101 protein-coding genes and 9 pseudogenes are annotated in these 113,823 nt (G+C 70.9%); 34 read left to right on the plus strand and 76 right to left on the minus strand.

The window, feature by feature from the left end; translation table 11 throughout:
• Positions 1-244: 244 nt before the first annotated feature.
• Positions 245-1,174 carry a poly-gamma-glutamate hydrolase family protein gene (locus tag ACFXKZ_RS30790; RefSeq protein ID WP_380004503.1) on the plus strand — a complete coding sequence of 310 codons (930 nt, stop codon included), beginning with the start codon at positions 245-247 and terminating at the stop codon, positions 1,172-1,174.
• A gap of 28 nt (positions 1,175-1,202) precedes the next feature.
• Here the strand turns inward: ACFXKZ_RS30790 and ACFXKZ_RS30795 are convergent.
• Positions 1,203-1,301 (minus strand): annotated as a pseudogene (locus ACFXKZ_RS30795) (IS5/IS1182 family transposase); the annotation flags it as partial.
• 92 nt (positions 1,302-1,393) lie between these two features.
• Here ACFXKZ_RS30795 and ACFXKZ_RS30800 point away from each other — a divergent pair.
• Together ACFXKZ_RS30800 and ACFXKZ_RS30805 are read left to right on the plus strand one after the other, a co-directional pair.
• Entirely contained in the window at positions 1,394-1,789 is a 396-nt protein-coding gene (locus ACFXKZ_RS30800) for a hypothetical protein (protein ID WP_380004505.1), read from the plus strand.
• Positions 1,790-2,051: 262 nt separating this feature from the next.
• The gene (locus ACFXKZ_RS30805; protein ID WP_380004507.1) at positions 2,052-3,125 is read left to right on the plus strand and encodes a tyrosine-type recombinase/integrase; all 1,074 of its coding nucleotides are present in this window, start codon (positions 2,052-2,054) and stop codon (positions 3,123-3,125) included.
• Between the two features lie 61 nt (positions 3,126-3,186).
• Here ACFXKZ_RS30805 and ACFXKZ_RS30810 read toward each other — a convergent pair whose 3' ends face one another.
• Positions 3,187-3,636, minus strand: coding sequence for a hypothetical protein (locus tag ACFXKZ_RS30810; protein ID WP_380004509.1), 450 nt, complete (start codon positions 3,634-3,636; stop codon positions 3,187-3,189).
• Positions 3,637-3,776: 140 nt separating this feature from the next.
• A pseudogene (locus ACFXKZ_RS30815) lies at positions 3,777-3,872 on the minus strand (AAA family ATPase); the annotation flags it as partial.
• 704 nt (positions 3,873-4,576) lie between these two features.
• Between ACFXKZ_RS30815 and ACFXKZ_RS30820 the strand changes: the two are divergent.
• Positions 4,577-8,701, plus strand: coding sequence for a hypothetical protein (locus tag ACFXKZ_RS30820; RefSeq protein ID WP_380004511.1), 4,125 nt, complete (start codon positions 4,577-4,579; stop codon positions 8,699-8,701).
• A 352-nt stretch (positions 8,702-9,053) separates the two neighbouring features.
• Here the strand turns inward: ACFXKZ_RS30820 and ACFXKZ_RS30825 are convergent.
• The 6 genes and pseudogenes from ACFXKZ_RS30825 to ACFXKZ_RS30850 all read right to left on the minus strand — a co-directional run.
• Positions 9,054-9,515, minus strand: a pseudogene (locus tag ACFXKZ_RS30825) (DNA starvation/stationary phase protection protein); the annotation flags it as partial.
• Positions 9,493-10,338 (minus strand): alpha/beta fold hydrolase, encoded by an 846-nt coding sequence (locus tag ACFXKZ_RS30830; RefSeq protein WP_380004513.1) that lies wholly within the window; start codon positions 10,336-10,338, stop codon positions 9,493-9,495. The pseudogene ACFXKZ_RS30825 and the gene ACFXKZ_RS30830, both read right to left, overlap by 23 nt.
• A gap of 236 nt (positions 10,339-10,574) precedes the next feature.
• Complete coding sequence (locus ACFXKZ_RS30835; protein WP_380004515.1) at positions 10,575-11,267, minus strand: alpha/beta fold hydrolase; 693 nt, start codon at positions 11,265-11,267, stop codon at positions 10,575-10,577.
• A gap of 137 nt (positions 11,268-11,404) precedes the next feature.
• Positions 11,405-11,605: a helix-turn-helix transcriptional regulator gene (locus ACFXKZ_RS30840; RefSeq protein ID WP_380004517.1), complete on the minus strand. Its 201-nt coding sequence runs from the start codon at positions 11,603-11,605 to the stop codon at positions 11,405-11,407.
• Positions 11,587-12,000, minus strand: coding sequence for a hypothetical protein (locus ACFXKZ_RS30845; protein ID WP_380004519.1), 414 nt, complete (start codon positions 11,998-12,000; stop codon positions 11,587-11,589). Before ACFXKZ_RS30845 ends, ACFXKZ_RS30840 begins: the two co-directional genes overlap by 19 nt.
• Before the next feature lie 975 nt (positions 12,001-12,975).
• Positions 12,976-13,653 carry an alpha/beta fold hydrolase gene (locus ACFXKZ_RS30850; protein WP_380004521.1) on the minus strand — a complete coding sequence of 226 codons (678 nt, stop codon included), beginning with the start codon at positions 13,651-13,653 and terminating at the stop codon, positions 12,976-12,978.
• 140 nt (positions 13,654-13,793) lie between these two features.
• On the opposite strand from ACFXKZ_RS30850, the gene ACFXKZ_RS30855 reads away from it, so the two are divergent.
• The 3 genes from ACFXKZ_RS30855 to ACFXKZ_RS30865 all read left to right on the plus strand — a co-directional run bounded on the left by ACFXKZ_RS30855 (position 13,794) and on the right by ACFXKZ_RS30865 (position 18,753).
• On the plus strand, positions 13,794-16,520 hold the full coding sequence (locus tag ACFXKZ_RS30855) for a helix-turn-helix transcriptional regulator (RefSeq protein WP_380004523.1): 2,727 nt from the start codon (positions 13,794-13,796) through the stop codon (positions 16,518-16,520).
• Between the two features lie 12 nt (positions 16,521-16,532).
• Positions 16,533-16,883 carry an SDR family NAD(P)-dependent oxidoreductase gene (locus ACFXKZ_RS30860; RefSeq protein ID WP_380004525.1) on the plus strand — a complete coding sequence of 117 codons (351 nt, stop codon included), beginning with the start codon at positions 16,533-16,535 and terminating at the stop codon, positions 16,881-16,883.
• Positions 16,884-17,445: 562 nt separating this feature from the next.
• Entirely contained in the window at positions 17,446-18,753 is a 1,308-nt protein-coding gene (locus tag ACFXKZ_RS30865; RefSeq protein WP_380004527.1) for an RICIN domain-containing protein, read from the plus strand.
• Positions 18,754-18,797: 44 nt separating this feature from the next.
• Here the strand turns inward: ACFXKZ_RS30865 and ACFXKZ_RS30870 are convergent, their stop codons facing one another.
• Positions 18,798-19,214, minus strand: coding sequence for a hypothetical protein (locus tag ACFXKZ_RS30870; protein WP_380004529.1), 417 nt, complete (start codon positions 19,212-19,214; stop codon positions 18,798-18,800).
• Between the two features lie 181 nt (positions 19,215-19,395).
• Between ACFXKZ_RS30870 and ACFXKZ_RS30875 the strand changes: the two genes are divergently transcribed.
• Positions 19,396-22,155 (plus strand): helix-turn-helix transcriptional regulator, encoded by a 2,760-nt coding sequence (locus ACFXKZ_RS30875; protein WP_380004531.1) that lies wholly within the window; start codon positions 19,396-19,398, stop codon positions 22,153-22,155.
• 145 nt (positions 22,156-22,300) lie between these two features.
• Here the strand turns inward: ACFXKZ_RS30875 and ACFXKZ_RS30880 are convergent, their stop codons facing one another.
• From ACFXKZ_RS30880 to ACFXKZ_RS30920, 9 genes are all read right to left on the minus strand, one after another.
• Positions 22,301-22,570 carry a hypothetical protein gene (locus tag ACFXKZ_RS30880; protein ID WP_380004533.1) on the minus strand — a complete coding sequence of 90 codons (270 nt, stop codon included), beginning with the start codon at positions 22,568-22,570 and terminating at the stop codon, positions 22,301-22,303.
• A gap of 108 nt (positions 22,571-22,678) precedes the next feature.
• A complete protein-coding gene (locus tag ACFXKZ_RS30885; protein ID WP_380004535.1) occupies positions 22,679-23,329 on the minus strand; it encodes a hypothetical protein in 651 nt (216 codons plus the stop codon).
• Positions 23,326-23,775 (minus strand): ester cyclase, encoded by a 450-nt coding sequence (locus tag ACFXKZ_RS30890; protein WP_380004537.1) that lies wholly within the window; start codon positions 23,773-23,775, stop codon positions 23,326-23,328. Before ACFXKZ_RS30890 ends, ACFXKZ_RS30885 begins: the two co-directional genes overlap by 4 nt.
• 60 nt (positions 23,776-23,835) lie before the next feature.
• The gene (locus ACFXKZ_RS30895; protein ID WP_380004539.1) at positions 23,836-24,606 is read right to left on the minus strand and encodes an SDR family oxidoreductase; all 771 of its coding nucleotides are present in this window, start codon (positions 24,604-24,606) and stop codon (positions 23,836-23,838) included.
• A gap of 31 nt (positions 24,607-24,637) precedes the next feature.
• Positions 24,638-25,186, minus strand: coding sequence for a dinucleotide-binding protein (locus tag ACFXKZ_RS30900; protein WP_380004541.1), 549 nt, complete (start codon positions 25,184-25,186; stop codon positions 24,638-24,640).
• Positions 25,187-25,376: 190 nt separating this feature from the next.
• Entirely contained in the window at positions 25,377-25,841 is a 465-nt protein-coding gene (locus tag ACFXKZ_RS30905) for a MarR family winged helix-turn-helix transcriptional regulator (protein ID WP_380004543.1), read from the minus strand.
• A gap of 112 nt (positions 25,842-25,953) precedes the next feature.
• A complete protein-coding gene (locus tag ACFXKZ_RS30910) occupies positions 25,954-26,952 on the minus strand; it encodes an alpha/beta hydrolase (RefSeq protein WP_380004546.1) in 999 nt (332 codons plus the stop codon).
• Between the two features lie 63 nt (positions 26,953-27,015).
• Positions 27,016-27,780 carry a glucose 1-dehydrogenase gene (locus ACFXKZ_RS30915; RefSeq protein WP_380004548.1) on the minus strand — a complete coding sequence of 255 codons (765 nt, stop codon included), beginning with the start codon at positions 27,778-27,780 and terminating at the stop codon, positions 27,016-27,018.
• A 57-nt stretch (positions 27,781-27,837) separates the two neighbouring features.
• Positions 27,838-28,770, minus strand: a complete 933-nt coding sequence (locus tag ACFXKZ_RS30920; RefSeq protein ID WP_380004550.1) for an NADP-dependent oxidoreductase — start codon at positions 28,768-28,770, stop codon at positions 27,838-27,840.
• Between the two features lie 298 nt (positions 28,771-29,068).
• On the opposite strand from ACFXKZ_RS30920, the gene ACFXKZ_RS30925 reads away from it, so the two are divergent.
• On the plus strand, positions 29,069-31,813 hold the full coding sequence (locus ACFXKZ_RS30925) for an ATP-binding protein (protein ID WP_380004552.1): 2,745 nt from the start codon (positions 29,069-29,071) through the stop codon (positions 31,811-31,813).
• Between the two features lie 51 nt (positions 31,814-31,864).
• Here the strand turns inward: ACFXKZ_RS30925 and ACFXKZ_RS30930 are convergent, their stop codons facing one another.
• The gene (locus ACFXKZ_RS30930) at positions 31,865-32,512 is read right to left on the minus strand and encodes a hydrolase (protein WP_380004554.1); all 648 of its coding nucleotides are present in this window, start codon (positions 32,510-32,512) and stop codon (positions 31,865-31,867) included.
• A 359-nt stretch (positions 32,513-32,871) separates the two neighbouring features.
• Between ACFXKZ_RS30930 and ACFXKZ_RS30935 the strand changes: the two genes are divergently transcribed.
• Entirely contained in the window at positions 32,872-33,849 is a 978-nt protein-coding gene (locus tag ACFXKZ_RS30935) for a DUF2255 family protein (RefSeq protein WP_380004556.1), read from the plus strand.
• 476 nt (positions 33,850-34,325) lie between these two features.
• On the opposite strand, the gene ACFXKZ_RS30940 is transcribed toward ACFXKZ_RS30935, so the two are convergent.
• The 3 genes from ACFXKZ_RS30940 to ACFXKZ_RS30950 form a co-directional block, all read right to left on the minus strand.
• Positions 34,326-35,405, minus strand: coding sequence for a lipocalin-like domain-containing protein (locus tag ACFXKZ_RS30940; protein WP_380004558.1), 1,080 nt, complete (start codon positions 35,403-35,405; stop codon positions 34,326-34,328).
• A gap of 178 nt (positions 35,406-35,583) precedes the next feature.
• Positions 35,584-36,621: a hypothetical protein gene (locus ACFXKZ_RS30945; RefSeq protein WP_380004561.1), complete on the minus strand. Its 1,038-nt coding sequence runs from the start codon at positions 36,619-36,621 to the stop codon at positions 35,584-35,586.
• Positions 36,622-36,671: 50 nt separating this feature from the next.
• A complete protein-coding gene (locus ACFXKZ_RS30950; protein ID WP_380004563.1) occupies positions 36,672-37,508 on the minus strand; it encodes an oxidoreductase in 837 nt (278 codons plus the stop codon).
• Between the two features lie 180 nt (positions 37,509-37,688).
• Here ACFXKZ_RS30950 and ACFXKZ_RS30955 point away from each other — a divergent pair, with 180 nt between their 5' ends.
• Complete coding sequence (locus ACFXKZ_RS30955; RefSeq protein WP_380004565.1) at positions 37,689-38,366, plus strand: TetR family transcriptional regulator; 678 nt, start codon at positions 37,689-37,691, stop codon at positions 38,364-38,366.
• A gap of 434 nt (positions 38,367-38,800) precedes the next feature.
• On the opposite strand, the gene ACFXKZ_RS30960 is transcribed toward ACFXKZ_RS30955, so the two are convergent.
• Complete coding sequence (locus tag ACFXKZ_RS30960) at positions 38,801-39,292, minus strand: hypothetical protein (RefSeq protein ID WP_380004567.1); 492 nt, start codon at positions 39,290-39,292, stop codon at positions 38,801-38,803.
• 997 nt (positions 39,293-40,289) lie between these two features.
• Here ACFXKZ_RS30960 and ACFXKZ_RS30965 point away from each other — a divergent pair.
• Complete coding sequence (locus ACFXKZ_RS30965) at positions 40,290-40,673, plus strand: YidB family protein (RefSeq protein WP_380004570.1); 384 nt, start codon at positions 40,290-40,292, stop codon at positions 40,671-40,673.
• 106 nt (positions 40,674-40,779) lie between these two features.
• Here ACFXKZ_RS30965 and ACFXKZ_RS30970 read toward each other — a convergent pair whose 3' ends face one another.
• On the minus strand, positions 40,780-41,256 hold the full coding sequence (locus tag ACFXKZ_RS30970) for an integrase (RefSeq protein ID WP_380004572.1): 477 nt from the start codon (positions 41,254-41,256) through the stop codon (positions 40,780-40,782).
• Between the two features lies 1 nt (position 41,257).
• Between ACFXKZ_RS30970 and ACFXKZ_RS30975 the strand changes: the two are divergent.
• Positions 41,258-41,524, plus strand: a pseudogene (locus ACFXKZ_RS30975) (MMPL family transporter); the annotation flags it as partial.
• A 227-nt stretch (positions 41,525-41,751) separates the two neighbouring features.
• Here the strand turns inward: ACFXKZ_RS30975 and ACFXKZ_RS30980 are convergent.
• The 4 genes from ACFXKZ_RS30980 to ACFXKZ_RS30995 form a co-directional block, all read right to left on the minus strand.
• Entirely contained in the window at positions 41,752-42,387 is a 636-nt protein-coding gene (locus ACFXKZ_RS30980; protein ID WP_380004574.1) for a DUF1345 domain-containing protein, read from the minus strand.
• Positions 42,388-42,399: 12 nt separating this feature from the next.
• On the minus strand, positions 42,400-43,401 hold the full coding sequence (locus tag ACFXKZ_RS30985) for a DUF2716 domain-containing protein (protein WP_380004576.1): 1,002 nt from the start codon (positions 43,399-43,401) through the stop codon (positions 42,400-42,402).
• Positions 43,402-43,739: 338 nt separating this feature from the next.
• Positions 43,740-44,288 (minus strand): hypothetical protein, encoded by a 549-nt coding sequence (locus tag ACFXKZ_RS30990; protein ID WP_380004578.1) that lies wholly within the window; start codon positions 44,286-44,288, stop codon positions 43,740-43,742.
• Positions 44,289-44,803: 515 nt separating this feature from the next.
• Positions 44,804-45,145 carry a hypothetical protein gene (locus ACFXKZ_RS30995; protein WP_380004580.1) on the minus strand — a complete coding sequence of 114 codons (342 nt, stop codon included), beginning with the start codon at positions 45,143-45,145 and terminating at the stop codon, positions 44,804-44,806.
• On the opposite strand from ACFXKZ_RS30995, the gene ACFXKZ_RS31000 reads away from it, so the two are divergent.
• From ACFXKZ_RS31000 to ACFXKZ_RS31015, 4 genes are all read left to right on the plus strand, one after another.
• Positions 45,117-45,449, plus strand: a complete 333-nt coding sequence (locus tag ACFXKZ_RS31000; protein WP_380004582.1) for a hypothetical protein — start codon at positions 45,117-45,119, stop codon at positions 45,447-45,449. The two genes, ACFXKZ_RS30995 and ACFXKZ_RS31000, sit on opposite strands and share 29 nt — an antisense overlap.
• A gap of 354 nt (positions 45,450-45,803) precedes the next feature.
• Positions 45,804-45,956 carry a hypothetical protein gene (locus ACFXKZ_RS31005; RefSeq protein WP_380004584.1) on the plus strand — a complete coding sequence of 51 codons (153 nt, stop codon included), beginning with the start codon at positions 45,804-45,806 and terminating at the stop codon, positions 45,954-45,956.
• The gene (locus tag ACFXKZ_RS31010) at positions 45,923-46,159 is read left to right on the plus strand and encodes a hypothetical protein (RefSeq protein ID WP_380004587.1); all 237 of its coding nucleotides are present in this window, start codon (positions 45,923-45,925) and stop codon (positions 46,157-46,159) included. Before ACFXKZ_RS31005 ends, ACFXKZ_RS31010 begins: the two co-directional genes overlap by 34 nt.
• Positions 46,160-46,221: 62 nt before the next feature.
• Entirely contained in the window at positions 46,222-46,947 is a 726-nt protein-coding gene (locus ACFXKZ_RS31015) for an arginase family protein (RefSeq protein ID WP_380005003.1), read from the plus strand.
• Here the strand turns inward: ACFXKZ_RS31015 and ACFXKZ_RS31020 are convergent.
• Genes ACFXKZ_RS31020 through ACFXKZ_RS31030 form a run of 3 tightly spaced genes read right to left on the minus strand, consistent with a single transcriptional unit; the run spans position 46,919 to position 51,283 of the window.
• Complete coding sequence (locus ACFXKZ_RS31020; RefSeq protein WP_380004589.1) at positions 46,919-48,265, minus strand: aldehyde dehydrogenase family protein; 1,347 nt, start codon at positions 48,263-48,265, stop codon at positions 46,919-46,921. The two genes, ACFXKZ_RS31015 and ACFXKZ_RS31020, sit on opposite strands and share 29 nt — an antisense overlap.
• On the minus strand, positions 48,262-49,728 hold the full coding sequence (locus ACFXKZ_RS31025) for a GMC family oxidoreductase (RefSeq protein ID WP_380004591.1): 1,467 nt from the start codon (positions 49,726-49,728) through the stop codon (positions 48,262-48,264). Before ACFXKZ_RS31025 ends, ACFXKZ_RS31020 begins: the two co-directional genes overlap by 4 nt.
• Positions 49,729-49,738: 10 nt before the next feature.
• Complete coding sequence (locus tag ACFXKZ_RS31030; RefSeq protein WP_380004593.1) at positions 49,739-51,283, minus strand: APC family permease; 1,545 nt, start codon at positions 51,281-51,283, stop codon at positions 49,739-49,741.
• A 95-nt stretch (positions 51,284-51,378) separates the two neighbouring features.
• Between ACFXKZ_RS31030 and ACFXKZ_RS31035 the strand changes: the two genes are divergently transcribed.
• Complete coding sequence (locus ACFXKZ_RS31035; protein WP_380004595.1) at positions 51,379-52,167, plus strand: IclR family transcriptional regulator; 789 nt, start codon at positions 51,379-51,381, stop codon at positions 52,165-52,167.
• Here the strand turns inward: ACFXKZ_RS31035 and ACFXKZ_RS31040 are convergent.
• The 8 genes and pseudogenes from ACFXKZ_RS31040 to ACFXKZ_RS31075 all read right to left on the minus strand — a co-directional run bounded on the left by ACFXKZ_RS31040 (position 52,115) and on the right by ACFXKZ_RS31075 (position 58,469).
• Positions 52,115-52,864 (minus strand): IclR family transcriptional regulator, encoded by a 750-nt coding sequence (locus tag ACFXKZ_RS31040; RefSeq protein WP_380004597.1) that lies wholly within the window; start codon positions 52,862-52,864, stop codon positions 52,115-52,117. The genes ACFXKZ_RS31035 and ACFXKZ_RS31040 overlap by 53 nt on opposite strands.
• 362 nt (positions 52,865-53,226) lie before the next feature.
• Positions 53,227-53,955 (minus strand): dienelactone hydrolase family protein, encoded by a 729-nt coding sequence (locus ACFXKZ_RS31045; RefSeq protein WP_380004599.1) that lies wholly within the window; start codon positions 53,953-53,955, stop codon positions 53,227-53,229.
• 51 nt (positions 53,956-54,006) lie between these two features.
• Entirely contained in the window at positions 54,007-54,708 is a 702-nt protein-coding gene (locus tag ACFXKZ_RS31050) for a maleylpyruvate isomerase family mycothiol-dependent enzyme (RefSeq protein WP_380005005.1), read from the minus strand.
• Complete coding sequence (locus ACFXKZ_RS31055; protein ID WP_380004601.1) at positions 54,600-55,571, minus strand: fumarylacetoacetate hydrolase family protein; 972 nt, start codon at positions 55,569-55,571, stop codon at positions 54,600-54,602. Before ACFXKZ_RS31055 ends, ACFXKZ_RS31050 begins: the two co-directional genes overlap by 109 nt.
• Positions 55,568-56,646, minus strand: a pseudogene (locus ACFXKZ_RS31060) (cupin domain-containing protein). The gene ACFXKZ_RS31055 and the pseudogene ACFXKZ_RS31060 overlap by 4 nt, the downstream one beginning before the upstream one ends.
• Positions 56,643-57,329 (minus strand): class II aldolase/adducin family protein, encoded by a 687-nt coding sequence (locus ACFXKZ_RS31065; RefSeq protein WP_380005007.1) that lies wholly within the window; start codon positions 57,327-57,329, stop codon positions 56,643-56,645. Before ACFXKZ_RS31065 ends, ACFXKZ_RS31060 begins: the two are co-directional and overlap by 4 nt.
• A gap of 20 nt (positions 57,330-57,349) precedes the next feature.
• Positions 57,350-58,063: an FAD-dependent monooxygenase gene (locus ACFXKZ_RS31070; protein ID WP_380005009.1), complete on the minus strand. Its 714-nt coding sequence runs from the start codon at positions 58,061-58,063 to the stop codon at positions 57,350-57,352.
• 148 nt (positions 58,064-58,211) lie between these two features.
• Positions 58,212-58,469, minus strand: a complete 258-nt coding sequence (locus tag ACFXKZ_RS31075; RefSeq protein WP_380004603.1) for a hypothetical protein — start codon at positions 58,467-58,469, stop codon at positions 58,212-58,214.
• A gap of 48 nt (positions 58,470-58,517) precedes the next feature.
• On the opposite strand from ACFXKZ_RS31075, the gene ACFXKZ_RS31080 reads away from it, so the two are divergent.
• From ACFXKZ_RS31080 to ACFXKZ_RS31095, 4 genes are all read left to right on the plus strand, one after another.
• Positions 58,518-58,703 carry a hypothetical protein gene (locus ACFXKZ_RS31080; protein WP_380004605.1) on the plus strand — a complete coding sequence of 62 codons (186 nt, stop codon included), beginning with the start codon at positions 58,518-58,520 and terminating at the stop codon, positions 58,701-58,703.
• 175 nt (positions 58,704-58,878) lie between these two features.
• Positions 58,879-59,169, plus strand: coding sequence for a hypothetical protein (locus ACFXKZ_RS31085; RefSeq protein ID WP_380004607.1), 291 nt, complete (start codon positions 58,879-58,881; stop codon positions 59,167-59,169).
• Entirely contained in the window at positions 59,145-59,459 is a 315-nt protein-coding gene (locus tag ACFXKZ_RS31090) for a hypothetical protein (protein ID WP_380004609.1), read from the plus strand. Before ACFXKZ_RS31085 ends, ACFXKZ_RS31090 begins: the two co-directional genes overlap by 25 nt.
• Positions 59,460-59,586: 127 nt before the next feature.
• On the plus strand, positions 59,587-59,811 hold the full coding sequence (locus ACFXKZ_RS31095; protein ID WP_380004611.1) for a hypothetical protein: 225 nt from the start codon (positions 59,587-59,589) through the stop codon (positions 59,809-59,811).
• A gap of 133 nt (positions 59,812-59,944) precedes the next feature.
• Here the strand turns inward: ACFXKZ_RS31095 and ACFXKZ_RS31100 are convergent, their stop codons facing one another.
• Positions 59,945-60,589: a S1 family peptidase gene (locus tag ACFXKZ_RS31100; protein WP_380004613.1), complete on the minus strand. Its 645-nt coding sequence runs from the start codon at positions 60,587-60,589 to the stop codon at positions 59,945-59,947.
• A 1,384-nt stretch (positions 60,590-61,973) separates the two neighbouring features.
• Here ACFXKZ_RS31100 and ACFXKZ_RS31105 point away from each other — a divergent pair.
• Both ACFXKZ_RS31105 and ACFXKZ_RS31110 read left to right on the plus strand, forming a co-directional pair.
• Positions 61,974-69,218, plus strand: a complete 7,245-nt coding sequence (locus tag ACFXKZ_RS31105; RefSeq protein WP_380004615.1) for a LamG domain-containing protein — start codon at positions 61,974-61,976, stop codon at positions 69,216-69,218.
• 281 nt (positions 69,219-69,499) lie between these two features.
• A pseudogene (locus ACFXKZ_RS31110) lies at positions 69,500-70,095 on the plus strand (NAD-dependent DNA ligase LigA); the annotation flags it as partial.
• A gap of 57 nt (positions 70,096-70,152) precedes the next feature.
• Here the strand turns inward: ACFXKZ_RS31110 and ACFXKZ_RS31115 are convergent.
• Positions 70,153-71,259, minus strand: a complete 1,107-nt coding sequence (locus ACFXKZ_RS31115) for a hypothetical protein (protein ID WP_380004617.1) — start codon at positions 71,257-71,259, stop codon at positions 70,153-70,155.
• Between the two features lie 216 nt (positions 71,260-71,475).
• On the opposite strand from ACFXKZ_RS31115, the gene ACFXKZ_RS31120 reads away from it, so the two are divergent.
• Positions 71,476-71,793, plus strand: coding sequence for a hypothetical protein (locus ACFXKZ_RS31120; protein ID WP_380004619.1), 318 nt, complete (start codon positions 71,476-71,478; stop codon positions 71,791-71,793).
• Between the two features lie 264 nt (positions 71,794-72,057).
• Here ACFXKZ_RS31120 and ACFXKZ_RS31125 read toward each other — a convergent pair whose 3' ends face one another.
• From ACFXKZ_RS31125 to ACFXKZ_RS31240, 24 genes and pseudogenes are all read right to left on the minus strand, one after another.
• Positions 72,058-73,380, minus strand: coding sequence for an AMP-binding protein (locus tag ACFXKZ_RS31125; RefSeq protein WP_380005010.1), 1,323 nt, complete (start codon positions 73,378-73,380; stop codon positions 72,058-72,060).
• A 107-nt stretch (positions 73,381-73,487) separates the two neighbouring features.
• Positions 73,488-74,594 carry a 1,2-phenylacetyl-CoA epoxidase subunit PaaE gene (gene paaE / locus ACFXKZ_RS31130; protein WP_380004622.1) on the minus strand — a complete coding sequence of 369 codons (1,107 nt, stop codon included), beginning with the start codon at positions 74,592-74,594 and terminating at the stop codon, positions 73,488-73,490.
• Positions 74,594-75,109, minus strand: coding sequence for a 1,2-phenylacetyl-CoA epoxidase subunit PaaD (gene paaD, locus ACFXKZ_RS31135; protein WP_380004624.1), 516 nt, complete (start codon positions 75,107-75,109; stop codon positions 74,594-74,596). The genes paaE and paaD overlap by 1 nt, the downstream gene beginning before the upstream one ends.
• Positions 75,106-75,960 carry a 1,2-phenylacetyl-CoA epoxidase subunit PaaC gene (gene paaC / locus ACFXKZ_RS31140; protein ID WP_380004626.1) on the minus strand — a complete coding sequence of 285 codons (855 nt, stop codon included), beginning with the start codon at positions 75,958-75,960 and terminating at the stop codon, positions 75,106-75,108. Before paaC ends, paaD begins: the two co-directional genes overlap by 4 nt.
• A gap of 16 nt (positions 75,961-75,976) precedes the next feature.
• Positions 75,977-76,282 (minus strand): 1,2-phenylacetyl-CoA epoxidase subunit PaaB, encoded by a 306-nt coding sequence (paaB, locus tag ACFXKZ_RS31145; protein WP_380004628.1) that lies wholly within the window; start codon positions 76,280-76,282, stop codon positions 75,977-75,979.
• Positions 76,279-77,265, minus strand: a complete 987-nt coding sequence (gene paaA, locus ACFXKZ_RS31150; RefSeq protein ID WP_380004630.1) for a 1,2-phenylacetyl-CoA epoxidase subunit PaaA — start codon at positions 77,263-77,265, stop codon at positions 76,279-76,281. Before paaA ends, paaB begins: the two co-directional genes overlap by 4 nt.
• Positions 77,266-77,336: 71 nt before the next feature.
• Positions 77,337-78,164 carry an enoyl-CoA hydratase/isomerase family protein gene (locus tag ACFXKZ_RS31155; RefSeq protein WP_380004632.1) on the minus strand — a complete coding sequence of 276 codons (828 nt, stop codon included), beginning with the start codon at positions 78,162-78,164 and terminating at the stop codon, positions 77,337-77,339.
• A complete protein-coding gene (locus ACFXKZ_RS31160; protein WP_380004635.1) occupies positions 78,155-79,009 on the minus strand; it encodes a 3-hydroxyacyl-CoA dehydrogenase family protein in 855 nt (284 codons plus the stop codon). Before ACFXKZ_RS31160 ends, ACFXKZ_RS31155 begins: the two co-directional genes overlap by 10 nt.
• Entirely contained in the window at positions 79,006-79,755 is a 750-nt protein-coding gene (locus ACFXKZ_RS31165) for an enoyl-CoA hydratase/isomerase family protein (RefSeq protein WP_380004637.1), read from the minus strand. The genes ACFXKZ_RS31160 and ACFXKZ_RS31165 overlap by 4 nt, the downstream gene beginning before the upstream one ends.
• The gene (locus ACFXKZ_RS31170) at positions 79,752-80,972 is read right to left on the minus strand and encodes a thiolase family protein (RefSeq protein ID WP_380004639.1); all 1,221 of its coding nucleotides are present in this window, start codon (positions 80,970-80,972) and stop codon (positions 79,752-79,754) included. Before ACFXKZ_RS31170 ends, ACFXKZ_RS31165 begins: the two co-directional genes overlap by 4 nt.
• Positions 80,965-82,674, minus strand: coding sequence for a phenylacetic acid degradation protein PaaN (gene paaN, locus ACFXKZ_RS31175; protein ID WP_380004641.1), 1,710 nt, complete (start codon positions 82,672-82,674; stop codon positions 80,965-80,967). Before paaN ends, ACFXKZ_RS31170 begins: the two co-directional genes overlap by 8 nt.
• Before the next feature lie 102 nt (positions 82,675-82,776).
• Complete coding sequence (locus ACFXKZ_RS31180; protein ID WP_380004643.1) at positions 82,777-84,111, minus strand: dihydrolipoamide acetyltransferase family protein; 1,335 nt, start codon at positions 84,109-84,111, stop codon at positions 82,777-82,779.
• Positions 84,108-85,052 (minus strand): alpha-ketoacid dehydrogenase subunit beta, encoded by a 945-nt coding sequence (locus ACFXKZ_RS31185; protein WP_380004646.1) that lies wholly within the window; start codon positions 85,050-85,052, stop codon positions 84,108-84,110. The genes ACFXKZ_RS31180 and ACFXKZ_RS31185 overlap by 4 nt, the downstream gene beginning before the upstream one ends.
• 1 nt (position 85,053) lies before the next feature.
• Positions 85,054-86,169, minus strand: coding sequence for a pyruvate dehydrogenase (acetyl-transferring) E1 component subunit alpha (gene pdhA / locus ACFXKZ_RS31190; RefSeq protein ID WP_380004648.1), 1,116 nt, complete (start codon positions 86,167-86,169; stop codon positions 85,054-85,056).
• Between the two features lie 48 nt (positions 86,170-86,217).
• Entirely contained in the window at positions 86,218-87,492 is a 1,275-nt protein-coding gene (locus tag ACFXKZ_RS31195) for an NAD(P)/FAD-dependent oxidoreductase (RefSeq protein ID WP_380004651.1), read from the minus strand.
• Complete coding sequence (locus tag ACFXKZ_RS31200; protein WP_380004654.1) at positions 87,489-87,803, minus strand: 2Fe-2S iron-sulfur cluster-binding protein; 315 nt, start codon at positions 87,801-87,803, stop codon at positions 87,489-87,491. The genes ACFXKZ_RS31195 and ACFXKZ_RS31200 overlap by 4 nt, the downstream gene beginning before the upstream one ends.
• On the minus strand, positions 87,800-88,762 hold the full coding sequence (locus tag ACFXKZ_RS31205; RefSeq protein WP_380004656.1) for a fumarylacetoacetate hydrolase family protein: 963 nt from the start codon (positions 88,760-88,762) through the stop codon (positions 87,800-87,802). The genes ACFXKZ_RS31200 and ACFXKZ_RS31205 overlap by 4 nt, the downstream gene beginning before the upstream one ends.
• 43 nt (positions 88,763-88,805) lie before the next feature.
• The gene (locus ACFXKZ_RS31210) at positions 88,806-89,648 is read right to left on the minus strand and encodes a polysaccharide deacetylase family protein (protein ID WP_380004658.1); all 843 of its coding nucleotides are present in this window, start codon (positions 89,646-89,648) and stop codon (positions 88,806-88,808) included.
• Positions 89,645-90,865 carry a cytochrome P450 gene (locus ACFXKZ_RS31215; RefSeq protein WP_380004661.1) on the minus strand — a complete coding sequence of 407 codons (1,221 nt, stop codon included), beginning with the start codon at positions 90,863-90,865 and terminating at the stop codon, positions 89,645-89,647. The genes ACFXKZ_RS31210 and ACFXKZ_RS31215 overlap by 4 nt, the downstream gene beginning before the upstream one ends.
• A gap of 169 nt (positions 90,866-91,034) precedes the next feature.
• Positions 91,035-92,174, minus strand: a complete 1,140-nt coding sequence (locus ACFXKZ_RS31220) for a PucR family transcriptional regulator (protein ID WP_380004665.1) — start codon at positions 92,172-92,174, stop codon at positions 91,035-91,037.
• A gap of 260 nt (positions 92,175-92,434) precedes the next feature.
• On the minus strand, positions 92,435-92,965 hold the full coding sequence (locus tag ACFXKZ_RS31225) for a VOC family protein (protein WP_380004667.1): 531 nt from the start codon (positions 92,963-92,965) through the stop codon (positions 92,435-92,437).
• 185 nt (positions 92,966-93,150) lie between these two features.
• The gene (locus tag ACFXKZ_RS31230) at positions 93,151-93,582 is read right to left on the minus strand and encodes a hypothetical protein (RefSeq protein ID WP_380004669.1); all 432 of its coding nucleotides are present in this window, start codon (positions 93,580-93,582) and stop codon (positions 93,151-93,153) included.
• Positions 93,577-93,678 (minus strand): annotated as a pseudogene (locus tag ACFXKZ_RS31235) (IS5/IS1182 family transposase); the annotation flags it as partial. The pseudogene ACFXKZ_RS31235 and the gene ACFXKZ_RS31230, both read right to left, overlap by 6 nt.
• Positions 93,679-93,963: 285 nt before the next feature.
• Complete coding sequence (locus ACFXKZ_RS31240; protein ID WP_380004671.1) at positions 93,964-94,506, minus strand: SHOCT domain-containing protein; 543 nt, start codon at positions 94,504-94,506, stop codon at positions 93,964-93,966.
• Between the two features lie 416 nt (positions 94,507-94,922).
• On the opposite strand from ACFXKZ_RS31240, the gene ACFXKZ_RS31245 reads away from it, so the two are divergent.
• A complete protein-coding gene (locus tag ACFXKZ_RS31245; RefSeq protein WP_380004673.1) occupies positions 94,923-95,942 on the plus strand; it encodes an alpha/beta hydrolase family protein in 1,020 nt (339 codons plus the stop codon).
• 715 nt (positions 95,943-96,657) lie between these two features.
• Here ACFXKZ_RS31245 and ACFXKZ_RS31250 read toward each other — a convergent pair.
• Positions 96,658-98,274, minus strand: a complete 1,617-nt coding sequence (locus tag ACFXKZ_RS31250; protein WP_380004675.1) for a flavin monoamine oxidase family protein — start codon at positions 98,272-98,274, stop codon at positions 96,658-96,660.
• Positions 98,275-98,396: 122 nt separating this feature from the next.
• On the opposite strand from ACFXKZ_RS31250, the gene ACFXKZ_RS31255 reads away from it, so the two are divergent.
• Positions 98,397-98,999 carry a TetR/AcrR family transcriptional regulator gene (locus ACFXKZ_RS31255; RefSeq protein WP_380004678.1) on the plus strand — a complete coding sequence of 201 codons (603 nt, stop codon included), beginning with the start codon at positions 98,397-98,399 and terminating at the stop codon, positions 98,997-98,999.
• 499 nt (positions 99,000-99,498) lie between these two features.
• On the opposite strand, the gene ACFXKZ_RS31260 is transcribed toward ACFXKZ_RS31255, so the two are convergent.
• On the minus strand, positions 99,499-99,642 hold the full coding sequence (locus ACFXKZ_RS31260; protein WP_380004680.1) for a hypothetical protein: 144 nt from the start codon (positions 99,640-99,642) through the stop codon (positions 99,499-99,501).
• Entirely contained in the window at positions 99,639-100,028 is a 390-nt protein-coding gene (locus ACFXKZ_RS31265) for a DUF302 domain-containing protein (RefSeq protein ID WP_380004683.1), read from the minus strand. Before ACFXKZ_RS31265 ends, ACFXKZ_RS31260 begins: the two co-directional genes overlap by 4 nt.
• Before the next feature lie 127 nt (positions 100,029-100,155).
• Here ACFXKZ_RS31265 and ACFXKZ_RS31270 point away from each other — a divergent pair, with 127 nt between their 5' ends.
• Positions 100,156-102,348, plus strand: coding sequence for an MMPL family transporter (locus ACFXKZ_RS31270; protein ID WP_380004685.1), 2,193 nt, complete (start codon positions 100,156-100,158; stop codon positions 102,346-102,348).
• Positions 102,349-102,471: 123 nt separating this feature from the next.
• Positions 102,472-102,741, plus strand: a complete 270-nt coding sequence (locus ACFXKZ_RS31275) for a metal-sensitive transcriptional regulator (protein ID WP_380004688.1) — start codon at positions 102,472-102,474, stop codon at positions 102,739-102,741.
• Positions 102,742-102,780: 39 nt separating this feature from the next.
• Here the strand turns inward: ACFXKZ_RS31275 and ACFXKZ_RS31280 are convergent, their stop codons facing one another.
• Entirely contained in the window at positions 102,781-103,038 is a 258-nt protein-coding gene (locus tag ACFXKZ_RS31280) for an integrase core domain-containing protein (protein ID WP_380004690.1), read from the minus strand.
• 447 nt (positions 103,039-103,485) lie between these two features.
• Here ACFXKZ_RS31280 and ACFXKZ_RS31285 point away from each other — a divergent pair.
• The 3 genes and pseudogenes from ACFXKZ_RS31285 (at position 103,486) to ACFXKZ_RS31295 (ending at position 105,248) form a co-directional block, all read left to right on the plus strand.
• Positions 103,486-103,755 (plus strand): annotated as a pseudogene (locus ACFXKZ_RS31285) (antibiotic biosynthesis monooxygenase).
• Between the two features lie 68 nt (positions 103,756-103,823).
• A pseudogene (locus ACFXKZ_RS31290) lies at positions 103,824-104,006 on the plus strand (alpha/beta hydrolase); the annotation flags it as partial.
• Between the two features lie 138 nt (positions 104,007-104,144).
• Positions 104,145-105,248, plus strand: coding sequence for an MBL fold metallo-hydrolase (locus tag ACFXKZ_RS31295; protein WP_380004692.1), 1,104 nt, complete (start codon positions 104,145-104,147; stop codon positions 105,246-105,248).
• Positions 105,249-105,363: 115 nt separating this feature from the next.
• On the opposite strand, the gene ACFXKZ_RS31300 is transcribed toward ACFXKZ_RS31295, so the two are convergent.
• From ACFXKZ_RS31300 to ACFXKZ_RS31315, 4 genes are read right to left on the minus strand one after another with little or no spacing between them, the layout of a single operon-like run.
• On the minus strand, positions 105,364-106,353 hold the full coding sequence (locus ACFXKZ_RS31300; protein ID WP_380004694.1) for an XdhC family protein: 990 nt from the start codon (positions 106,351-106,353) through the stop codon (positions 105,364-105,366).
• Positions 106,354-106,360: 7 nt separating this feature from the next.
• Positions 106,361-108,439, minus strand: coding sequence for a xanthine dehydrogenase family protein molybdopterin-binding subunit (locus ACFXKZ_RS31305; RefSeq protein WP_380004696.1), 2,079 nt, complete (start codon positions 108,437-108,439; stop codon positions 106,361-106,363).
• Entirely contained in the window at positions 108,436-109,425 is a 990-nt protein-coding gene (locus tag ACFXKZ_RS31310) for an FAD binding domain-containing protein (protein WP_380004698.1), read from the minus strand. Before ACFXKZ_RS31310 ends, ACFXKZ_RS31305 begins: the two co-directional genes overlap by 4 nt.
• A complete protein-coding gene (locus ACFXKZ_RS31315) occupies positions 109,422-109,940 on the minus strand; it encodes a (2Fe-2S)-binding protein (RefSeq protein ID WP_380004700.1) in 519 nt (172 codons plus the stop codon). The genes ACFXKZ_RS31310 and ACFXKZ_RS31315 overlap by 4 nt, the downstream gene beginning before the upstream one ends.
• 228 nt (positions 109,941-110,168) lie before the next feature.
• On the opposite strand from ACFXKZ_RS31315, the gene ACFXKZ_RS31320 reads away from it, so the two are divergent.
• Both ACFXKZ_RS31320 and ACFXKZ_RS31325 read left to right on the plus strand, forming a co-directional pair.
• Positions 110,169-111,065: an AraC family transcriptional regulator N-terminal domain-containing protein gene (locus ACFXKZ_RS31320; protein ID WP_380005012.1), complete on the plus strand. Its 897-nt coding sequence runs from the start codon at positions 110,169-110,171 to the stop codon at positions 111,063-111,065.
• Between the two features lie 180 nt (positions 111,066-111,245).
• Positions 111,246-111,845, plus strand: a complete 600-nt coding sequence (locus tag ACFXKZ_RS31325; RefSeq protein ID WP_380004702.1) for a hypothetical protein — start codon at positions 111,246-111,248, stop codon at positions 111,843-111,845.
• Positions 111,846-112,509: 664 nt separating this feature from the next.
• On the opposite strand, the gene ACFXKZ_RS31330 is transcribed toward ACFXKZ_RS31325, so the two are convergent.
• Positions 112,510-112,881 carry a toxin Doc gene (locus ACFXKZ_RS31330; RefSeq protein ID WP_126639099.1) on the minus strand — a complete coding sequence of 124 codons (372 nt, stop codon included), beginning with the start codon at positions 112,879-112,881 and terminating at the stop codon, positions 112,510-112,512.
• 4 nt (positions 112,882-112,885) lie between these two features.
• Entirely contained in the window at positions 112,886-113,131 is a 246-nt protein-coding gene (locus ACFXKZ_RS31335; protein WP_380004704.1) for a hypothetical protein, read from the minus strand.
• Positions 113,132-113,823 lie beyond the last annotated feature (692 nt).

Genomic DNA, 113,823 nt, shown 5'->3' on the forward strand with positions numbered 1-113,823 from the left:
CGAGCCCCGGCAGGTCGGCACCCGGCGCCGCACCCGCCCGGGACCACGCGTGCCCCCCGGCGCGAATGCGTCACGCCGAGCCGCCGCACGAGGCGCCGGGGATCCGCCGGACATCGCGTTCCGTCCCTCGGCAGCGCGCAAAGCGGCTATGCGGGGAACCCTGCCGACGCCTAGCTTCGGCCGCTGCACGCGTGTTCGGGCCATCGCCCGGGCGCGCCCGAGCTGCCCGACCCTGGAGACCTTGATGACCGACCGGCAACCGCAGACCGCCGACGACGCGCCGCGCCGCCGCTTCCGCCCCGGTCGGCGCACCTTCCTGGCGGCAGGCCTTGCGGCGACGTTCGGGGTCACCACCTATGCCGCCAACGTGCAGAACCGGGCCTCGGCGGACGAGGGCAACCTCGACGACGACATCGACACCGCGACTACGAACCACGACGCGTTCACGTCCAACACCGCGCTCTACGCAAGCACGAAGTACGCCCAGGTCCGGGACTGGGACGTGCGCTTCCGCAGGCACGGGGTGTCCGACGACAACCTGTCCGGCACCGTCCCGTTCCCGCAGTTCGTGATCCTCGCGCCGCACGGTGGCGGTATCGAGCGCGGCACATCGGAGATCTGCCTGGCGCTCGCCGGATACCGCCCGGACACGCTGAAGCCGCGCGGCGGACCGGTGTTCGACTACTGGATGTTCGAGGGCCTCCGCGAGGACGGGAACGACCGTCTGCACGTGACCTCGTCGCACTGCGACGATCCGGTGGCGTGCTCGCTCGTCGGGGGTATGCGCCACGCCGTTTCGCTGCACGGCTGTACGGCCGAACAGGCCAAGGCCAAGGGCAGAACCGGGCAGGCGGTCGTGGTTGGCGGTGGTGACAAGGAGCTGCGGGACGCAGCCGTGAAGAAACTCGACAAGGCCGGGTTCGAGGTCATCGCGGGTACCACGGTCCCGGCGCTCGCGGGCCTCGACCCGCGCAACATCGTGAACCGCACACTGACCGACGGCGGCCTGCAACTGGAACTCACCACCGAGCTGCGAGAGGCGATGTTCAAGCCGAAGAAGATGTCGCGCAGCGAACGGCCGAGCAACACCACCGAGGTGTTCGAGCGGTTCGTGGCGGCCGTGCGCGACGCCATGCAGGTCTACGGTCCCATCCCCACCCCGGCGGCGTACTGATCGGGGGCTGCGGTCCTCGCTACCTCGACAGGGCGGCGTGCAGACGCGGCCAGACATCTGCCTCAGTCCAGTCGCGTAGCCGGCGCTCGACGTTTACGGACAGCGAAATGCCATTCGCGTCGTACGGCCTGCCGAAGCGGGACCCTCTCTGTCAGTGTGTGGTGAGACGCCCGATAGATCCGGGTTAGCCTGAGAGGGCACGACAGGAGCACCACCCTCATGACCAGCCCGAATCCCGGCGGCGACCCGGCCCCCAAGCCCAAACGCCGCACCTTCTCCCCGGATTACAAGCTCCGCATCGTCACCGAGTACGACGGCGCCGAAAACGCCGCCGGCCGCGGTGCGATCCTGCGGCGCGAACGCCTCTACCACTCCCACATCCAGGAATGGCGAGCCGCGCGCGACGCCGGCGCCGTCGCGAAACTCACCGACCGACGCACGAGCCCCGCCCGGCCGAAGAAAACCCCGGCCGAAGCCGAGAACGAGAAACTGCGGCGCAAGGTCGAGCGTCTGGAGAAGGAGGTGGCCAAGCGCGACGCCGCGCTGGAGATCCTGGGAAAAGGGGTCAAGCTTTTGGAGATGCTCTCCGAGAGCGAGGATCGACGCACGCCCTGAACCACCAACCATCCCTGATCGTCGAGGAGTTGACCCCGCATATCGGGATCGTGGCGGCCTGCAGGCTGACCGGCCGCTCCCGTGCCACCCACCACCGGCGCCTCCACCCGGCCACCCCGAGAACCCGAAAGCCCCGCTCCGCGCCCGCCTCGGCTCTGAACGCCACCGCTCCGAACCGCCGCCCGATCTCCCCGGCGTATCGCTGTTCCGGGAGTTCGCCATCGAGGTCGCCGCCCGGTTCAGTGCGGGACGCGCCTGCGTCATGCTCACCGATCTGGGCCGACTGCTCGCCGACGACCACCCGAACCATCCACACGCCGTACTCGACCGCGCCCGCCGAACGGGACGATCCATGGGATCGCTCGCCCGCGCGCTCGAAACGTTCTTCACCACCCGCCGCCTGGCCCTGCCCACCGACCAGGAAGAAAAACTCGCCACAGGGCGACGCCGGCGACGCCTCGACGCCGTCCCCGAACCCTTGCGTCCGCTGGTCGAGGACTTCGCCACGTTCATACTCCGCTCGCGTGACCGAGCCCGACGAGCGGGCACCAAACCCCGCACCGACAACACGATCGAAGCAGCCCTGGCCATCGTCCGAGACCTCGCCCAAGCCCTCGCGAAGCGCGGCAAAAACGACTGGGCACTGGTCGACGTCCACGACATCGAGGCGTTCCTCGCAGCCCAGCCCAAGGCACGACCTCGCAGACTGGTCGTACTGCGGCAGTTCTTCCGCTTCGCCCGCTCCCGCAAGGCGGTCCTCGTCGACCCCGCCCGCGCGCTCACCGCCAAGGGACCGAGCGGATTCACCGGGACCACGTTGACGATCGGCCAACAACGCGCCCTCTTCCGCCGCTGGACCACGACCCCAGACCCCCATCCCCACGAGGCCCTGCTCGGCCTCTTCGCGCTCCTCCACGGGGCATCGTCCCGGGAAGTCCGCCTGCTCGCGATCGACGACATCGACCACCGACTCCGCACCGTCCGACTCGGGAACAGACCCCACCCGGTGCCACTGGACCCCGCCTCGTGGGCGGTGCTGGAACGCGGACTCGCCCACCGGAGTTCACAACGAACCGGAAATCTCCACGTAATGGTCACCCGTCAGACCAAGTCCGGTACCGGGCCCGCGTCCACCACCTACGTCAGCCACGTCCTCGACGCCTGCGGCGTCCCACCCCGCACCATCCGCTGCACCCGCCTGGCCGATCTGGTCAACACCATGGACCCCAAGCTCGTCGCCGCGGCCTTCGGCATGGACCCCGAAGCCACCATGATCTACCTCGCCGACCACGTCGACCCCGGGCGCTTGACCGACATCGAAGCTGCGATCCCGTAGTCAGCCCGGCCTCATGACAAGGGCCGTGATCGTGTTGTCTCGACCAGGTGGAGTGTGGGCGTCAGTCGCCGGATACGCCCCAGAAAGCGATCTCGTGCGGGATGCCGTCCCGGTAGAGGACCATGCAGTGGCCGCTCCATCGGAGGGCATCATCCAGAGCGTCCAGAGTCCCGAAATCCATGCCGTCGAAGTCGGCGCGGCTGGGTCGATCCGAGCCGAACCCCTCCCGGATCACCGACGCGGCCAACGGGCGAACAGTCCCGAAGTCGTGGTCCTCGCCGACGTCGATCACCCGGTTGACATCCAGCACCGAATGGGTCCCGTGGGTGCCCATGAATTCCCAGTAGAGCTCGTTCTGCCACAGATCATCCGGCGAGGCAGGCGCGGGCAGGTCCCAGTCCGTGGGGCTCCAGTTGTGGCCGGCCGCGAACTCCTCGGCTCGCAGAGCCTCCAGCGCGGCGCCAACGTCTTCCCGGTACGGCACGACGTAGCTCCAGCCCGATCCACCCACGTGTCGTCCCCTCCCTGCGGCACTGGTCGTCCTACGACGTGAGGATGCTAACGGCGCCCTCCGACACGGCGATCGGCTCGTGAACCTGATGTCCTTCGGCGCTGCCTAACACAGGTTCGCCGGAACATGTGCGCTTTGCCGAACGATTCGTTGGAAGCGATGGCCAGACTGTTCTTCTCTTCGCGTTCGGTCAAAACCTGGAAGAGCAACTCGGCGCCGTGCCGGTCGAGTTCCAAGACCTCAAAGGCCCCAACGCCGTCCGCTGCACCCTCCTCACCGGCACCTGCCTTCTCCTCGCCGGCGACCTCGGCACCGGCCTGCACATCGACCACCACCCCAGCACCCCCAACACCTGGATACCTCCTCGTGCTGGTCACCATCGACATCTACCGGAACTCCGCCTGGCAGAAGATCCGTTCGCCGCAGTTCGGCTCGGGGCAGTACCCGGCGCCGTGGATCCAGGTCCACGGCACAGTCAGGGGCCGGCCGTCACCGGCGCCAGTACGCCGTCCCCGACCTTGTCCTGCGCCGCGCGGGCGACCTCACCGCCCGCGACGTCCGACTGTGGCGTCCGGTCGCGGGAGGCCCGATCACACTGGAGATCGCCCTGCCCTCGCACTACTCTTGCCGACGACCCGGCCGTACGCCGTCGCGGTCGGCATCGGAATGCACGCCGCCTTCACTTGCCTCAAGCCCCGCCAACTCGTCACCTTCTCCGGTCTCGCCGTCGCTGATGACGAGGGCCGCAGTGAGGGGGTGATAGTGCCCAACGCGGTACCCGGCCCGAATCGTCCCCCCGACCCCCGATCCGCAGGTGCGTGCCGCGTGCGGCCGATCGAGTGGGCATATGGGGCTATTAGTATGAAATAGTCGGTATTATGGGCGAATTGGGATAATTTTAGCGCTGCTGATGCGTTAAGTGGCCTTTCTAATCAGGACCATGGCTCTCTCTCGATCATCGCGGCCGCCGCGGCCGCCGCGGCCGTCCCGTCCGCGCGGCTCGCGGATCTTCCGGTCCCGACTGCTCCCGCTCGCCGTAGCCGGAGCCACCGCCCTCCTGCCCCTCACTTCCGCCTTCGTTCCCATCACGGCGACGGCCGCTCCGGCGCCGCGCCAAGCCGGCCCGACGCTGGTCTCCGAGACCTTCACCGGTGCCACGGCCGTCCCCGAATTCGTCGCCGTCGGCACCGCCTGCCTCACCGGCGCCCCGCAGAGCGCCGCACCCGGTCCGGGCAACCACCCGCTCACCGGCTGCCCGCCCAACTCGGTCGGCGCTGTCCCACCGGCCAACGCGGCACCGCACGGCTACCTGCGGCTGACCGGCGCGTCGAACGACGAGTCCGGCGCCGTGCTCTACAACCAGGCCATCCCCTCCCAGGCCGGCGTGGACATCACCTTCGAGCAGTGGCAGTACGGATCCACCACCCCCAACACTCCGGCCGACGGCATCTCCTTCTTCCTCGTCGACGGCGCCGCCTCGCTCGACCACCCCGGCGCATTCGGCGGCAGCCTCGGGTACGCGCAGAAGCTCCCCAACGACGACGCCGGCCAGGCTTTCGTGCCCGGCGTCGACCGCGGCTACCTCGGCGTCGGGCTCGACGTTCTCGGCAACTACTTCGGGGACTGGGAACACCGCAGCAACGGCTGCCCGCCCGGCCAGCGGTCGCCCGCGGGCACCGGATTCCGCGTCCCGGCCCCCGGGCCGAACATGGTGACGGTGCGCGGCTCCGGCGACGGCATCACCGGCTACTGCTTCCTGACCGCCACGACCGGCAACTTCACCACCACCGGCCCGTGGCCGTCGACGCTGCCCGGCACCTTGCAAGGCCCGACGACGTCCCTGCCGCCGGGCGTGACCCCGGCGCAGGCCGAGGCGCTGCTGGACCCGTCCCGCCGCACCGTGCACATCGTGCTGACGCCGTCGCCGAACCCGCAGCTGACGGTGAACATCGACTTCCACGACGGCAACGGCTCACGGCAGGTGATCTCCACCGCCGCGCCGCAGCCCGTGCCGGACAGCTACAAGTTCGGCTTCGCGGCGTCCACGGGCCTGTTCACGGACGTGCATCTGATCCGCAACCTCGCCGTCAACCCGGAAAAGCCGCTGCCGGCGCTGTCGCTGGTCAAGCAGGTCCGGCAGGCCCCGCCACTGCCGTCGCCGCTGTTCCCGGGCACGCAGGTGCCGTACGAGTACGTCGTCACCAACAGCGGCAACACGCGCCTGACCAACGTGAACGTGACCGACGACAAGGTCGGTCCGATCACGTGCCCGGAGACCCTGCTCGACCCGGGGAAGTCCACGACCTGCACCGGCACCTACACGGTGACGGCGGCGGACGCCGCGGCCGGGCACATCACCAACGTCGCCACCGCGCACGGCAACTCCGGTGACACCCGGGTCGACTCGAACCCCGACACGCAGACTCTGCCGGTCGCGGTCCGGGCGATCGGGCTGCTCAAGAGCGTGGACACCTCGCGCACGTACGTGCCGGGCGACGTGGTCGCCTACACGTACACGGTGACCAACAACGGCGGCACGATCCTCGACGGCGTCCACGTCGTGGACGACCGGGTCGGCGGCATCACCTGCGAGCAGGTCAGCCTCGCCCCGGGCGCGTCGACCACGTGCACGGGGACGTACACGGTGACGGCGGCGGACGCCGCGGCCGGGCACGTCACCAACGTTGCCACCGCGCTGGCCGACGAGGACGCCGTGAGCAGCGAGCCCGACACGGCCACGATCAACGCGGCGACACCGGCGCTCCACCTGACGAAGAGCGTCGACACCTCGCACGCCTACGCGGTGGGCGACGTGGTCACGTACACGTACACGGTGACCAACACCGGCGGTACGACGATCACGGGCCTGCACATCAACGACGACAAGGTCACGAACATCACGTGCCAGGCCACCACGCTGCCACCCGGGGCGTCCACGACCTGCTCGGGCACCTACACGGTCACCGCGGCCGACGCGACCGCCGGGCACGTCACCAACGTCGCGACGGCGTCGGCCGACGGCGGTGTCGTCAGTGAGCAGACGACGGCCACGATCATCGTGGGCACGCCGTCGCTGCACTTGGTGAAGAGCGTCGACACCTCGCACCCGTACGAGGCGGGTGACGTGGTCACGTACACGTACACGGTGAACAACACCGGCGGTACGACGATCACGGGCCTGCACATCGGCGACGACAAGATCACGAACATCACGTGCCAGGCCACCACGCTGGCACCGGGCGCGTCGACCACCTGCACCGGCACCTACACCGTGACCGCCGCGGACGCGACGGCCGGCCATGCCACCAACGTCGCGATGGCGTTGGCCGACGGCGGTGTCGTCAGTGATCAGGACACCGCCACGATCACCGTGGCGACCCCGAGGCTGCGCCTGGTCAAGAGTGTCGACAACTCGCACCCGTATGTGGCGGGTGACGTGGTCACCTACACGTACACGGTGACCAACACCGGCGGTACGACGCTCAACTCGCTGCACATCGTGGACGACCGGGCCACGAACATCACGTGCCAGGCCACCACGCTGGCACCGGGCGCGTCGACCACCTGCACCGGCACCTACACGGTCACCGCAGCCGACGCCTCGGCCGGCCACGTCACGAACATCGCGACCGCGCTGGCGAACGGCGACAGCGTCGTCAGTGAGCCCGGCACCGCCACGATCACCGTGGTGAACCCGGGGATGCACCTGGTCAAGAGCGTCGACAACTCGCACCCGTACGTGGCCGGTGACGTGGTCACCTACACGTACACGGTGAACAACACCGGCGGTACGACGATCACCGGTCTGCACATCGGCGACGACAAGGTCACGAACATCGCGTGCCGGACGACGACGTTGGCGCCGGGGGCATCCACGACCTGCACCGGCACCTACACCGTGACCGCCGCGGACGCTGCCGCCGGCCACGTCACCAACACCGCAACGGCACTGGCCGACGGCGGTGTGGTGAGCGAGCAGGAAACCGCCACGATCACCGTCGTCGCCGCTTCGCTGCACATGGCCAAGAGCGTCGACAGCACCCACACCTACGCGGCGGGTGACACGGTCACCTACACGTACACGCTGACCAACACCGGTGGGACGACCCTCACCGGGCTCCGGGTCGACGACGACCGGGTTGCGAACATCACCTGCGAGACCAGAACGCTGGCCCCCGGCGGGTCGACCACCTGCACCGGCACCTACACGGTGACGGAAGCGGACGCGGTGGCAGGCCACGTGACCAACGTCGCCACGGCCGCAGCCGACGGCGGCGCGGTGAGCGAGCGGGAGACCGCCACCATCACCACGGGCACTCCGGCGCTCTTCCTGGTCAAGAGCGTCGACAGTTCCCACGCGTACCTCGTGGGTGAGACCGTCACCTACACGTACACGGTGACCAACACCGGCGGCACGGCCCTCAACGGCCTGCATATCGTGGACGACCGGGTCACGAACATCACGTGCCGGGCCACCACGCTCGCACCGGGCGAATCGACAACGTGCACCGGCACATACACCGTCACAGCCGCCGACGCAGCCGCGGGCCAGATCACGAACAACGCGACCGCGCAGGCGAACGACGGCACCATCGTCAGTCCGCCGGCCACCGCCACGATCGACGTGGGCACCTCGGCCCTGCACCTGGTCAAGCACGTGGACGCCTCGCGCACCTACACGGCCGGCGACGTCGTCACCTACACGTACACGGTGACCAACACCGGCACCACCACGGTCTCCGGCATCCGGATCAACGACGACCGGGCCACCGACGTCACGTGTCAGGCGACCAGCCTCGCGCCGGGCTCGTCGACCACCTGCACGGGCACGTACACCGTGACCGAGGCCGACGTCCGGGCCGGGAAGGTCACCAACACGGCGACCGCGCTGGGCAACGGCGACACCCTGGTCAGCGAGCCGGCCGGCGCCACGATCACCCTGTGCCCGCCGCCGAAGCCCGACCACCCGAAGCCCGACCACCCGGCCAAGCCGGATCATCCATCGAAACCCGACCACCCGTCCAAGCCGAACCGCCCTGCGGACGACAACCACCAAGGTCTGTGATTCCGATCATCCGCTGACATCCAGGTATGACCCGGCCGGCGGTCTCCGCATCCGTACGGAGGCCGCCGGCCACTCACGTACGGCCGGTTCCCGACGGCTCAGATACCGCACGGCATCAACGGCCGGCGCCCCGCACAATCCAGGCGGGCCTCGACACCACGCGGCAGGGCACCGACGCCCCCGCAGCAGCAGCGTCATTCGCTGCACTAAAGGAGGTCGTCGGGCCGACGCGACCAGGCTGTCATCGCCACGAAGTTCGGCATCCTGTCCCACCGCGGGGACAGGACCACGATATTCGACAGCAGTCCGGCGAACATCGACGCGACGTCGGCGTCTGGCCAGGGCTCGTCGGTCATTGATGGCGTTCGGCGCGGAGCATCCGGTGCTGCTTCTCCAGCGCTGCGGTGATGCCGACGAGGAGGTCCTGGGTGACGGGGTCCGCATCGGCCGTGGACTTGATGCGGTCGCGCATGTGCGGGGTCAGCGCGGACAGGACGCCGGTGAGCGCGGGCAGGATCGCGGTGTCGTCGACCCATCCGGACGGGAACGCGGTGACGCAGGAGTCGGCAGCGACGGTGGCGGCGCGGGCGTCGAGGCTGACGCCGATGGTTGCGGCGCGCTCGGCGACGTCGTCGGCCTGGAGCCGGGCACGGGCGACGATCTCGTCGAGTTGCAGGTGGAGTGAGCGGAAGCGGAAGCCACGCACGTTCCAGTGCGCCTACTTGGCGACGAGTGACAGGTCCACCATCGGCGCCGCGGCCGGTTGGCCGCGGCGCCGATGGGCTGTTGGGTCAGCGGTTCTCGTTGGCGGCCTGCTTGATGAGGCGCTCGACGACGTCGGGGTGGCTGATCATGACGACGTGCGAGGCGCCCTTGACCTCGACGACCTTCTTCGCGCCGGCACGCTGGTACTCCCAGCGCTCCACCGCTGCGGGGATGGCCTTGTCGGCGCCGGCCACCACGCCGTACGAGGGGATGGTGCGCCAGGCTGCGGGGCCGTTCACGTCGCCGAAGGAGGAGGCGCTGAACGGCCGCTGCCCGGCCGCGATCAGCGCGACCTCCTTCTTCGACAGGTCTCCGGCGAAGACGTCGTCGACCTTGTCCTGCTGGATGTACAGGTCGATGCCCGTGGTGCCGTCGGCGTTGGTGAACGGCACCTGGTTCAGCGCGGCCTCGATCTCGCTGCCGGGGAACTTGTTGATGATCTCCCCGAGCCTCTCGCCCTGGTCGGGGACGAACGCGGCGACGTAGACCAGCGCCTTGACGTTGGGGTTGCCGGTGGCAGCGTTGGTGATGACGGCGCCGCCGTAGGAGTGGCCGACCAGGATGATCGGGCCCTTGATCGAGGCAAGGACGCTGCGGATGTAGGCGGAGTCGGTGGGTATGCCGCGCAGCGGGTTGGCCGGGGCGATGACCGGATAGCCGTCCTTCTGCAGTCCGGTGATGACGTCGTTCCAGTTGGAGGCGTCGGCGAAGCCGCCGTGGACCAGGACGACGGTGGGCTTGGGCGGGCGCGGGTGGCGGTCCTCGCCGGAGGCCGATGCCGAGGGGGTCAACGTGGCGAAGGCGGCGGCACCGGAGAGGGCGAACGCGGCTGCGCCGAGGACGAGTCTGCGGCTCCTGCGTACTGGCTTCATGGCGGGGTTCCTCCTGTGGCGAGCTGTGTGAACTGCGGCGAAACGGTTGGCCGCAGGTCCGGACGCGGGCATGCGGCGGCGGCCGCACGGCGCTGGGGCCGAGGCCGACGGCGTGGGGGTTGCCGGTGGTGACTGCCGGGCGGGAGCGGCTGGTCCGTGGGACATTCAGCGCCCGCCGTCCGGCCCCGGTCCGGGGCGGTCGGCGGGCGCTGCGGTGGTGCGACTCTTGGCCGGGGTCAGCCTGCGGCGGCCTGTTTGATGAGCAAGGCGACGGCGACGGGCTGGGAGACGTACACGGCGTGGCTTCCTGCGACCTCGACGGTCTGCGCGCCGATGCGTTCGGCCATCGCGCGCTGCGCGGGCGGCGGGATCATGTGGTCCTCGGTGGCCACCAGGTACCAGGACGGCTTGGTGCGCCAGGCCGGGGTGGCGACCGCACCGCCGGCCGCGTCCAGGCCCCAGGGCACCTGCGAGTCGGCGAGGAACTCGGCTTGGGCGACGGGCAGGTCGCCGGCGAAGGCGTCGGCGAACTTGTCGCGGTCCAAGAGCAGGTAGCCGTCGGCGGGCGGCAGGATCGGCGGGACCGCGGCGCCGGGTGGCGGGTCGGCGATCAGGGTGTTGACGGATTCGCCCTTGTCGGGGGCGAACGCGGCGATGTAGACGAGCTTGGCGACCTTCTCGTGGTTGCCGGACTCGGTGACGACCACCCCGCCGTAGGAGTGGCCGACCAGGGTCACGGGCCCGGGCACCGCGTCGATCACCATGCGTGTCGCCGCGACGTCCCCGTCCAGCGACAGGGTCGGGTTCTGCACGACGGCGACGTTGTAGCCGTCGTCCTTGAGGGCCTCGTACACCCCCTGCCAGCCGGAGCCGTCCACGAACCCGCCGTGGACCAGTACGACCGTCCCGCTCGGCGCGTTGTCGCTCATCGTTCCCTCCAGGTTTCGCCGGGCCGGCGGCTGCGGCCCGTGCCCGAACTGTAGGAATCCGACCGGCGACCGTGGACCCGTCAAATGACGTAGTTCCGGCAGGTGTTGCGTCACCGCCGGCCAAGGCGAAACCGGTGTCACGGGCGTTGCAGGTGTTCGAGCGCGTCGCGCAGCCCGGCCCGGGAGGTCACGCCGAGTTTGGGGAAGGCCTGGTACAGGTGGGTGGAGACGGTGCGCGGGGACAGGGAGAGCTTTTCGGCGATCTGCTTGTTGGTCGGGCCCGCAGCGGCAAGGCCTGCGATCTCCCGCTGCTGCGGCGTCAGGGCGGCATCCGACAAGGGGGCGGCGGGTACCCGGCTGCCGCAGGCGCGCAGTTCCTGGTTCGCGCGGTGGGCCCACAGGTGCGCGCCCAGGCGCCGGAAGGTCTCCGCGGCGGCGAGTCGCCCGCGTGCCTAGGCCAGAGCCTTGGCGCGCCGCAGCCGTTCGCCGTGGTACAGCTGGATGCGGCCTGGTCGAACGGCCGGCGCCCGGCGCCCTCGACGGCGAGGGCCTCCTCGAATCCGTCGTGCCGGTCCTCTTCGGCCAGGAGCGCGCCGCAGGCGAGCGGCAGCATCCGCCGGCGCGAGGACACGTCCTCCAGGCGGGCCGCGCGGGCGGTGGCGACGTGGCGGGCCGCCGCGTCCCGGCGTCCGGTGCGCACCGCCGCGTCCACCAGGTCCAGGGCCGACCACACCGCGTGTGGTACACCCGGCGAAGGCCGGCATCGGGTGGTGGTAGTGCTCGCACAGCTCCAGCCCTTCGCCGACGAGTGTGCGCAGGTCGGCCCATTGGCCGCTCAGCCAGGCGTGGTTGGCGAGCAGGAACAGGGCGTCGATGGCGGTCGCCACGTTCTCGCTGCGGCGTCCCGGGGTCCGCGACGCGGTTCAGTGCCTCCGCGCACCCGTCGAGCCGGTCCACGTACGCCCCGGCGATGGCCACGTGGACGATGCGCAGCGGGTCCGACGCGTGGGGCAGGGCGGCGACAGCGGCGTCCAGCCGTCCCAGTTCGGCCGGGCCGGTATGGGTGGGATCGGCGAAGGTGCTGCGCGTGACCGCCAACAGTTGCGGGGCGGTGGGGTATTTGGCGAGGGCGGCGTCGAAGGGCGCCCAGAGGGCGGGCCGTCCGCCGAAGAAGCACACCGTGAGCAGTGTGTGCCGGCGAGGTGGTTGTCGATGTACCGCAGATCCTCGTCACGGTCGACGAGCGGACCGGCGGTGCCGAACACCTGCAGGCCCGAAGCTTCGTCGCCCACGCGACCCTCACGCGTTCCCGGGTCGTCCTCACGACGTGTCACCGTATCCACCCCCAGATGCTCGTCCAGTCCTGAATTGTCGGCGTTGCCAAGCAAAATGAGTACGCCGGCTGTCGGTCACTCCAAGTGGACGAGCCCGGTCTCGACAAGGTGCGGGCAACGTATCGGAGTTCGAGCCCTTGGCTGTGATCCGTGTCATGGAATTGCTCGGGACGGACGGTGTGGGCGTCGACCGGTGCCGGACCATGCCGGGCAACGGCCACGAGGGACCAGCGCTTGCGGCCCGGCGGTGTGTGGCAAGCCGGCCGGAGGCATCAGCGGACATCGCTTCCGGCGGCGGGCCGGTCGGCTACCCGCTGGTGGTCCACGGTCGGGTGGGGTGCGTATTTCGGCGCCGGCGCGTGTCCGGGCCGCAGTCACCCGTTCGCGGCCCGCTTGACCAGTTCCGCGACGACGTCCGGCCGGGACACGTGGATCGCGTGGCTCCCGGGCGTCTCGACGACGGTTGCGCCGATACGCCGGGCCATCGCGGCTTGAGCGGCGGGCGGGATCATCCGGTCGTCGGTGACCTTCAGGTACCAACTGGGCTTCGCGCGCCAGGCGGCCTTGGTCACCATGCCGCCCAGCGCGCCCAGCCCCCACGGCACCTGGGAGTCGGCCAGGAACGCCGCCTCCTGTACGGGGATGTCGGCCGCGAACGCGTCGGCGAACCGGCCGCGGTCCAGAAAGAGGTAGCCGCCCAAGGGCGGCAGGATCGGCGGAAGCGGCCCGTCGGGCGCGAACATCCCCAGCAGCGTGTCGACCGACTCGCCCTGATCGGGGGCGAACGCCGCGACGTAGACCAGGGCGGCGACCTTGTCGTGGTTGCCGGCCTCGGTGATCACCGCGCCGCCGTAGGAGTGGCCGACCAGCACCACGGGGCCGGGGGCATCATTGAGGACATTGCGGGTGACGGCGACGTCGTCGGCGAGCGACCTGGTCGGGTTCTGCACGATCCGTACGGTGAACCCGTCGGCGGTCAGCGCGTCGTATACACCGCGCCATCCGGCTCCGTCGACGAAGCCGCCGTGCACGAGAACGATGGTCGCGCTCATGGCACCCCAATGCTCGGTGGACGCGGGCGACGCTACGCACCCTGTGTCCGCGGCGAATCCGTCAGATGACTGACCCAGGCGGGCAGCGGCCTGGGGCCCGCGCCGGTTGCCGCGGGCCGATGTTGCCGTAGGGTCGGCCCGTGCCGGAATGGATAGCGGGCAGACCGCTGGTGGGGCGTGCACGCGAACTGGGGTTGCTGCACGGATTCGTCGATGCCGTGGCGGTGGACGGCGGGGCCCTGCTGGTCGTCGGCGAGGCGGGGGTGGGCAAGACGTCGCTCCTGGATGCCGCCGCTGCCCGCGCCGCGGAGGCCGGTATGCGCGTCCTGCGGGCGTCCGGCGTCGAGTTCGAGGCGGAGGTGAGCTTCGCCGGGCTGCACCAACTGGTCGCGCCGCTGATCGCCGAGATAGCGGCGCTGCCTGCGGAGTGCCGACGCGCGGTCGGCGTCGCCGTCGGCCTCGCCGAGGGGAACGCGCCGGACCGTCTGGCGCTGACGAACGCGCTGCTCGCCCTGTTGTCGCAGGCCGCGGGCCGGGACGCGGTCCTGGTGGTCGTCGACGACCTGCAGTGGCTCGATCCTGCGAGTGCCACCCTGTTCGGCAGCCTGGCCCGCCGCATCAGCGGCTCGCGGATCGGCCTGCTCGGCGTCGTGCGGACCGGTGAGGGCGGCGTGTTCGAGGATGCCGGGCTCGCTGAGATCACCGTCGGGCCGCTCGACCAGGAGGCCGCCACGGCACTCCTCGCCCGAGCGTTCCCCGAGCTGCCGCCGCGAGCTGCCCGACAGGTGATCGCCGAGGCGCAGGGCAACCCCCTGGCCTTGATCGAGCTTCCCGCGCACACCGGTACGGGGGATCCCGAACCGCCGCGCGGCCGAACGCCCGTCGGCCGCCGCCTCCAACTGACGTTCGCCCGCCGGATCGACGCACTTCCCGCCGCCACGCGCGCGCAACTGCTCCTCGCGGCACTCGACGGGACCGGCGAACTGTTCCCCGCAGTCTCGGCCGCCGACCTCGAACCGGCCGAACACGCCCGGCTGATCCGCATCCACCCGGTCACCCGCAGCATCCGGTTCCGCCATCCGCTCACCCGGTCCGCGGTCGTCGACCTGTCGACCGAGGAAGAACGGCGCGACGCGCACCGGCAGCTGGCCCGACGCCACCCGGTCGGCTCCGAGCGGCACGTGTGGCACCTCGCGCAGGCGGCGTCGGCGCCGGACGAGCAGATCGCGCAGCTACTGGAGGAAGCCGCGTTGCAGACCAAGGGGCGCGGCGACCCGGTCGGCGCCATCCGCCTGCTCCTGCGCGCGGCCGAACTCAGCCCGGACCCCGAAGACGACGATCGCCGCGCCATGTTCGCGGCCTACCTGGGTGTCGACGTCACCGGCGACCTCACCGACTTGCGGGCGCTTGCCGCCGACCACGGCGGGCGTCGGTATACCGCGGCCGCTGCCGTCGCCGCCGCGTCGTACCTGGTCAACAGCGGCGGCGACGTCGACACCGTCCACCGGCTGCTGCTCGGCGCGCTGGGCACCACCGCCCGGCCGGCCGCGGCCTGGGACGCGGCGCTCACCGAGACGGTCTACGTCCTGCAGGCCAACGCCTCCTTCGGCTCTCGCGCCGACCTGCAGGACGACTACTGGGCGGCCCTGGACCGGATCGGCAGCGAACCCCCCGAGTCCCTGGCCCTGGGTGGCGCCGCCTACCTGGACCCCGTGCGACGGGCCGCGGCGGCGCTCCCGATGCTCGACCGGGCGATCGCCGGCATCGGCGGGCAGGCCGACCACGGCGAGGCCGTGCGGCTGGGCATCGCGGCGCTGTTCGTGGACCGGATCCCAGGATGCCGCGACGCGCTGTGGCGGGTGGTCGAGCACGGCCGCGGCGGCGGCGCGGTCGCCGCCGCACTCAAGGCCTTCGCGCTCCTCGGATTCGACGCCGTCCTCGGCGGCGACTGGGACGGCGTGCTCCGGCTTGCCGACGAAGGCCTCGCGGCCACCACCCGGCGCCACTACCGGCTGCTCGGCAGCTTCCTGGAGTACGACCGGGCCATGGTCGCCGCCGCCCGCGGCGAACGCGAGACCGTCCGACGCCTCGCCGACGAGATGACGGCCTGGGCCGCGCCGAACCACCACGGCTTCGTGCTCCAGCTCGCCGCACACGCCAAGGCTCTCGACGCGCTGACCCACGGGGAGTTCGACACTGCCTACCGGCACGCCGCCGGGATCTGCTCACCCGGCACCGTGCCCACCCACAAGCCCGCCGCGCTGTGGGTCCTCCTGGACCTGGTCGAGGCAGCCGTCCGCGCCGGCCACAGCGAGGAAGCCGCCGCCCACGCCGCCGACATCCACCGGTCCCGCATCGCCGAACTCTCCCCGCGCCTGGCGATGGTGGCAGCAGCCGTGGCCGGGATGACCGCCCCGGCCACGTCGTTCCACGAGGCGTTCGACACCGCGCTGGCGACCCCTCGAGCAGAACGCCGGCCGTTCACCCAAGCCCGGATCCGCCTCGCCTACGCCGAACGCCTCCGCCGCGCCAAGTCCACCTCCGAGGCGCGCCGCCAACTCACGGACGCCCTCGACACCTTCGAGCGACTCGGCGCCGCCCCCTGGGCGGCACGGGCACGCACCGAACTGCGCGCGACCGGCACACCCGCCGCCCACCCGGGTTCCGGGCCGGCTCCTGCGCTGACCCCGCAGGAACGCGAGATCGCCGAACTCGCCGCCGCAGGGCTGACGAACAAGCAGATCGCAGAACGGCTCTACCTCTCACCCCGCACCGTGAGCACCCACCTGTACCACGTCTTCCCCAAGCTCGGCATCATCTCCCGCGCCGCCCTGCGCGACGCCCTCGAACGCCCACCCGACGGGTGACGTTCCGGATCGTTGACCCAGGCCGTGGTCCCGCACATGCGGGCCCGCGGCGGCGGCGCTATCGTGCACGTCTCTGCGCGCCCCGCCACCGAACCCACCGCGGGCATGACCGCGTACAGCCTGACCAAAGCCGCACTCAACAACCTGGTCGGGGTCCTGGATGTCGAGCTGCGCCCGTTGGGCATTCGGGTGAACGCCGTCGCACCACAACTGATCGCCACGCCGAAGAACGCAGCCATGCTGCCGCCCGAAGCGCTCGCCCACGCGGTCGCATCCGACGCGATCGCCGAAGTGATCGCGTTCCTGGCCGGCGACGCCGCGGCACCGGTGAGCGGCGCCGTACTACCCGCCTACGGCGCCTGACGGCACTGTGATCCCCGCCCGTCCCCTCCGGGGCGCTTGCGGCGGCCCGCGGACCGGGCAAATCACTGGAGCCTCGGCACGGTTCCACGGTTACGTGTCAGCTCCGCGGCCGACTGAGGCACGCGGGAACCGGGCCGCGGATCGGTGCCGTGGCGGTGGCGCTGACGTCGGCGAGCGGTCTCCGGTTCGATGTTGAGCCGCCGGTCGATGGCGGGCCGGTTGTCGCCGCGTTCGCCGCCGCGGCCCGCCCGGACCCCAGCAGCATCGCACCGGCCGCCGCAGCGCCCGGCGGGCCGGGACGCCACCACCGCCGCGGCCTGTGAACCATGCGCCCGACGACCAAGCCGGGGTATCCGGCGCTCACAACGGTGGCGGCCGGGTCGGTGACCCGCGCTCGCGCGACCGTGGGAACCGGCTCGTCGTCGTGCCGATCATCCCCGGAAACAGGGTCGCTCCGATACCCCGCACCCGGAGCACGACCTCCAACAGCGCTCCCCCGCACGCGCCCACGTTGCCTCGAACTGCTCTGTTGCCGTCGGGGCCCCGCTGCAAGATTGGCTCCATGACTCAACTCGCATATGGGAAACACGAATTGGGCCGCGTGGGACGAGCCGCGCTCGTACGCCGTGGGGCAGCCATCACCGCGGCGCTGGCCGTGGTCTGCGCGCTCCTGGTCGTCGGCCAAGGCCGCGCGCACGCGGCGGACCCGGACACGAACCGCGTGGCGACCTGGAACATGCAGGTCGGCAGCGACCGATGGCAGGGCGCCGCCGTGATCGCCCGCGACAACACCGTCCTCGCCCTCCAGGAAGTTCCCGGCACCCGGCCCGCGTCCGCGACCTACCTGGGCACCAACGGCAACATCGACACCTACTTCTGGGACATCGGCGGTGGCAACTACCGCAACCTGTACATCCTGCGCCAGCCGTCCCGAAACCTGGCCATCGCCACCACATTCAACCCCGGCGCGGTAGTCGAGGTGCCCGGCTACTACCGCTCGGCGCTGATGGTCACCCACCCGGAGGACGACGTGGCGTTCGCGTCGATCCACGCCGCCTCGGGCACCGGCTTCGACGTGCGCGCCCTCGTCCAGGACGTCGCCGACGAGACCGTCGGCCGCGGCATCAACCACTGGGCGGTCCTCGGCGACTTCAACCTCAACCCGCTCCAGGCGGCCGGGCTGAACCTGCCCCAGGACTCCCGCATCTACAACACCGGCGAGGCCACCCACCAAGGCGGCGGTGAACTCGACTACATGATCACCAACGTCGCCACCGACAACTGGCAAGCCACGCGTGGCATCAACCGCGGCAGCGACCACTGGCCGGTGTACTTCCTGGGCATGCGCGCCGGGGCGGAGCCTGCCGAGCTGACCATCCACGCCGAAAGCAGCGGCCGTTTCCTCGACGTCTTCGAAGGCCGCGACAGTAACGGCACCCACGTGATCCAGTACCACGAGAACGGCGCCGTCAACCAGCGCTGGCGCCTCCAGCCGATCGGCACCTCCACCACCAACGGGCACACCATGTACCGGGTCATGAGCAGCGACAGCGGCAAATGCCTCGACATCGCCAACGGCCAAAGCTCCCACGCCGGCGACTACCTCAACATCTGGGACTGCCACGACATCGACGGCCTCCCCACCCCCGGCGGCAACCAGCACGACACCCAGAACTTCACCCTCGAACACCCCCTGCCCTGGATGCCCAACCTCACCCTGCTCCGCAACAACGCCACCGGCCTGTACGCCAACATCAACCACAACGAAACCGGCGACGGCGCCTGGGTCATCCAATGGCCCGACCAATTCGGCGCCATCCCGGTCCCCAACGAGACGTTCTACCTCCACCCCAACGTCGCCAACCAATAACGACAAGCGCAGCACAGCGCCGACGCTGCACGGTCGGTCGCGACCTACGCCGTCGGAGCCGGGCGACGCCGTCCGCACTGCAGCGTCGCGACCAGGACCACCCCGACCCGTTCCGGATCTCCCGCCTGCAGGTCGCCCTGGGCCTGGCCTTGGAGGATCAGGCCGCTCATCAGCTTGAACGGTGCCTTCGCCACCTCGGCGGCAGGGGTCGCCTCGGTCCGGTGCCGGCAGGTGAACATCAACTCAAGCAACGCGGCATTGTCGGTGGCGAACCGCGTGTACGTGGTCATCGTCGCGTGTACCCGCGAGGGGAAGTAGTCGCCCGCGCCCGCCAGGGCGGTGCGCAGCGCGGTGTCCAGTCGGGCGAATCCGGTCTCGGCGGGCGCGGCGAGCAGTGCCGGGAGGCCATCGGGGAAGTGCCTTTGCGGCGCGGTATGGCTAACCCCGAACGCGCGGGGCACCGAGGTCGCCCGACGCCTGTGGGACGTCTCCGAGGGACTCATCGGCGTCGCGCGTGCCGGCGCCAACTCCTCGGGCGCCGCGTCCCTGCCTCGCGAGCAGACCGGCCGTACCGCCTCCGATATCCGATGTACTCACCTCGAAGGCCTGGTCAGGGCGCCGTGCCGCAGGTTGACTTGCGCCATGGACGCATCGCTGATCGGCCGCGAGTACGACCTGGCGCGGCTCGCCGGGTTCCTGACCGACATACCGCGCGTCGGCGGCGCCTTGGTGGTGCTCGGCGAACCGGGCGTCGGCAAGTCCGCACTGCTCGCCACAGCGGCGCGCGAAGCCGAGGCTGCGGGAATGCGGGTGCTGCGGACTGCAGGAGTCCAGTACCGCGCCGAGGCCAGCTACGGGGCGTTGCGCCAGTTGCTGACGTCGACGCCGCAGATGCGGGAGGCCGTGGGACGGTACCCCGATCTCGCCGCGGCGCTCGGCCACAACCGCGACCCCGACCGCGGCACCGGCCACGAAGCCGTCACCGACGCCGTCGCGTTCCTGCTCGCGGAGCGCCCCGGAGGCCGGCCCACGCTCCTGGTCCTCGACGACGCCCAGTGGCTGGACCGGGCCAGTGCGGACGTCCTGGCCCAAGTCGCCCGGCGCTTGCTGGGCACCGGGGCCGGGATGGTGTCCGCGGCCCGCGCCGGAGAGGAGAGCTTCTTCGACCACAGCGGGCTCCCGCTTCTCGAGATCGGTCCGCTCAGCGAGGCCGCGTCGGAGGCGTTGCTGACCCTCCGCTTCCCGGCACTGGCACCACGGGTGAGGCGGCGTCTTATGGCCGACGCCGAGGGCAACCCGCTGGCGTTGTTGGAACTGCCGACCACCCTGACCGGCCCCCAGCAGGTGGCATCGCACGCGCTTCCGCGGCGCCTGCCGCTGACCCAGCGCCTGCAGGCGGCGTTCGCCTCCCGCATCAAGGGCCTGCCCGCGGCCACCCGGCATCTGCTGCTCGTCGCGGCGTTGGAGGGCAGCGGGAATGTGCAGGTCGTGCGGCGGGCCATGGCCGGCGGCATGAGGCACTGTGCGGCGGCCGAACGGGTCGGGCTCGTCCACACCGATGTGGCCGCCGGGCGCCTGGAGTTCCGGCACTCACTCATGCGCTCGGCCGTCGTGGAACTGTCCACCGGGGAGCAGCGCCGCAGCGTGCACCGTGCGCTCGCGAAGGCCTGGATCGGCGTCCCCGAGCAGCGCACCTGGCATCTCGCCCAGGCCGCGGTCGAACCCGACGAACAGATCGCGGCCCTGCTCGAAGAGGTCGCCGACGTCAGCGCCGGACGCGGCGACGGGCCCAGCGCGGTGGCGGCGCTGGTGCGAGCGGCGGACCTGAGCCCGGAAGGGGCCGCGCAGGCCCGGCGCCTGGCCAAGGCCGCATACCGGGGGGCCACGCTCACCGGTAACCTGCGCGACGTACCCCGGCTGCTCGGCAACGCGCGCCAGGTCGCGCCCGACGCGGATTCGCTGCCCGCCGCCATCGCCACCGCGGTGTATCTGCTGAACAGCTACGGGGACATCGACACCGCGCACCGGGTGCTCGGTGGTGCGCTGGCCGTGCAGCGCAAGCCGTACGACCCGGGCGACGGCACACTGTTGGAGGCGATGGCCGCCTTGATGATGGTGTGCTTCTACGGCGGACGGGCCGAGCTGTGGCCGACCTTCGACGAGGCGCTGGCGAACTTCACCGCGGTGCCGGAGACGCTGGAGGTGACCCGGGCCACCTTCGGCGACCCCGTACGCGCCCGCCCCGCCGACTACGCCCGCCTCGACGCCGCGGTCGACGCCGTACTCGGCGCGGCGCTCGGCGCGTCGGATCCGCTGCAGGTCGTCCGGGTCGGCATCGCCGGATCGTACGTCGACCGCCTCGGCCCGCTGGAGGAGCCCCTGCGGCGCATCGGCTACGGCGAACGCTCCGCGGACAACGCCTTCCCCGCCATCCAGGCCCTGGTCCTGTTCTGCCACCAGGCCTGGTTCGCGGGCCGATGGGACGAACTGCGCACCGTCGCCCGCGACGTGCTGGACCTGTGCGAGGAGCACCAGTACTCGCTGCGCGCCTGGCCCGCGAAGTACCTTCTCGGCTCGGTCACCGCCGCGGCCGGCGACTTCCGGGCGGCACGGCAGCTCGCCGACCGGATGGACCAGTGGGCCGGATCCCGGCGCGCGCACACCGTCCGCTTCTACGCCGCCCACGTCCGGACCCTGATCGCGCTCGGCCAAGGGGACTTCGAGGCGGCGTACGGGCATGTGACGACCATCGCACCGGCCGGCTCGCTGCCGCCGTTCACCCGGAACGCGCTGTGGGTCTTCCAGGACGTCGTGGAGGCCGCGGTTCGCTCCGGGCGGCGCGAGGAGGCCCTTCGCCACATCCAAGCCGCCCGCGACGCCGGTTTGCACACCGTGTCGGCACGTATGAACTTCGTGATGGTCGGCGCCGAAGCCTTGGCCGCGGGGAACGACGCGGAAGCCGAACCCGCCTTCACCGCGGCCCTGTCGGTCGAAGGCCGCGAACGCTGGCCGTTCGACCTCGCCCGCATCCACCTCTACTACGGCGAACGACTGCGGCGCGGCCGCGCGCCGACCCGGGCCCGCGGGCACCTCGACACCGCCGCGCAGTTGTTCGCCCGACTCGGCGCCACACCCTGGGCCGACCGGGCAGCCAAGGAACTCCGCGCCTGCGGCGGCCCGACCCGAGGCCGCACCACCGGATCCAACGGCACCGTACTCACTCCCCAGCAACGGGAGATCGTCGGGCTGGCCGCGGCCGGACTGACCAACCGGCAGATCGCCGAGAAGCTGTTCCTGTCCCCGCGCACCGTCTCCACCCACCTGTATCAGGCGTTCCCCAAACTCGGTGTGACCTCGCGGGCCGGCCTGCGCGACGCGTTGGAACACCTGCACAACTCCTGACGCCCCTCCGGCCTCGGCCGACCTTGACGCAACACCACGCGGACCGGCGTGTCGTGCACCCGCGGAAGGCCCGGGTGGTCCGGGTGGCGGATCGCCGGCGGTCACGACACCGGCCTGTGGTTCGTGGTGGGTGTCGGGGCGAGGGTCACGACGGCGATCTCGCCCCCGGTTCTCCCGTGTCGGGGAAGGTCGGAGTGAGCAGGCCGGCGTCGGCCAGGCCTTGGAGCGCTGTACGCAGGAGGCCCGGTTCGACACGCAGGGCGGCGGCTGCGGCCGCCACCGGGAACGTCGCCGTCCGGGCGAGTTCCTGCCGCGGATCGGCGACCGGATCGACCAGCAGTCCGGCCGCGACGCGCCCGTTCACGACCTTCCCGGCCTGCCGGGCCCAGTCGGACGCCCGGTTCTCAACCGCCACGTCCGCACCGGCCCGGCACCGGATCCCCTGGCGGACCCGGTCGGCGGGGTCGTCCGGTGCCGCGATGCGGGCGGCGCGCGCCAGGCATGAGCGTGCCGCCGACGCCGCCTATGGTGAGAGTCGATCGAGGGTTGCGCGGGCCAGCAGCGGGGCGAGTTCGCGGCGTGCCTGTTGGGGGGTGACGACGTCTTCCGGAGCCAACTTCTCGTAGCGGTAACTCGCCGAGTCGACGTAGATGCGTTCACCGATGAGCTTGGGTTCGTCGGTGTACGCGAATATCTGGAAGATGTTGTAGTTCATCAGGTAGTGCGCGTCGGGGTCGGCGTCGATGTCGTGGTCGTGCAGGAACTCGCCGGGCACGATCTGTGCCCAGTATGCCTCGGTGGTGACACCGAAATCCTCGACGCACATGTTCATCGTCCGGGCGCCCATGACGTTGGACCGCGATTCCCAGGTCTTCCGGTAGAAGTCCTCGACGGCGGCCCTGCCGCTGAGAACCCGCACCGTGCCCCGGTCGCCGACGCGGTACTCGGGTACGGCAACCGTGAGTTCGGGGACCAGGAGCCGGTCCCAGTATCCGGACACTTCGAGGAGCAGGTGGCGGAGGTAGTTCTTCAGGATGGCCCGGTGAAGCGGCTTCTCTGTCCGCTCGAGGAACTTCTCGACGCTGCTTGGCCAATGGGTGACGTCGAACCGGGCGGGGACGTCCATGATGGTCATGGCGTCGTGGGTGGAGATCGACGACGGGCGGGCACTCATGTGGCGTCCGGCAGAGCGCCGAGCTGCTGCATGAGTGAGAACAGGTTCGCGACGCCCCAGTGCTCGGTGATCTTCCCGTCGCGGACCCGCATGGCGTCCACGGTCTCGAAGCTGATCCGCTTGCCGGTGGGTGCGATGCCGAGGAACTCGCCCTTGTGGGTGCCGTGATAGGTCTTGTAGGTCGTCACCAGGTCACTGTCGGCCGCCTGCCAGTGGATGTCCGCGTGGAAGTCGGGGAAGGCCTCGCGGAGCACTTGGTAGAGCTCGCGTGCCCCGGCCTTGTCGGGGGTACGTCCCGGCTGAGGCGTGTGGTCCAGGAAGTCGTCGGCGAACAACTCGTCGAAGAGGGCGAAGTCGCCGCCGCCCTGTACCTCCTCGGTGTTGCGACGGACGACAGCCTTGGCGGCCTCGCTCAGTTCGTCTGCGGTCGGTTCGTTGTCGCTCATCGAGATTCCTTCGCGGTGAGGCGCCGGTGGGTCCAGGGGGGCACACGTCGGGCACAGTCGTCAGATCACCGAGGTCAGCCCGCCGTCGACGACGAGTGCCGTCCCGGTCACATAACTCGACAGATCCGATCCGAGATACGCGACGGCGTCACCGATCTCGGACGGCTGCCCCAAACGTCGCAGCGGAGTCCGCTGCCGGAACCCGTCGGCGGCGTGCGCGATGTCGGGTGTGGACCGGAGCAGGTGGGTGTCGATGGTGCCGGGGCAAACGGCGTTGACCCGGATGCCGTCGGGGCCCAGGGCGTCGGCCAGGGACTTGGCCATCAGGATGATGCCGCCTTTGCTGGTCGAGTAGGCGACGGTGAATCCGGCGCCGACCAGTCCGCCCATGCTGGCCATCAGCACGATGCTGCCTGGTGTCGCCCGGGCCTTCATCCGCCGTGCCGCGGCCTGCGCGCCGAACAGCACACCATCGAGATTGACGGCCATCAGGCGGCGGTAGTCCGCTTCGGTGACGTCGGCGCCGTCCGACCCGAGTGTGATTCCGGCGTTGCACACCATCACGTCGACCCCGCCGAACTCGCCCGCAGCGTCCACCAGGGTGTCCGCGTCGGTGCGTCGGGTGACGTCGGTGGTGACGAAACGCGCCGGGACGCCCAGGGCTTCGATCGCGTCGACGGTGGGCTCGCCACCTTCGCGCGGGGTCTCGGTGAGGTCGGCGACGATCACTGCCCTCGCGCCGTGTCGGGCCGCCGCGACGGCAATGGCGCGGCCGATCCCGCTCGCCGCGCCGGTGACCACGACGACCTTGCCTGCCAGGATGTCGCTCATCGTGCTCCCTGGGTGTGGTGACGGAGGCGGTTCACAGCTCGCCCGGACGCCCGTACCGGTAGAAGAGGGGGCCGAGTTGCCCGGCCAGCGCGCGGGTGAGCCCGGAACCGTCCTCGAGCAGGCGGGCTCCGGGATCCAGGTCACCGACGAAAACGGGGTCGTAGCCGGCGTCTCGGATCAGTTGTTCGGTGGTCTCCCTCGCAGCCGCGTCGGCGGCGAAGAGATTGCTCGGGCGAACGCGCTGTGCCTGGATCCGGTCGTACGTCGCGGCGAAGTTCGTCGAGAACGACTTCGCGGTCGGCCCTCCGACGATCGACTTCACCTGGTGGGACAGCGAGGGAAAGGTGTCGTCCCGCGGCCCGTAGAGATTGCAGGCGTCGATGGTCACCTGTCCTGCCAGCCCGGACACCCGTGCCAACGCGTCGGCGATCGCCGGGCCCGGCACCGCGACCACCAGCACGTCGGCCCCCGCCGCGTCGCCGCCGTCGCGGTCCAGCCCGGTGACCTCGTGGCCGGCTTTCGCCCACAGCCGGGCCAGACCGCCCCCGACGTGTCCTCGCCCCACAACGGTGATCTTCATGCCCACTCCTCACGTAGGTCTGCCGCGTCCGACACTCGCAGCGCGGTGGGACGTCTCGCATCGGCGAAGATCGCCTAACGGGGTTACGTAGAGTCGGTCCAGGGTGCGGTGCGCCGTGTCGGGGGCCGGGCCTCGGCGCCGCGATCAGCCGCGCGAAGGAGCGCGTGAACGAGCCGGCGGAGCGCGCCGTTCAGTCCGTGTCGCGCGAGAGGGCGGCGAGGAGCCGGTCCAAGAGCACATCCAGCGCTTCGACGTCGTCGGCGGAGAGTGGGTCGAAGAAGTAGCGGCGGACGGTCTCGACGTGCTCGGGGGCGGCGGCCTCGATTGCGGCCCGGCCCTTGGGGGTCATGCGCACCATCGAGCCGCGCGCGTCGTCCTCGCACGGCTCGCGGGCGACCATGCCGCGTGTTTCCATCCGGCTGATCTGATGCGACAGCCGGCTGCGTTCCCAGCCCAGTTCCGCCTGGAGCTCCCGGGCCCGCAGGATGTCGCCCGGTGACTCGGACAGGGGGACGAGCACCGCGTAGTCGGCCCCGGACAGGTCGGAGTCGCGCGCGAGCTGTCGGTCCAAGGCGCTTTGCAGCTCGCGCCGCAGGTCCCGGTACTTTTTCCAGACGGCGGCCTCACGCACGTCGAGCCAACGCGGTTCGTTCATGAGGCCATTCTCCGGGTGCGTGGTTCACGGGTCCCGAAATCGTAGCGGGGCGATCGTCAAGCGGCCTCACCCGTGGTGCCCGACGACGACGGTCGTGCAGGACCGCACACGGCTACAGGACTCGGCGCAGCCAGCGCAGCCGCGCCGTGTGCGCGGCCCTGGACAGTGCCGCGCCGGGCACCATGGCGTCGAAGCCGTGGAATCCGCCCGGCCACACGTGCAGTTCGGCGTCACCGCCTGCCTGCCAGAAGCGGGACGCGTGCGCGACGACCTCGTCCCGAAACGTCTCCGCGGAGCCGACGTCGATGTACATCGGAGGCAGGCCCGACAGGTTCGTGGCTCGTGCCGGCGCCGCGTATGGGGAGACGTCGGGGCCGCCGCGTGCCTGTCCGAGGAGTGCGGTCCAGCCGGTGTCGTTCGACATGCGGTCCCACATGCCGAGGCCGGCCATCTGGATGCCCGACAGCGAGTTGTTGTGGTCGTCGAGCATCGGGCAGGCGAGGAGTTGTCCGGCGAGGCGTGGGCCGCCGCGGTCCCGAGCCATGAGCGTGGCGGCGGCGGTGAGAGCGCCTCCCGCGCTGGCGCCGGCCGCCACGAGGCGGTCCGGGTCGACGCCGATGTCCGCCGCGTGGTCCGCGACCCAGAGCAGTCCCGTGTACACGTCCTCGATCCCGGCCGGGTAGGGGTGTTCCGGGGCGAGCCGGTATTCGACCGAGACCAGGACGACTTCGAGTTCCTGCACCCAGTCGAGCATTTCGCCGATGAGGTTGCGGTTGTCGCCGAAGACCATGCCGCCGCCGTGCGTGAAGTACACGGCGGGCCTGGGGCCGGTCGCGGCACGTGGGCGGCAGATCAGCAGCGAGACGTCGGGTGCGCCGAACGGCCCTGGTATCCGGCGTTCCTCCACCACGATCGCCCCGCCGCGCGCCAGATCCTCGTCCGAGGGCCTCTGGCGGGCGGCGGACGCACGGACGGAGGAGATCATGGACGGCAGGATCGTCGGCGGCAGGACGTCCGCCAATGAGGCGAGCGCGGGAACGAGTTCCGGGTCGAAGGGCGGCGGCGGTCCGGGGGTCGCGGTCCGGGGTTCACGTGGGGCGATGGACGTCATCGGTTCTCCTCGGCGGGTTCGTGAGGCGGCTTTGGCCGGGTGGCCGGGGCATCGGACCGGCAATCAGTGGGCTGTCTGGCCGCCGTCGACCACGTGCACGCCTCCGGTGGTGAACGACGCCAGTGGGGAGCAGAGGAAGAGCATCGTCCCGGCGATCTCGTCCGGTTGGGCGGCGCGGCCCATCTGTGAGGCGGCAAGGACGATGTCGCGCTTGGCCGGGTCGTCCAGCCACGGCTGCGTCATCTGCGTCTGGACCAGCCCGGGCGCGATTGCGTTGACGCGGATCCCGGCGCGTGCGTAGTCGGTCGCGGCGGCTTTGGTGAGTCCGACGACGCCGTGCTTGGCCGCGACGTAGGGGGCCATGCCCGGATCGGCGATGACGCCGGCGATCGACGCGGTGTTGACGATGGCGCCACCGCCGTTCGCGGCCATGTGGGCGATCTCGTACTTCAGGGCGAGGAAGACACCCTTGAGGTCGACGGCGATGGTCTTGTCCCAGTCGCCCTCGCTCTGCTCGGCCGGCGGCCCGGTCGGCGGGAGTACCCCGGCGTTGTTGAACGCGACATGCAGACCCCCATACGTCTCCACGGTCGTTCGCACGAGGTTCTCCGCATCGGCCGCCACCGTGACATCGGTGGGGACGAACAGGCCGGTGCCGCCGTTCTTTTCGATCAGTTGCAGGGTCTCGGCGCTGCGCGGGTCGACATCGCCGACGACCACGGTGGCACCTTGGCGTGCGAAGGCGAGTGCCGTGGCCCGGCCGATGCCGGTCGCACCGCCGGTGACCAGGGCGACCTTGCCGCTGAAGTCGAGAAGCGGTTCGGGCATGGGGTGGTGGCTCCTTACTGACGAAAGGCACAAAGGACGTGTCGGAACGGGGAGGACTCAGAAGATGACGACGGCTTTGCCGCGCAGGTGGAGCGTGGGGAAGTCGACCACCGCGCGTCGCACATCGGTGAAGGCGTACGTGGTCGCGACCTCCACGCGTAGGCGCCCGTCCACGGCTTGGGCGGCGAAGTCGTCGAGGCGGCCCGGGGGTTGGGTGATCCCGACGTACGCGGCCGCCACGTCCCGGTCGAACGCCGCAGGACCGCCGAGCGGCGAGACGAGCAGCCCGCCGGGCCGGGCCGCGGCGGCCGACCCGGCGAGCGCGGGGCCGGCCCGGGCCAGGTCGATCACCACGTCGACGCCCCCCGGAACCATCCGGTGCGCCTCCTCGGCGACTTTCATGCGGGTGTAGTCGATGAAGTGGTCCGCGCCGAGCCTGCGGACGAACTCCTCGTCCTCGAGCCGGCCCGTGCCCAGCACGGTGATGCCCGCCTGCTTGGCCAACTGGATCGCGTAGGTGCCGATCCCGCCCGAGGCTCCGACGATGAGCAGGGTGCCGCCGGACAGGACGTTCGCGGTGTCGAGGAGCGATCCGGCGGTGAGGGATCCGGTGGGCAGCGCCGCCCCCCGTACCGTGTCGAGGCCGGCCGGGCGTGGGGCCGTTCCCGGCGCGTCGTCGACCAGGACGTACTCGGCCAACGCGCCGGAGGGCACCCCGTTCCAGGCGATGATCGCGTCCCCGACCCCGAACCGGGTGACGTTCTCGCCGACAGCCTCCACCACGCCGCTGATGTCGATGCCCGGGACGAACGGGTGGTCGACCGGCAGGGCGTCGCGCATGGCACCGGTGATCAGCACCGTGTCCGCGGGGTTGAGGGCGACCGCCTCGGCGCGCACCAGGATCGTCCCGGGGCCGGGGGTGGGCTTGGGGACGTCTTCGACGGCCAGATCCTCCAACGGGCCGTACGACCGGGCGACCAGGGCTTTCACATCTGCCTCCGTGGATTTTGGGGTCCGCGCGAGGACACACGGACAAGATCGTCCTTTCATTGACACGTCAACAAACAGAATGGGACTCTGGGAGGACACCGACTCGCGTTGCATCGGGTAACGACGGAAGGAGCCCCATGGCCAAACTCGCAGGCAGGGACCGCGTTCGCGTCGGTGGAACCCACCTAGACAGCCGACCGGGCGGCACGCCGACCGGTGCCCTCGTCTCGGGCGACAGGCGGTGCGCACCCGGCTCCCGGCCGGTCGGCCCCGACGAGCACACCGAACGGACGCACTGATGCGAGGATCCCGTCCGCGGCCCGACCGCCCGGGGCTGCTCGGCCGACGACGCGAATCGGAAACGCTGGACCTGCTGCTCGACGGCGTCCGGTCCCGGCGCGGCGGTGCGCTGGTGGTGCGGGGAGAGCCGGGCATAGGCAAGACCGCCCTCATCGCCCACGCCCAGGCGGCGCCGGGCCTGCGGGTGCTACGTGCCGTAGGCGCCGAGTTCGAGTCGGAACTCGCGTTCGCCGCCCTCCACCAGCTCTGCGGCCCGACGCTGCGGTGGCAGGAACGGCTGCCGAAACCGCAACGTGAGGCACTCGACACGGCGTTCGGGCGGACCGGGAGCGGCTTACCGAACCGCTTCCACGTCGGCCTGGCGATGCTCAACCTCCTCGCCGAGGCGGCGGCCGAACAGCCCGTGCTGTGCGTCATCGACGACGCACAGTGGCTCGATCAGGCCTCGACGCAGGCATTGGCCTTCGTCGCGCGCCGGGTACAGGCGGAGCCGGTGGCCCTGCTGTTCGCCGAACGCGACACGGGCGGCCGCCACGAACTGGCCGGTCTGCCCGAGCTGATGCTCCACGGCCTGGCCGACGAAGACGCGCGGCGACTCCTCAAGTCGCAGATCCACGCGCCCCTGGACCGGGCCGTACGCGACCGCATCATCGCCGAGGCACACGGCAACCCGCTGGCCCTCCTCGAACTTCCCCACACCGCCGACCTCGCGGGCGGCTTCGCGCTCCCCGCGGCGGCGCCCGCCTCGGGGAAAGTGGAGGCGAGCTACCGGGCCAGACTGGCCGAACTCCCCGTCGAGACACGGACCCTGCTCCTGATCGCGTCGGCCGAGCCGACCGGCAGCCCGATCCTCCTGCATCGGGCCGCCGAGCAGCTCGGCGTCCCCGACGACGCGGTGACGCTCGCCGAGGAGACCGGCCTGGTGGCCATCGGCGGCCGGGTGCGGTTCCGCCACCCGCTGGTGCGCTCGACCGTCTACCGGTCCGCGGCTCTCGACGACCGTCGCGTGGTCCACCGCGCCTTGGCCGATGCCATCGCGGAAGGCGAGCCCGACCGCAAGGCGTGGCACCACTCGCAGGCCGCCTGCCGGCCGGACGAGGACCTCGCCGCCGCGCTGGAACGATCGGCCGACCGTGCCCAGGCCCGCGGCGGCGTCGCCGCGGCGGCGGCCTTCCTGGAGAGGGCCGCGGAGCTGACGCCCGACCCCACCCGCCGCGCGGTGCGTGCCGTCGTCGCGGCACGGGCCAAACGCGACAGCGGCGCCACCGACTCCGCGCTGTCCCTCCTGGCCGTAGCGGAGGCCGGACCTCTCGACGATCGCCGGCGGGCAACCGTGGAAACGCTGCACGCGCGCATCGCGTTCGACCGGAACCGGGACGACGTCGCGGTCGAGAAGCTGCTCGGGGCGGCCCGGCTCATGGCGCCGCTCGACGCCGTGGTGGCTCGGGAGACCTTCCTCGAAGCCTTCGCCGCGGCCGTATTCGTCGGTCGGTTCACCACCGGGCAACGCATGCTCGACATCGCCGAGACCGCCCACGCCATGAGCCCCACCCCGCCCGAAATGCGCCCCCTCGACCGGCTGCTCGACGGATTGACCGCCCAGGTCAGACACGGGTACGTCGAGGCGGTGCCGGAATTGCGCCGGGCCGTGGAGGTCTACCGGCGCGGTGCGGGGCGCGACACCTGCGACGTGGGCCAGCTGTGGGCGGCCTGCGGCCCGGCGATGGACCTGTGGGACGACGCGGCGTGGCGGACACTGGCCACCCGCCAGCTCGAACTGGTCCGCGGCGCGGGCATGCTGGCCGAACTCCCCGTGGCCCTGAGCTACCGTGCCCTCGCGCACGTCCACGCCGGCGAGTTCGCCGACGCCGCGGCGCTGGTCGACGAGGCGCACACGATCGCGGCGGAGGTCGGCACCCCGGCCATGCTCCACGTCGACGTCACCGTGGCCGCGTGGCGCGGCGACGAGGAACGCACCACCCGACTCGCCGACATCGCCACCCGCGACGCCACCGCGCGCGGCGAGGGAAGGCTCCTCAGCGCGACGGAATACGCCCGGACCGTACTGCTCAACGGCCTGGGCCGCTACGACGCGGCCCTCGAGGCGTGCCGAGCGTGCGCCGACCTCGACGAGATCAGCTTCCACGCCTGGATACCGGTGGAGTTCATCGAGGCGGCGACGCACGCCGGACGTCCCGACCTGGCGGAGCCCGTCATGAAGGTCCTGTCCGAGCGCACGGCCGCGAGCGGCACCGACTGGGCGCTCGGGACCGAGCTCCGCTCGCGGGCCCTGCTCACCGAGGGCCCGGCCGCCGACGAGCTGTACCGGGAGTCGATCGAGTATCTGGTCCGCAGCGAGGGCGCGCCACTCCTGGCGCGTACCCGGCTGGTGTACGGCGAATGGCTGCGCCGCGAGGGCCGGCGGTCCCAGGCGCGGGTGGAGTTGCAGGCGGCGTACGAGCAACTGACCGCTGTCGGAGCTGCGGCGTTCGCGGGACGGGCCGCCCGAGAGCTCGCCGCGACCGGCGCACGCGCGCGGAAACGGGTGGGCGGCGCGCCGCGCCGGCTCACCGCGCAGGAGTTCCGGATCGCCCGGCTGGTGGCCGGCGGCGCGACGTCGAAGGAGGTGGGTACGCAGTTGTTCCTGAGCCCGCGCACGATCGACGCCCACCTGCGAAACATCTTCGACAAGCTCGGCATCACCTCGCGTCGCCAACTCCGCGACCTGCCGCTGACCACGTGACCACGGTGGGCGGCGTCCGAGCGCCGCCCACCGCGCCCCGCGTACGGTTTGTCAGTCCTTGTCCAGGAGTTGAAGCTCCCAGGCCAGGCTGGTGCCGAAGCTGCCGCCGTGGTCGAACATGATCCGGCTCATCCCGGGAACGGTCGCCTCGCGCGCCCAGTCGCGCTGCCATTCCGCGATGACGGTCCCGGCGGTCGTCGGGATGACGCCGGCCTGGATCATGCGCTGCACCCCGCGTTCGTGCGCCTCGACGGTCGTCGCGCCGGATGCGTCCGTCACGGCGTAGACCCGGTAGCCGTCGGCCATGGCGTGGATCGCCGGGAAGGCGAGGCAGATGTCCGTCCACAGGCCGGCTATGAGGAGGTCCTTGCGGCCGGTGGCGGCGACGGCGTCCACCACCCGCTGGTCCTCCCAGGTGTTGATCGTGGTGCGGTCGATCGGCTTCTGGTCGGGGAAGACGTCCTGGATCTGCCGGATGATCCGACCGCCCCGGTCCTCGACGACGGTGCTCAGGATCGTCGGGACGTCGAACAGCTTGGCGCCCTTCGCCAGGGCGGTGACGTTGTTGACCACCAGGGTGGGGTCCATGCTGTGCATCCCGGCGAACTGCGCGCCTTGGTGGTCGATCAGCAGAAGGACCGACCTCTCGGGTGTGAGCAATGCGTCCAAGCCGGTGTAGGTGACGTCGTTGGCTGCCATGTGAGTCTCCGGTATCGCTGGTTCCCCGAGGAGCCGATCGGCCCTCGCCGTACCAAAAGCTCGCATCGCGACGCGCGGCCTCGCATCGGCGATGGCCACCTACCCGCGCGCTACGTACCCACCCGCTCCGGAGGGGACAGGGTCTGCCGAGGCGGGGATAGGCGACTGTCGCCGACGCGACACCGTGGCAACGGCGGCAGCCTGGGATTACTCGCCGCCATCACGTCCAGGAGACGAACATGACTGCACCACCCTCGGTCGACCCGCCGTCCCACTTTCGGAGCGAGACGTCCCGGGGGCAAGCGGGTGTGCCTGCCGGGGGACGCCGCGGACACGCGAGCCCGTGGAGGAGATGAGTCGTGGACGACGCCACTGAACTCGGCGGCCACCACGAGATATCGATCCATACCCGCAGAGGTGACGGATCCTGGGCAGCTCAGCCCCTCTGGATCGTCACTGTGGACGGCGAAGCCTACGTTCGGTCCGCGTTCGGGGCACGGAGCATCTGGTACCGGCGGGTGCGTCAGGGCGCCGAGGTTCGCATCGAAGCGGACGGCGAGGTGCTGTCCGTCCTGCTCGAACCGGTCGGCGACCGCGAATTCAACCAACGCGTCTCGGACGCGTACCGAGCCAAATACGGTCCCGTCTGGCCCGGCCCGGTGGGGAACCTCGTGGACGCCAAGGCCGGTACGACCACGCTGCGCATCGCCCTCGGTACGCCGCAATCCATCCGCCGATTCGGGGTGTTCGGCGCGGCGAGGTCGCCCCGAAAGCATGAACACCGGTCGACCGCCTCTTCCTCCGGGGAGGTCGACCTGCTGATCGCCCGCCGGGTCGAGCCGGGCCACGAGGCGGAGTTCGAGCGCTGGGCGCACGGCATACTCTCGGCCGCGGCCGAATTCCCCGGCCACCTCGGCTACGGACTCTTTCGCCCGAGGAAACCCGGTGAACCCTGGTACGTCGTCCACCGCTTCCTCAGTGCCGAGGCCCAGGAAAGCTGGCATCGCTCGCCCGAGCGCGCCCACTGGTTCTCCCGTGCCGACGGCCACCACACCGAAGTCGACCGACGGCGGCTGACCGGCTTGGAGACGTGGTTCACGGCGCCGGATTCCTTCCGAGCACCACCTCCCCGCTGGAAAATGGCGGTCACCGCCACCATCGGGATCTTCCCGATCTCCTTGTTCGCGGGCATGACGCTGCAACCCGCGCTCGCGCCCGTCCCGGTCATCGCCCGAACAGCGCTGATCGCCGCGGTATTCAGCCTGGCGATGACGTACGCCGTCATGCCCGTCCTCACCCGCGTGCTCCGACGTTGGCTGACCCACGGAAGAGACTGAACCGTGAGCTACACCCCGTGACCGCGGGCCGAGCGTAGTAACCGCACCCGTTTCCGGATCCGCCGTACATGTTTGGGTCGGCCGGGCGAGGCCGTGTTCATGTGCCTTGGCAACGAGGTCGATTCACGACGCGACGAGCAGGAGCGTGGTTGTTCGCCGAGCGCTTGCTGATGGTCGACTGAACCGACACGCGCACTTCCCGGCCCTGACCCGGACTTACGGGTGGTGACCGATGTTGCCGGAACCCGCAGGCGGGCCGGCCGGTCCGCGTACAGGCGGGCCGGCCGGTGGTTCGAGGTGGGGTCGGTGGTTCAGCCGCCCATGCCCGTTGCCGCGTTCAGCAGGGCGGTCGAGGGGTCGTCGGCGTCGAGGGAGTGGACGTCCACCAGCCTCCGAAACGAACCGGGTTCTCGTGCTTGGAGTGCGGCCCGGGGCGACCCGCCGGGTGGGGGTCTGCGCGGGGCGTTGGGTGTGTTCTACGTCCAGCGGCCGAACTGTTCGACGTAGGCGTCGCCGGTGACCGGGTGTCCCTGGTAGGTGCCGCGGACCGTGGCGTCGGCCTCGTTGATTCCGGGGGTGAAGGGCTGGTTGGCCTGGATCTCCTGGAGGACGGGCCTGACGGTCACGACGAGCCTGGTGTTCAGGGTGGGGATCGTGACGGTCCACTGGCCGGCGTAGCGCTGGCCGGTGGTGGGGCTGGTCTCGAAGCGGGTGGCCTGCGGGGCGAGCGGGTCGACGGAGACGACGCGGTGCGTGCCGTCGGGGCTGAGCACGGTGGCCCAGTGCTTCTCGCCGTTGGTGTCGAACATGTCCCACAGGTTGAGGACCTGGCCGTTGTCGAGGTGGACGGCCATCCAGGTCCACTTGTGCAGGGTGTCCCAGCTCCAGTTGCCCCACTGGCGGTCGAGCCAGGAGATGCCGGTGACGCGACTGGTCGCGCCGTCGAGGGTGAGGGTGCCGGTGGTGTGCAGGTTGGGCAGCGAGTAATAGTAGCTCGCGGCGTCGAGGAAGGGGAACAGGCCGGTCCCGTTGTCGTAGAGGGTGGGGCCGACGGCCTTCAGGGTGAGGTCCAGGGTGCCGCGGTGCTGGGGCAGTTCGGCTTTGAGGTGCATGGCGTCCATCGGGCCGGACAGCGACGCGTTCGGCATGCGCACGTCCAGCTCGGTGGCGGAGGCGCTGAACTGGTCGGCCGTGAAGGCCTTCTGCTCGGAGGTGTACGCGCCGGTGGCCTCGTCGGTGATGGAGATCTGCGTGATCCCCCTGCGGCTGAGCTGGACCTCGTAGCCGTACTTGTGGCCGCCGGCCTGGAAGTGCCCAACGGTGTACCACCATTCCTGCTTGGCGGCCGGGTGGGCTGCCTGGTCGGCGGGCAGGTGGACGAAGGTGGGGAAGCCGGGGTCGTCGGCCGGGCCGGGCCGCGACGCGCCTTGCGTGGTGGTGTGCGCGGGGGTGTTCGCGGCGTCGGCGGCCGCGGGGATGGCGAGGGCGCCTGCGGCGGCGAGGGCGACGGCGATCGCCAGGGCCCTGCATCCGTGGATCCGGTGCGTGGTGGACACGGTGGTCTCCTCCCGTGAAGGTGCTTCTGGTCCTGCGGTGTGTTGCGTGCGCTTGCCCGGCGGGTCGGCCGTCCGGGTTTGTGGGGCCGCCCTTGGACTGGGCGGGGGCGTGCCGGCATGAGGTGCTGTCCGCGGTCGCTGACGTGCGGACGGCGCGGGTGGGGTGGGGCGGGTGCGGTCAGCCTGTCTGCGGCGCGGCGTCGCGTGCTGCGCGGTCACGCAGGATCTCGGCGAGGCGGACGGCCTGCTCGTCGACGGCCTGGGGTCCGTTGCCGGTCAGCAGGTTGCGTTCGGCGTCCCAGACGACCTTGGCGGCGGAGGGGTTGAGGGTGAGGCTGACGTCGTAGCCGGCGTCCTTGAGGGCGACGTCGACGTAGTAGGGCAGGCGGGTGCTCTGGCCGGGGACCTTCGGGTACCCGGACGCGAGCATTACCTTCTCGCCGTACTTGGGGACGGTGGTGATGTGGGCGCCCTTGAACGGGTGGTCGGGGTCGGTGGTGACCTTGCCGTCGGCGTCGACCCGGTACTGCGCCGAGGTCAGGGCGACGGGGGCGTGGCAGATCAGGGAGACGGGGACGTCGGCCTCGCGGAGGGTGTTGAGGAGTTCGCCCATCCACGGGTTGTCGTGGAAGTCGACCATCGGGGCGTGGCCGCCGGGCATGTGCACGAACGCCAGGTCCGCGAGGGAGAAGTCGGACGCGGGGTCGCGGTGGCGTTCGAGGAGCTGCCGGATGGACAGGTATTCGCGCTGCGGCGACGCCTCCAGGCCGGCGGCGACGTCGCCGCGGACGGAGACGGCTTCCGGGTCGGTCTTCGGGAGCGGCTCGGAGACCGGGATGCGGCCCAGGAGGCGGCGGGCGAGGGCGAGTTCGCTCTCGCGGCGCTGGAGCAGGCCGGGGTTCTTCGCGCGCATCTTCTCGGGGCCGAACCGCTCGACGCCGGTCTGGATGGTGGTGCGGGCGGTGGCCGGGCCGAGGCCGGCGGCGGCGTGGAAGTTGAGGGCGAGTCCGTTGACGTCCAGCTGCGGCAGCTCGCCGTCCGGGGTGGCCAGGATGAAGTCGTAGTCGTCCTCGAACCGGGCCATCACGGCGGCGAGCTCGACAAGGAAGAACCCGGTCGGTATCCCGGGGTGGTCGGCCGGCGCGGCGAGCGGGAGCCGGCGTGCCGACGACAGGACGATCAGGGCTTTGGGCCGCGGGGTGGTCGCGTCGGTCATGGTCTTTCCCTCTCTGGGAGTGGTGCTGGGGGCTGGGCTTCAGGGCGGTGTTAGGCCGGCACGCCGGAGGAACGCTTGACGAGCGCGTCGAAGGCGCGGTCCGGCAGCAGCGTGTTGAGGCAGACCAGGGGGCGCGCGCCGAAGCCGACGCGGTAGCGGGTGCGCGGACGTCGGGCGGTCGCCGCCCTGGCGACAGTCCTGCCGACGACGGCGGCGGGCGAGGCCATGCGGGTGCCGGGCCGGGAGCTGCGCTCCAGGGACGCGGCCATCGCGTCGGCCTGCTCGGCGTACGGCCCGAGGCTGGAGGTGGCGCGCAGCTTGCCGGCCGCGATCGCACCCCAGGCGGTCTGGATGGAGCCGGGCTCGACGAGCACGACGTCGATGCCGAACCGCGCCACCTCCAGGCGCAGCGCGTCGCTGAGTCCCTCGACGGCGTACTTGCTGGCGTGGTACCAGGCGCCCATGGGCGTGGCGAACCGGCCGCCCATGGAGCTGATGTTCACGATGGTCCCGCCCCGTTGGGCGCGCATGTGCGGCAGGACGAGCTGGGTCAGGCGCGCCAGGCCGAACACGTTCACCTCGATCTGCGCGCGGGCCTCCTGCAGGGAGACGTCCTCCAACGCCCCGTAGGAGCCGTAGCCGGCGCTGTTGACCAGGACGTCGATGCGGCCCTCGGCCGCGACGACCTCGGCGACCGCGTCGCGGGCCGACGTCTCGTCGGCGACGTCGAGCGCGAGGGTGCGCACGCCGGACTGCGCCAGGCCGGCCATCCGCTCGGTGCGGCGGGCCGCGCCGTAGACGGTGAAGCCGGCCTGCTGGAGCTGTCGGGCGGCGGCCTCGCCGATGCCCGAGGAGGCACCGGTGACCAAGGCGACCTTCTTCGTCATTGCCGTTCTCCTTGCGAGTCGTGTCCCAGCGAACTGGGCCTTGGACGCCGCCGGGTACGGGGCGCGGATCGGCCCGAGGGATCGGCGGCCTGTGCCCCACCTGGCGGACCGGCGGGCACTTCGAACATAAGATACCGCCGGTACTTTTTCAAGATACCGGCGGTGTGTAATATATTCGGCATGAACTCCTTCCAGCGCGCCCGAACCGAGGAGCAGCGCGAGGCCCGCCGCCGGAGCATCCTGGAGACGGCGGCGACCATGCTCAGCGAGATGCCAGTCCAGGCCCTGAGCCTCAACGAGCTCAGCCGCCGCGTGGGACTGGCGAAGGTCAACGTCACGCGCTACTTCGAGTCGCGCGAGGCGGTCCTGCTGGAGCTCCTGGGGAGCCTGACCCGCGACTTCCTGACCGAGGTGGTCGACCAGCTGCCCGACTGCATCGACCGGACCGGGCCCGCGACCGCGCGGGCCGAGGCGGTGGCATCAGGGCTGGCCACCTCGTTCGCGTCCCGCGAGATGCTCTGCGAACTCCTCAGCGCCCAGCCCGGCATCCTGGAGCACAACATCTCCACCGAACTGGCCGCGACCTTCAAGCGGGCGGCCTACGAAGGGCTCGCCGGCCTGGCGCGCATGCTGCGGAAGGCACTTCCCGAGCTCGGCGACCGGGAGGCTGCCGAAGCGGCCAGCATGACGATCGTCCTGGTCGGAGCGCTGTGGACACGCAGCCACCCGGCCGAAGCCGTCCGCGCCGCCTACGCCGACGACCCGGGCCTCGAATTCATCCCCATGCCCTTCGCCGCGACACTGGAACGCGCAATCGCGGTCTACCTGACCGGCCTGCTGGCCCAAGCCGCACGATGAACCCGGCCGGACCGAACAAGCGCGGGCTCAAGGCGCGACGCTGGCAGAGGTCCCACGTCTAGGCCCTGTCCGGCGGATCTTGGCGGGTCCGCGCCGCCCGGCACCGCACCTCGCCGCACCGGAGAAACAGCAGAATGGAACCACTATGCGGCTGCTTCTCCGGCACGCCGACGCACGGCACCGGACGACGCGGCCCGATCCACCAAGATCCGCCGGACAGGGCCTAGCGGCCAGTTGGCCCTGACCGCACCTTGGTTAAGAGAAGGTCCCGGTGTGCCGGTCGCCGTCGGAATGAAGCGCCTCTGTTGCGGTGTCCTCGTGACCGCCGGGGGCAGTGCTCTCACTGCGAAGCAGCGCACCTTGGGCAACGGGGGCGCCCACCTCGGTGCCCGGTTCCGCCGTCGGATGTCGCTCGCACGTTCAGGCTTGCGTTGTCACGAGGGTGGCTTCCTCGGGTACCCGGACCGGTTTTCATGCTCGACCTCGGTCCCTTCGAGAGCCCTCCTCCATCGCTGCCTCCACTGCTGGGACATCTCGGGCGACGCGGACAGGCGTCGGATCAGGCTGTGCACGAGTGCCTGGTCGAAGCCCGACGTGGCCTGCATCTCGACGAGCCATGACGCCGCCGCTTGCATCCAGTACGGGCGGCGGGACTCGACCGCCGAGGAGACCGTCAGCTCGAACAGTCGCTCCGGGGAGGCGATCCCACCGTCCGCGAGCGCGTCCCACCGGTCCCGGAACTCGCCCAGGCACTCCGACAGTCCGCGCTCCATGAACGGCCACATCGGCACGAATCCCGAGCCCTCGAGGCTCCCCCGCCCCTCGCCGGCGACACCGACGCCGATCCGACCGGACACCAGAATCCCGATCCACGCCCCGTTCCCGCGTGGAAGCACGGGCCGCCACGTCGCCAGGTCCTCCCCCACACCGGCAAGCGTACCGACGGCACGACGAAGGTGACCCATGGGCCGGTTCCAGGGAATACGGGTCGTCAACGACCCGATCGCTGCGACCTGCGTCCTGTCTGCTGACGCCTTCGGTCGAGCAGCGATCCACGCGCCGGTCGTCGGGTGAACGCGATCGTGCCGATGCGGCAACCGGCGAGCCTCGGCACACGAAGGGTGTGTACCCGGACACAAGTCCTTTCAGGGTCTCAGCGTTCCCGTACTGCAGTCCGCCCGGCGCCTGCGTCGCCGGTTGCGTCGCCCGGGTCGAGGGACTGGGCCTGTCGGACGAGGCGTCGGTCCGCATCGACAAATACGAGGCGACGATCGAGATCGCCGCACAATGCCCGGCCCACGACGTGACGCGCCGGCGGCCCGCGTCGTGGGGACGGTGATCGGTAACCTCGGCGGCGGTTTCGACGGGCGAGCCGGAACACCACGACACCGGCGGTGAGGAGTAAGGCGCCGGCCACCACCGCGAGGACGGTCGCCGTCGGGACGGTGTCGTCCGAGGTGTCCGCGTGGTTCGGTCCGGTGGCCACCGCCGGCGGGGCCTGCCCGGTGGCGGGGGCGGGCGAGGGGGGCGGGGTCGAGCGAGGCGTGGCGGTGGGGGCGTGCTCGGTTTCGGAGCCGATTTCGCGCCGCGGACGCCGACCAGCGGGGAGACGTCGCGCGGGCCGGGTCCGCCGTGGATTGGAGTGCTCGGCGCGGGCTGACGATGCCATATCCGACGTCGTCGTTGGGGGTGGGTTTGTCGGGGAATCGGATGGCGGTGTCGATCAGGCGTCGGATGACCTGGTTGGCCGTCCAATCCGGATGCGCCGACCATTCTCTGAACTAAGGCCAGGAATCGCCGAGTTGTCGGACGCGGGTGCGATTGCAGACCAAGATCTCCATGGAGGCAGCGGTAGTTGCCGCTCGTGGTGCTCGGGACGGTGAAGCTCCGGTGTCGCGCGGACCCGTGAGAGGGATGTTCCGAATGAGCGAGCCTGTGACCAGCGAAGACGGTGCGAACGTGGAGCCGACGATCTTGACGATCTCGGCGGAGAGCCTGGCCGAGGCGGGCCTGGAGTCGCAGGTCCGGTCGTGGATCGGGGATGGCCCCAACGAGGCGATCACCGCCGATCAGATCGTTGCGGTCGTCGGTGAGGACCAGCTCGCCCAGGCCGCCGAAGTCCTGGGACGCGAACCCGGCGACCTGGCCGCGGACCTCGCCGCCCGACTCCCCGAGCTCGTCGAGGCCACCGCGCCCGACGGTGGGGCCGCCTCCGAGGCCCAGGGCGCGCTTCGCAGTTTCGGTCTGACCCTGACCGACGACGTGAGGATCGACGGCTCGGCGACCTCTGAGATGAAGTACCTCTAGAAGCAGCGAGTTCCGGCAGCTCTGCGGAGCGGACTGCATGGTCGGCTGGGGCCGCCCCGCAGGTGGCCCCAGCCGACCGTCTCGGCGGGTTCGTTCCTGGTGTGGATCATTTGGTCCGGTCGACCACCGTTTCCCTGACGGTGACTTCGCCGATGGTCGGGAACCCGAGAAGCACGGGCGATGCCGCCCGCTCCTTTTGGGTCTCCAGCCGGGCGACTTTCTCCTCGGCGGCGGCAAGACTCACCGACAGGCCCTCGATCTCGCCGAGCCAGCCCTCGCGTTCGGCCTCGGCGATCCGGGCTACCAGGTTGTCGCGGATCTGTTCCAGGCGCGGTTTCTCGTCCGGACCAACGATCAGAACGGGGCATCGAACACAGGAATGCTCATGAGCACAATCGATTCCGTATGCCCGTCCACATTCCCCGAGTGCGAGCTTCCTTCTCTCGAAATGCCCAAGGAACTCCTGCCATTCCGCTGGAGTGACCGCACGATATTCTTCGGTTGGCCTCAGATTACGACGGCGGGCAATCAAGGATCGATGGGCCTCGATGGCGTCCGTAGGGTAGATCGCGGCATATCCCATCGTGGTATTGATGATCGGCTTCGGGCTCGCCTCGGCGGTGCTCTTCGACGCCTTCGTGGTCCGCATGACCATCGTCCCCGCCGTCGTGGCCCTGCTCGGCAAGTCCGCGTGGTGGCTGCCGGACTGGCTGGACCGCCTGATCCCGAACGTCGACGTCGAGGGCGAGAAGCTGCGGAAACACCTCGACGACGACACGAAGACAACGCCCGAGGACGTGGACTCGGACCCGCCTCGGCGGCGGCCGGATCCTCTGGACGCGGGGGTCTGAGCCAGGACCAAGCCTTCCGGCCGGACCAAGGCGGCATCGGCCGGGCCGTGTGCAACGTCGAGACCGCGAGATGACGGGGTGTGCCCGGGCTTCGGCTCGGGCACACCCCGTCATCGTGGGCGCAGCGCCTGGCGCGCGAGGTGGGTCGCTCGGGTCGGATCGCCGGGCGGCACGTACGAGCGTGTCGCTGGTGGGAGGAGCCCAACCGGCAGCGCTCAACGGCGCGGTCAGGCGTACGACGACAGCCGCGCCTCACCGGCGGACGAGCCCCTGAAGCACCTGGAACGCGACGGCGACGACCAGTGCGTTGTCGAAGTAGGCGATGACCGTGTGAACGAGCACGATCCGCCGCGTCCTTGCGCCGACGTGCCGAGGGTGAACGAGAAGTACGCGAAGCTCAGGAACGACGGCGTCGTTCCCCCGGGGAACCGAAGGTCGCCGTGCCCGCCGGTGACGTCGATGACGAGGTAGATCTGCGCGAAGCCGACCTGCATCAGCGCCCACGACAGGATCACCCCGAGCGAGGCGGCGACCGTCAGTCCGAGATCGCGATGACCGTCGACGACCTGGTCCTTCGCGAGCAGAGCCGTCACCGCCGACACGGCGCCGGTCGTCCCCGCGAGCAGCGGCGCGATCCACAACCACCGGGCCAGAGCACGCAGCTCCGTGACCGCGCCGGCCTCGACGGGCCGTCCCCGCCAAATGGCCGCGCACCCGCCGGCGATGTAGAGCGACCCGACGACGACCCACACGATCAGCGCCCACCGGGCGGTGGTGACCAGGAACGCGACACTGGACAAGAAGATCAGTGCCTCCGCGGCCGACCCCGTCCACCGAAGTCGCGCCCGCGCACGCGGTCCCATGTACCGATTCTGTCAGTCGGCCGAAGCCGCCAGTGTCAGCGAAACGCGGCGCGTCTCGGCGAGCACGCTGCGGGATGCATGCTCCCGTCGGACATCACCGCCCACGCCGTTGCGGTCCAAGTCCACGGCCGCCGGCTCTCCGCCAGGCGACAGCACGGTCGGAGCGAAGAACAGCCAGGCGCTCGCGCGTTCGTACGCGCCTGCGCCCAGGGACTGCGGCCGGGGGCAATTCCCGCAGCGGTCGCGGCGGTCTTGGCCCGCCACGCGCCCCGGGTGTTGGCACCCGGGACGGAGACCACCGCCCGCGTCCGCGCCGACGCCTTCACCGGGTGCCGCGACACCGGTCCCGGCACACCGCCGACGCGACCCTCGCGCCGGATCCGGGCCGGTGCCTGCGCCCACCATCGACGGCATCGGCCGACGCGCCACGGGCCGGGCGGCCGCACGGAACGAGCACGCGTCACCGCCGCGGGCGGGTCGATCGACGGGTGCCCCGTCCCGGCGCAGGGGTGGTCCCAGGATGTGGTGCATGTCCTGTTCGATCGTGTCCAGGAGTTCCGGGCCGAACACGCAGAAGGTGTGTTCCCAGGGGTGTCCGAAGGTGCCGAATCGCAGGTCCTCCGCGAGGAAGATGTGGTAGTCCCCCGCCGGATACGGGCCGAACGGCCAACTCTCGCGCGAGCGCCCCTCGAGCACGTGCGGCAGGAACATGTCGGTCCCCGGGACGTCCGGGCGCAGCCGGTGGCAGGTGTGTTGCCAGTCCAGGAACCACAGCGACTCCCCCGGCCCGCAACGGTCGGCGAGCCCGTCCTGGACGACGTCCACCAGGCGGTCGAGGTTGCGTTCGCCGGGGTCGTCGCGCAGCGCGTCCAGGCTCCACGTGATCGACGGCGAGGGCTCCGTGATCCCGGGCAACTCGCACACGCTGGGTCTGAAGGCGAAGCGGGCGTCGAAACGGTCCCAGACATCGGTGTATTCGGGGCCGGACAGCAGGCGCAGGCGTTCGACCGTCACCCGGTGAACCTATCGTCACGCGGCCCGTCCGCCGGGGCTCCGGCACCCCGGTTGGTCATCCCTCTCCCGGCGGGGCCACACGGGACGCAGGCGCCATTGGCCGGCGCCGGCGTCGGTATCCCGGGATCTCGACGTCCGGGCGTGTGCCCTTCGCGGGCCGGGCGTCCGGATGCCGCGGGTCGGGTTCGAGGTATCGCGGCTCGGGAGGGCGCGTTCGCCGCGGGGTGGGAGCGCCATCACCGCGTACGGCGGACGAGTGTCCACGACCACCGGGACGGCGATGCCGCGCGTGTGGGTGACCATTCGTCAGTTCTCGCGCACGCGGCGCACGGCGGCGCTCAGTCGTGGATCGCCCAGGCCTCCGGCGGCAGCCAGCGGGGAAGGCCGTCGAGTGCCTCGGCGGGGTGGAAGATCGGCCGGGTGAGGAGGCGGTCGCCTTCGCGTTGCACGTTGATCGTCACGCCCAACGACTCGCAGGAGGGAACACCCGCCCTCATGTACGCGAGTTCGGTACAGGGCGGGCGGGTCTCGGCGCGATCGAGCATCCATTGCTCGAGGACGGAGGGCACGCGGCCGACCAGCGCCGTGCCGTCCGCGAGGACCTGGGGTCCGCACAGGGCGTCGACCGCGACGCCCGCGAGCCGCTCGCCCCGGTAGTACAGGCGCAGACCGAACTCCCGATACCACCCCTCCTCAACCGTGTGGACGCTCGCGCCCGCGGGACAACTACGCCTGCACCGCTCGCATTCCGCGGTGACCTCGCTGATCGCGTCCGCGACCTCGTCGGGGGTCATGCCGAAGCGCAGCGGCCCCACACCCACGAACGGCTCCAGCACCCACATCCGCCGCTCTTCGTCCGGCAACACATGCCACCAACCCTCGAACACGATCACGAAACCTACAGGTGCCCCCCCGGACATGGCCACGACGCCGCGGACCGTCCGCGCGGGGCGGCGGGGATGTGCCGCCGGCGCGCCACACGTGCCGGAGGTGGTCGGTGAGCGTGTCGACGACGACGTCACGGCCGTCGAGGCAGGCCAGAACGAAGTCGACGTCGGCGTAGCCGTTCTCGACTCCGTCCTCGGTGTTGAAGACGACGCTCGTGATGTGTGCGGGGAGTTGTGGAAGGAACCAGGTGGTCCACGCCTCGGCGGCGGCGCGGGCGTCGCAGATGCGGATGCCCAGCGACGGCGGACGCGGGGTGTAGGAGCCCTGGAACAGCCACGGTCCGATGGGGAACCACACCTCGAGGAGGGGCTCTGCGCGAAAGCCCTCCCCAGCCCTCCAGCGGGCGTCGGGTCGTTGTTCGAGGGAGGCGATGACCTGCTCGACGGTGACGTCCCACGGTTGGTCCGGAGCCGGGGCGAAATACCGGGGGTGGCGTAGCCGGCGGGGTCCGTCGTCACGAGGTCGTCCTTCCGGATTCGGCCGAGGCGCGAGCGTGGCGGCCGGTATGGATCGAACAGGGCCGCCCCGCGGGCTCGGTCCGGGTTCGCGTCCAGGTTCCGGTGGCGTCGAGGGGGTGTGATTGGGCCGGTCCGCCGGTGAGGACGGTGGCCGGCGCGTCGGGTGCGGCGGGGACCCGGATCAGGACGCAGGCGAGGAATGTTTCCTTGACGGTGGTGAAGGGCCCGCTCCGGCCCGGGAACGCGATGGTCGTGGGGACGGTGGCGGTCAGGTGTGCCTCGGGTACCAGGGCCTTGGCCTCGATCGTCTTGTCCAGGACGCAGGGGACCAGCCCCACCCCCGCCTCGGAGGTGTTCGCGAAGCTCTCCGACAGGATCGAGAAAATACAGGAGGGCGTACCGCTCGATCCGGGCGAACAGCACATCCTCGAATCCGGCAACGGCGGCCACATCACCTGCGATTACCTACCCGCCAAGCCTGCTCCCGACAGCCGCACCCCGCCGCGGCGCGCGTACGCCTCCTGCACCTGGGCCGACCGCGACCACCTCGTGCGCGTCAACTCCTCCGACACCGACATCCCCGGCGTCCGCGCCATGATCGACACCATCCGCACCACCGCCCCCACCACCACGCCCCACTGAACACCCCCGGCACGCGCAGAGCAGCAGAGGCCGGGACGAAATCAGCCGTCGGCGCCTGGTCGTTCCCAGGTTCGAGGACCTCGCGGGACCGGTTCGCGGCCCGGTGTGACACGCGAGTCGAACCGCAGCTGCTACCAGGCCGAGGCCTTCGACCACGTCGTCGCTGTCGGAGCGATACCCGATGGGCGGGCGGTCGTGGTGCACTGCCTCGATGCGTACGACAGGCTGGACGTCGAGGAGTTGATCTCCGGGCACCGCAGCACCGCAGGCCGACCGACGTTGCGTCGGCGGACTCGCAGACTGTGGATCCCCGGGCGCGACGTGCCGTTACCTCGATGTCTGTAGTGTGCGCCGATGGAGTTTGTGCTGGACGGGCGGACGTTCATGCTGGACGTCGCTGCGGTGAACGCGCGGGTCGTCGGCGTGGCGCCTCGGCGGGTGGACACCCACTGGGTGGAGATCGGCGGAACCCGATGGCCGGTGAAGCAGGCGTTCTCGTTGTCTTGAGGTTGGGTGATACCGACCGCTTCACGAGCTACCGTGCACTGCGCGTTTTTCGCCGCCTCGGTTTCGTCACCAGCGAGATGCCGCAGCCGTCGGCCGATGATGCCGCGCCTCCGGAGCAGGCGTCGGGACAATCCCGGCTCACCGACGAGTACGCCCTGAGGGCGTTCCGCCGTCTGACGCGTTTCCGGCGGCCGCGCACCTGACCACGACACTTGAGACCATCGGCGTCTATCTCTCGGTGGACGTCGATGTCGTCGACCCCGGTATGGCCCCCGGAACCGGAACTCCGGAGCCCTGTGGCCTGACGTCCCGCCAACTCCTGGACGTGGTGCGCCGCCCGGCCTACGAACTGCCCATCGTCGGCGCCGAGGTCGTCGAGGTCGCCCCCGGCCACGACCACGCCGACATCACCGCGATGCTCGGCAGCCGCATCGTTCTCGAAGCGCGGCACTTCGAGCTCGATGATCAAGCCGTTCGGCGGGCGCCTGGACTCCACCTCGAAGGCAGTACACGACCTCGTCCCACACATGCTTATGGCGACAGATGGAGCGCATCGGCTTTCGAGAGCGACGACGAGACCGGGCCGGCTTCGGATACCCCACCGGGGGATCAGGGGCCGGCTTGCTCCGCAGGTGGTATCGATCGACGAGTCGGGCGACGTCGACCCGGACCGTTCACAGCACGCTGCGAACCGTCCGTCGCCGAGGCGAGGTTGCCGGTACGGCGAACTCGCCGACAGGTGCTCGACGAAGCCTCGCAAGGAGGAGACCGCCTATCGGCGGGCATCCTGGGCAGTGCTTCGCTGCGCCGACACTACGAACCACCCTCACGCCTACACGCTCCCTTGCCGTGTCGGCCACCCTGTCGTCCCCTGCTCACGGCGGCCGGCGGAGCGCGGCCTGCAGTCGCGCCCGCCGGTCGCCGTGAGTCAGGAGTTACTCGGTGGACACGGTCGTGGGGCGTCAGGTGGTCTTGTTCATCACGTGCTTGATCCGGGAGTAGGAGTCCAGCGCGTAGACCGACAGGTCCTTGCCGTACCCGGAGTGCTTGAAGCCCCCGTGCGGCATCTCGGTCGCGTATACGCCGTGGCAGTTGATCCACACGGTGCCGGCGTCGATGCGCTGGGCCAGGCGGGCACCCGTCGCCGCGTCACGGCTCCACACGGACGCCGCCAGGCCGAACGGCACGTCGTTGGCCAGCCGGATCGCGTCGTCTTCGTCGGTGAAGGGCTGGACCGTGAGAAGCGGGCCGAACACCTCGTCCTGCACGACCGCGTCGCCCTGGCGTACGCCGGTCACCACGGTCGGCGCGAAGAAGAACCCGGGCCCGGGGGCGGGCGCGCCGCCGGTGACGACGGTGGCGTGCTCGGGCAGGCCCTGGAGGTAGGCGCTCACCCGGGACAAGTGGGCCCGGCTGTTCAGGGGGCCGACCTCGGTCCCGGTCGCGCGTTCGGCCAACATCGCGACCAGTCGATCGTGGACCTCGGCGGCGACCAGTACTCGGCATGCGGCGGTGCAGTCCTGGCCCGCGTTGTAGAAGGCGGCTTCCGCGATGCCGTCGGCCGCCTCGGCCAGGTCGGCGTCGGCGAGCACGATCGCGGGGGCGTCACCGCCCAGTTCCAGGTGCAGCCGTTTGATGCCGGCGAGGCCTGCAGCGGTGGTGACCTCGGCGCCCGCGCGGGTGCTTCCGGTGAGGGAGACGAGGGCGGTGAACGGGTTGACGACCAGGGCTCGGCCGGTGTCGCGATCACCGCAGACGACGTTGACAACGCCAGACGGCAGCACTTCGTTGCAGATCTCGCCGAGGACGCGCGTGCTCATGGGGGTGGTCTCGGCGGGTTTGAGGACGACGGTGTTTCCTGCGGCCAGTGCCGGCGCGAGCTTGTCGACCGCCGATCCCAGCGGGTGGTTCCACGGCGTGATCAGGGCGCAGACTCCCACCGGTTCGCGGGTCACGTGCGACGAGTGTCCGCACACGTACTCGCCGGCCGTCGGCCCGTGCACGCCGCGCGCCGCGCCGGCCATGAAGCGGAGCACGTCGACGGCGGCCGGGATCTCCGCCTCCAGCACCTCGGTGTAGTCCTTGCCCGTGTTGCGGCACTCGGCGGCGGCCAGTCTCGGCGCCTGCTCGGCGATCGCGGCGGCCAGGGCCAGGAGCGCATCCTGTCGCTCCCCGGGGGTGACGGACCGCCAGGTCTCGAAGGCGGTTGCAGCCGCGCGAACGGCGGCGTCCAGTTCCGTGGACGACGCGGTGGGAACGCGGTCGTAGACCTCGCCGGTGCGCGGATCGATGATGTCGAGGTGAGTCACAGGCTCTCCTGGATGAATGCGGCCACTCGCTCGCCGACCACCGTGGTCGGCAGCGCGGGGGTACTGCGGGGAATGTCGGGGAAGACGGAGGCGTCGGCGACATGGAGGCCCTCCAGCCCGTGCACCTTGCCGGTGTGGTCGACGACGGCCAGCGGGTCGTCGGCCGGCCCCATCCGGCAGCTGCCCGCCGGATGCCAGTAGTGCTGGTGGTTGGCCTTGATCCAGTCGTGGCTGTCGCCTTGGGGAGTGAGCAGCCCCGGTCCCGGGTAGGGCGACAGGTCCAACTCCTTTATCCAGCCCAGGCCGTGGGCGAGGGCCTCGAGGTCGTCCGGGTGGGTCAGGTAGGCGTGGTCGACGTAGGCGAGGGCGTGCGGGTCGGCGGAGCGCAGCCGTACCGTGCCCCGTGAGCGGGGACGCAGCAGCGCGACCGGAATGATGCAGCGCCAGCCGTGCTCGGTGCTCGCGTCGCGCTCGACCCACGGGTAGACGTGCAGGTCGTAGGGTGCGTCTCCGGCGTGGGGCGAGCGGAGTTTGGCCAGGGCTTGTTCGTCGGGCAGCATGCGGGCGCGGGCGAAGTCGGCCAGGTCCGCGGCGAGTTCCGCGGACGCGGCGAACTCCAGTTGGACGGAGGGGTGATCGTGCAGGTTCTCGCCTACTCCCGGGAGGTCGTGCCGCACGTCGACGCCGACCTCGGCGAGGTGGGCGGCCGGACCGATGCCGGAGCGCAGCAGTACTTCGGGGCTGCCGTAGGCGCCGGCGCTCAGTACCACGAGGTCGGCGCGGATCCGGTGTCGGCGGCCGTCGGCGAGGACGTCCACCGCCACCGCCCGGCCGTTGTCCAGCACGATCCGATCTGCCTGCACGCCACCGAGCACGGTGAGGTTGCCCTGTTCGCGAACGGGGTCGAGGTAGGCGAAGGCCGTGTTGACGCGCACGCCGTCGGGGGTGATGTTGACCGGCGCGCAGCCGATGCCGAGTCCACCGGCGAGGTCGTCGAAGTCGTTGCGGACCGGCAGGCCGAGCGCCGCGCCCGCCGCGATGAAGTGTTGCTGGAACGGTTGGATCTCGTCTTCGCGGTAGGCCCGCAACTGCATGGCCGCGGACGCCTGGTCGAACAACGGTCGCAGTGTGGCCGAGTCCCAGCCGGGAGAGCCGGCCGCCGCCCACGCGTCGTAGTCGCCGGCCCACCCGCTGCTTTGTGTGCAGCCGTTGTGGGTGGAGCAGCCCCCGATCGCGCGGCAGCGCTCGAAGGCGTGACGCGTTCCGCGATAACCCCAGTCGTGCGAGGTCGGCAGGGTGGTGGCGTCCAGCAGGTCGGCGGGCCAAAAGGCGCGGTCGGGCCCGTAGTCGGGGCCCGCCTCCAGGACAAGGACCCGATGCCGGCGGGCGAGGCGGGCGGCGACGACGCAGCCCGCCGTACCGCCGCCCAGGACGATGATCTCGGCGTGGTCGGGGAACTTCAACGATGGCTCCTCAGCCGGAGAGGGTGGACGTGGAGAGGGAGGTGGACGCGGGAGTGGAGGAGGCGCGGACGAGGGCGCGGCGATGGCGTGTGCCAAGGGCATGAAGAAGGCACCCGAGGCCGACGATGAGCACGATCGGGACGAGTTGCGTGGCGGTGTAGGCCGCTCGGTGCCCCTCGAAGCCGGCGGGCAGGTAGTCGGCCGCGTCGCCCGAGGTGCCGAACCACCCGACGCCCAGTCCCGGCCAGACCAGGGCGACCACGGTGAACAGCATCGTGCCGACGGTCAGGGCGGTGACTGTCCACGCACCCGGGCGGCCGCCTGGGATCCGGTAGGGGCGGTGCACGTCGGGGTACTTGCGGCGCAGCACCAGGAAGGAGGAGAACGTCAGCAGGTAGGAGATGGCGGTTGCCGAGATCGCCAGGCCGATGCCGGCGGTGAAGTACTTCTGCGCGTCGCCGTCGCTCAGGCCGAGCGCGGCGAGCATCACGACGGCGGCGATCGCGGTGGACAGCAGGTTGACGCGCGTGGGAGTGCCGTGTCGGGCGGAGATCGCGCCCAGCCACTGTGGTCCGGCGCCGTCGGCGCAGGCCACCGCCTGGGCTCGGCTCAGGCCCATGGCCCACGCGGTGCCGCTGGTGAGCAGGCCGACGATCAGGCCCGCCGCCGCCACTTTGGCGAGTGCGGCTCCGGCGCCGGTGAGTACGACCGTGCCGTCGGTGGCGACGTGGCCGCCGTACACGGTGAAGACCGCTCGGCAGGCGTCGATGAATCCGGTCAGGGAGCCGAGTTGGTCGCGGGGCAGCACCAGCAGTGTGCCCAGGATCGGGACCCCGTACAGCAACAGGGAGAGCAGGCCGCCGCGCAACAGGGCCGCGGGCACGTCCCGTTTGGGATCGGCCATCTCGCCGGCGGCCGCGCTGGGCACCTCGAAACCCATGTAGTTGAAGGCGATGACCGGGGCGAGCGCAACCAGGCCCAGATAGGTGGGGGTGTAGTCGCCGGGTGACAGCGGCTGGACGCCGTTGCGGAGCGCGAAGACGGTCAGTGAGACGACGAAGAAGCCGAGGAGCACAATCCTGGCGATCGCTCCGGCCACGAGCAGCCGGCGGCCGACCACGACGGACGCATGGACGGCGAGACCGGCCGACCCGACGAAAAGCGCTCCCGCCAGGTATTGCCAGGCGCCCGGCAGCGGGTGGAAAAAGCTCTCGAACGTGGCGATCGCCGTCACGCACAGCGAGCCGCCAATCCAGACCGGGTTGGAGATCCAGTAGAAGACCTGGTTGAGGCCTGCTGTGAAGCGGCCGAAGGCCAGTTTGGTCCAGAGGTAGGGTCCGCCTTCGTCCGGGAAGGCGGACCCGAGCTCGGCGATCAGGAGCCCGTAGGGCGCGAAGAACAACAGCCCGAGGACGGCCAGCCAGGTCAGTCCCTCGGGGCCGTTCGCGGCCACCGAGCCCAGGGTGTCCAGGCCGACGATCGCGCACAGCAGCATGGCCAACACGTGGAAGCGCCGCAGTGTGCGACGCGTGTGGGGTGGGTCGGCCGTCGTCATGCGGCCTCCTTCGTGGTGGGGTGCCGCAATCATGAAGAGTCGCGTTCATAATCGTCAATGACTCATGCGTAAATTGATCGCGCTAGGGTGGTGTGATGACCACGACCTTCGACAAGGGCCTCGCCCTCCTGCAGGCGGTCCTCGCCGCGGAACTGGGCTCGGCCGGCTACCAGGGCAACGTCCGACTCGCCGAACTGATCGGCGTCGACGCGGCCCAGGCGTCCCGCATGCTCAAGGACCTGGCCGCATTGGACCTCGTCGAGCGCGATGAGCAAGGACGCGGCTGGCGCATCGGCCCCGGCTTCTTCGCGCTGGCTCGGGCGGCGGCCGACACGCACCTGTTGGTCGCCGCCCGACCGCCGCTGCGCGGCCTGGTGGCGCGCTGGCACGAACCGGCCTGGCTCGCGGTGCCGTCACAGGGCATGGTGCTCACGGTGGAGAGCCAACTCAGCCACTGGTCGTCGTACGTGGCGGCAGCGCCCGGCGCCCTGACACCGATCTGGTGCACCGGGCCGGGGCGGGCACTGTTGCTCGACCACTCCGAACAGGAACTCGCCGCGTTGCTCGGTGCCGTCGAATTCGTCGGCGGCGGGCCGCGGGCAGCCCGCGACATCGCCACGCTCGCCGCCTACAACACGACCGCCCGCGCGGAGGGGATCGTGGTCGCGGACCGCGAATTCGAGCACGACGTGGTGGACTTCTCCGCACCCGTACGGGACGAATCCGGAGCCATCGTGGCCGCGCTGAGTCTGGCCGTTCCGCGATTCAGGCTGGCCGACCGGTCGGCCGAGATCGCGGCGTCGGTGAAGGCGGCGGTCGCCGCACTGGAGGTCAGGGCCGCGGCCGGCCGAGCAGGGTGGAGAGCCGATCGGCCAGATCCCTGATAACCGCACCGTGCCGGTCCGCCAGCGGGGCCAGCCGCGTCGAGGGTCCTTGCGTGTGCAGCGCGCAGACGACCTCGCCGGAGAAGTCCCGCACCGGCGCGGCGACGGCGAACACGCCCGGCTCCGATTCCCCGTCCACGACCGCGTAGCCACGCTCGCGAGCCGCGATCAACCGTGCCTCGAACTCGGCCACTCCGCTCGGTGCGGCGGGTCCGTAGGCGATGAACTCGGTGTCGGCGAACACGATCTCCAGCTCCTCGCGGCCGCAGTCCCACAGCAGCGCCTGGCCCGCGTCGTCGCAGTACAGCGGATACGAACGGCCCACCCACGACAGCCCCGAGGGCACATCCTCGAGGAAGGCCACCGAGCCGTCCCCGCGCACCTCGGCCAGGAACGCACTCACCCCGGTCGCCTCCACCGCCGCGCGCAGAATCGGCGGCCCCTCGGTGAGCAGCCGCGCCCTGACCGCGCGCGTCGCCCGGCTGTACAGCTGCCAACTCAGCGCATAGGCGAGCGTGTCGGGATCCCGGGTGAGCACACTCGCCGCCTCCAGGCTGTGCAGCGTGCGGGACACCTGGACCCGGTTGCGTCCGAGACGCTCGGCGATCTCCGTCGACGTCGCCGGACCGCCGCCGGCGGCCACGGCAAGCAGCACGTCGAGCCCACGGCCCAGACTCCTGACGGCTCCGGTGTTCACCCGGCGATGATATCGACACACGGGCAGCGGCATCCGGACCCGCCTCCTTCGGGGCCGGCGAGCACCGGACCGCGCCGCGGGCTGTGCCGGCCCGTCGTGGAGCGCCGCCGCGCACGCCCCTTGGGCGCCCCGGCTCGGCGCCACCACCCGCCGCGTGACCCGAGACCGCGGGCCTCGACGGCGAACGCACGGCCGGATCCCCCCCAACGACGAACGTCGGCCTTCAAGACCACCACCACGGTTCGAAGGCCGACGTCACGTCCGCCCCCGGACCGACCGACAGCACTGCCACCATGCCCGGCAGGTCACCAACCCCGCCGCCGGCGTGGGACTTCCGCGAACTCCCGGGGACCGCCGATCACTCAGCCCGCGCCGCTCGGCAGCACCCGCGCCAGAAAGTCGTACGTGCGCGTCCACGCCGTCGTTGCCGCGTCCGGGACGTACTTGTCCGGGCGGGCGTCGCACGCGAAGGCATGTCCGACGCCCGGGTAGGTGTGCCGCTCGAAGGCCACTCCGGCGCCGGTCAGTGCGGCGTCGATCGCGGCCACGTGCTCGGCCGGGATGGTCGGGTCCTGCTCGCCGGTGTGCAGCAGCAGCGGCGCGTCGATCTTCGCCGCACTGTCCAGCACGGCATGCGGTCCTGCGGCAATCCCGGGACCGTAGAAGACCGCCACACCGGCCAGTCCCGGGCAGCGCGTGGCCGCGGTGAACGCGGCCCGACCGCCGAAGCAGAAGCCGACGATCGCGGTACGGGCCGCAGGCACCCCCTCGTTCTCCGTGAGATGGGTCAGCAGGGCGCCGATGTCTGCGGCGACCGCGTCCGGCCCGATCGCGCCGATCAGCCCCATCGCGTCGGTGTGCCGGTCGTAGGGCAACTCGGCGACGCCGGTGCGGTGGAACAGGTCCGGGGCCACCGCGAGGTAGCCGCGCTCGGCGATCCGGCGGGCGATCGTGCGGATGTGTTCATTCACCCCGAACGCCTCCTGCAACACCACGACGGCCCCCGCATGGGTGATCACGGCATCGGCGCGCACGGTGAACACCCGCATCTGGCCGTCGGCGGTCGGGACGGTAATCCATTGCTCGATCATCGGGGAAGTTCCTTCGCTACGAAGTGGAATGGGACCGGTCACGGCCTGCGGTCACAACCAGTCGGGCAACGCCGGTAGGGCAGCGGCCGAGTGGGCCATTTCTGCGCCGTCGCTGCGACCGGTGAGCCAGCCGAGCAACTCGGCAGTGGTGCCCTCGACTTGCTCCACGATCTCGCCCGGCGCGGGTGATCGGGTGGTGCGGACCGAACCGCCCGTTCGATCGTGGAGGACCAACGCGGGGCAACCCGCGTTCTTCGCCGCGAGCGTGCCCACGACGTCGTCGAGCAACGCCTGCGCCAGATCACCCGGCAGCTCGGCGAAGGTCGCGCCGGTGCCCAGGTCGACCACATGGATCCACACCTCCCGCACCCGCAACCACGGCACCCGATCCGCCCGGACCAGGCGGCCCTGCGCGGTGCGCACCTCCCGAGCCCACGCCGCCTCCGGCACGGCGGTCAGGCGATCACGCAGGCGCGTGGCGCTGTCGCGCACGTCCACCCGAATCACCTCGGGCGGGCGACGGCCACCGGCCTCGATGTCCGCCGCCCGCCGAGTCGCGCCGTGCGGATACATCGGCGACTCGACGCCGGGGACCGCCCAGTCGAGCAGGTTGCCCAGCGCGTCGGCGTTTCGGGCCACATGGGTCAGCAAGTGCGCGTTCGTCCAGCCCGGCAGGGTGGACCGGCCGACGAAGCGGGCGTCGCCGAGGCATCGACCGCGTCGAGCAGCCTGCCGGTGCCCTCGCTCAGCCAGTGCATGAGCATCGTCCGGGAGGGCAGGTCAGGCGTCATGGGGCTTTCCGCGACGCACCGGTTGCGGCACTCGCCGAGTCCCTCGACCGCGGTGGTGAGAACGTTGCCGTCGGCGAGGTAGCGGGACGGGGTGCGGGCGTGGCCGACGCCGCCGGGGGTGCCGGTGGCAATCACGTCGCCCGGTTCGAGCGTGATGATCGTCGACAGGTATGAGATCAGGTGCGCGGGGTCAACGACGAGGTCGCCGGTGTCCGCGCTCTGCACGGTCTCCCCGTCGACCTCGGTACGCAGCCGCCCGCGCACGTCCCCGGCTGCGTCGGCGGTGACCAGATACGGCCCGAACGGGGTGGTGGCCTCGAAGATCTTGCCCTGGAGCCATTCCTTGCTGCGGTACTGCCAGTCGCGGGCGGTGACGTCGTTGAGCACGGCGTATCCGGCGATGTGCCGGCCCGCGTCCGCGACCGGCACGTGTCGGGCCCGCGCGCCGACCACGACGGCCAATTCGCCCTCCCAGTCCACGGCCTCGGACGCGGCGGGCAGCACGATGTCGTCGTACGCGCCGATCAACACCGCCGGGAACTTGGCGAAGAGCGCCGGGTACCGCGGTATCTCGCGGCCCATCTCGCTGATGTGCGAGCGGTAGTTGAGGCCCACGCAGAAGATCTTCCCCGGACGGGGCACCACCGGTGCGTGGTCCAGTCCGGCCACGTCGTGGTGGGGGCCGGTCGCTTCGGCCGCGCGCTCGGCCCAGTCCGGGCGCTCCAAGAGCGCGCCGACGTCGCGGTAGCCGATCTCCACCGCCTCGGTGTCGTCGATGCGGACCGCGGCGGTGGTGCCTCGGGTACGGATGGTGGCGAGCCTCATGAATACTCCCTGCGGGCGAGATCGAGTCGTTCGAACACGGGGGCGTCGGAGAAGCGGAACAGGTCCAGGTCGGTGCGGGCCTCCAGGGCGACCTCGCACCATGACGGCACCGCGATCACATCGCCGCGCGCGAGGTCGGTACGGGCGCCGTCCAGGGTGATCGCGCCGCTTCCCTCGAACACCTGCCAGACGGCGGATCCGGTCTCCCGCACCGCCGCGGTGCGCTGCCCGGCCACGATGCGGTGCATTTCGGTGCGCAGCGTGGTCAGCGCGTCGGCTCCGGTGGTCGGGTTGGTGAACCGCACCGCGTGTCCCGGTTCGAGCACACCCGGGTGGCCCTCGGCGGCGACCTCGAGTTGCGCGGCGAGTGCCGCGTCGGTGTGCTCCCAGCGGTAAGCGGCCAGTGGCGAGTTCGCGGTGGCCGCCGGTGCCGAGACCGGGCGCAGTCCGGGGTGGCCCCAGATGCGTTCGGACCGTGAGCGGTGCGGTGTGGAGCGGTCGTGGACGCCGTCCTCGCCGAACTCGAAGAATCCGGCGTCGGTGCAGGCGACGAGCGGGATGTCCAGGCCGTCGAGCCAGGCCATCGGGCGGGGGTTGGGGTTGTGGTGGCCGTGGAAGCACCAGCCGGGGGTGAGCAGCAGGTCGCCCCGGCGCATGGCGACCGGATCGCCGTCGACCACCGTCCAGACACCCTCGCCCTCGAGGACGAAGCGGAAGGCGTTCTGGCTGTGCCGGTGGGCGGGGGCGACCTCGTGCGGGCCTAGGTATTGGATCGCCGCGCCCACAGGGTGGGAGTGGCGTACGGGAGACCGGGCAGGCCGGGGTTGGACACCGCGATCGCCCGCCGTTCGCCGCCCCGGCCGACCGGGATCAGGTCGCCGGCGCGGGCGGCGAGCGGGTACAGGTCGCCCCAGTGCCAGATGTGCGGCACCGCGCGCGGCGTGGGGGTCGCCGGCATCAGGTCGGCGCGCTGCGTCCACAGCGGGATCGGACCGAACTCGGCGAAGTCCCGGTACAGCTGGCGCTCTGCGGCGGTGGTCTCGGATTCGGTCGGCGTGGGGATGGGGGGCGTCATCGTGGGTTCCTTTCCGCGAGGCGCGCGAGGTAGTTCCAACCGGCGTCGCGCTGGGCGGGGTTCCAGACCTGGTCGCGTTTGAAGGCGGCCTCGGCGTCGTCGGACCAGACCTTGGGGCCGCCGGCGGCCATCGCCATCAGTTGGGTGCGGCAGGCTCGTTCCAGCAGTACCGCGTACATCACCGCGGTCGCGGCATCGGGTCCGACGGTGACGGCGCCGTGCTGTGGCATCAGGCACGCGATGCCGTCCCCGAGTGTCGTGGCGAGCGCCGCACCCAGGTCGGCGTTCGCGATCAGCGCGCCGGTGTCGGTGAAGCGCGGGAGTTGCGGGTCGCAGAAGAGCACACCGTCGTGCGAGATCGGCCGGAGCGGGGTGTCCAGGGACGCGAACGCGGCCAGCGCGGGGGCATGCGTGTGCACCACACAGCCCACGTCCGGTCGCGCGGCCATGATCTCGGTGTGAATGGGGAATTCGATGTGCCGCTTGCCCCGTCCGTGGCGCACGTCGCCGGCGCGGTCCACCAGCAGGACGCGGTCGGCGTCGATCTCCTCGAAGCCCCAGCCCGCGGCCTTCATCCACACACCCCGGCCGGCGTCGTCGCGCACGCCGGCGTGGCCCCAGACCATGTCCGTCAGTCCGGCGGCGGCGAGCGCGCGGCTCGCCCGTACCGTCTCGTCGATCATGTCGTTCACGCTTGCTCCGTTCAGGAGGTGACCGGCTGGTAGAGCCAGTCCGGGTCGGTGTAGTCGTCGGTGGCACGGCGGCCGAACACGCGGTCGCGCAGAGCGGGAACGACCTCGCCGTCGTCGTGCCAGACCTGCCCCCATCCGCGCGCGACGTGCTGGACGAGCGCGGTCCGGGGGATGCGTTCGGCCTGGTACCCGGCGAACGCCTCGTCGATGTCGCCGGCGTGCTTGGCCAGGTGCCGGGCCAGGCACTCGGCGTCCTCGAGGGCCTGGCAGGCGCCCTGCGCCAGGTACTGCACCATCGGGTGCGCGGCGTCGCCGAGGAGGGTGACCCGCCCGCGGGTCCAGTCGGCGAGCGGTTCGCGGTCGTACATCACCCAGCGGCGGTCCCGGTTGAACATGGTGATCGAGGTGCGCACCTGTTCGCACGAGCCGGCGAAGGCCGCGTCCAGTTCGGTCGGGCCGCCCCAGTCGTCGGTGGGTTCCAGTTCGGGCGTGTAACGCGTGCTCCGGAAGACGGCGACCTGGTTGTACAACTCGCCGCGCCGGATGGGGTATTGCACGAGGTGCTTGTTCGGGCCGATCCAGATGATCTCGTCGTCGGGTTCGACCGGGACGGTGATCTCGCCCATCGGCAGCGCACCCCGGTAGGCCACGTAGGTGTCGGTGATCGGGCGGTCGGTCGAGAGCAGTCCGCGGGCGCGCGACCACAGGCCGTCGGCGCCGACCAGGTGCGGTAGGTGTCGCCGTCCGCGAAACGCACCTCGGCGGCGGTGCCGAAATCCTGGATGTCGACGACGCGGCGGTTGTTCTCCAGGGTCACGCGCGGGTGTTCACGGCACGCGCGCAGCAGGATGTCGAGCAGGTCGCTGCGGTGCATCACGCTGTACGGGCTGCCGTATCGGGCCAGGACGGTTCGCCGAAGTCGACGGTGGTCAGGTGTCGGCCGGTGTCGGCGTGCATGAAGACCACGTTGCGCGGGCGGACCGCGAGGTCGTGCACGTCGGCCGCGACGCCCAGGCCCTCGAGCACCCGCAGGGCGTTCGGGGCAAGTTGGATGCCCGCGCCGATCTCGGCGAACTTCGGGGCCTGTTCCACGATGTGCGCGTCGAAGCCGGCCCGGGACGAACAGGTCACCGACGCCCTCACCCGCATCGACGAGAACGGCGGCAACCCCTGATGCCCGTGTCCGCGACCACCGAGACCCGCCTGCGCGCGGCCACAGGACGACTGCTCGCCGGCGTCCCCGAACACACCGACGGCGCGCTCACCAAGGAGAACCTGGCCCGCGAGGCGGGGGTGAGCCACGCCACCGTCCACCGCGCAGCGACACCACCATGCACGGCAAGTTGGACGCGCTCGCGTCGGTGACCGCGAACCTGTTCCACGAGAACACGCTGCTGCGACGCCGACACGGCTCCTCGGCCCTTGGTGCCCTGCCCGCACCCAACACGCACCGAGAAGGCGGGAGCTGAGAACTGCGCGTCCTGCGGAAACGCCGGAATCTGCGGTCGGTTGGCACTGACTCGAACGGTCGATCACGAGCATGACGGCGGCAACAACGCCCGAGTTGTTGAGGGCGCCCTATCTGGAGCGCCGCCAGGTGTTGTGCGGGCTGGGGTTGCGTAATCGGCGGTGGGCGGTGCCCGCCCATGTCGTGGGGCACGGCGCGCGGGCGTGGGTGGCGGTGGTCGCCGCCGGCGGCGAGGGCCTGCTCTGCAAACGCCTGGACTCCCCGTACGTGCCGGGAGCGCGGTCGCCGCTGTGGCACAAGACGAAACGGCTGGAGACCCTGGAGGTGGGCGTCGGCGGGTGGATTCCGGGTCGGGTTCCCTGACCGGCCTGCCCGGCGCGGTCCTGGTCGGCGTCGACGAAAGCGCCGGGCTGCGGTACGTGGGGGCGGTCGGCTCCGGTCTGTCCGAGCGCGAACGCCGCGAACTCGCCGCCTACCCCGACGTCTTCGCCGCCGGCGACACCCCGTTCACGGGCCCGGTGGACACCCCCGGCGCCCGCTGGGTCCGGCCGCGCCTGGTGGTGGAGATCACCGTCGCCACCTGGACCGCCTCCGGACGTCTTCGCCACCCGGTATGGATGCGTCTTCGACCCGACCTGACCCGGCTCGACTGACGCTGCAACGATCCGCAACCTCGTGGACGGTGGCGGCAGTCCGTGGCAGCGGTCCGGCACATCCGGGCCCGGCCGATGATCCGGCCAGGTCGCCGGCGCCGTCGGCGCCACCCGCCTCGGGCCGGACATGCGGTCCTGGGAGCCTCACTGTTCGTTCTTCTTCGAACCGGCCAAGACGCTTGAGGCGAAGTCCCTGAACGCCCTGGCCACCGTGGCCGCGAACCTCTACCGCGAAACCATCGAGCTGAAGAAGAAGGCAGCGAACAAGCCGCAGAGGAGCCGGTTGGGCCTCCTACACGGCGGCGACGCTTCGGCGAACGGGCCGGCTCACAAGCACGACACCGACGCCTGAGAGCTCCGGGTGCCCCGCCGGCCCCAACCGGCCCTTGCTCCTCGACGACGGCCGGGCCGGCCACAACATCCCGCTCGCGTGGGCAGCCGGCCCCCTCTGTTCGGACACGGGCGACACCGGGGGCGCCTACGGCTCAGGTCAATGGCGCCGTGGAGGACCTTTTGATCCAGGCGCCGTAGGAGGGGATGCGCGTGGCGACTCGGGAAAAGGTGTGCGCGCACCGTGCGGCGCCGAAGGAGACGATGCCGATCAGCTTCGGGGTGCCGTTGTCGTTGATGAGCAGCGGACCGCCTGCGTCCCCCCGGCACGTTCCGCCACTACTGGCGTCCATGCAGAGCATGTTGCCCGTGGAATAGGAGCCGAAGATAGGCTCGCACTGCGCTGCGGGCGCGACTTTCAAATTGGCGAACCGGAGGATGTTTGTTCCATCGTTGTCGTTCACCATTCCCCACCCGGCGACGACGGCTTGCGTGTTGTCGTAGCTCTTGTCATCCCAGGAGGGGCTGACGAAGCCGACCGACGCGGAGACATTCACGTCCTTGGGGAGGTTGATCAGTGCGACGTCGTTCTTCGAGGTGGCGTCGTCGTAGTCTTCGTGTACGCGCCAGTTGCTCGCCGAAACGGTCTGCTGCTGAGCATTCCCCCGAGTCGTCACGTCACGGATGCCGAAGTAGACCCGAGCAGACGGCTTGCCGTGGAGGCAATGGGCGGCGGTGATCACGGTGCGCTTGCCGACCAGTGCTCCCCCGCACCTGCTGATGGTGGAGCCTTCCGGCATTCCGCCTGCCGCCAGGGCCCCGCGTCAGTCTCGACTTCCCGCGCAGCAAGGACCCGTTCACGTCGTTTCCCCTCATCTTGCGCCCGCGAGGCTGATCTCCGGAGCCCGTGTCCCGCAGAACACGGCCAACCCAGGCATTGGCAGGACCGGTGAGGGCTCGCCGGGCTCCGCCGGCGGAGTCCGGACCTTCGTCGCGCCGGTCGAGCCGATCTTGGGCGAGCCTCATGCCGGGTCGCGCCCACAGTGCCGCACAATGCCGTCATCACTTTGTGCGTGTTTTCTGCCACCACCCGTCATCGCACGAAGCCGTCTTTGTGCGCACCGGCCGCCCAAGCCGCTTCCTGTCCGAAGGCGCGGGGATGGCCCGCAGCCGTTCTGGGCCGGGGCCGCCGCGGTGGCCGCGGGCGTGGAGCCCGCCGACGACGATCATCCCTGGCAGGGCCACACGTTTTCGCCCGCGTGGGGCACCCGCGACCCACACCCCATGAATACGGCCAGGACGACTGCCGGGGACTGGCCCGCGTGAACCCGGACCAGGTGATGACGAACGCCGACAGCTACGGATACTTCGCCGAGAACGACCCGCCGCCGGCATAAACCCCGGTCCCCGTCGGTCACCGTGGGGCCTCGGCATCCCGCACGACATCCCCGATGGACGAACGGACCGGACAGGGCACCGACCGTCGTATCGCCGCGGGCCCGGTCCGATACCACACCGACGTCCCCGGCGAACACTGCGGACAACGGGAACGTGTTGCCGCACGTCGGAGGGGTCTGCCGTATGGGACACGAACCGGCCTGGCCTCCGGGTGAGCGCCGGGCGCCGTCGGACTCCCGACCGGGGCCCTCGCCGTGCCCGCTCGCGGCGGGCACGCCGGCGTGGGGAACGCGCGGGGCCGGCAGGACGTCCTCCTGACCCGGATGCCCCCACGATCGAACAGGCCCTCAAGGGGAGTCGTCGGATCGTCGGCCCTGCTGCGTGGTTGGGGGCCGGAGGTCGTGGCACATGCATCCCCGCCCATCGTGTGTGGTGCGCACACCGCCCAGCACGTTCCGGAATGCGCTCGCCCCGTAACCGGAACCGGTTCTACTTGTTCCGGTGTTCGGGTACACGCGGCACTAACTGCCTGACAGGGTGGGTGTCGAGGTGCGCGGTCGTCGGTTCGGACGGCCGCGTTCTTGCTGTGTTCGGCCGCGTTGGGGTGTGGCCGAAGCGGTCTGCTGCATGGAGCCACCGCGGTACCGCTGCGTGTTCCCGGGGGCAGCGCCCCGGCGCGGGGTGCTGCGGGTTCGATCGCCCTTGTTTCGGGGGGCGTGTGTGTGCCGTTGACAGGGGTGGCTTCGGCGCGAGAGCCGGGGCCGCGGTGTGGGGGAGTGTGGGTTCGTGCGGGACAAGACGCTGACCAGGACGTATCGGGACCGGACGTATGTGTCCACGGCGATGGTGCGGCACGGCGGTACGACCGTGGCGTTCGCGATGGACGACCGTCGCCGGATCTATTACAGCGTGCTGGATCTGGAGCAGGCGCAGGACAAGAAGGGCGCGCTGGACGCGGCCTATTGGAACGCGGAGCCGGCGCTGTTGCCGTTCCCGGCCGAGATCGTGGACCCGTACGCCGACGTCCCGGTGGCGTTCGCGATGCCGACGGTCAAGGCGGGCGGGACCGCGGAGGTCAGGCCGCAGGAGTTGTTCGGCGCGGAGGTCGACCCGTTCCTGTCGACGACCGCGCGTCTGACGGCGGCGGAGCCGCTGCAGGTGGTGTCCGACGGCCGCTACATCCTGGTGTTCCGCCAGTCCGTCGCTGCCGGCCACAGCGACGCGGTGTACCAGGTGACCGGGGCCGCGGTGTCCGGTGACGCCGCACGAACCGATTTCGTCATGCGGGGCGGGGCGAAGGTCGCGGCGGCGGACGCGTCGCTGCTGTGCGACCGGTTCGTGCTGGTGGGCTCGGCGCTCAAGCCGGTGGTGGAGGCGCGTTACCAGCGTTCGCGCAGCAAGTACCGGCCCGCGGCGGAGGGTTCGGACACGCTGGGGACCCGGGACATGAACGGGAAGCTGTTCTACGAGCCGACCACGAAGTTGTCGTTCGTGCCGCAGCTGACGAGCGGCGGCTTCGCGGTGTTGCTGCTGCCGACCGAGGTCGACGGGGTCTCGCGCTGGCAGTTGTTCGTCAACAACGCCGCCGACAAGCGCATCGAGTCGTTCAACTGCGCGCAGAACGCGGACGGCCTGTTCGACACGGTCGGGACGCAGTTCTACACCAGCCCGGACTCCAGGTTCCGCAAGTCGGTGCTGGAGCGCGAGCCGGGGATCGATCCGAACACCGGGCGGCCGTTGGTGCCGGTTCCGGTGATCGACCGGACGGGCACCGCGCTGCGGTTCGCCGCGGGCAGGGACTTCCGCGCGGGTCTCGACGCCCCTCAGATGTCCAAGCCGTCGGGCGGCGGGTGCACGTTCGAGGCGTGGGTCAAGCCGATGGCGCCCGGCGGGACGATCCTGTCGAGTTTCAACGAGAGCATCGCCACGGCCTTCTACCTCGGGCTGGACGCGCAGTATCGGCCGATCGCCGGGCGTGAGAACGCCTGGACGCTGACCGGCACACGGGCGCTGCCCCGGGGCGAGTACGCGCATGTGGCGCTGGTTTTCGACGGGTTGCAGGCCGTGCTGTTCGTCGACGGAGCCGAGGCCGGCCGAACCACCGTGCCCACCGCGCCGGTGCCCCCGGCCGCACAGCAGATGGGTTACCGCACGAAGGCGTCGGTGCCGTACGACCGCCTCGTCGGCGACGTCGACGAGGTGCGGATCTGGAACCGGGCCCGCACCGCGGCGGACCTGGTCGACCGCGGGCAGCGGCTGATCGGCACCGAACCGGACCTGGTGACCTACCTGCGCCTTGACGAGGGATCCGGCTCGGCGCCCGCGAACAGTTGCGGCGGACACGACGCTTGGCTCCGCGACGTCGACTGGGTCGGCTCGGACGCGCCGGTCGGCGACGGGGCGGGCCTGTCCCGGTACGTGTTCGCGATCAAGGACCGCGAGGTGAAGGGCGGGCTGGCGGCGACGCTGTACTTCCAGCAGGAGGAGCGCCCGACCGGCTACGGCACCGTCGCGGCGGAGAAGGGGCAGGCGCGGGTGCTGCTGGCCTGCGCCACCACCGGCCCGGCGCCGAAGGGCGGCTCGGCCGGCCGCGCGTACCTGTGCACCCTCGACTTCGCGCTCGCCCGCAACGGGCGGCTCACCGCGGTGCCCCGCGAGGTCGTCCTCGACGGGATCGGGCTCCCCGAGCCCACCAACGACCTGGACCGGCTGGCGGCGGCCGAGGAGAAGGTCACCGCCGCCCGCACACAACTGGGCGCCGACGAGAAGCTCGCCCACTTCCTGCCCGCGACCCTTGCGTACATCGACGAGATCCGCTCCATGAGGTTCCGCAACGCGCAGCGCGAGGCGTTGGAGCGAACCCTGCCGGAGATGTACACCGCCCGGGCCAGGCTCGGCTCGGACCGGGCGCAGGTGATCGCGGCCGAGGGTGCGCTGGCCACGCTGTCGGGAGGGCTGCGCGGCGGGGCGGAGTCGGTGCTGCCGATGCCGAGGATCGCCGTGGATCGGGCCGGGCTGAGCGTGTACGGCGCGTTGTTGACGTTCGCGTGGACGGATCGGGCGCCGTCGCTGCTGGACAGCGCCAATGGGGACGTCGTGCTGTATTTCGCGGGCGCGGACGGGCAGTTCCTCTCGGTCTACTACCCCACCACCGTGTCCCGGGCCACCCGGATCTTGCCTGCGGGCGCGAGCCCGGTCACGCTCCTCGCGCGGGATCCGGCCGCGCGGTCGGCGGATTTCGCAGTCACGGTCGGCGCGGGCACCGCGCCGGAACTGTGCACGGTGCGGGTGAGCGCGGGGACGGTGGTCGAGACGTTCCCGGGGGTGCCGCGCGCCGTGGGCGACTTCGCGCGGGTCCTCAACGGCCGCTCGCCGCAGGGAGAGTTGCTGGGCCGGGTCGGTGTTGCGCAGGACACCGTCGTCGAATTGGCCGAGCCGCTGCCTCGGGCACTGACCGCGGGCACGGCGATCGCGGTGGGGGGCCGGTTGCGGACGGTGGCCGGCGCGGTGGCGGCCGGCGCCAACAAGATCACCGTGACCGTCGGGGGTCTGGCCGACGCGCGAGGGCAGGACGTCCGCGGCGCCCTGTACGACTACGCGCTCGCCACCTGCACCACCCCGGGCGTGTCCCTGACCGCGGGTTCGCGGATCGTCGGGGCGGACCCGGTGACCGCCGCCGCCGACCGCAAGGTCGTCGACGGCACCGCGGCGGAGGGCGCGCAGCCGTTGCTGCCGCGCTGGCGCGGGAACTCGCCGGGCCGGGCCCTGACCTTCGACGGGCGCCGTCAGCGCCTGATGCTGTCCCTCCCGGACCGGCCCAAGGTCGTCCCGGAGGCGAACCTGAGCATGGAGGTGTGGGTCAACCCCACCACGATCGCCACTTCCGGGCACGCCCGCATCTGGCACGCGAACATCCCGGAAGCACCGTACTTCCTGGCGCTGGAACAGGCGTCCGACGACAGCGCTCTGCACCTGGACGGTGCCGGAACGGTGTGGTGCGGCTCGAAACTCGCTCTGGCCAACCGCGACTTCACCATCGAATTCTGGGCCAAACGCGACGCGGCCAGAGACGACGTCGTGTTCATGCACGGCGGGAACTCGGCGGACGGGGCCGCCCTGCAGATCAGCTTCACCGGGTCGAACCAAGCGCACTTCGGGTGGCGATCCCCCACGACCCAACAGTGGGACTTCCTCAGCGGCGGCGCGGACGACCTGGGCTGGCACTGCTGGACGGCGGTGTACGAGAACGCCACCCGGCGCCGCACCCTGTACTGCGACGGTGTCCAGGTGGCGCAGAACACCGCCGCTGCTCCCTACGCCGGGACCGGCAACACCCTCTTCGGCAGCGACGACCGGGGCCAATCCGCGGCGAAGGGCCGGTTCGACGAATTCCGGGTCTGGGGCCGTGCGCGCACCGCGGAGGAGGTCGCACTGACGATGAAGCGGCGCCTGACCGGACAGGAGCGGGACCTGCTGGCGTACTGGACGTTCGCGGACGGGGTGCTGGCGGACCGCACCGGGAACGGCCACGACGGGGCCCGCAACGGCAGCCTTATCTACTTCGGGCAGTCGGCGCCGTACAGCTACCGGGTGGCCGCACGCGTGCGCGACCAGGTGGTCCGCAGCCGGGCCGCGTTCCCGCTCGCGGACTGGGGACACGTCGCGGCGACATTCCGCCAGGACTGGGCGATGGCGATGGACGGCACCGCCCACCTGGACGCCGGCGGACCCGAGGGGCTGGACCTGGCCGACGACCTGACCATCGAGGCGTTCGTGAAGATCGACTCCCTTGGCGTCGCCCCCCAGGGTCTGGTCGGCAAGGGCGCGCTGGAGACGGGGACCGAGGACGCGGTGCCCTACGCGTTCTACATCGACACCGACGGGCAGTTGGCGTTCACCTTCGAGGCCGGCGACGGCCGCGACGGATCCCGTCACACATACAGGTCGGGCACGACCGTGCAGGTCGGGAAGTTCACCAGGGTCGCGGTCACCCGCCGCGGCGGCGAGGACAAGAAGGGCGCCGTCGGCATCCGATTCTACATCGACGGGAAGCTCGTCGGCAGCGACCCGCACGTGTACAACGGCGCCAAGCCGATCGGCAACGACGCCAATTGTGAGATCGGCCGGTTCCGGGTCCGCACCACCACGTTCGGGCTGCGCGGCACCGTGTCCCAGGTGCGGATCTGGAACACCGCCCGCCCCGCGGACCAGATCGGCACACCGATCACCGCCGGCGCGCAGGGCCTGCTCGCGTGGTGGCGCTTCCCCGAACGCTCCGGCGCGGTGACCGCGGACGCCTGCAACACCTATCCGGCCCAGATCCGCGGCGCCAAACGCGTCCGCACCCCCGACCCGGACGGCAACCGATTCACCTTTTACCACAACGGTGTTCCCGGCATCGCCGAACCGGTCGCACTCACCACCACGTTGGCGGACATGGGAGCCGATCAACAGGTCACCGTCGGCGCGAAGGAGATGGCCGACGGCACGTTGCGCGATGTCCTGAACGGGCAACTGGACGAACTGCGGCTATGGCGCACCTGCCGCACCCAGGAACAGATCCTGGACACCATGTTCACCCGCGTCCGGGCCGCACACAACGACATGCTCGCGTACTACCCGATCGACCCGGACTCCGCGGTGCAGGGGGCGCTGGTCAGGGACGCCGGCCCTGCCGGATGCCACCTGTTCCCGATATCCCCGCCACCGGGCGTCGCGATCTCCCACGCGCCGATCAGCGACGACACCGCGCAGGTCCGCTCCGCGCTGACCGGCGCCCGCACAGTGTTCCAATCCCGGATCAGCGCCACGCCCCACTCCGGCGAGTACGCCGACTTGCAAGCCGACACCGACGGGCGGATGTTCGGTGTGATGAAACGCGCGTACGCGTCCATCCGGGACGGCGCGTGGACGCTCACCACCGGGTTCAAGGTCGGCGACCTGACCACCACCTGGGTCGGGCAGGCCCAGTTCGCCCCGCAGCTCGTCGGCTACCTCGAAGGCGCACCGCCGGTGCCGTCGGAGAACCTGATCCACGGCACGGCCGACACCTACAACGACACGTCCTCGGTGAAGTTCGTCCAGGCCAACACCGTCACCAACACCATCTCCTCGGACCACAAGACCAGCGTCGACGCCTCCGCCAAGCTCCACTTCCAGGCCTCGGTCAGCGAGGACACCTACGTCATCGCCGCCCCGTTGGGCGCCGGAACCGCGAAACCCCTCAGCTCGCTCAAGTTGGACGTCGGCGCCGGCGTGGAGATGAAGTTCGCGAGCAGTTGGAGCGACGACACCCAGGTCACCCAAGGCGCCACCACCACCCGCACCAGCGCGGTCAACCTCACCGGCCACTGGGAAGCCGACGACGCCAAACGCCAGGTCAACCCGACCGCCGGCCGCCGATACCAGCCCGCCAACACCGGCTTCGCCATCGTCCAGTCCGACACCGCCGACCAGTACGCCCTGCGTCTGGCCCACAACGGCGCGCTCGTCGCATACCGCATGGTCCCCAACCCCGACATCCCCCGCGACTGGAACATCATTCCGTTCCCCATCAACCCCCGCTACACCAAACAGGGCACCCTCGACGGCCTGATCGGCTGCGCCACGGACCCGGCCGGCGGCGCGCTCAAGCCGTTCCCCGACCCGGACTTCCCCAACGCCGGGGACGGCAACGCCTACAGCTACTACCGGCCGGCGGAGGCGTACGCGCTCAAACGCCGCATCCAACGCGAGGAACAGCAACTCCAGGGCTTCTACGACTCGGTGTCCACCGACGCCCACGCCCCCAACCCGGTCGCCGCCGCCGCGGACCGCGTCCTGAAGGGCATGATCGGCGGGACCGGCACCAGCACCGGCCTCACCACCGCAGGCGGCGGGGGCAATCCCGCCGCGGCCCGCGCCGCCCACAAGTCCGCGGCCCGCCGCAACATCGCCAACACCTACGTGTGGACCGCCGCCGGCGGCCTGTTCTCCGAAGTCACCACCACCACCGACCAGGTCGTGCAGACCACCGCCGGCGACTACAGCATCTCCGGCAGCGCCACCTACAGCGAAAGCGGCAGCGCCGAGGTAGCCGGCATCGGCGTCACAGGCGGGTTCGAGGTCACCCTCGGCGGCGGCTACACCGTCACCCGCCGCAGGACCAAGGACTCCACCCGCACATTCGGCCTCGAAGTCGAGGCCAAACCCGGCCGCGACCTGCAAAAACGTGAAAACGGCACCCCCGTCTTCGACGCGAAGAACCGCCCCGTCCTGGTCCCCGGCCGCGTCGACGCCTACCGATTCATGTCGTTCTACCTCGACACCTCCACCGACAACTTCGAGGACTTCTACGGCAAAGTCGTCGACCCCGAATGGCTGGACACCGGCACCGACCCCCACGCCAGGGAACTCGCCCGCGCCCGCCAGAGCGACCGCAAACCCCCCTGCTGGCGCATCCTGCACCGCGTCACCTACGTCAGCCGCGTCCTCGACACCTCGTCGGGCGCCCCCACCCTCGCCAAAGCCCTCGGCGCCCTCGGCATCACCAGCGACCACCAACTCTTCACCGCTCTCCAACCCCACCTCGTCGGAGCCACCAGCCGCCTCGCCGACCTGACCGCCGCCACCACCACCGCCCTCACCACGAACTACCCCACCCTCGTCCCGTTCACCGCCACCATCACCCAACGCCTCGCCGCTTACCACCAACTCCCCGACCCCGGCGCCACCGCCGCAATAGCCGCACCCGCAACACCCAAGAACCCCACCATCACCCTGCCCACCACCACCCACCCCCAGGGCAGCATCCTGACCGTCGGCTACACCGCCCCGACCGACAAGATCACGCCCAAGAACTGGATCGGCGTGTACAAGGCGGGCGTCGACATCACGAAGGGCGCCGACGTGTGGGAATACGCCCCCGCAGCCTCCGGCAACATCGCAATCCGCGAGTCCGGCCGCCTCCCCGCCGGGAAATACCAGGTGTGGTTCCTCCACGACGACGGCTACACACCCCTGGCCGGCCCCGCCGACCTCACCGTCGCCTGACCCACGTGGCGCCCCGGGTACCAGCCCGGGGCGCCGCGCGGGCACCGGGCGGTTCCCGTCGGGTCGCCGATGATCGCAGGCAGCGCGCGGCTAATGGCCATGGGCTCCCGAGCTGAGTGCTCGCCATCACCCGATCATCGGCGAGCCACCGGTCTCATTCGGGTAACGCTTCGACGCGCACATGAGACATCCGGGCACCCACCGGGCCTCTCCTGGAAGGTTGTTGACGCAATCCCGCGTTGAGACACTTGCCCACCTGAGACAGCCAAACTGTTCCTACCATCGCGGTCTCGGCCCTGTACCGCAACGGCCGCCTGGAACGGTTGGTCACGCGCGGCGACGGAACCGCCGGCGAGGACGTATCTCACGCGACGGGGACGATCGAAGGGCTTCCGCAGCAGCTGTCCGAGCCCGTGTCGATCGAGGTCCGCGGTGAAGTGCTGCTGACCGCCGCCCAGTTCGAGGTCGCCAACGAGATCCGCGCCGCGCACGGAGCCACCGTGTTCCCCAACCCGCGCAGCGGCGCGGCGGGGACGTTGCGGGCCAAGGATCGGCCGTACGTGATCCCGATGACGTTCTACGCCGTCGGCATGCCCCTGGCGGGCGACGAGAGTGCCATGTCGGTGTTCCTGCGCGGCGCGGCGCATTCCGAGGTGATGGCCGCCGTCGCGAACCTGGGCGTCAACACCACCGGACACACCCCCGCCGGGTTGCGGGTGTGCGCCACCCTGGTGGAGGTTCAGGAGGCCGTGGACGCCATCGCGGCCATGCGGGCCGATTTGCCGTTGGGATCGACGGCGTGGTGATCAAGGCCGACTCGGCCGCCGACCAGGCCGACGCGGGCAACGGCACACGCGCACCCCGCTGGGCGACCGCGTCCAGGAGCACGATCGGATGTGCGCCGGCGATGAAGTCAGCGAAGGACCCGAAGCGATCACGAGGCGGACGAACGTCCCGCCGCACCCGGAGAAAGCGGCAGGACTTGGAGCAGGTACGCCGCCGGCGACCACCCAGGGTCACCATGTGGCTGGACTCCCCCGTCGCCTCGGTCGGCCCAGGCTCGGATGACGTCCCGGAAGGCCGCCTCGCGGCGGCGGGCGCCGCGTTGCGATCCGGCGGTCAGGATCGCTTCGCCGGCTCCCGAGAAGGCTTCGCACAGCTTCGTCACGTGGATGTCGTCCGCATGGGCGGCGTAGCGTACGGAACGCAGTTCCAGCATGGCGTGGTGCAAAAGCGCGGCGGCGGCGTGCGCGTCGGGGTCCCGGTCTGCCCCCGGCGGCCGAAGCGGTGGACCCGATCGGCTGGTTCGGGCAGGGGTGTCGGTGTCGGCGCGTCGGCCGCTGGTCGACAGGTGCCAGGAGTGGTCGTCCAGGCGATACTCGCCGCCGGCGGCGCGGAGTCGACCTCCGGGGCCCAGGCAGATCCCGACCTCTCGCGGTCCGGTGTGCAGGATCGCTCCCCGGGTGTCGGCGAGGTCGAAGGCGATGTCGGTGACGTCGTCCAGCCACACGTTCAGCAGGGCGGGCGGCGCGGCCTCGTCGACGGCGAACCTGCGGTCGACGAGCAGTTGGACATGGGCGGTCAGGGGGGTACCGGCCCGCTCCACCCGCAGGTGGCGGATCGAGGCCATCGCCAGATCGTAGTCGAGGGACAGTTCGTCCACGTTTGGGCGCGTGAGCCGGTGTTGCGGTGCCATGACGTGTCCGCGAAAGTCCCGGCCCGGCGTGTGCGGCCTGGCCGGTGGTAGGAGCGGTTCGATGTCGTACCCGGCGATCGCGGCCTGCTCGGTCATCCATGCGCGCCGCCGCTCGCCGAAATCGGCCATCCATTCCAGTACGGCCCTCGCCCGCCGCTCGCGTCGACCGGCGTTGGACGTGCTCGCGGCCCAAAACAGTGGAAACAGGTTGTTGTCCCACACATCCGCCGCCTCGCGAATGGCTTCCCGGTCGAACCGGCGAACATCCGCAGCAGCGTCCGCCATCCGCTCCAGTGAACGATCCAGCAGCGCCGCCAGGACGGACATCGCCGACGCGGCACGCACGAGCGAGCACGGTGCATCGGACGGTGGAGGGACAGGTATGGCCACGTCGTGATCGTCGCACATCCATCCCGGCAGGCCCGAGCCAACGAGGGCCGACGAGGAACAGCGTTCGGCGGACGGCGATTTCGGCCTCCTTCCACAGCCGCGCCGCACCGTGGATGCCGCGATCGGCTCCGGTCTCGAAGCGAGACCATGCACCGCCCGTACTGTTCTGCCATGACCGCGGCCGAGTACCCCATGTTGGTGCACGCATATCCGGAACTCGCCGCCGAAATCGTCGAGTTGTTGCGCGCCGGCGGCGACGACGCATTGGCCGGCGTGGTGGGTGGCCTGCGGTACTTCGGACGGTGCACGTGCTCGCCGACGTGCCTGCTGACCGCTCCGCGGAGTTCGCCCTGCTCGTTCGTCGCCGAGCTGGAACGTGACGCGGACGTCGTGATGTGGCTGTGGCTCGACGCCACGGCAACGACCGTCACCCACATCGAGATCATCGACGGCCGTACCCTGGGCCCCGCAGCCCGACAGCCAACGTAGCCACGGCCACCACGTTCCCGGTTCACCGGACGTACCGTCGGGCGGCGGGGCCCAACGAGTGATACGGCTCGAATCGGGTCGTCCTCTCGCTTACCCGCGGGAGCGATCCTTGCGGCGGTTCACGAGCATCGGCGACCCACAAAGCACTGCACACCGGATGTTCGGCCTGCTCGTCCGCACCTCGGTCGCCACAACCACCGGCGATCCCGAGTTCGACGCGTCTCGTTCGGGCCGGCCTGCCAACCACCACCGCTCGTCCGTCGGTCAGTGGTCGCGGGTGTCGACCAGGCGGCGGAGTTTGCCGACGGAGCGCTCCAGGGTGTCGGGGTCGAGCACCGCGACCTCCACGCTGACGCCGACTCCGTCCTTGACGGCCCGGGTCAGGGTGGCGGCGGCTCCGGCGCGGGCACTCGTGGGCAGGTCGGGGCGGGCCTCGACGCGCACGATCAGGTGATCCATGCGCTCCCGGCGGGCCAGGACGAGTTGGAAGTGCGGGGATAGGCCCGGTGTTCGCAGGACCAGTTCCTCGATCTGGGTGGGGAAGACGTTGACGCCGCGCAGGATGATCATGTCGTCGCTGCGTCCGCTCACCCGCTCCATCCGGCGCATGGCCGGCCAGGCTGTGCCCGGGAGCAGTCGGGTCAGGTCGCGTGTGCGGTAGCGGATGATCGGCACGGCCTCCTTGGTCAGGGAGGTGAGCACGAGTTCGCCGGTGGTGCCGTCGGGCAGGGTTCGGTCGCCGAGCGGGTCGACGATCTCGGGGCGGAAGTGGTCCTCCCAGATGTGCAGGCCGTCCTTGGTCGTGACGCTTTCGCCGGCAACGCCGGGGCCCATGAGTTCGGACAGTCCGTAGATGTCGACCGCGTCGATTCCGGCGCGTTGCTCGATCTCGTGACGCATGCCCTCGCCCCACGGCTCCGCGCCGAAGATGCCCACCCGCAACGAGGAGGCGGCCGCGTCAATGCCCTGGCGGTCGAATTCGTCGAGCAGGGTGAGCATGTAGGAGGGGGTCACCATGATGATCTCCGGGCGCAGGTCCTGGATCAATCGGACCTGGCGGGCGGTCATGCCGCCGGAGGCGGGGACCACGGTACAGCCGAGGTGTTCCGCGCCGTAGTGCGCGCCTATGCCTCCGGTGAACAGGCCGTAGCCGAAGGCCACATGGACCTTGTTCCCCGGTCTGCCTCCGGCCCCGCGGATACAGCGGGCGACCAGGCTCGCCCAGGTGCGCAGGTCGGGTTGGGTGTATCCGACGACCGTGGGCTGGCCGGTGGTGCCGCTGGAGACGTGGATTCGGCGGATGTCCGCCTCCGGCACGGCGAACATCCCGTACGGGTAGTTCTCCCGCAGGTCGGCCTTCGTGGTGAACGGGAACCGGGCCAGGTCGGCCAGGGCGCGGCAGTCGTCCGGAACGACGCCGGCCTCGTCGAACCGGCGCCGGTAGAACGGGACATGGGTGTATGCGTGGCGCAATGTCGCGCGCAGTCGGGTCAGTTGCAGCGCCTCGATCTCGTCGCGGGTCATCCGCTCGGCGCCGTCGTGGAGTTCGGGGGCGGCGGGGGCGGCGGGGGTGGCGGTGGACTGCATGGTCACGGGTGGTCCTCCTGGTCGAGGTGACGTGCGGTGGTCGGGCACGCCGGCCCGAGCGGGATTCGGCGACGGCCGCGATGCCGCAACGGCGGGTGGGCTTGTCCTCAGCCGTCGAAGTCGACGGTGAGTACGTCGGAGACGGGGTAGCTCTGGCAGGTCAACACATAGCCGGCGTCGACCTCGGCCTGCTCCAGAGCGAAGTTGCGGCGCATGTCGACCTCGCCGTCGCTCACGCGCGCCCGACAGGTGCCGCAGACGCCGCCCTTGCACGCGAACGGCAGGTCGGAGCGCACGAGTTGGGCGCCGTCCAGGATGGACCGATCGTGCGGCAGGGCAATGGGCGTGGTGCGCCCGTCGAGCGTGAGGGTCGCTCGACTGACCCGGCCGGTCGAGGCGGTGTCGCGGTGGTCGACGGTTTGTGGTGGCCCGTCCTCGGCGTGGAACAGCTCCCGATGGACTCGATCACCCGGGACGTCGAGATCGGCGAGCACCCGTCGGGCGTCCTCGACCATGCCGTGGGGCCCGCAGAGCCACCAATGGTCGGCGTCGTGCACGGCGACCAGGGATGTGAGCAGGGCCCGAAGCCGTTCGGCGTCGAGCCGCCCGGACAGCAGGCGGGCCTCGCGGGGCTCGCGGGAGAGCACGTGGACCAGGTGCAGCCGCTCGGGATGGAGGTTCTTCAGGTCGGCCAGCTCGTCGGCGAACATGACGCTGTCGCTGCGACGGTTGCCGTAGAACAGGGTCACCTGCGACGCCGGGTTGCCGGCGAGAACGGACCCGGCGATCGACACCATCGGGGTGATGCCCGAGCCGGCGGCGATCAGGACGTGCCGGCCGGGCTCGGTCGGGTCCGGCGTGAAGTTCCCGGTGGGCCCCATCACCTCGACGGTGTCACCGGGGCGCAGCTCGTTGACCAGCCAGGAGGAGAACAGGCCGCCCGGCACCACGCGCACGCCGATGCGGGGACGGGCGCCGACCGGGGCGCAGATCGAGTAGGAGCGGCGTTCGTCGCGGCCGTCGACCACCCGGCGCAGCGTCAGCGACTGCCCCGGCGCGAAGACGAATTCGGCCGCAAGCGGCTCGGGGATCTCGAAGGAGACGGCCGCGGCGTCCGCGCACAACGGTTCGACGGCGGCGACCCGCAGGGGATGAAACGCCGGGCGGCGGCGCGCGCGAACCGGCCCGGCGGCCGGTGCGGTGGTCGGGGCCATCAGATCTCCTTGAAGTACTCGAAGGGTTCGCGGCACGTGCGACAGCGCCACAACGCCTTGCAGGCGGTGCCGGAGAAGCGGGAGGTCTCCTCGGTGTCGACCGATCCGCACTGCGGACACCGCACGGCGGGTGGGGCGGTGGACAGCGGCAGCGGTACGGGTCCGGCGGTCTGCCGGGACACGGGCCCGGGCGGGGCGATGCCGTGTTCGGCGAGCAGGCGTCGTCCCCGTGGGGTGATCCAGGCGGTGGTCCACGGCGGGTCCAGGCGGGTGCGGATCCGTACCTCGGGGAACCCGGCCTCGTGCAGCCGGCGGGTCACGTCGGCGCGCATCTCGGCCATGGCCGGGCAGCCCGAGTAGGTGGGCGTGAGGGTCGCGGTCACCGTGCCGTCGTCGTCGATGTCGACGTCGCGCAGCACGCCCAGGTCGGCGAGGGTGAGCATGGGCAGTTCCGGGTCGGTCGACTGCTCGGCGACGCGCCGTGCGCGCCGGGCGTCGACGGGGGTCGTGCTCACCAGGTCGCCTGCGGATCGGCTCGGGCCACGCTCTGCAACTCGGTCAACAGCGCCGGCAGATGCTCGGTGTGGAGTCCGTCGCGGCCCCCACCGGTCCCCGACTCCGTGATCGGAAGCACCAGACCCGCGGTGTCCAGGACTCGGCTTACGATCGCCGTCGTCTCCGCACGTACCGAGGCGACGTCGACACGCAGGTGCTCGTGCGGGGTGAAGAGTTCCGCGAGGTGGGGAGCCACTTCGTCCAGTGCGCGTCGTGCCCGCAGCCGCGACTGCGCGGTGCCGTCGCCCAGGCGCACGACCCACTGCGCCGCGTACGACCGGTGGTAGGCGAGTTCGTTGATCGACTTGCTCGCGATGGCGGCGAGGACGGGGTCGGGCGTGTCGGTGAGTCGGGTGAACAGCTCCAGACGCCACGTGGCGAAGACGAAAAGTCGCACGACGGAGAACGCGTAGTCTCCGTTGGGCAGTTCGACGAGCCGCACGTTGCGGAACTCCGCCGGGTGGCGGAAGTACGCGTACGCGTCCTCGCCTCGGCCGGTACCGTCGGCCCGGCCGGCGCGGGCGTAGAGGTGCCGGGCCTGGCCGAGCAGGTCCAGACCGATGTTGGCGAGGGCGAGCTCCTCCTCCAACTCCGGGGCGTTTGTGCACCATTGGGCCAGGCGTTGAGCGGCGATCAGGGCGTCGTCGGCCAGGAGCAGGCAGCAGGAGGCGAGTTCCGCGCCGTCGATCCCGTCCGGCACGGCGGTGTCGGCGCCGTACAGGGGGTCCTCGAAGCCCGTGCCGAACGCCCATTGGCCGTCGGCCTCGACATGTTCCCCGCGCGGGGAGGGGTGGACGTGGTCGTCGTTCATGACCTGCTCCTGGCTGTCAGATGTGTGGAACGTCGGCGGGGATGTCGTAGAACGTGGGGTGTCGGTAGACCTTGTCGCCGCTGGGCGCGAAGAACGGGTCGCGCTCGTCGGGTGTCGACGCGGTGATCAGGTCCGAGCGCACGACCCAGATGCTCACGCCCTCGTTGCGCCGGGTGTACAGGTCGCGGGCGTGGGTGAGTGCCATGCGCTCGTCGGCGGCGTGCAGGGATCCCACGTGGACGTGGTTGAGTCCGCGCTTGCCGCGCACGAAGACCTCGTACAGCGGCCATTGGGCGCTCGTCCGCGGTGTCTCGTCGCTCATGCGGCCGCTTCTTCCCGGGCGCGGGCGGCCTGCTTGGCCGCGTAGGCGCTCGCCGCTTCGCGCACCCAGGCGCCGTCCTCGTGGGCCGCGCGGCGACGTGCGACGCGTTCGGTGTTGCAGGGTCCGTCGCCGGTGATCACCCGTTGCAGTTCGGACCAGTCGGGCGTGCCGAAGTCGTGTCGGCCGCGTTCCTCGTTCCAGCGCAGTTGGGGGTCGGGCAGGGTGACGCCGAGCGCGGTCGCCTGGGGCACGGTCATGTCGACGAAGCGTTGGCGCAGTTCGTCGTTGGTGTGCCGCTTGATCTTCCAGGCCATCGACTGCTGGGAGTTGGGCGAGTCGCCGTCGGGCGGACCGAACATCATCAGGGACGGCCACCACCAGCGGTCGACCGCGTCCTGCACCATCGCCCGCTGGTGGTCGGTGCCGTGCATCATCGTCGACAGGAGTTCGTAGCCCTGCCGTTGGTGGAAGGACTCCTCCTTGCACACCCGGATCATCGCGCGCGCGTAGGGACCGAACGAGGTGCGGCACAGGGGGACCTGGTTGCAGATGGCGGCGCCGTCGACGAGCCAGGCGATCACGCCGACGTCGGCGAAGGTGGGGGTGGGGTAGTTGAAGATCGACGAGTACTTCTGGCGGCCGTCGATCAGCCGCTGTGTCAGGTCGGCGCGGTCGGCGCCCAGCGTCTCGGCCGCCGAGTAGAGGTAGAGGCCGTGGCCTGCCTCGTCCTGCACCTTGGCGAACAGGATCGCCTTGCGGCGCAGCGAGGGCGCGCGGGTGATCCACTCCCCCTCCGGCTGCATGCCGATGATCTCGGAGTGGGCGTGCTGGGCAATCTGGCGGATCAGCGTCCTACGGTAGCCGTCCGGCATCCAGTCGCGGGGCTCGATGCGCTGGTCTCGCGCGATCGTGTCGTCGAACTGCTCGTGCAGGCGTAGTTCGAAGTCGCTCTCTTCGAGCGACGTGGTCTCGAACGTGGTCATGTGTCTCGAAGCTCCTTCCTGATGGGGCGCCCGATGGCTCGGAGCGCCCCGTGGTGGCACCGGCCGCCGTCTCACGAGCCGTGGAATGCGGGCGTTTCCCGGGCCAGGAACGCCCGTACCGCACCCCGGTGGTCGTCGGTGGGGCCCAGTCGCTCCTGGGCGGCGGCCTCGCGGTCGAGGACGGTGGGCAGGGGTGCGTCGTCGGGGTGTCGCAGCAGGGCCTTGATCTCGCGGTAGGCGGCGGTGGCTCCCGCCGCGAGCCGGCGGGCGAGCGTGAGGCCTTCGTCGGTGGCGGTTCCGTCGGGCGTGACCCGGTGGGCCAGGCCCCAGCGCAGCGCGTCCCGCGCGTCGAAGCGGTCACCGAGCAGGAACAGCCCCGCCGCGCGCGAGGGGCCCACCGCCCGGGTCAGCGTCGCGCTCAGGCCGCTGTCGGCGGCGAGCCCGATGCCGGCGAAAGCGGTGGCGAAGCGGGCGCCCTCGGCCACGACCCGGACGTCGGCGCTCAACGCCAGGGCCAGTCCGGCCCCCACGCAGGCGCCCTCGACGGCGGCGACCACCGGCTGGGGCAGCGCGTGCAGGGCTTCGACGATCGGGTTGTATTCGGCCCGGATCTTCGCGAACGCCGATTCGGGATCGGCCTCCAGGTCCCGTGCGTGCTCCTTGAGATCCTGCCCGACGCAGAAGGACGGACCTCGCGCCGCGAGCAGGACCGTGCGGACGTCGCTCCCGTGGTCGCGCACCCGGCGCACGGCGGCGAGGAGTTCCTTCCTGAGGGCCGCGTCGAGAGCGTTGCCCGGTGTGGAGCCGCACAGGAGGATGACCGCGACGCCGTCCGTGAGCGAGAGGTCGACGCCGTGCACCGGTGCGGCGTCGACGCCGTGGTGGTCGGCTATTCCCATGTGTAGAAGCCCTTTCCGCTCTTGCGACCCAGTTCGCCGCGCGCGACCTTCTCGCGCAGGAGCCGGGGCGCGGCGAAGCGCTCGCCGAGGGTGGCGTGCAGGTGGTCGGCGATGGCCAGGCGCACGTCGAGGCCGACGAGGTCGGTCAGGCGGAGCGGCCCCATCGGGTGCTTGTAGCCGAGCCGCATGGCGTCGTCGATGGCCCGGGGATCGGCGACCCCTTCCTCGACCATGCGGATCGCCTCCAGCCCCAGTGCCACGCCCAGGCGGCTGCTGGCGAAACCCGGGGAGTCCTTGACGATCACGTCCTGCTTCCCCAGGGCGTGGGTCCAGGCGGAAGCGGTGCGCAGGGTCCGGTCGTCGGTGGTGGGCGCGACGACGAGTTCGATCAGGGCGGAGGCAGGGACGGGGTTGAAGAAGTGCATGCCGAGGAAGCGGCCCGGGTGAGCCAGCGCGGCGCCCAGTTCGGCGATGGACAGGGAGCTGGTGTTGCTGGCCAGGACGGCGTGTTCGCCGACGGCGTGTTCGGCCGCGGCGAGCAGTCGGGCCTTGAGGGCGGCGTCCTCGGAGACGGCTTCGACGACGAGGTCGGCGTCGGCGGGCAGTCCTGCGACGGAGTCCGTGGTGGTGATCCGGTCGAGGACTCGCTCGGACGGCTCGTGGAGGCCACCGCGCTCGGCGGCGCGGGCGAGGCCGTCCGCGATCCGCGCGCGTGTGGCTTCGGCCGCCCGGTCGTCGCTTTCGACGACGGTGACGGCGGATCCGACGGCGGCGAAGGACTGGGCGATGCCCGCGCCCATGCGGCCGCCGCCGATCACGCCGACCACGGCGGGTGCGGTGCTCATGTCATGCTCTCCTTCTTCGCCGGGAACCGGGTCATGCGTTCCTGCTTGTCCGGGCCCTCGAACAACACGGCCTGGGCGAGGTCGTCGGCCAGCGGATGAACCCCGGGCGCGTCGGCGACGAGCTTGGTCAGGCGCAGCGCGACGGCCGAGGACCGCGCCATCCGGTCGAGGAGTTCGTGGGCGGCGGTCGGGAGGGTCGGGGCCGGTACGACGTCGATGACCAGGCCGGCGGCGAGGGCCGCCTGGGCGTCGAGGACGCGACCTGCCAACAGGACCTGCTTGGCGAGGGATTCGCCGACCAGTTCCCGCAACCGCCAACAGGCGCCGGCCGCGGCGAGGATGCCCAGGGCCGCTTCGGGGTTGCCGAAGCGCGCGTCGGGGCCGGCGATCCGGATGTCGCACGCGTACGCCAACTCGGCTCCCCCACCGAGGGCCCAGCCGTCGACCGCGGCCACGGTGGGCATCGGCAGTCGGTGAATCCGCTCGAACAGGCGGCTGTTGATACCCCGCAGCGCCTCGTCGCGGCCTCGGTGCAGCAGTTCGCCGATGTCGGCGCCGCCGGCGAAGACCCCGCCGTGGCCGGTGAGCAGCAGCAGCCTCGGGTCGCGCTCCAACAGGGCGCAGACGTCGTGCAGTTCGTCGATCATCCGGGCATTGATCGCGTTGCGCGCCTCGGGTCGGTGCAGGCTGACCACGACCCGATCGGTGCGCTCCTCGACCAGGAGCGTTTCCCAATCCCTGTTCACGGCCGCTCCACGAGCATCGCGACGCCCTGCCCGACGCCCACGCACAGCGTGGCCAGTCCCCGGCGGGCGTCCTCGCGCTCCAGCCGGCCCAGAAGGGTGAGCAGGATACGGGCGCCGGAGCAGCCGAGCGGGTGGCCGAGCGCGATGGCACCGCCGTCGGCGTTGACCCGGTCCTCGTCGAGCTTCAGCCGACGCGTCACCGCCAACGCCTGGGCGGCGAAGGCCTCGTTCAGTTCGACCGCGTCCAGGTCGCCGACCTGCCAACCCGCCCGGTCGAGGGCCCTCTCGGTGGCGGGCACCGGCCCCAGGCCCATCAGGTGCGGCTGCACCCCGGCCGAGGCGGACGTCACCACGCGGGCCCGGGGCGTCAGGGCGTAGCGGGCCACGGCCGCCTCGCTCGCCACCACCAGGGCGGCGGCCCCGTCCGACAGGGGGGAGGCGGATCCGGCGGTGACGATGCCGTCGGGACGGAAGAGGGCACGCAGCGCGCCGAGTTTGTCCAGGCTCGTTTCCGGGCGCGGGCCCTCGTCACAGGTGAACAGGCCGTCCTTGACCGGCACGGGCACGATCTCCCGGTCGAAGTGTCCGGCGTCCCGGGCCGCGACCGCGCGTCGGTGGCTGCGCAGCGCGAAGGCGTCGGACTCGGCGCGGGTGATGCCGTCGAGGGCGGCGACCTCCTCGGCGGTCTCGCCCATCGACAGCGTGGTCTTGACGGTTTCGGGGCCGGCGCCCGCCGGGACGGCGCGATCGGCCTCGGCGAACCTCGGATTGGTGAAGCGCCAGCCGAGCGCGGTGTCGTGGACCTCCCCCGGCTTGGCCCAGGGGGTACCGGGCTTGGCCATGACCCAGGGTGCGCGCGTCATCGATTCCACGCCGCCGGCCACGACCAGGTCGGCCTCGCCGGCGCGGATGGCCTGTGCGGCGGAGGCGACGGCGGTCAGGCCGGACGCGCACAGTCGGTTGACCGTGTATCCGGGCACGGTGTGCGGAAGTCCGGCGAGCAGCACGGCCATGCGGGCCACGTCGCGGTTGTCCTCGCCGGCCTGGTTGGCCGCGCCGAGGATCACCTCGTCGATCGCCTCGCCGGGGATCCCGGCGCGGCGCACCGCCTCGGCGACCACGAGGGCGGCCAGGTCGTCGGGCCGGACACCGGCCAGGGCGCCGCCGTAGCGGCCCTGCGGGGTGCGGGCCCCGTCGATCAAATAGATCTCAGACATTGCCGACCTCCGGGCTCCGGGCGGGGCGGCGCGACTGGAGCGTGGCGAAGCGGCCGGTGACGAAGGCGGGATCGGACAGTGTGGCACTCGCCGCCGGGTTGGCGGCGCTGCCGTGGAAGTCGCTGAACGCGGCCGACTGGTTGACGAAGACGCCGCCGGTGAGGTTCTCCGACAGGTGCACGCCCGCTTCCAGCGCGGCCAGTTCGGCCTCGGCCAACACGTCGTCGGACGTGGAGTGGACGGCGGCGGTCAGGGCGCCGTGCTCGCGCACGATCTTGCGGAGGATGCTCAGGCTGTGTGCCGTGGAGTCGGTTCCGATCACGAAGGACACGGGGCCGAACCATTCGCGGGTGTACGTCTCGTGATCGGCGGCGTCCACGAGCGCGACCAGCGGTGTGCGCAGCACCGCGTCGGGGTGGTCGGGGTGCTCGACCGGCGCCGACGCGCGCACGGTGCGGCCGACGTTCGCCGCCTCGGCCAACCGGGCCTGCACGCCCTCGTTGACGATCGCGCCCAGCGTCCCGGCCGCGCGGGCGGGGTCGCCGAGCAGCTTGTCCAGCGCGGTGCCCAGGTCGGCGGCGAACTCGGCCGCGGAGCGCACGCCCTGGTCGGTGTCGAAGCCCTCGCGCGGGATCAGCAGGTTCTGCGGGGTGGTGCACATCTGCCCGCTGTAGAGCGACAGCGAGAACGCGAGGTTGCGCAGCAGGCCCCCGTAGTCGTCGGTGGAGTCGAGCACGACCGTGTTCAGGCCGGCCTTCTCGGTGTAGACCACGGCCTGGCGGGCGTTGGCCTCGAGCCAGTCGCCGAATTCGGTCGAGCCGGTGAAGTCGATGATCCGCACCTCGGGACGCACCGCGAGCAGACTCGCGACGCGGTCCCCGGGGCCTTCCGCCACGAGCAGTACCAGGTTGGGGTCGAAGCCCGCCTCGGTCAGGACCTCGCGCGCGACGCGTACGGAGATCGCCAGCGGCAGTACCGCGCCGGGGTGTGGCTTGACGATCACCGGGTTTCCGGTGACCAGGCTCGCGAACAGGCCCGGGTAGCCGTTCCAGGTCGGGAAGGTGTTGCAGGCGATCAGCAGCGCAAGGCCCCGACCGACCGGGGTGAACTTCTTGTCCAGGGCAAGCGGTTCGCCCTTGCGCTGCGGCTTGCTCCAGTGCGCGGCGGCGGGATGGCGCTTCTGCTCGGCCCACGCGTAGGCCACCGCCTCCAAGCCGCGGTCCTGGGCGTGCGGGCCGCCCGCCTGGAAGGCCATCACGAACGCCTGCCCCGTGGTGTGCTGCACCGCGTGCGCGATCTCGAAGCTCGCGGCGTTGATCCGGGCCAGGATCTCGGCGGCCACCCCGGCCCGGGTGTCGGGGCCGGCGGCCCGCCACGCGCCGATGCCCGCCGTCGCGGCCACGATCGCCTCCTCCGGCGTGAGTTTCGGATAGTCGACGTGCAACGCGGGCCCGTACGGGGAGACTTCGCCGGGGTTCACGGTTCCGCTGCCAGGGTGGCCGTCGAGGACGAAGGGCTTGCCGAGCTGTTCCCGGAACGCGGCCTCGCCCCGCTTGGGGGCGTCCTCGCCGTACACCGAGATGCTGGGCGATTCCGGAAAGGGCGACCAGTACTCGCGGTTCGCGGTACCGGTCACGGCCCGGTCCAGCAGTTCACGGTGTCGGGCGAAGAAATCGGGCGTGGCGGGGGTGTCGTGCACCATGTGTTCTCACCTCGTGGGAATGTCGGGATCGCGGCGCGGGAACGGCGCCATCGCACACGCGCCGGCGACGGGTTCGGCGAGGCCATGCGACCTCGGGTTCGCTCACAGGTCGGCGAGCAGCGTCGCGGGTCGCTCGACGCAGTCGGCCACGTAGCGCAGGAAGCCGCCGGCCACGCCGCCGTCGCAGACCCGGTGGTCGAAGCTGAGCGAGAGTTGGGTGACCTTGCGGACGGCGAGTTCGCCGTCGACGACCCAGGGTTTGTCGACGATCCGGCCGACGCCCAGGAGTGCGGCCTCGGGGTGGTTGATGATCGGGGTGGAGCCGTCCACGCCGAATACGCCGTAGTTGTTGAGGGTGAACGTCCCGCCGGTCAGCGCCTGCGGAGGGAGGTCGCCGGTGCGGGCCAGGCCGGTCAGGCGCCCCAGTTCGGCGGCGATCTCCGTCGTCGTCAGGGTGTGCGCGTCGCGCAGGACCGGGACCACCAAGCCGCGTTCGGTCTGGGCCGCGAAGCCCAGGTTCACGTGCGGGAAGCGGACGATCTCCTCCCGCTCGGTATCGACGGTGGAGTTCAGTTCGGGGTATCGCCGCAGCCCCGCGACGCAGATGCGGGCGAGCAGCGGCAGCAGGCCGATGCGGCGATCCGGGTGCGCGGCTCCGAGCACGTCCTTGGCGTGCACCAGCGCCGTCGCGTCCACGTCCACCCAGGTCGTGGCGTCGGGGATCTCGGTGCGGCTGCGCGTGAGTTTGCTCGCGACCGCGCGACGCAGGCCGCGCAGGGGGATCCGCTCCACCGCGGCGCCGGCGACCGCGTCGGTGCGGGTGGCCGCCGGCGTCTTGTCCCGGACGATGGCCTGTTCCACGTCCTGGCGGCGGACCACGCCGCCGGTTCCGCTCGGTGCCAACCGGGCGGCATCGACATCGTGGTCGCTGGCCAGCCTGCGCACCAACGGGGATATCACCAGCGGCACTTCCGGCCGACTCCGCTCGGGTGCCGGCACGCTGCCCACACCTTCCGCGGCCTCGTCCCGCGCGGGAGCCGATTCCGGTGCGGGCCGGCGACGCCTCCGGGAAGGCGGCGCGTGGCCGGTGCCGTAGCCGATCAGGACGTTGCCGGACCCGGCCCGCTCCTCCTCGCGGTATCGCTCGGCGGCGGTGGGGGGTTCCGCCCGGCTCTCGGTCGGCGCCGTACCGACCGAGATGAGCGGTTGTCCCACCGCGAGCGCCGTGCCGGCGTCGGCGTGCAGGCGCAGCACCGTACCGGCGTAGGGAACCGGGACCTCGACGGCGGCCTTGGCGGTCTCGACCTCCACCACGATGTGGTCGACCTCCACCGTGTCGCCGACCGCGACCTTCCACTCGACGATCTCGGCCTCGGCCAGTCCCTCGCCCAGATCCGGCAGGAGGAAGACCCGCTCTTCGAGCGTGCCGGTGTTCACGCCGCCCCCTTGACCAGGTGCCGGGTGTCGGGCACGTCGTCGAACTGCAACCGGTCCACCGCGTCGAGGACGCGGTCGACGCCGGGCAGGTGCGCGTGCTCCAACTTCGGCGGCGGGTAGGGGATGTCGAATCCGGCGACGCGCAACACCGGCGCGCCCAGCGAGTGGAAGCAGCGACCCGTGCGGCGCACGGACGCGGCCACGGTCTCGTCGTCGAACGGCACCAGGGTGCGCAGATCGACGACCTCCAGGCTGCGTCCCTCCCGCGCCGCGACCTCGGCGGCCTCGAGCGCCACCGGTACGGAGGGGCCGTAGGTCACGAGCGTCGCGTCGCTTCCCTCGCGGCGCACGATCGCGCGACCGAACGGCGGTGCGTGGCGCGTGCCGAAGTCGGTGTCCTGCTTCGACCAGTACAGCTTCTTGGGTTCCAGGAAAACCACGGGGTCGGGGTCGGCGATCGCGTCGCGCAGCAGCCAGTAGGCGTCCTCGACCGTCGCGGGGGTGACCACCTTCAGGCCGGGCGTGTGGGCGTAGTACGCCTCGCTGGAGTCGCAGTGGTGCTCGACGCCGCCGATGCCGCCCGCGTACGGGATGCGGATCACCAACGGCACCGACACCCGCCCCCGGGTCCGGTTGCGCAACTTGGCGACGTGCGAGGCGATCTGCTCGAACGCGGGGTAGGCGAAGGCGTCGAACTGCATCTCCACCACGGGCCGAAAGCCGCCCATGGCCATCCCGACGGCGAGACCCACGATGCCGGCCTCCGCGAGCGGAGTGTCGAAGCATCGCTGCCCGCCGAAGTCCCGGGTCAGGCCGTCGGTAATCCGGAACACGCCGCCCAGCGGGCCGACATCCTCACCGAACACCAGCACCCGCTCGTCCGAGCCCAACGCGTCGCGCAGCGCGGTGTTCAGCGCCTGCGCCATCGTCACGATCGCCATATCAGTCCTCCTGGGCAGTGAACTCGGCGGCAAGCAGGGCACGTTGCTCGCGCAGCTGAGGGGTGGGTTCAGCGAAGACGTGGTCGAACAACTCCAGCGGGTCGCCCTCGTGGTCGATGTTCATCCGCGCGCGCAGGTCCGCGGCGAGGCTCTCGGCATCCGACCGGTCGGCCTCGATGTCGTCGTCGGTCAGCACCGCACGCGCCCGCAGGTACGTCTCCAACCGGTCCAGCGGATCGGCCGCCCGCCACCGCTCCACCTCGGCCGGCTCTCGGTAGCGCGTCGCGTCATCGGCGTTGGTGTGCGAATCCATCCGGTAGGTGTGTGCCTCCACCAGGAACGGACCCCGCCCGGCGCGCGCGTGCTCGACCGCGGCGGTCAGCACGGACAACACCGCCACCAGGTCGTTGCCGTCGACCTGCTCCGACCGCACGCCGTATCCGACGCCCTTGTACGCCAGCGCGGGCGCCGCGCTCTGCCGGGCCAGCGGCACCGAGATGGCGTATCTGTTGTTCTGCACGAAGAACACCACCGGCGAGGCGAACACCGCCGCGAAGTTGAGCGCTTCGTGGAAGTCGCCCTCGCTGGTCCCGCCGTCGCCGATCAACGCCATCGCCACGCCGTCCTCGCCCCTGCGGCGCATCGCCTCGGCCATGCCGGTGGCGTGCAGGACCTGGGTGGCCAGCGGCGTGCACTGCGGCGCCACCCGGGTGGCCATCGGGTCGTAGCCGCAGTGCCAGTCCCCGCGCAGCAGCGTCAACACCTCGACGGGATCGACACCACGCGCGACCAGCGCCACCGAGTCGCGGTAGGTCGGGAACAACCAGTCGTCCTCGCGCAACACCAGCGCTGCGGCGATCTGACACGCCTCCTGGCCGCGGCTGGAGGGGTACACGGCGAGCCGGCCCTGCTTGGTCAACGCCGTGGCCTGGGTGTCGAAGCGCCTCCCGAGGACCATGTGCCGGTAGGCCAGGCGCAGCAGCGCGTCGTCGGGTTCGTCGTAGCCGCGCGGCGCCTTCGTCGGCGTGCCGTCCTCGGCCACGAAACGCACCGGTTCGAGCGCGGGAAGGAAACTCTGCATCGAGCGGCGCAGGGCCTTCGCGGATATCGCGGACATCGGGGCTCGCTTTCGTTGGACATGTGACCCGTCGCCGGGCCCGCGGATTCACCGTGACGAGACGTCGACCGCGTCGTGCGCGGCCGCGGTGCGGTCCTGGTTCCGGCGGGCCCATTGCACGAGCGAGAATCCGTCGACCGCCGTCTCCGCACGGCGCAGCGGCCGGTCGGCGGCAAGGACGCGGCGGGCCGCGGCGTGGTCGGCCGGCGCGTTGACCGACTCGACGACCGTGAGGAGTTCGTTCTTGAACAGCAGCACGGAGAACGAGCCGGTCGCCGGGTCACCCAGGATCGTGCTGTCGTCGTGGCCCTGCTCGAGCCCGGCGATCTGGAGCTTCGTGGAGAACTGCTCGGTCCAGAACCAGGGGACGGCGGTGTAGGGCGTGGGGGTGCCGGTCAGGCGGGCGGCGAGACAGCGGGCCTGGTCGACGGCGTTCTGGATCGATTCGAGCCGGGTTCGGGTGCCGGTGTGGGGGTTGGGGAATTCGGCGCAGTCGCCGATGGCGGAGATGTGCGGGTCGCCGGTCCCCAGGTGGGCGTCGACGCGGATGCCGTCCCCGACATCGAGCCCGGCGTCGGAGGCGAGTTCCACGGCGGGTGCCACACCGACTCCGACGACCACGAGGTTCGCCGGAACGACGCTGCCGTCGTGCAGTCGCACGCCGGTGACGGCGCCGGTGGGGTCGCCCTCCAGGCGTACGACGGTGCGTCCCAGGCACAGCGTGGTGCCCTGCGCGCGGTGCAGGTCGGCGATGTGGGTCGACGTGGCCACGGATACCGACCGGGCCATCGGACGATGGAGCGCCTCGATGACGGTGGTCGTGATGCCCGCCTTCGCTGCGGCGGCCGCCACTTCCATGCCGATGAACCCGGCACCGATGATCGCCAGACACGAGGCGGCCGACAAGCGGGCGCGCAGGCGTTCCGCGTCGGCTCGGGTGCGGATCTGCACGACGCCGTCCAGGGCGATGCCCTCGATGGGCGGGGTGCGGTTGCGGGCCCCCGTGGCCAGGACGAGGTGGTCGTAGGCCAGGGTCTGTCCGTCGGTGAGCCGCACGTGTCGGGTGGACCGGTCGACGGAGGCGACTCGCGCGTGGCGCAGTTCGATCCGGCGGCGCTCGTAGAACGAGCGGGGGCGCAGTTCGATCTGCGTGTGCGGATGCAGCAGGAAGTTCTTGGACAGGGGCGGCCGTTGGTAGGGCAGGCCCGGTTCGTCGCCGATGAGGACGACGGGGCCGGTGTGTCCGTGTTCGCGCAGCGACGCCGCGACTTGGAAGCCGCCCTGGCCGGCGCCGGCGATCACGACGGTGGCGTCGGGGTTCATGTCGGGCTCCCCGGTACCGTGACGACCATCGGATCGTCGGCGGGGAGTTGGCAGCTCAGTCGGCTGATGGCGGTTCGCGGCGCCTCGGTGCAGTGGAGCATCTGGTCCTCGTCGTCGGTCATGGCCGGGAGTCGGTCGGCCGACGATTCCTCGACGTAGACGTGGCAGGTCGCGCACATCATGTTGCCGCCGCATTCGCCGACGATCCCGTCCACGTCGCCGGTGAGGGCGGCCGACATGACGGTGTCGCCGGGGGCCGCGTCGACGATGACGCGAGTGCCGTCGGGTTGGATGTAGCCGATCCTCGTCATGACGGCGTCCGTGCGGTGGTGCCGACGGGGATTCCGTATCGGGTGGTGTCTTCGTCCGTGACCCGTTGGCACTGTTCGCCGAGGCCGGTGATGGTTCCGCGGATCTCGTCGCCGTCGACGAGATAGCGCGGCGGGTCGAGTTCGAATCCGCAGCCGCTCGGGGTGCCGGTGAGGATCACGTCGCCGGGGAGCAGGTCCATCGTGTTGCTGATCGACGCGATCAGGGCGGGCACGTCGAAGAGCATGTCACTGCTCCAACCGTCCTGGTGCGTGCGTCCGTTGACCGACAGCCGCAGGTGCCACGGCTTCGCGTCGAGGCGTTGGTCGTGCTCGTCACAATCGTCGCGCGTGAGCAGCCAGGGTCCGGTGGCACAGAACGACGGGAACCCCTTGCCGCGGACGAGTTGCATCTGCAGCGGCGAGTGGATTCCGGCGCCCAGGGCCACGTCGCGCGCGGTGACGTCGTTGGCGATCATGTGGCCGGCGACGTGCCCGAGGGCGTCGGCGGGGGCGATCCGCCGCCCGGCCCGGCCGATCACGACCGCCAATTCGAGTTCGTAGTCGAGCGCCGATGTCTCCGGTGGCTTGATCAGCGGGTCGTACGGCCCGCATACGCTGCCCGGCAGCTTGACGAACAGGACGGGCTCGGCGGGCGGCGTGACTTGCCCCAGCACGGCGTTCGAATGCATCTGGTAGTTGAACCCGACGGCGATCACCTTGCCGGGGCGCGGCACCGGCGGCCCCAGGCGCACGCCGGCGCGGGCGATGTGGTGGCGCGTGTCGTGCAGTGCCGCTTGCACGAGGGGGCGGACCGTCGGCCACACGGCGAGGATCTGTGTGGTGTCCGTGCCGGGGAGCCCATGGGGCGCGAGCACCGGTGCGAGGGGCAGGATCGTGTGGTCGTCGACCAGCACTCCGGGCTGTTCGCCGCCGGGCGCGCCGAAGCTGACGATACGCATGTCGTCTCCAGGAAAAAAAGGGGGTCCGAGGGGGAGATCGGGGTCACCACGCGGGGGGCGCGTCGACGTGCGCCGCCCCCGCGAAGTGTTCGGGGTGCGCGTGCATCCACCGGGCGATCTCGGCCGACTGGGCGTGCCAGACGCGGTCGTCGGCGTCGAGACGGTCGAGCAGGGCGGCGATGGCGGCGACCTTGTCCGGGGTGTCCTGCCAACACACGTGGAACACGTACGACACGAAGCCGCCTGCGTCGACGGTCTCCTCGAGGAGTCGCCGGTGTGCACGGAGCAGGATGTCCGGCCCGACCGGATGGTCGCCCGGCTGCTCCTTGCGAAGTCGGGCGAAACCGGGCATGTAGTAGGCGCCGTCGACGCTCGCCCACGGGTAGGGCAGCAGCGCCAGTGCGTCCTGGACACCGTGGACGTCACCGGCGAGCGAGACGAACTCGAAGCCGTACGCGCGCAGCAGGGACAGCGGGTGGTCACCGAGCAGACCTGCGGGAGGGCGAGCCGCGATCGGCCGGATGCCGAGCCGGGCGTATCGCTCGAAGCTGCGGTCCAGGGCCGCACGCAGGGCGGGGCCGTCCGTTCGGGACCACGGTTCGTGCAACCAGCCGTGCCACCCCACGTCGTGCCCGGCGTCCACGATGGACCGCACGGCGTCCGGATAGGTGTCGAGGTTCCACGCCTCGAGGTAGAACGTCGACCGCACCGGGCGGTCACGCAGCATCTCCACAACGTTCGGGAGTTCGGTGGACACACTGTGGTGCCCGCCGACCGGGACGTGGGCGGGCCAGGACCCCATCCCGAGTTCGGCGGCCTCGCCGAGGTGGTCGAACGTGACGCAGGCCGCGGCGCGACGCCCGCCTGGCCACCGTCCCTCGGTCATCGTCCGCACCCCTTCGGCGCGACCATCAGCTCGGTCATCGTGCGGAACACGAGGTCGTCGGTCCACGGCGGGTTGGGATCGGTGAGCGTCATCGCGGGCAGCCGCTGCGGCAGCAGCCGGAGCAGGATGTCGCCCTCCAACCGGGACAGCGGCGCGCCGATGCAGTAGTGGCCGCCCGCCGTGAAGGCCAGGTGTCGGTTGCCGACGCGGCGGATGTCGAACGTGTCCGGATCGGTGAAGCGACGTTCGTCGCGATTGGCCGACGCGATCCCGAGCATGAGCTGGGTGCCCTCCGCGATTGTCTCACCGTGCAGTTCGAACTCGTAGCCGGCGTAGCGGGTGATGAAGTGCACCGGCGACTGCCAGCGCAGCACCTCCTCCCACGCCGCCGGCGCCAGGTCCGGGTCGGCGGCGAGCAGCCGCATCTGGTCGGGATGGGTCAGCAACGCGTGGACGGCGCTGGTCATCGCCGTCATCGTGGTGTGGTAGCTGGCGATGAAGAACCCGACGAGCGTAACGATCAGCTCGTCCCTGCTCAGCCGCCCGCCCTCTTCCTCGGCCAGCATCAACGCGCCGACCGGGTCCTCGGGGCCGAGCCTGCCGCGCATCGAGTCGACGATGTCGCCGATGTAGTCGAAGTAGAACTGCGCGGCGGCATCGGCCTCGACACGTTCCTGCGGAGTGATGGGGGCGTGGGTCAGCACGCGGTTGAGCGCGGGCATCCGCCGCAGGACCGTCGCCGCGTCGACGGCGGGGGCGTGCAGCAGTCGACAGGCGATCTCCGCGGGCACACGCATCCCGAAGTGTTCGACGAAGTCGACGTCGCCGTCGACGGCGGCGAGCGCTTCGACGTTGTCGATGATGATCCGCTCGACCCACGACCGCATGTGCGCCAGCGAACGCGGCGCGAACGCGGGCGACGCGAGCTTGCGCAGCCTGGTGTGCGTCGGTGGATCCAGGTCCGGCAGCGACAGTTTGTGGAACGTCGCACCGGCGCCGGTGCCGATGTCGGCCGGGAACTCGCCGGCCTTCGGCTGCACCCGCATCAGCGGATCCTTGAAGATCCGCTCGACGTCCGCGTAGCGGGTCACCACGACTCTCGCGCCGTCGGGTTCGACCCGCGCGACGGGATTGTGATCGCGCAGCCGCCGGTAGGCCGAGAAACGATCGGCGCGAAACATGGGGTCACCGAGGCTCAGGTACTCCAAGGCGGACATGGGGCTCCTCGTCGAGTCGTTGGCGTCGTGGGTGGTGGCGCCTCTGCTTGCCTGCACGACGGTACGGTTGCCCGAACGAGCATGTCTTTGGGGAATACACGAGCTTGAGCATCGGCATTCTGTGCTTTGCACAAGCCTGCGGGAGGGTGTACCTCGACTCCCCGGGTCCCTACCGGGGTGTCGACCGGCACCCGATCACGGACCGGGACAGCCCGGCGAACGTCCGCGGATCGGCGCCGGTGAGTTCGTGCCATCTGCCCAGTCGATAACCCATGGTGTTCGGATGCACGTTGAGCCGCCTCGCGGCGTCGGAAAGGGAGAATCCGCAGTCGGCGAAGGCCAGCACGGCCGCGGCGAGGTCGGGATGGTCCCGCTGGACCTGCTGGACGTCGGCGAGGATCGGCATCAGCCGGGACCGACTGTCGAGCAGCGTCGCCTCGAGCCAGGAATCCGCGAAACGCACCGACGGCTCGTTCCACAGCTGCGCCATCCGCAACGCGCGCTCGGCATCGACGATGCTCAGATGCGCACCGACCAAGCCCTGACGAGGAAGCCCGATCCCGACGGGGGACCGGTCACCGGCGATGCCGTGCACGGTCCGGACCACGAGCACCGGGTCGCTGTCCTGCGCGATGGCGATCATGACGTCGCCGCGCACTCCGCAGTGCACGACACCGGACAGTCGCCGGGTCGCGCGTTGCAGGTTCTCCACCTCGGGCGCGGGCCATGACGCGCGTGTCGCGCAGAACGCCTGGAACCGCCCCTCCACGTCCAACGCCAGCGCACGCGCGCTCTCGGCGACCTGCTCCCCGAGGGAAAGATCGCCCAGCTCGCTCAGGAACCGCTGCCGCAATTCGGCGTGCTGTACGGCCGTGCCCGGCGCATCGGCGACGAAGGCATCGACAACCGCCGTGCTCATCGCCTCGGTCCACATGCCGATCGGTTCGACCAACGAGAGAAGCAGGTCGTCGGTCGCCTCGGGCGCGGACTGCAGGGCGGCCCACAACTCGCGACGCACGATGTGGAACGAACTCAGCACGTCGTAGGCGGACACGCCCAACTGGGTGCGCCGCAGGGCGGAGCGCCGGGTGAACTGGAGGTGCTCGGCCATCGGCCCCTGCCCGGACGCGATGGCGGCCAACATGCGGCGGGTGAGGTCGTGCACGGTGCGCCGGTGTTCGAGCTCCGGCAGGTGTTCGTACGAAGGCAACTCGGCACGGATCCGGGCCGTCAGGTCGGGATCCTCGTGTTCGAGCCGCAAGGCGACCGCGTCACACAGCGTGCTCATCGCGATGGGGTCCGACGTCATGATCCTTAGCGTATTCCGGGTCTCGCGCACCGCCGTCGTACGCATTCGCGTATCCGCCGTCGACGCCCGGCGCCCCCGGGCCGCTCCCCCGTCCGGCACCCGACCCGAGGCTGCCCACCGACCGTCTCGAACCACGTCCATGCACTCCTGGGCCGGCCGAGGGGTGACCCGAACGAACGCCGCGCCCGGGCAGGAGGCAGCCATGTCCGAGGCTCGCGGCGGCGCAGCCGCAATGTCCTTTGCCGCCACCGGACTTGGCCCTAACGAAGCCTGGCAAACCAATCCACCCGGAGCGGCTCGCCACGAAGCCAGGCATCCATGGCCGGTTTGTCGTCGATGTGCTGGATCTCGACGCGCAGACCGCCCGCGTTGCGGAAGTAAGCGAAGCCGAGAATGCCCTCGCCGTCGTGGTACGGCGTCAGGTCGAGGGTGAACCCCTGCTCCTCGAGGCCGCGAGCAGCAGCGTCCAAGTCGTCGACGTAGTGGGCGATGTGGTGGAAGCGCATGCCGCCGGCCGAACAGGACCAAGGGGACTCCGCACCACCCTCCCAGAGCTCGACCGGCGGTTCGACGCCCAGCACCCAGCACAGGCGTCCGCCGACACGCACGGGGTCCACGGACAGGGCGGGCGCCACGACCAACGCTTCCATCGAGACCGGCTCGGTGACGATTCCACCGCCGAGTGCGATCAGCGAATCGGCGGCCTCGGCCAGGTCGCCGACCGCATACGCGACGTGAAAGACCCCGCCGAGAACCGACGCAACACCCCGGCTGGACTCGCTGACGGACATGACCGACTCCCTCTCCCCGGGTGGCACGGCGGGACGCGGTCGCGGCCCAGGAAGGGACCGTAGGCGCCGGCACGCGCCCGCGTCTTCGGCAAATCCCCGAAAACACCTCGGCAGACGTGGTGCTTTCCACCAGCGCGCGTATCGGGTTGTGATCAATGAGTGGCGGGTGAGGTCTTTGATTCGGATCAGCGCGGCGCGCGGACACGGTTGCCGCGGGACGAGTGGGCCCTGTCTCCGGCGACCGCGTCGGGCCGGGTGCGCGGGCGCCCGACGGGACCGCCGACCCGTACCTTCCCGGGGACCGGAACGAACCGCGGGCTGTCCGCGGCGAGCCCCGCGGACGGAATCCACGCCAGGGACCGGCAGTTGCGGTCCGAGACGAGACGGATCTTCGAGGTCCGCCCGCGCCATGAGCGTCGGAGCAGGGCGACCCTCAGCCGGATCCGGTACCGGTGCCGGACACGTCGTCGTTCCTCCCGCTCCGGGTCGATTCCGGCGCCGTTCCCGTCAAGGTCGATGTCGCCGCCGTCGGTACCGTCGTCCCATTCGACCAGGAGCCCCGACAGGCCCGCGTCCCACGTTTCGGGCGTGTCGATGCGAGCGATGCCCGACTCCATGTCGATGCCGAGGGTGGCCGCGTGCTCGACGAGGTGTCGGCGGTAGCTGCCGTCGACCCGGGTCTTGCGGATCGTGGCATGGGATGCGGCGCCCCGGCGACGGCGACCCCGGCTCCCTTCGGTGTGTCGCCCCCATCCCGGAGGCGTTCTACTTCCTCGACGCGGCGGTCACCGTCAGGTATGCCACGTTCGGCCGGGCGCACCCATCCTCGATCCCGGATTCGGTCAGGGGCGGCGGCGAGGTCGGGGGATCCGCGAACGGCGGTCGCCGCCCACCGGAGCATGGGCGTGGACCGCCCGGGGCCGTGGGCCGGGGTTCGCCGCGTCAGGGAGCGAGAGCGCCACCGGCCCGGCACGCGGTCGACCGGTCACCCCGCACCCTCAACTCTCGATGAGCCGCCGCTTCGCCGCGGCGAACTCCTCGTCGGTCAGCGCCCCGGCGCGATGCAGGGTGGCGAGGCGTTCGAGGCCGTCCAGTATCGCGGAACCACCGCCGGCCCCCCGCGCAGGCTCGGTCGGCGGCGCCGCTGTCGGCGACGCCTGCTGCTCCCGGAGCGCGGCGTCGACCACCGCCTCGCGCAGTCTCGCCACGAACGCCGGGCCGTCGGCGACGTTTTCCCAACTGTGTGCACCGCTGATGGCGGTCACCTTGACCACGTTGCCCGAGAGTCGGGACGTGCCGAGGGCGACGTCGGTGACGCCGGCCAGCGGCACCGCCACGCCGGGCTTGCCCTCCTTCACGTACATCAGACGATGCGTGGTGAGCACGAGTGTGCCGTTGGTCCACTCGTCACGCCCGCGCGCGGAGGTCACCACGACGGGCGCCTCGCCGGGGACCGCGGTGTTGTCCATCGGCTGCATCACGGTGTTCTGCGCGCCGCCCATCTGGTCGAACGCGAAGTCCGCCAGCACTTCCCAATCCATCCCAACCACCTCGATTTCCACTGAACCAATGACCATCCGACCCGGCCCCGTCATAGCGCTGGTAGATCCTCGGCTCCGCCTCGCCCGAGCCGCGCGGCAGCAACGCCCGACAACGGGCCGCGAGTTCGCGGGTCCGGGCGCCGGGCGCCGGGCTGCGGCTGCGGCTGCGGCTGCGGCTGCGGCGACAGTTCCGGCGACGGCATCGTCTCTTGTCCCTCCTCTGCCCTCTGCGCACTGAACTCTCATTTGTAAAACGATCGTATCGCGTACGATAGTTTTTGTATCGATCGCCCAAGGGAGAGTGACCAATGACCCATCCCGACCCCGAGTGCCCGCCCGGAGCCCGATCCGCCGTCGAGCCCACCGGGACACCAACGCCCAGGCCCCGCCTCCGCAGCCGCCGTTGGTTTCGCGCCGTGGCCTGGTCGGTGGCCGGCGTGGTGTTCGTCGCCGTGGCCCTCGGCGGCGTCGTGGTGTGGCAGAACACGTTCGACCTCGACGAGGAAAACGTCACCATCAGCCAGGGCGGCCACACCCTCGAAGGCGTATTGGCCAAGCCCAAGGGCAACGGACCGCACGGCCTCGTCGTGTTCGTCCACGGCGACGGCCCGACCAACGCGACCCACGACGACGGCTACCGGCCGATCTGGGAGTCCTTCGCCAAGGCCGGCTACGCGTCGCTGTCCTGGCACAAGCCCGGCGTCGCCGGAGCGCCCGGCGACTGGTTGGCGCAGTCCATGGACGACCGAGCCGACGAGACCGCCGCCGCCATCGCCTGGGCCCGCGCGCGTACCGACATCGACGGCCGCCGGGTCGGCCTGTGGGGCGCCAGCCAGGGCGGCTGGGTGATGCCGAAGGTCGCCGCCCGAACCCGGATCAGCTTCGTCATCGGCGTCTCACCCGCGATCAACTGGCTCCGCCAGGGCCGCTACAACCTGCTGTCCGAGCTGCGCGAGAAGGGGGCCTCGCCCGCCGAGGTCGACCGGGAGGTGGCCAAGAGCGACACGATTCGCCGACTGCTCGCCGAACATGCCGACCATCGGCGCTACATCGCGACCGTCGGCACCGAAGGCGCCATGAGCGAGGCCCGCTGGGGCTTCGTCTCCCGCAACAACACCTCGGATGTCACGGCCGACCTGCCCGCGCTGCGCGGCATACCCGTGCTCCTGATCCTCCCCGACCACGACGTCAACGTGGACGTCGCCGACACGGAGGCCGGATACCGCCGCGAACTCGACGCCTCCGGAGCCCTGACGGTCAAGCACTACGAGAACGCCACCCACGACCTGGTCAAGAAGAACCTGGAGGACTCCGAAACCAAGATCACCCTCGTGGCCCTCTTCGCCCCCCGCTCACTGTTCGCCGACGGCTATCTCGCCGACCAACGAAACTTCCTACGCAACATCGAACCCGCGTCCGCCGCCACCTCCCAGTGAGGTTGTCGAGCCACCGCCAAAGCCACGAAGTCGAGAGCGCGAGGGGAACGTCGACTCGTCGGACGGTCGGGGACCTTGGGGCGAGCTTGCGGCTCGTGTCACCGGCGGTGGCGGCCGGGAACTCGGCGCCCGGAAGCAGGCCCATTCCGGGCATGTCCGAGATCACTTCGGCGAGTTCGTGCTCGCGAAACCGGGCGCAATGGGCTTGTCGATCTCGGCGATCCGCTCATTGAGACCCATCACCTCCTTCGCCGGGGCGAGGATCACCCGAGCGGTGATCCTCGCCCCGGGGCCGACGGTGTGCCCGGCGGTCGGTGAGGACCCGCGGTGCGATGGCGTGTTCGTCTTCCGGCTGCAGGACGGTCGGGTCGTGTCCCATCCGGACCTGGTCGGCGATGACCGTGGCACCTTTGGCGACGCTCTTGTACGTCAAGCCGATCATGTCCGGCTGTCGTCCTGCGGGCACGGCGGTCGCAGCCGCCGCGGTCGGGCCGGTTGCCGTTGGTCTTGCCGGAGCCGGCGGGTGCAGGCAGGTACAGGCGTCCAAGGCTCCACCGGACAACCATGGTCGAACGTGGGCCCCGATCGCATGCACGGTGCGATCGGGGTCACGCGGTGTCCGGGGTACGGTCGGCCGCCGGAGGGCGGAGTGAATATTGGATCGACTGATCGGTCCAATTTTGCGTCGGGATTCGCCGCCGACGTCGGCCGAATCTCAGCCGGCCAGCGCCCGGGCGTGTACCTTCTCCACCGCCTGGCGCGCCGACACCATCGAACCGTGTTGCCAGCCCAGCATGTTGCTGAGCCAGTCCCCCGCGAAGAACACGCGGCCGCGCGGATCGGTCAGCGGGCGAAAGCGCGCGGAGTTGACGACGGCGTTGTGCTGCGGGTCGGCCGGCTGCCAACCACCCTCGATGAACGGCTCCAGGCCCCACATCACCGACAGCGAACCAGCCAGCTCCGTACGGGCCTTCGAGCCGTGCACCCGGACGTTGCGGGCCACCGCCTCGGCCGCGCGACGGTCCGGGGGAAGCGCCTGGATCGTGCCGTCCGCGCCTTCGAAGTAGGCGACCATCACGCCGCGGTCGGCGTGCAGGTCGCCGGACGGATACCACAACGATCCGTCCTTGCCGTAGGAGGTCAGGCCACCGTAGACGGCGAAGTCGTCCTCCCACCACCGACTGCGATACTCGAGGCCGATCTTGCCGGGGTATTCCGCCAGGAATCCGCGCAGCAGCACACTCGCCTCGGCGGGCAGTCCGGCGATGCGCGCGGCGACCAGCGGGGGCGTGGTCACGATGCAGTAGTCGACGTCGAGTACGCCGCTTGCCGCGCCACGATGGGTGAGCCGGGTCCCGTGCGGGCCGTCGGTGATCGCGGTCACCTCGACACCGCAGCGGATTCGCTGCCGGCCGATCGCGTCGGCCAGCGCCAGGGCGATCCGGTCCATGCCGCCGACCGGCTGGAGCAGGGTCGACGCCATGTCGAACTCGACGTCCAGGTACCAGTGTCGGGTGAGCTGATCGGCGAACACCCGGTCCAGCGAGCCCGGCGGTGGCAGCTCTTCGCCGGGCGATCCGGCGGCGCCCGGTGGCACCGCGAAGCCGCGCCGACGCGGGTCGGCCGAGTAGGCGTGGCCGTGGGCACGGTCGCCGAGCGAGCCCATCGCTTCCAGGAACCCGAGCAGTCGCTCCTTGTCGGCCGCCGTCAGCTGCCGGTCCAAGGCGCCCTGGTCGGTGGCCTTGGCCAGCAGTTCGGCGACCACGCCGTAGGCGTCCGCTCGCGCGGTCTGCAGGCGCATCGGCGGGCCGGGTGGGCCGTCCGGGTCGAAGACGAAGGTGTTGGTGTTGGAGATCGAGAACACCTCCAGGGGTACGCGCAGTTCGCGGCAGTAGTCGGTGCTGACCGACCACTGCGGCAACATCGCGGGTCCAGCGTTGAAGTACTGGCCGGGGGCGAACCGGGCCTGCTGGGTCACGCCCTTGGTGTCGGTGATGGTGTCGCCGCGCCGGAGGGTCAGGCTGCGACCGCCGATCCTGGGGCGGGCGTCCAGGACCGTGACGTCGTACCCGGCCTTGCCCAGTTCGTACGCGGCGGTCAGACCCGCCACACCCGCGCCGACCACCGCGACACGTGCCGCGCTGCGGCCGGTGAGCCCGAAGTCGGACGCGCGGGGGGCACGGAACGGCGGCGTGGCCGCGTTCGCCGCGGTCGGTGCCAGGCCGAGCGCGCCCATCGCGGTGAAAGCCGCGCCGGCGCCGCCGATCGCGCCCACGGTTTGCAGGAAACCGCGGCGGCTGGTGGCCGGGCCCCGGCGTCGGGAGTCCGTCATGTGCGTACCTCCTCGTGAAGGAAGGCGTCGATTAATAGATCGACCCATCGGTCTATTATTGACTCATCTCCGCGCCGTGTACACCGATTCGGCGCGGGCCGTCACGGTAGAGTGAAAGCACCATGCGCACAGTCGATCCCGTCAAGCACGCCGCCAAGCGCCGGCAAATCCTCCGGGCCGCTGCGACCTGCTTCGCCGAGAAGGGTCTCCACGGCACTCGAACGGCGGACATCTGCGCCCGCGCGGGAATGAGTCCCGGGAACGTCTTCCACTATTTCCCGAGCAAGCATGCGATCTTCATCGCGCTGATCGAGCAGGAGGGCACCGACACCGATGCCTACCTTGCCGAACTGGCGCAGGCCGAGGACGCGTTGGCCGCGCTGTTCGGCCTGATCGACATCGTGGTCGGGCTCGCCGCCGACCCCACATACGCGAGCCTGACCCTGGACACCGCCGCCGAGGCGCAGCGGGACGAGGGCGTCGCCGCGCTGGTCGCCCACAACGATCGCCGGCTGCGCGCGGGCATCGCCGACCTGCTGCGGCGCGCGGCGGCGGCGGGCCGGATCGACAACACACTCGACCCGCGCGGCGCGGCGACGTGGGTAGCGGCCCAGATCGACGCCCTGTTCGCCCGAGTCGCCACGGATCCGGACTTCGCCCCACGGGACGAGGCGCCGATGCTCCGCTTGCTGCTCACCAGATTCCTGAGCGCGAAACCGGCCTGACCGGCCGGGAGCCTGCCGACGGGGGCGCACCCCGCGTGCCGGGCCCGGTACGTCTCCGGCATCGCGGTGACCGCCACCCGCTGCGGAACGAAGCGCTCGAAGATCCGGTCGTAGACCTCCAACCTTGGAGATGGCCGCCGCTCTCGGCGGTGGCCATGGCATGCAGGTTGACCGCGAGTACCGCCCTGGCGCAGAAGTCGCCGCTGATCACCAGACCTGCCGCTCCATGTCGAGGCGGACAAGGATCCCGGAACCGGGGGCGTCCGTGACCTCGACCCCGGCCAGGGTGTTGCCGCCCGGCAGCACTGTGGAACCGATGAGCCCGTGGCCGTCGGCCACGGCATTTGCCAGGCGGGTTAGTTCCTCCGTCGACGCGCTGAGCCGGATTCTCGGGGCGGGCCTGTTCGATCCATACGGGCCCGGGGCGCTCGCGCCTGCGCCGGGTCGTCGTTGCCGAGTCAGCGGGGTTGTGTGCGCGGGTACCGGGAGGGGGTGGTGGTCAGTTGGTGGAGGGCGCGGGTGAGGTCGGGGAGGGGGTGGGTTCCGTCGAGGACGAGGTCGGCGTGGGTGCGGGCGGGCTGCTCATGAAGGTGAGGAAGGTCATCTGCTGCTCTTGGTCCCGGCGTCGGGTACGGGTGGTCACGCGACGAGGGCGGCGAGGGCCGCGTCGAGGCGGCCGGCCGCCTCGCGGGCGACCGGCTCCAGGGCCGCGTCGCCGCTGAGCGCGACCATGGTCATGGGGTCCAATGCCTGGACGAGGGTGCGCTTGCCGTCGCGGCGCACGACCACGTTGCACGGCAGCAGCAGCCCGATGGCGCGATCGGCTTCCAGAGCGCGGTGGGCGAGCGCCGGGTTGCAGGCACCGAGGATCAGGTAGTCCTCCATCTCGGCGCCGATCTTGGCCCGGAGCGTCGCGGTGACGTCGATCTCGGTGAGCACGCCGAACCCGTGGGCGGCGAGCGCGTCGCGTACCGCGGCGACGGTGGTGGTGAAGTCGGTGTCGACGCGCACGGTGCGGTCGTAGCCCATGTCAGGCCTCCTTCGGTGAATCCCGAGCAGTCCCCAATATACCCCCACCCGTATTTTTGTATACCGGTGGGGGTATCGACTACCGTGGTCTTGAACGTACCCCCGGGGGTATCCACCAGGAGGCTTTGTGACGACCACCGACCCCACCCGCGCCACGGCGCGGAACGCGACCGCGCCGCAGCCCGGCGCCGCAGCCGACCCGCCGACGCGTCTCGGGCTCCTCGGGCGCCTCGGCATTCTCGCCGCCGGGCGTCTGCGCCTGGTCGCGGTGCTGTGGCTGGCGCTGGTCGCCGGACTGGGCGCGTTCGCCCCGCAGGTCACCTCCGCCCTCGCCGGCGCGGGCTGGCAGGCGAACGGCTCGGAGTCCGTCCAGGTGCGCGACCTGGCCCGGGCGCACTTCGGCGGGAACGCCTCCTCGGCGCTCCAGGTGGTCGTCGCGGCCGACCGTCCGGTCGACGACCCGTCCATACGCGCCGTCGTCGACCGCGCCACCGTCCTGCTGCGCGCGGACTCCCGCATCGCGGAGGTCATCCCGCCACAGAGCGGCGTCACCATAAGCCCCGACGGGCGCACCGCGATCCTGCTCGCCGGCGCCCGGGCCGACACCAACGACATGGTCCGGGCCGCCGACGACCTCAAGGGGCCGCTCGCCGCCCTGTCCGGCGGCGGCGTCGAGGTCTCCGCGACCGGGGCCTCGGTCCTGTGGAGCGACTTCAACAAGGCCAACCACGACGCGATGATCAAGTCCGAGATGCTGTCCTGGCCCGTCACCCTCGCGATCCTGGTCCTCGCGTTCGGGTCGCTGGTGGCGGCCGGACTGCCGTTGCTGCTCACCCTCGCGGGACTCGCCGCGTCCGCCGGAGCGCTGGTACTGCTCAACCACGTCACGCCCACGTCGGTGTGGGCGATGAACTTCGCGATGATGTTCGCCCTGGCACTCGGCATCGACTACGCGCTGTTCCTCGTGGTCCGGTTCCGCGCGGCCCTGGCCCGGCACGGCGACGGGCGACGCGCGGTCGGCGAAACCATGGACACCGCCGGCAAGGCCGTCCTGCTGTCCGGCGCGACCGTGCTGGTGAGCCTGTCCGCGGTGATGCTCGTCCCGGCTCCCGCGTTCCGCTCCATGGCGCTGGGCATCATGCTGGCCGTCGCCTTCGTCCTCGCCGCCACCCTCACACTGCTCCCCGCCGTGCTGGGCCGCCTCGGCCACAAGGTCAACGCCGCCGCCCCGCCCTGGACCCGCCGCAACGCCGACCGGGCCGGCGCCTCCGTCGCGTTCACCTCTTGGGGCGAGCGGCTGTGGCGCCACCCGCTGCGCTACGGCCTCCCCGCCCTGCTGGTCCTGATCGCCCTCGCAGCCCCGATCATCGGGCTGCGCACCGCCATGCCGTCCATCACGGTGGTCCCCGAGGACTCCTCGGCCCGCACCGGATACACCGCCGTCCAGCAGGCGTTCGGCCGCGGCGCCCCCGGCATGCTCCAGATCGTCACGCCCACGGCCGCGGCCGACGCCACCGCCGCCGCGCTCGCCGGCGACCCAGGGATCGCCGCGGTCATGCCCGCCCGGCACGCTGACGACGGCTCCGCCCTGACCCTGCTCCAGGCCATGCCGGCCGTCGACCCGTCCGACCCGCACCTGGCCGACACCGTCGACCGCCTGCGCGGCACCCTCCCCGGCGACGCGAAGGTCGGGGGCGCGGCCGTGGAGAACCTCGACCTCCAGGCCACCCTCGACGCCAAGACCCCGCTCGTCCTGGGCGTCGTCCTCGGACTCGGCTTCCTCCTGCTGGTCCTCGCCCTCCAGGCCCCGCTCGCCGCGCTGCTGGGCACCGCCACCAGCCTGCTGGCCACCGCCGCCGCGTTCGGCGCCGCGCGCCTGATCTTCCAGGACGGCCACGGTTCCGGCTTCCTCGGCTTCACCCCCCAGGGCTTCCTCGACGGTTGGGCCCCGGTGTTCTTCTTCGCGATGATCTTCGCCATCGCCATGGACTACACCGTCTTCCTGCTCGCCTCCGCCAAGGAGCACTACGAGAAGACCCGCGACCCCCGCCAAGCGGTCGTCGGCGCGCTCGGCCACTCCGGACGCGTCATCTTCGCCGCCGCTGCGGTCATGGTCGCGGTCTTCTTCACCTTCGCCCTCTCCGGACCACTGCCCCCCAAGGAGATGGGCATCGTCCTGGGCCTGGCCGTGCTGCTCGACGCCGCCCTGGTACGCCTCGTCCTGCTGCCCGTCCTCCTGCGCCTGACCGGCCACGCGGCCTGGTGGAGCCCGAGGTGGCTGCGCCGGGTCCTCCCCGACGTCCGCTTCTCCCACGACTGACCCGCCCGTCGGCGGGGCTTCGGCGGCGGGGCCGGAGCCCCGCCGCCGACACCCGGACACACCACCACCCCGGCCACATACCCCCAGGGGTACCATGGGTGACAAGGAAAGGAAGGCAACCCCATGACCGTCGACGAGGAGGCCCCCCGCGAGGTGCTCAACCGGCTCCGCCGCGCCCAAGGGCAGCTGACCGCCGTGATCTCCATGATCGAGGCCGGCCGCGACTGCAAGGACGTCGTCACCCAGCTCGCCGCCGTCTCCCGGGCCCTGGACCGCGCCGGCTTCAAGATCGTGGCAAGCAACATGCGCCAGTGCATGAGCGCCGCCGCCAACGGCGACACCGCGCCGCTGAGCGAAGCCGAACTCGAGAAGCTGTTCCTCTCCCTGGCCTGAGCTTGCTCCGCTTTGACGGACATCGTCGTTGTGGTGTGGTCAGGCCGCCAAGGCGGCTTCGTATTCGATGGGACTGCGGTAGCCGAGGCTGCTGTGCAACCTGCGTAGGCTGCACCAGGACTCGATCCACTCGAAGACCGCTGCCCGTGCCGCGACCCGAGTGGACCGGGGCCGGTCGGTGGCGAGGTCGTTTTTGGGGGTGGCGAAGAACGACTCGGCGAGTGCGTCGTCCCGGCACCGACCGGTCCGCCCGACCGACGACGCGGTGGTGCCGACCGGCATCGACGAGGAAGACACGACGCCGAGGCGGACGACCGGCGCGCGGGTACGCGTCCTGGGCACCGACGAGCAAGGCTTCCGGGCCCGCCCGCGGACCGCGTGTGGTGCCCCCGGCACCGGTATTGGGAGCGCGAGGTCCGGTTACCGGGCCCCTCGACACGGGGGTGCTCCCCGAGATCGACTCGCGCACCGGCTCCACCGACGCCTCGCACGAGGCGACGACGGCGCCATGCTCCACACCTGGGCGGCGGCGATCACCACCCGCCGGCACTGACCGCAGGCAGAGCGTCTCTCCGTCGTAGGGCTCCCGAATCCGGGAGGATTATGCATGCACGAGCGAGCATTGTTCTAACGTTTCCGCAGGTCGGAGCGGTTCAATGAATTCATCGAACTCCACCGTGAGGAAGAGGGATTCCGTGATCGCCCGTCTATGGTTTCAATGCCGTCCCGACGGCCCGGACCGCAATGGGCGAGCGGCTGGTCCACTTGCTGTTGAGCGACCCGAACGCGGACAGCCCCGGCGCGGACGGACCCTGCGTCGTCCGCCTCGTCTCCCGCTCCGCGTCCGACCCCGACATCGTCCACGTCACCGAAGGGTGAACCAGCGAGGAGGACCGCCACCGGGTCTTCGCCGGCAATACCGCGCAGGCCGTCATGGCCCAAGTCGAAGGGCTGCCGGTCGCGGAGTCCGAGTACACCGACTACGTCCCAGTCCGCGGCAACGCCGTCTTCTGAACCCCGGAGCGGCTCCCGCCTCCTGCCGCCTCTGCCCCCGGCACCACTTCGCGAAGGCCCTCGACCGTTGGCGCGCCGTCCTCGGCGATTTCACTCCCGACGAGATCCCACCGTACGCCGAACTCCACGTCCGATCGGGCGGATTCCACGGATTCGATGCCCTGTACCCACAGGCGCGGATCTCCACGACAGCCTGTCGAGTCCGCACGGACTGGTTGGCATGCCTGCTGCTCCCGAGCCGCCCCACCTGATACGGCCGGCGACCGCCGGGTGATCGCCACCCGCCCCTCACCTGGAACGGCAGGCGACTCCCGGTCGGTTGCCACACATCGGGCATCCACAGCCCGGGCAAACGCATGACGGATGACACACAAACAAGGAGAGCCCACATGGAAGCAGGGTCGAAGCGGCGGCTGACCGCGGGCGCGGCGGCGCTCGCCATCGCCGGATGGACGCTGCGGGACGTGCCCGCCGAGTTCGGCGGCAAGGCATCCGGCGAACGCCTGGCACGGATGCTGCGTTCGCCGCGGTTCCACGACGGGACGTTCCACAACTCGGTGCCCTCGAGTGTCGCCGTACCAAGTGGGCCGCCGCCACAGGTCGTCCGGGAGATGATCGGCAACCGCGACCGGCGGCACCCGGCGGGGCCGGTTCCGCTGGTCGCGCACCCGGCGACCCCGGAGTCCGCCGACGGCGTGAGCGCTGTCTGGTACGGCCATGCCAGCACACTCGTGGAGATCGAGGGACGGCGGGTCCTGTTCGACCCGGTGTGGAGCAAGCGGGTGTCGCCGTCGCAACTGGTCGGCCCGAAGCGGCTGCATCCCAATCCCGTGCCGCTCACCGCCCTCCCGGCGCTCGACGCGGTGGTCGTCTCCCATGACCACTACGACCACCTGGATCGGGCGACCATACTCGAACTGACCGCCGCGCAGACCGCGCCCTTCATCGTGCCGCTTGGCATCGGCGCACACCTGGAGCGCTGGAAGGTCCCGGCCGAACGCATCATCGAACTCGACTGGGAGGAAGAGGCCGAGGTCGCCGGTCTGCGATTCACCGCGACCGCCGCCCGGCACTTCTCCGGCCGCACGTTCAGGCGCAACGACACCCTGTGGGGCTCCTGGGTCGTCGCGGGCGCGGAGCGCAAGGTCTTCTACGCCGGCGATTCGGGCTACTTCGACGGCTACGCCCGAATCGGCGGCGAACACGGTCCGTTCGACCTGACACTGATGCCGATCGGCGCGTACAACCGGAACTGGCCCGACATCCACATGACCCCGGAAGAGGCCGTCGCCGCCCATCTCGACCTGGGTGGCGGCCTACTGCTGCCGGTGCACTGGGCGACGTTCAGCCTGGCACCGCACCCGTGGACCGAGCCGGTGGAGCGCCTGCGCCTCGAGGCGAAGGCGACCGGCGTTCGCCTGACCCTGCCGCGGCCGGGAGACCGCGTGGACGTGGGCAAGACGCCGGAGGAGGCGGCTTGGTGGGTGCTGTGAGGCAGGGCTCGGAGCGTGGCGCAGACCCCGTCACTTCACCTCCGGCCTGCTTCGAGACCGTCGAAGGATGGCCGACCTGGGGACTCGCCCCATCTGCGCCGCGTTCCGGGCCCGGTCACCCGTGAACTCCTGCCACCGGGCCGACCACGCGGATCGGCAGTTCCCCCTCCCGCAGCCGCTGCCCGCCGCGGCCGTTCTCCACCGCCACAAGTTCGGCGAGGATGGCCAACGCGGTGTCGGCCAGGTCGCCCCCGCCCAGATCGAGGCCCGCCGGGCCGGATATCCGATGCACTCCGGGGACTTCGGCCAGTCGTCGCAGGCGTTGCGCGTGCGTGGCCCGGCTGCCGAGGGCCGCGACATATCCGGCGGGGCCGGACAGGGCTGCCCGCAGGGCCCGGTCGTCGATTCGCGGATCGTGGCTGAGGGCGACGACGGCGTCCCGGGGGCCGAGGGGGTGACGGGCGATCCATTCGTCCGCCCAGGTGCGGACGACCGTGGCGCCGCCGAAGGGATCCCCCGAGGCCACGTGGCCCGGCCGGGGGTCCAGGACGACGACGTCACGGCCCAGCGATCCGGCCAGGGTGGCGATGATCGCGGCGAGGTCCGTGGCACCGATCAGGAGCAGCTTCGAACGGCCGGCCAGAATCTCCGTGAACGCCGGTTCGCACTGCGGGAGTTGATGTAGTTCCGCAGACACCGACCAGGGATACGGCGGTCTCAGGGCGACCCGGACGAACAGCCGCCGGTCCTCGGCGAGCGCCGTGGTGATCCGGGAATGGACCGGGTCGGCCGGGGCGGCGGCGATGAGGACTCGCAACTCCCCGGCACAGGAGGGTGTTTCCTCCCAGGGCAGCAGGTGCCCACCGGGTGACACCGGGATCACGGCGGATGGCGCTCCGGCGAGCACGTCCCGAGCTGCGTCGAGGACGATGCCCTCGACGCAGCCACCGGAAAGCGAGCCGCGCCAGGTCCCGTCCCCCGCCACGGCCATCGTCGCGCCGAGCGGCCGGGCTCCGGGGCCGTCGCGGCCGATGAGCCGGGCCAGTGCGACGGGAAGACCCGTACGCCGGCAGTCGTCGACGAACGGCCAGACCTCGCGAAGCACGTCCGGTTCACTCCCCTGTCGGTGGTCGGTCTTCCAGGACGCGGTCCAGCCGGAGGGGCAGGCTCCGCTGTCTGGTCCCGGTGGCGTGCCAGACCGCGTTGGCGATGGCCGCCGCGGTGCCGACGGTGCCGATCTCCCCCACGCCCTTGATGCCGGAAGGGTCGTCGGGTTCGTGGTCGGGGACGAAGTCGGCTTCGACGTCGGGGATGTCGGCGTGCGCGGCGATGTGGTATCCGGCGAGGTCCGGGTTGACGTTGCGGCCGGTGACCCGGTCGCGGATGCCTTCCTCGTACAGGGCCATGGACAGTCCGGTGATCATGCCGCCGACGACCTGACTGCGGGCCAACAGCGGGTTGACCACTCGGCCCACGGCGAACATCCCCAGGAGTCGCCGGATGCGGACCTCGCCGGTCGCCGGGTCGACGGAGACCTCGGCGAACACCGCGCTGTGGGCGTGGCGTTCGCGGTGGGGCAGGGCACCGAGTTCCTCGGTGGTGTCGGCGGTGACGGTCACCGGCGGCACCGACCCGGTGAGCTTGGCGGCGGCCGTGGTGATCGCCCAGGACCAGGATGTCGTGCCCCGGGATCCGCCCGCGCTCCAGGCCGGGCCGAGGTCGCTGTCGGCGAACTCCAGCCTGATCCGGCCGGTGTGGACCCCCAAGGCGTCGGCGGCGATCGCCGTCAGGGCGGTGCGTGCGCCGGTTCCGATGTCGCTCGCGCCGATGGACACGGTGAAGGTGCCATCGGTTTCGGCGGTGATCGATGCGGAGGAGGGCAGTGCTCCCGTGCCGAAGGCGGTCGCGGCCAGTCCGGTGCCCACGAGCAGGTGCCCTTCCTGCCGCTGCCGGGGCCGGTGGTCACGACCGGTCCAGCCGAACCGGCGGGCCCCTTCCTGGAGGCAGCCGACGAGATTTCGGTGACTGAACGTCAACCCGGACACCGGGCCCACGGTGGGTTCGTTGCGCAGCCGGAGTTCGAGCGGGTCGATCCCCAGTCCTTCAGCCAGTTCGTCCATGGCCGATTCGAGCGCGAACGAGCCGGGTGTCAGTCCGGGGCCGCGTACGGAGAAGGGCGGCGCGATGTCGAGGGGGACGGTGGTGAGTCGGGTGCGGATCGCGGGCGCCGCGTAGAGCGTCCTGGTGGGTTCGACGCAGTTCTCCAGGTACTCGGCGAGCGGTGACTCCTCGAATACCGCCTCGTGGTGGATCGCCCGGAGACGTCCGTCCGGGTCGGCGCCGAGGCGGACCCGCTGCCGGATTCGCGGCCTGGGCGGAGTCGCCAGGAACACCTGACGGCGGGTCAGAGTGACGCGTACCGGACGTCCCAGAACAGTGGTGGCCATCACCGCGAGAATCAGCTGTGGTCCGCACTGTCCTTTGGATCCGAAGCCACCGCCGACGTGCTCGGCACGGATACGTACCGTCTTCGGGTCCAGGGAGAACAGCGTGGCCAGGGTGGTCGCGACGATGAACGGCCCCTGGTTGGAGTCGAAAGCCTGGAGGCGTCCGTCCTCCCACCACGCGGTCGCGGTGTGCGGTTCCATGGCGGCGCAGTGCTGTTCGACGGTGTGGTAGACCTCGTCGACGACCACGGCGGCCTCGGCCAGTTCCGCGTCGACGTCGCCGATTTCGACGTCCTCGCCGAAGATGGTCAGCGCCGGGCGTTCCGCCGGGTGACCGGCGCGGAAGACGCAATCGTGCGCTTGCTCGTCGTAGGTCACCGTGAGCGCGGCCGCCGCCGCGCGGGCCTGCTCGGGCGTTTCGGCCACGACCAGCGCAACCGGTCGGCCGGCGTGCGGGACTGCGGCGTCCTGGAGGAGCAGCAGGCTGCCGTCCGGACCGAAGAATCCGCCGGCCGCCGGGTTGAGCCGGGGCGCGTTGCGGTGGTCGATGACGCCCAGCACTCCGGGCATGTCGTCGACCCGGGAGATGTCCCGGATGTGTCCCCGAGCCACCGTGGACGTGACGAGGCAACCGTGGGCCAGCTCTTCGAGCGGTTCGTCGGCGGCGTAGCGGGCGCGGCCCGTGACTTTGTCGGGTCCTTCGAGCCGAGTCTGCGGCACTCCGACCGCGGGTGGGGGTTTCACCGGGTCCTCCCCTGGGCCAGTCCGGTCAGCACGGCCTCGATGAGGTTGCGGGCCAGCGGCACCTTGTAGGCGTTGTCGCGCAGAGGGCGGGCGGCGGACAGTTCGGCCGCTGCGGCGGCCCGAAAGGCGTCGGCAGTGGCGGCTCCGCCCAACAGAGCGACCTCCGCTGTTCTCGCGCGCCACGGCCGGGATGCGACTCCGCCGAGGGCGATACGTACGCTGGTGACCGTGTCCTCCTCGACCTTCAGGGCCGCGGCGATGGATACGGTGGAGAAGGCGTAGGAGGCCCGCTCGCGGACCTTGCGATAGCGCGACCCGGGAGCTGTCGCGGCACCGGGCAGAGCGATGGCCGTGATCAACGCCCCCGGCGGCAGTGCGGACACCCGCTGTGGCGTGTCACCGACCGGTGGGTAGAACTCCGCCAGCGGAATCCCACCGGGCCCTTGGAGGCTCTCGTAGTGGACGACCGCGTCGAACGCGGTCAGTGCAACGGCCATGTCGGAGGGATGTGTGGCCGCACAGTGTTCGGAGGCTCCGAGGATCGCGTGGTTGTGGTGCTCCCCGGCGATCGCGGGGCAGCCGCTGCCGGGTTCGCGTTTGTTGCACGGCTCCGAGACGTCACCGAAATAGGAACATCGGGTCTGCTGAAGCAGGTTGCCACCGAGCGTGGCCATGTTGCGCAGTTGGCCCGACGCGCCGGCCAGCAAGGCTTGGCTGAGCGCCGGAAAGCGGCGCCGCACCCGAATGTCGGCCGCAGCGTCGCTGTTGCTGGTCGTCGCGCCGAGTATCAGGCCGCCGTCCGGTGTTTCCCGGACCCCATCGAGGGACAGCTGACGTACGTCGACCAAGCGTGTCGGTGTCTCCACGCCGTCCTTCATCAGGTCGACGAGGTTCGTCCCCCCGCCCAGGTATCGGGTTCCGCCGCGGGCGGCCAGGGTGAGCGCCTCCCGGACCAGAGCCGGCCGGTGGTAGGTGAACTCCTTCATCGGGCCGCTCCGGATTCCAGGATCGCGCGCACGATCGACGGGTGTGCTCCGCAGCGGCACAGGTTGCCGCTCATGCGCTCACGCACCTCGACCTCGTCCAGGGCCGGCACCGGCCCGGCGGGGGTGACCGCACTGGGCCAGCCCGCTGCGTGCTCGGCCAGCATCCCGACCGCCGAGCACAGCTGGCCGGGGGTACAGAAGCCGCACTGGAAGCCGTCGCGTCGAATGAACTCGTCCTGAAGTGCGGTGAGTCGACCATCGCCGGCGAGTCCTTCGACGGTCGTGACCGCGGCGCCGTCGGCGGCCACCGCCAGGGTGAGGCAGGAGAGGACGCGCCGGCCGTCGAGCAGCACGGTGCAGGCGCCGCACTGCCCGTGGTCGCATCCCTTCTTCGGCCCGGAATGGCCGAGGTCCTCCCGCAGGGCGTCGAGCAGTGTCCTGCGGTTGTCGACGGTCAGCCGTCGTGGCACATCGTTGACGCGTAGAAGAATTTCGCTGTGGGTCTCGCCGGGCATCGGCAGTCCTCCCCGGAGGGTGCGCAGGGGCTCGTCGGATGACAACCATGCAAACAGCCCGGCCCACCGAACGGATTGACCAGAGCTTGCGGACTCTTGCCCATTCCTGCCGCTCCCCGCGACCGGGCCCGACGGGGCCGGGCCGCTTGTGCGAAGCTCGCAAAGGCTTGCCCGAAGCTGCTTGTCCGAGAGGATCCCCCGATGGCCTTCTCCGCCAACGAAAGCGCCTTGCTCATCGACGAGTTGGCCGACCTACTCGCCCGCCACGCCCGGGCCGATCTGAGCACCCCGATCGAGGGTGTGCGAATCTTCAAGGCCGATCGGCCCACGCCTGCCTTCTCCACGACCTACGGCAAGGTCATGGCGCTCGTCGCTCGGGGCACCAAACAGTTCGCCCTGGGAAACCGGGTGTACGAATACCGGGCCGGCCAATACCTGATCTCCTCGATCGACCTGCCGGTGACCAGCCGGTTCATCCAGGACGACGACGGAACGCCAGGGCTCGGCGTAGGCATCGCCGTGCATCCGGCCGACGTCGCCGAAGTCCTGTTCCAGGCCCGCCCCGTCGATCTGCCGAAGATCCTCGACGGCACACCGCCGGGACTGGCCGTCAGCACCGCCCCGGTGCTGCTCCTCGACGCCGTCGTCCGGTTGTTGCGGTTGCTCGACCGGCCCCAGGACATCGGCGTACTCGCACCGATGACCAAACGGGAGATCCTGTGGCGGCTCATCACCGGTGAACAGGGAGCCATCGTCCGTCAGTTCGGCCTGCCCGACAGTAGCCTCAACCACATCGCACGGGCGGTGCAGTGGATTCGCGACAACTACGCGGAGCCCTTCCGTGTCGAGGACGTGGCGCAGCTGGCGGGTATGAGCGTTTCCGCGTTCCACCGCAGCTTTCAGACAGCCACGGCAATGAGTCCCATCCAGTTCCGGAAGCAGATCCGGCTCCAGCAGGCCCGGCTGCTCCTGGTCTCCGACGCGCACGACATCGCCGGAGTCAGCCGCCGGGTCGGCTACGACAGCGCCTCGCAGTTCAGCCGGGAGTACCGGCGGCAGTTCGGCGCACCGCCCAGTCGGGACGCGACACGTCTGCGCGCCTTCGCGTCGACGTCCGCGCCTTGACTCCCGGCCGGGATCCGTTCCGGCCGCTCGGCGAGCACACGCCGGGGAAGGTGGCCCGCCTGAGCCTCCATGCCCGCCCCTACGAGGCAGTGCGTCCTGGGGACCGTTGGGGAGCACACGTCATGCACGAAACGGACAAATTCGGTGGCACCGACAGCCTCCGGTGACGAGACTGCACCGGTGAATACCCTGTCGCCGCCGTCCGACCCGCTCCTCCTGCCGGTACGGGATCCGCGCGCCCGCGACCTCGTTCTCGACTATGCGGACATGCACGCCCTGGTTGCCGAACTGGTTCTGCCCGGCGACGCGTCGATGTACGTCATGAGCGCGATGGAAACCTCCCGCGAGCTCATCCGGCACTCTTACTACCGGTACGAGTTCGCGACCGTCGCCGTCACGCATTCCCTGTTCGCTCTGGAGCACGTCCTCGCCGAGCGCTTGGCCACGAACGGACCGCTCCACGTCCTCATCCAGCGGGCCGCCGACGCAGGGCTCATCCCGGTCGGACTCGCCGCCGAACTCGACTGCGCCCGACGGCTGCGCGACAAGCTCACGCAGGGCGCCGAGTCAAGTGCCGCCGTCCGCCCGCATGGGGCCGTCGCACTGGTGCGTGCCGTCTTCGATGCCGTCTCCCTGCTCCTTCGCCCACCGTCCGTGGCAGAGGCGACAGCCGCCGACGCGGGCGGAGCACAGCCCGAAGGGGGACTCGCCCGGCTGTGGGAGGACCACCTGCGCGCACTGTTCCCCGACGGGTTCCGCGGCGTGGACTTCGACGGATAGAAGTCGTGCCGGAAGTGTGACGCCACAGCGAACGGCTCACGCTGGGCATCGTGATGCAGCGGGCTCAATCTTCCACGGCCTTCGTGCTGGTCGGGTGTCTCTTTGGTCGGAGCACAGGATCAGGCGAAGGCCGTGCTCACGTCCCCGGAATCCTCGTACGGGTGATCACGTTCGGGGCGTTGTTCGAGGTTGGACCATTAAGGACAAGCTGAGCGGCCTCGGACGTTGCGGGTGGACGGGGCGTTCTGCCGCGAGCTCGGGCTCACCCCCGGAATCACAGCGGCCGGTCGCCGCGTGGGGGCGGGGCGGTGTCATGCCGGAGTCGTCCACCGACGTGCGACCAGTCGGAGTCAGGTGCCGGACCAGGGAGTTCCCGACCCGGACCCGGTCGACCAGGCCCCGCTCGGACAGCCCTGAAGCGCTCTCACCCACAGCACCCCAGCTCACACCACCGTCTACACACCAACGACCGCCCCGGAACCACAACCGAGTACGGGATCGCCCCTCGCCCCCGGGGGTCGTGCCGGTCGGGAGCCGGTCCGAGTTTTCCCAAGCCGGTACGCCGGGGCTGTCGGGAGGGCCGACCGGGATCCGGGCCTGCGCGGCCTCCCCAAGCCGGGACCGGTCGGCCCCGAGGTCGACGTCCGCTCCGGTCCCGGTCGGGTCAGATGCGCCAGGACCGCAGGTGCTCGGCGACGGTGTACACGTCGGCCTTGCCTGTGTCGACGGCGCGGGCGAGGTCGACGAGCGCGCCGTACGGCGGATCCACGCCCTGGTCGGAGGCGGCCATGTAGGCGACGGCGACACCACACGCGAACAGGGCGTTGCGCGCGGGCAGCGGCCGCAGCCGGATCAGGGTGTGCAGCAGGGACGCGGCCCGCCAGGCGGGATCGGCGTCCTCGCCCAGGCGGGGGGTGTTGACGCGGTGGCGAGCGACGGCCGCCACCAGACCGGAGTAGTCGTGGACGTCGGGTCCCTCGGGCAGGACGTCGGTCTGGCGCTCGAGGAGCCAGCGCAGGTCGATGTGGAGGATCACCGGGTCAGGCCGCCCCGCGTCGACGGGCCCCGGTGGGGGCGTCGTCGGGGAACGCGTCGTCGAACGCGGCCGTGTGCTCGGCGGTGAAAGCGCGCAGGACCGCGGTCATCGCGGCCAGGGCGCGGCGCTGCGCCAGGTCCTCGGTGACGGCCTCGCGGACCAGGCTTTTGAGGGTGACACCGCGGGCCTTGGCCGTCTCGCGGAGTTCGGCGAGTTCCTCGTCGCTGAAATCGATGTTCAATGCGGGCATGGCCCCAGCATACGTTCGAGGTACCGGAAAGGGAAGAAACGCAGGTGGGAGGGCATGATCGTGGGTACCCGGCGTCGACGCCGCAGATGTGGTCGACCGAGGCCCCGGAATACGGATCGCGACCGAACGCGAACCGCCCCGGGCAGGCCTCACCGCACAGGCGTGCACGACGAACAGCGCCCCGGTCGCATCGAGTCGGCCGAGGCAAACGCACAAGGCGCCGCCCACCGGGTCCTGGCACTGTCGAGCGTGAACGTCGACCCCCTCGAGACCGTCGCGTCGGTGGCCGTCGGCACGATGATCCGCGACGGCCTCGGCGGCCCCGACACCTGCCACGCGTTGTACTGCGCCCTGCCCCGGACCGAGTTCACCGGCATGTCCATCCTCCTCACCACCGCGAGGACGCCTACCCACCCGTCATCGTCACCGTCGACATCGACTCCCCCGGCATGGTCGGATTCGGATAGACGCCCGCCGGACGGCGGCACGCACCGCATCGAGGCCCGCACCCCGACACACGCCGACGCACCCCCACCGACGCCCGCGGCGGGCGTACATCCCCCGCACGCTCTCCCGGCTCGGAACCGGGCCCGCACCCGCAGGTACCACCGAGCACACACGAGGGTCGCGAAACCCCGGGAGGCAACCCACGGCCCCGGTACGGCAATCCCCCACGCGGACGGCCTCGGCGG

This window comes from Embleya sp. NPDC059237, assembly GCF_042754105.1.
GTDB lineage: Bacteria > Actinomycetota > Actinomycetes > Streptomycetales > Streptomycetaceae > Embleya.

Excerpts from the sequence above, each read along its gene's own strand:
- ACFXKZ_RS31095 (WP_380004611.1), top strand. The coding sequence starts at position 59,587 with ATGCGGTCCTGGGAGCCTCACTGTTCGTTCTTCTTCGAACCGGCCAAG.
- ACFXKZ_RS30895 (WP_380004539.1), bottom strand. The coding sequence starts at position 24,606 with ATGAGCGACATCCTGGCAGGCAAGGTCGTCGTGGTCACCGGCGCGGCG.
- ACFXKZ_RS31120 (WP_380004619.1), top strand. The coding sequence starts at position 71,476 with ATGACCGCGGCCGAGTACCCCATGTTGGTGCACGCATATCCGGAACTC.
- ACFXKZ_RS31225 (WP_380004667.1), bottom strand. The coding sequence starts at position 92,965 with ATGTCCGTCAGCGAGTCCAGCCGGGGTGTTGCGTCGGTTCTCGGCGGG.
- ACFXKZ_RS30850 (WP_380004521.1), bottom strand. The coding sequence starts at position 13,653 with ATGAGCGCGACCATCGTTCTCGTGCACGGCGGCTTCGTCGACGGAGCC.
- ACFXKZ_RS30955 (WP_380004565.1), top strand. The coding sequence starts at position 37,689 with ATGAACTCCTTCCAGCGCGCCCGAACCGAGGAGCAGCGCGAGGCCCGC.
- ACFXKZ_RS31160 (WP_380004635.1), bottom strand. The coding sequence starts at position 79,009 with ATGAGCACCGCACCCGCCGTGGTCGGCGTGATCGGCGGCGGCCGCATG.
- ACFXKZ_RS31125 (WP_380005010.1), bottom strand. The coding sequence starts at position 73,380 with ATGCAGTCCACCGCCACCCCCGCCGCCCCCGCCGCCCCCGAACTCCAC.
- ACFXKZ_RS31275 (WP_380004688.1), top strand. The coding sequence starts at position 102,472 with ATGACCGTCGACGAGGAGGCCCCCCGCGAGGTGCTCAACCGGCTCCGC.
- ACFXKZ_RS30970 (WP_380004572.1), bottom strand. The coding sequence starts at position 41,256 with ATGGGATATGCCGCGATCTACCCTACGGACGCCATCGAGGCCCATCGA.
- ACFXKZ_RS30915 (WP_380004548.1), bottom strand. The coding sequence starts at position 27,780 with ATGCCCGAACCGCTTCTCGACTTCAGCGGCAAGGTCGCCCTGGTCACC.
- ACFXKZ_RS31295 (WP_380004692.1), top strand. The coding sequence starts at position 104,145 with ATGGAAGCAGGGTCGAAGCGGCGGCTGACCGCGGGCGCGGCGGCGCTC.
- ACFXKZ_RS30950 (WP_380004563.1), bottom strand. The coding sequence starts at position 37,508 with ATGACGAAGAAGGTCGCCTTGGTCACCGGTGCCTCCTCGGGCATCGGC.
- ACFXKZ_RS31255 (WP_380004678.1), top strand. The coding sequence starts at position 98,397 with ATGCGCACAGTCGATCCCGTCAAGCACGCCGCCAAGCGCCGGCAAATC.
- ACFXKZ_RS31155 (WP_380004632.1), bottom strand. The coding sequence starts at position 78,164 with ATGGGAATAGCCGACCACCACGGCGTCGACGCCGCACCGGTGCACGGC.
- ACFXKZ_RS31220 (WP_380004665.1), bottom strand. The coding sequence starts at position 92,174 with ATGACGTCGGACCCCATCGCGATGAGCACGCTGTGTGACGCGGTCGCC.
- ACFXKZ_RS30835 (WP_380004515.1), bottom strand. The coding sequence starts at position 11,267 with ATGAGCGACAACGCGCCGAGCGGGACGGTCGTACTGGTCCACGGCGGG.
- ACFXKZ_RS30885 (WP_380004535.1), bottom strand. The coding sequence starts at position 23,329 with ATGAGTGCCCGCCCGTCGTCGATCTCCACCCACGACGCCATGACCATC.
- ACFXKZ_RS31100 (WP_380004613.1), bottom strand. The coding sequence starts at position 60,589 with ATGCCGGAAGGCTCCACCATCAGCAGGTGCGGGGGAGCACTGGTCGGC.
- ACFXKZ_RS30800 (WP_380004505.1), top strand. The coding sequence starts at position 1,394 with ATGACCAGCCCGAATCCCGGCGGCGACCCGGCCCCCAAGCCCAAACGC.
- ACFXKZ_RS30980 (WP_380004574.1), bottom strand. The coding sequence starts at position 42,387 with ATGGGACCGCGTGCGCGGGCGCGACTTCGGTGGACGGGGTCGGCCGCG.
- ACFXKZ_RS31010 (WP_380004587.1), top strand. The coding sequence starts at position 45,923 with ATGGCCGGTGAAGCAGGCGTTCTCGTTGTCTTGAGGTTGGGTGATACC.
- ACFXKZ_RS31030 (WP_380004593.1), bottom strand. The coding sequence starts at position 51,283 with ATGACGACGGCCGACCCACCCCACACGCGTCGCACACTGCGGCGCTTC.
- ACFXKZ_RS30820 (WP_380004511.1), top strand. The coding sequence starts at position 4,577 with ATGGCTCTCTCTCGATCATCGCGGCCGCCGCGGCCGCCGCGGCCGTCC.
- ACFXKZ_RS30925 (WP_380004552.1), top strand. The coding sequence starts at position 29,069 with ATGCGAGGATCCCGTCCGCGGCCCGACCGCCCGGGGCTGCTCGGCCGA.
- ACFXKZ_RS30790 (WP_380004503.1), top strand. The coding sequence starts at position 245 with ATGACCGACCGGCAACCGCAGACCGCCGACGACGCGCCGCGCCGCCGC.
- ACFXKZ_RS30805 (WP_380004507.1), top strand. The coding sequence starts at position 2,052 with ATGCTCACCGATCTGGGCCGACTGCTCGCCGACGACCACCCGAACCAT.
- ACFXKZ_RS31210 (WP_380004658.1), bottom strand. The coding sequence starts at position 89,648 with ATGACCGAGGGACGGTGGCCAGGCGGGCGTCGCGCCGCGGCCTGCGTC.
- ACFXKZ_RS31170 (WP_380004639.1), bottom strand. The coding sequence starts at position 80,972 with ATGTCTGAGATCTATTTGATCGACGGGGCCCGCACCCCGCAGGGCCGC.
- ACFXKZ_RS31240 (WP_380004671.1), bottom strand. The coding sequence starts at position 94,506 with ATGGATTGGGAAGTGCTGGCGGACTTCGCGTTCGACCAGATGGGCGGC.
- ACFXKZ_RS31315 (WP_380004700.1), bottom strand. The coding sequence starts at position 109,940 with ATGCCCGGCGAGACCCACAGCGAAATTCTTCTACGCGTCAACGATGTG.
- ACFXKZ_RS30875 (WP_380004531.1), top strand. The coding sequence starts at position 19,396 with ATGGACGCATCGCTGATCGGCCGCGAGTACGACCTGGCGCGGCTCGCC.
- ACFXKZ_RS31250 (WP_380004675.1), bottom strand. The coding sequence starts at position 98,274 with ATGACGGACTCCCGACGCCGGGGCCCGGCCACCAGCCGCCGCGGTTTC.
- ACFXKZ_RS31205 (WP_380004656.1), bottom strand. The coding sequence starts at position 88,762 with ATGCGTATCGTCAGCTTCGGCGCGCCCGGCGGCGAACAGCCCGGAGTG.
- ACFXKZ_RS31085 (WP_380004607.1), top strand. The coding sequence starts at position 58,879 with ATGACGGCGGCAACAACGCCCGAGTTGTTGAGGGCGCCCTATCTGGAG.
- ACFXKZ_RS30830 (WP_380004513.1), bottom strand. The coding sequence starts at position 10,338 with ATGAAGCCAGTACGCAGGAGCCGCAGACTCGTCCTCGGCGCAGCCGCG.
- paaB (WP_380004628.1), bottom strand. The coding sequence starts at position 76,282 with ATGAGCGACGAGACACCGCGGACGAGCGCCCAATGGCCGCTGTACGAG.
- ACFXKZ_RS31230 (WP_380004669.1), bottom strand. The coding sequence starts at position 93,582 with ATGGAGTCGGGCATCGCTCGCATCGACACGCCCGAAACGTGGGACGCG.
- paaC (WP_380004626.1), bottom strand. The coding sequence starts at position 75,960 with ATGAACGACGACCACGTCCACCCCTCCCCGCGCGGGGAACATGTCGAG.
- ACFXKZ_RS31065 (WP_380005007.1), bottom strand. The coding sequence starts at position 57,329 with ATGATCGACGAGACGGTACGGGCGAGCCGCGCGCTCGCCGCCGCCGGA.
- ACFXKZ_RS30905 (WP_380004543.1), bottom strand. The coding sequence starts at position 25,841 with ATGAACGAACCGCGTTGGCTCGACGTGCGTGAGGCCGCCGTCTGGAAA.
- ACFXKZ_RS31335 (WP_380004704.1), bottom strand. The coding sequence starts at position 113,131 with ATGCCCGCATTGAACATCGATTTCAGCGACGAGGAACTCGCCGAACTC.
- ACFXKZ_RS30930 (WP_380004554.1), bottom strand. The coding sequence starts at position 32,512 with ATGGCAGCCAACGACGTCACCTACACCGGCTTGGACGCATTGCTCACA.
- ACFXKZ_RS31035 (WP_380004595.1), top strand. The coding sequence starts at position 51,379 with ATGACCACGACCTTCGACAAGGGCCTCGCCCTCCTGCAGGCGGTCCTC.
- ACFXKZ_RS30965 (WP_380004570.1), top strand. The coding sequence starts at position 40,290 with ATGAGCGAGCCTGTGACCAGCGAAGACGGTGCGAACGTGGAGCCGACG.
- ACFXKZ_RS30890 (WP_380004537.1), bottom strand. The coding sequence starts at position 23,775 with ATGAGCGACAACGAACCGACCGCAGACGAACTGAGCGAGGCCGCCAAG.
- ACFXKZ_RS31310 (WP_380004698.1), bottom strand. The coding sequence starts at position 109,425 with ATGAAGGAGTTCACCTACCACCGGCCGGCTCTGGTCCGGGAGGCGCTC.
- ACFXKZ_RS30865 (WP_380004527.1), top strand. The coding sequence starts at position 17,446 with ATGACTCAACTCGCATATGGGAAACACGAATTGGGCCGCGTGGGACGA.
- ACFXKZ_RS30910 (WP_380004546.1), bottom strand. The coding sequence starts at position 26,952 with ATGACGTCCATCGCCCCACGTGAACCCCGGACCGCGACCCCCGGACCG.
- ACFXKZ_RS31265 (WP_380004683.1), bottom strand. The coding sequence starts at position 100,028 with ATGGGCTACGACCGCACCGTGCGCGTCGACACCGACTTCACCACCACC.
- ACFXKZ_RS31045 (WP_380004599.1), bottom strand. The coding sequence starts at position 53,955 with ATGATCGAGCAATGGATTACCGTCCCGACCGCCGACGGCCAGATGCGG.
- ACFXKZ_RS31005 (WP_380004584.1), top strand. The coding sequence starts at position 45,804 with ATGGAGTTTGTGCTGGACGGGCGGACGTTCATGCTGGACGTCGCTGCG.
- ACFXKZ_RS31215 (WP_380004661.1), bottom strand. The coding sequence starts at position 90,865 with ATGTCCGCCTTGGAGTACCTGAGCCTCGGTGACCCCATGTTTCGCGCC.
- ACFXKZ_RS30945 (WP_380004561.1), bottom strand. The coding sequence starts at position 36,621 with ATGACCGACGCGACCACCCCGCGGCCCAAAGCCCTGATCGTCCTGTCG.
- ACFXKZ_RS30900 (WP_380004541.1), bottom strand. The coding sequence starts at position 25,186 with ATGAAGATCACCGTTGTGGGGCGAGGACACGTCGGGGGCGGTCTGGCC.
- ACFXKZ_RS31055 (WP_380004601.1), bottom strand. The coding sequence starts at position 55,571 with ATGAGGCTCGCCACCATCCGTACCCGAGGCACCACCGCCGCGGTCCGC.
- paaN (WP_380004641.1), bottom strand. The coding sequence starts at position 82,674 with ATGGTGCACGACACCCCCGCCACGCCCGATTTCTTCGCCCGACACCGT.
- pdhA (WP_380004648.1), bottom strand. The coding sequence starts at position 86,169 with ATGTCCGCGATATCCGCGAAGGCCCTGCGCCGCTCGATGCAGAGTTTC.
- ACFXKZ_RS31200 (WP_380004654.1), bottom strand. The coding sequence starts at position 87,803 with ATGACGAGGATCGGCTACATCCAACCCGACGGCACTCGCGTCATCGTC.
- ACFXKZ_RS31015 (WP_380005003.1), top strand. The coding sequence starts at position 46,222 with ATGGCCCCCGGAACCGGAACTCCGGAGCCCTGTGGCCTGACGTCCCGC.
- ACFXKZ_RS31185 (WP_380004646.1), bottom strand. The coding sequence starts at position 85,052 with ATGGCGATCGTGACGATGGCGCAGGCGCTGAACACCGCGCTGCGCGAC.
- paaE (WP_380004622.1), bottom strand. The coding sequence starts at position 74,594 with ATGGCCCCGACCACCGCACCGGCCGCCGGGCCGGTTCGCGCGCGCCGC.
- paaA (WP_380004630.1), bottom strand. The coding sequence starts at position 77,265 with ATGACCACGTTCGAGACCACGTCGCTCGAAGAGAGCGACTTCGAACTA.
- ACFXKZ_RS31195 (WP_380004651.1), bottom strand. The coding sequence starts at position 87,492 with ATGAACCCCGACGCCACCGTCGTGATCGCCGGCGCCGGCCAGGGCGGC.